This is a genomic window from Labilibaculum sp., from assembly GCF_041595635.1.
Lineage (GTDB): Bacteria > Bacteroidota > Bacteroidia > Bacteroidales > Marinifilaceae > Labilibaculum.
Genome location: NZ_JBFHJW010000003.1, coordinates 1 through 115,343, shown reverse-complemented (window position 1 = coordinate 115,343; position 115,343 = coordinate 1). Strand labels below are relative to the sequence as shown.

At 35.2% G+C, this 115,343-nt stretch carries 106 protein-coding genes and 1 pseudogene; 52 read left to right on the top strand and 55 right to left on the bottom strand.

The genetic code is table 11. The features are described from left to right. Positions 1–318 precede the first annotated feature (318 nt). Positions 319–3,192 (top strand): hypothetical protein, encoded by a 2,874-nt coding sequence (locus ABYT26_RS01930; protein ID WP_372751200.1) that lies wholly within the window; start codon positions 319–321, stop codon positions 3,190–3,192. Further along, complete coding sequence (locus tag ABYT26_RS01925) at positions 3,152–3,730, top strand: GNAT family N-acetyltransferase (protein ID WP_372751199.1); 579 nt, start codon at positions 3,152–3,154, stop codon at positions 3,728–3,730. Before ABYT26_RS01930 ends, ABYT26_RS01925 begins: the two co-directional genes overlap by 41 nt. On the opposite strand, the gene ABYT26_RS01920 is transcribed toward ABYT26_RS01925, so the two are convergent. Next, a complete protein-coding gene (locus tag ABYT26_RS01920) occupies positions 3,717–4,175 on the bottom strand; it encodes a type I restriction enzyme HsdR N-terminal domain-containing protein (protein WP_372751198.1) in 459 nt (152 codons plus the stop codon). The two genes, ABYT26_RS01925 and ABYT26_RS01920, sit on opposite strands and share 14 nt — an antisense overlap. A gap of 64 nt (positions 4,176–4,239) precedes the next feature. On the opposite strand from ABYT26_RS01920, the gene ABYT26_RS01915 reads away from it, so the two are divergent. Genes ABYT26_RS01915 through ABYT26_RS01880 form a run of 8 tightly spaced genes read left to right on the top strand, consistent with a single transcriptional unit; the run spans position 4,240 to position 11,773 of the window. Then, a complete protein-coding gene (locus tag ABYT26_RS01915; protein WP_372751197.1) occupies positions 4,240–5,010 on the top strand; it encodes an AMP nucleosidase in 771 nt (256 codons plus the stop codon). A 10-nt stretch (positions 5,011–5,020) separates the two neighbouring features. After that, positions 5,021–6,022, top strand: coding sequence for a DNA polymerase III subunit delta (gene holA / locus ABYT26_RS01910; protein ID WP_372751196.1), 1,002 nt, complete (start codon positions 5,021–5,023; stop codon positions 6,020–6,022). A gap of 51 nt (positions 6,023–6,073) precedes the next feature. After that, a complete protein-coding gene (locus ABYT26_RS01905; RefSeq protein WP_372751195.1) occupies positions 6,074–6,748 on the top strand; it encodes a gliding motility-associated C-terminal domain-containing protein in 675 nt (224 codons plus the stop codon). 2 nt (positions 6,749–6,750) lie between these two features. Beyond that, positions 6,751–7,713, top strand: coding sequence for a PorP/SprF family type IX secretion system membrane protein (locus ABYT26_RS01900; RefSeq protein WP_372751194.1), 963 nt, complete (start codon positions 6,751–6,753; stop codon positions 7,711–7,713). A 4-nt stretch (positions 7,714–7,717) separates the two neighbouring features. After that, on the top strand, positions 7,718–9,802 hold the full coding sequence (locus tag ABYT26_RS01895) for an OmpA family protein (RefSeq protein WP_372751193.1): 2,085 nt from the start codon (positions 7,718–7,720) through the stop codon (positions 9,800–9,802). Between the two features lie 10 nt (positions 9,803–9,812). Continuing rightward, positions 9,813–10,418, top strand: coding sequence for a rhomboid family intramembrane serine protease (locus ABYT26_RS01890; protein ID WP_372751192.1), 606 nt, complete (start codon positions 9,813–9,815; stop codon positions 10,416–10,418). A gap of 3 nt (positions 10,419–10,421) precedes the next feature. Continuing rightward, positions 10,422–10,919, top strand: a complete 498-nt coding sequence (locus ABYT26_RS01885; protein WP_372751191.1) for a D-glycero-alpha-D-manno-heptose-1,7-bisphosphate 7-phosphatase — start codon at positions 10,422–10,424, stop codon at positions 10,917–10,919. Positions 10,920–10,921: 2 nt separating this feature from the next. Further along, positions 10,922–11,773: an aminotransferase class IV gene (locus tag ABYT26_RS01880; RefSeq protein ID WP_372751190.1), complete on the top strand. Its 852-nt coding sequence runs from the start codon at positions 10,922–10,924 to the stop codon at positions 11,771–11,773. A gap of 16 nt (positions 11,774–11,789) precedes the next feature. Here ABYT26_RS01880 and ABYT26_RS01875 read toward each other — a convergent pair whose 3' ends face one another. Next, positions 11,790–12,416, bottom strand: a complete 627-nt coding sequence (locus ABYT26_RS01875; RefSeq protein ID WP_372751189.1) for a YqgE/AlgH family protein — start codon at positions 12,414–12,416, stop codon at positions 11,790–11,792. A gap of 114 nt (positions 12,417–12,530) precedes the next feature. Here ABYT26_RS01875 and ABYT26_RS01870 point away from each other — a divergent pair, with 114 nt between their 5' ends. Further along, positions 12,531–14,471 (top strand): Na+/H+ antiporter NhaC family protein, encoded by a 1,941-nt coding sequence (locus ABYT26_RS01870; RefSeq protein WP_372751188.1) that lies wholly within the window; start codon positions 12,531–12,533, stop codon positions 14,469–14,471. A gap of 262 nt (positions 14,472–14,733) precedes the next feature. Here ABYT26_RS01870 and ABYT26_RS01865 read toward each other — a convergent pair whose 3' ends face one another. Next, positions 14,734–17,175: a thiamine pyrophosphate-dependent enzyme gene (locus ABYT26_RS01865; RefSeq protein WP_372751187.1), complete on the bottom strand. Its 2,442-nt coding sequence runs from the start codon at positions 17,173–17,175 to the stop codon at positions 14,734–14,736. A 363-nt stretch (positions 17,176–17,538) separates the two neighbouring features. On the opposite strand from ABYT26_RS01865, the gene ABYT26_RS01860 reads away from it, so the two are divergent. Both ABYT26_RS01860 and ABYT26_RS01855 read left to right on the top strand, forming a co-directional pair. Continuing rightward, complete coding sequence (locus tag ABYT26_RS01860) at positions 17,539–17,781, top strand: hypothetical protein (RefSeq protein WP_372751186.1); 243 nt, start codon at positions 17,539–17,541, stop codon at positions 17,779–17,781. Positions 17,782–17,874: 93 nt separating this feature from the next. Beyond that, positions 17,875–18,042, top strand: a complete 168-nt coding sequence (locus ABYT26_RS01855; protein ID WP_372751185.1) for a hypothetical protein — start codon at positions 17,875–17,877, stop codon at positions 18,040–18,042. Between the two features lie 123 nt (positions 18,043–18,165). On the opposite strand, the gene ABYT26_RS01850 is transcribed toward ABYT26_RS01855, so the two are convergent. The 7 genes from ABYT26_RS01850 to ABYT26_RS01820 form a co-directional block, all read right to left on the bottom strand. Beyond that, positions 18,166–19,173 (bottom strand): FAD:protein FMN transferase, encoded by a 1,008-nt coding sequence (locus tag ABYT26_RS01850; protein ID WP_372751184.1) that lies wholly within the window; start codon positions 19,171–19,173, stop codon positions 18,166–18,168. Positions 19,174–19,311: 138 nt separating this feature from the next. Next, positions 19,312–20,571, bottom strand: coding sequence for an NADH:ubiquinone reductase (Na(+)-transporting) subunit F (gene nqrF / locus ABYT26_RS01845; RefSeq protein ID WP_372751183.1), 1,260 nt, complete (start codon positions 20,569–20,571; stop codon positions 19,312–19,314). Positions 20,572–20,722: 151 nt separating this feature from the next. After that, positions 20,723–21,340: an NADH:ubiquinone reductase (Na(+)-transporting) subunit E gene (gene nqrE, locus ABYT26_RS01840; RefSeq protein ID WP_372751182.1), complete on the bottom strand. Its 618-nt coding sequence runs from the start codon at positions 21,338–21,340 to the stop codon at positions 20,723–20,725. 20 nt (positions 21,341–21,360) lie between these two features. Then, positions 21,361–22,005 (bottom strand): NADH:ubiquinone reductase (Na(+)-transporting) subunit D, encoded by a 645-nt coding sequence (locus ABYT26_RS01835; RefSeq protein WP_372751181.1) that lies wholly within the window; start codon positions 22,003–22,005, stop codon positions 21,361–21,363. A gap of 7 nt (positions 22,006–22,012) precedes the next feature. Next, complete coding sequence (gene nqrC, locus ABYT26_RS01830) at positions 22,013–22,717, bottom strand: NADH:ubiquinone reductase (Na(+)-transporting) subunit C (protein WP_372751180.1); 705 nt, start codon at positions 22,715–22,717, stop codon at positions 22,013–22,015. 19 nt (positions 22,718–22,736) lie between these two features. Beyond that, positions 22,737–23,921, bottom strand: coding sequence for an NADH:ubiquinone reductase (Na(+)-transporting) subunit B (locus ABYT26_RS01825; protein WP_372751179.1), 1,185 nt, complete (start codon positions 23,919–23,921; stop codon positions 22,737–22,739). A 23-nt stretch (positions 23,922–23,944) separates the two neighbouring features. Further along, positions 23,945–25,300, bottom strand: a complete 1,356-nt coding sequence (locus ABYT26_RS01820) for a Na(+)-translocating NADH-quinone reductase subunit A (RefSeq protein WP_372751178.1) — start codon at positions 25,298–25,300, stop codon at positions 23,945–23,947. Between the two features lie 206 nt (positions 25,301–25,506). On the opposite strand from ABYT26_RS01820, the gene ABYT26_RS01815 reads away from it, so the two are divergent. Continuing rightward, the gene (locus ABYT26_RS01815; RefSeq protein ID WP_372751177.1) at positions 25,507–26,796 is read left to right on the top strand and encodes a DUF5103 domain-containing protein; all 1,290 of its coding nucleotides are present in this window, start codon (positions 25,507–25,509) and stop codon (positions 26,794–26,796) included. Positions 26,797–26,899: 103 nt separating this feature from the next. On the opposite strand, the gene ABYT26_RS01810 is transcribed toward ABYT26_RS01815, so the two are convergent. Genes ABYT26_RS01810 through ABYT26_RS01800 form a run of 3 tightly spaced genes read right to left on the bottom strand, consistent with a single transcriptional unit; the run spans position 26,900 to position 29,325 of the window. Continuing rightward, positions 26,900–27,604 carry a LytR/AlgR family response regulator transcription factor gene (locus ABYT26_RS01810; protein WP_372751175.1) on the bottom strand — a complete coding sequence of 235 codons (705 nt, stop codon included), beginning with the start codon at positions 27,602–27,604 and terminating at the stop codon, positions 26,900–26,902. Further along, positions 27,597–28,655: a sensor histidine kinase gene (locus ABYT26_RS01805; RefSeq protein WP_372751174.1), complete on the bottom strand. Its 1,059-nt coding sequence runs from the start codon at positions 28,653–28,655 to the stop codon at positions 27,597–27,599. Before ABYT26_RS01805 ends, ABYT26_RS01810 begins: the two co-directional genes overlap by 8 nt. A gap of 13 nt (positions 28,656–28,668) precedes the next feature. Further along, complete coding sequence (locus ABYT26_RS01800; protein ID WP_372751173.1) at positions 28,669–29,325, bottom strand: hypothetical protein; 657 nt, start codon at positions 29,323–29,325, stop codon at positions 28,669–28,671. Positions 29,326–29,659: 334 nt separating this feature from the next. On the opposite strand from ABYT26_RS01800, the gene ABYT26_RS01795 reads away from it, so the two are divergent. From ABYT26_RS01795 to ABYT26_RS01785, 3 genes are all read left to right on the top strand, one after another. Further along, a complete protein-coding gene (locus ABYT26_RS01795; protein WP_372751172.1) occupies positions 29,660–30,010 on the top strand; it encodes a Na+/H+ antiporter NhaC family protein in 351 nt (116 codons plus the stop codon). 326 nt (positions 30,011–30,336) lie between these two features. Continuing rightward, entirely contained in the window at positions 30,337–31,968 is a 1,632-nt protein-coding gene (gene pruA, locus ABYT26_RS01790; RefSeq protein WP_372751171.1) for an L-glutamate gamma-semialdehyde dehydrogenase, read from the top strand. Positions 31,969–32,250: 282 nt separating this feature from the next. Then, entirely contained in the window at positions 32,251–32,559 is a 309-nt protein-coding gene (locus ABYT26_RS01785) for a septum formation initiator family protein (RefSeq protein ID WP_372751170.1), read from the top strand. Positions 32,560–32,577: 18 nt separating this feature from the next. On the opposite strand, the gene ABYT26_RS01780 is transcribed toward ABYT26_RS01785, so the two are convergent. Both ABYT26_RS01780 and ABYT26_RS01775 read right to left on the bottom strand, forming a co-directional pair. Then, complete coding sequence (locus ABYT26_RS01780) at positions 32,578–33,861, bottom strand: glycosyltransferase family 2 protein (protein WP_372751169.1); 1,284 nt, start codon at positions 33,859–33,861, stop codon at positions 32,578–32,580. A 211-nt stretch (positions 33,862–34,072) separates the two neighbouring features. After that, the gene (locus tag ABYT26_RS01775) at positions 34,073–34,663 is read right to left on the bottom strand and encodes an OmpH family outer membrane protein (RefSeq protein ID WP_372751168.1); all 591 of its coding nucleotides are present in this window, start codon (positions 34,661–34,663) and stop codon (positions 34,073–34,075) included. Positions 34,664–34,977: 314 nt separating this feature from the next. On the opposite strand from ABYT26_RS01775, the gene ABYT26_RS01770 reads away from it, so the two are divergent. Continuing rightward, complete coding sequence (locus ABYT26_RS01770) at positions 34,978–35,889, top strand: proline dehydrogenase family protein (RefSeq protein ID WP_372751167.1); 912 nt, start codon at positions 34,978–34,980, stop codon at positions 35,887–35,889. Between the two features lie 225 nt (positions 35,890–36,114). On the opposite strand, the pseudogene ABYT26_RS01765 reads toward ABYT26_RS01770, so the two are convergent. From ABYT26_RS01765 to ABYT26_RS01745, 5 genes and pseudogenes are all read right to left on the bottom strand, one after another. Further along, positions 36,115–37,559: pseudogene (locus tag ABYT26_RS01765) on the bottom strand (IS1182 family transposase). Between the two features lie 124 nt (positions 37,560–37,683). Next, positions 37,684–38,397 carry a hypothetical protein gene (locus ABYT26_RS01760; protein ID WP_372751166.1) on the bottom strand — a complete coding sequence of 238 codons (714 nt, stop codon included), beginning with the start codon at positions 38,395–38,397 and terminating at the stop codon, positions 37,684–37,686. 18 nt (positions 38,398–38,415) lie between these two features. Then, positions 38,416–38,988 carry a nitroreductase family protein gene (locus ABYT26_RS01755; protein WP_372751165.1) on the bottom strand — a complete coding sequence of 191 codons (573 nt, stop codon included), beginning with the start codon at positions 38,986–38,988 and terminating at the stop codon, positions 38,416–38,418. Positions 38,989–39,326: 338 nt separating this feature from the next. Then, on the bottom strand, positions 39,327–39,911 hold the full coding sequence (locus ABYT26_RS01750; RefSeq protein WP_372751164.1) for a superoxide dismutase: 585 nt from the start codon (positions 39,909–39,911) through the stop codon (positions 39,327–39,329). Between the two features lie 131 nt (positions 39,912–40,042). Continuing rightward, positions 40,043–40,645, bottom strand: coding sequence for a superoxide dismutase (locus ABYT26_RS01745; protein WP_372751163.1), 603 nt, complete (start codon positions 40,643–40,645; stop codon positions 40,043–40,045). Positions 40,646–40,832: 187 nt separating this feature from the next. Here ABYT26_RS01745 and ABYT26_RS01740 point away from each other — a divergent pair, with 187 nt between their 5' ends. Further along, positions 40,833–42,134, top strand: coding sequence for an MATE family efflux transporter (locus tag ABYT26_RS01740; RefSeq protein ID WP_372751162.1), 1,302 nt, complete (start codon positions 40,833–40,835; stop codon positions 42,132–42,134). On the opposite strand, the gene ABYT26_RS01735 is transcribed toward ABYT26_RS01740, so the two are convergent. Next, the gene (locus ABYT26_RS01735) at positions 42,131–42,820 is read right to left on the bottom strand and encodes a hypothetical protein (RefSeq protein ID WP_372751161.1); all 690 of its coding nucleotides are present in this window, start codon (positions 42,818–42,820) and stop codon (positions 42,131–42,133) included. The genes ABYT26_RS01740 and ABYT26_RS01735 overlap by 4 nt on opposite strands. A gap of 111 nt (positions 42,821–42,931) precedes the next feature. Here ABYT26_RS01735 and folE point away from each other — a divergent pair, with 111 nt between their 5' ends. Both folE and fabD read left to right on the top strand, forming a co-directional pair. Further along, the gene (gene folE, locus ABYT26_RS01730; RefSeq protein ID WP_372751160.1) at positions 42,932–43,552 is read left to right on the top strand and encodes a GTP cyclohydrolase I FolE; all 621 of its coding nucleotides are present in this window, start codon (positions 42,932–42,934) and stop codon (positions 43,550–43,552) included. A gap of 187 nt (positions 43,553–43,739) precedes the next feature. Then, positions 43,740–44,633: an ACP S-malonyltransferase gene (gene fabD / locus ABYT26_RS01725; protein ID WP_372751159.1), complete on the top strand. Its 894-nt coding sequence runs from the start codon at positions 43,740–43,742 to the stop codon at positions 44,631–44,633. Between the two features lie 44 nt (positions 44,634–44,677). Here the strand turns inward: fabD and ABYT26_RS01720 are convergent, their stop codons facing one another. The 6 genes from ABYT26_RS01720 to ABYT26_RS01695 all read right to left on the bottom strand — a co-directional run bounded on the left by ABYT26_RS01720 (position 44,678) and on the right by ABYT26_RS01695 (position 56,657). Then, positions 44,678–47,653, bottom strand: coding sequence for a PEP/pyruvate-binding domain-containing protein (locus ABYT26_RS01720; protein ID WP_372751158.1), 2,976 nt, complete (start codon positions 47,651–47,653; stop codon positions 44,678–44,680). 236 nt (positions 47,654–47,889) lie between these two features. Beyond that, positions 47,890–48,930 (bottom strand): 2-oxoacid:ferredoxin oxidoreductase subunit beta, encoded by a 1,041-nt coding sequence (locus tag ABYT26_RS01715; RefSeq protein WP_372751157.1) that lies wholly within the window; start codon positions 48,928–48,930, stop codon positions 47,890–47,892. A gap of 2 nt (positions 48,931–48,932) precedes the next feature. Continuing rightward, positions 48,933–50,777 carry a 2-oxoacid:acceptor oxidoreductase subunit alpha gene (locus ABYT26_RS01710; RefSeq protein ID WP_372751156.1) on the bottom strand — a complete coding sequence of 615 codons (1,845 nt, stop codon included), beginning with the start codon at positions 50,775–50,777 and terminating at the stop codon, positions 48,933–48,935. Positions 50,778–51,143: 366 nt separating this feature from the next. Further along, entirely contained in the window at positions 51,144–51,983 is an 840-nt protein-coding gene (locus tag ABYT26_RS01705; RefSeq protein WP_372751155.1) for a hypothetical protein, read from the bottom strand. 29 nt (positions 51,984–52,012) lie between these two features. Then, a complete protein-coding gene (locus ABYT26_RS01700; RefSeq protein WP_372751154.1) occupies positions 52,013–53,470 on the bottom strand; it encodes a SusD/RagB family nutrient-binding outer membrane lipoprotein in 1,458 nt (485 codons plus the stop codon). A gap of 19 nt (positions 53,471–53,489) precedes the next feature. Beyond that, complete coding sequence (locus ABYT26_RS01695) at positions 53,490–56,657, bottom strand: SusC/RagA family TonB-linked outer membrane protein (RefSeq protein ID WP_372751153.1); 3,168 nt, start codon at positions 56,655–56,657, stop codon at positions 53,490–53,492. A 444-nt stretch (positions 56,658–57,101) separates the two neighbouring features. Between ABYT26_RS01695 and ABYT26_RS01690 the strand changes: the two genes are divergently transcribed. Continuing rightward, entirely contained in the window at positions 57,102–57,638 is a 537-nt protein-coding gene (locus ABYT26_RS01690) for a gamma carbonic anhydrase family protein (protein WP_372751152.1), read from the top strand. A 56-nt stretch (positions 57,639–57,694) separates the two neighbouring features. Here the strand turns inward: ABYT26_RS01690 and murI are convergent, their stop codons facing one another. The 8 genes from murI to ABYT26_RS01650 all read right to left on the bottom strand — a co-directional run bounded on the left by murI (position 57,695) and on the right by ABYT26_RS01650 (position 65,644). Then, on the bottom strand, positions 57,695–58,522 hold the full coding sequence (gene murI, locus ABYT26_RS01685) for a glutamate racemase (protein ID WP_372751151.1): 828 nt from the start codon (positions 58,520–58,522) through the stop codon (positions 57,695–57,697). Between the two features lie 64 nt (positions 58,523–58,586). Continuing rightward, a complete protein-coding gene (locus ABYT26_RS01680) occupies positions 58,587–59,102 on the bottom strand; it encodes an OmpH family outer membrane protein (protein ID WP_372751150.1) in 516 nt (171 codons plus the stop codon). Between the two features lie 31 nt (positions 59,103–59,133). After that, entirely contained in the window at positions 59,134–59,655 is a 522-nt protein-coding gene (locus ABYT26_RS01675; RefSeq protein WP_372751149.1) for an OmpH family outer membrane protein, read from the bottom strand. A 74-nt stretch (positions 59,656–59,729) separates the two neighbouring features. Beyond that, positions 59,730–62,243 (bottom strand): outer membrane protein assembly factor BamA, encoded by a 2,514-nt coding sequence (gene bamA, locus ABYT26_RS01670; protein WP_372751148.1) that lies wholly within the window; start codon positions 62,241–62,243, stop codon positions 59,730–59,732. A gap of 23 nt (positions 62,244–62,266) precedes the next feature. Beyond that, a complete protein-coding gene (locus ABYT26_RS01665) occupies positions 62,267–63,013 on the bottom strand; it encodes an isoprenyl transferase (RefSeq protein WP_372751147.1) in 747 nt (248 codons plus the stop codon). A 3-nt stretch (positions 63,014–63,016) separates the two neighbouring features. Then, positions 63,017–63,682: a DUF6089 family protein gene (locus ABYT26_RS01660; protein WP_372751146.1), complete on the bottom strand. Its 666-nt coding sequence runs from the start codon at positions 63,680–63,682 to the stop codon at positions 63,017–63,019. Positions 63,683–63,893: 211 nt separating this feature from the next. Continuing rightward, positions 63,894–64,778, bottom strand: coding sequence for an NAD kinase (locus ABYT26_RS01655; protein WP_372751145.1), 885 nt, complete (start codon positions 64,776–64,778; stop codon positions 63,894–63,896). 200 nt (positions 64,779–64,978) lie between these two features. Beyond that, on the bottom strand, positions 64,979–65,644 hold the full coding sequence (locus tag ABYT26_RS01650) for a CBS domain-containing protein (protein WP_372751144.1): 666 nt from the start codon (positions 65,642–65,644) through the stop codon (positions 64,979–64,981). A gap of 109 nt (positions 65,645–65,753) precedes the next feature. Here ABYT26_RS01650 and ABYT26_RS01645 point away from each other — a divergent pair, with 109 nt between their 5' ends. Both ABYT26_RS01645 and ABYT26_RS01640 read left to right on the top strand, forming a co-directional pair. After that, positions 65,754–66,467, top strand: a complete 714-nt coding sequence (locus ABYT26_RS01645) for a pyridoxine 5'-phosphate synthase (protein WP_372751143.1) — start codon at positions 65,754–65,756, stop codon at positions 66,465–66,467. A 226-nt stretch (positions 66,468–66,693) separates the two neighbouring features. Further along, the gene (locus tag ABYT26_RS01640; RefSeq protein ID WP_372751142.1) at positions 66,694–67,503 is read left to right on the top strand and encodes an alpha/beta fold hydrolase; all 810 of its coding nucleotides are present in this window, start codon (positions 66,694–66,696) and stop codon (positions 67,501–67,503) included. 50 nt (positions 67,504–67,553) lie between these two features. Here ABYT26_RS01640 and ABYT26_RS01635 read toward each other — a convergent pair whose 3' ends face one another. The 3 genes from ABYT26_RS01635 to udk form a co-directional block, all read right to left on the bottom strand. Continuing rightward, entirely contained in the window at positions 67,554–68,663 is a 1,110-nt protein-coding gene (locus tag ABYT26_RS01635) for a hypothetical protein (protein WP_372751141.1), read from the bottom strand. Between the two features lie 86 nt (positions 68,664–68,749). After that, the gene (locus ABYT26_RS01630) at positions 68,750–69,472 is read right to left on the bottom strand and encodes a 3'-5' exonuclease (RefSeq protein ID WP_372751140.1); all 723 of its coding nucleotides are present in this window, start codon (positions 69,470–69,472) and stop codon (positions 68,750–68,752) included. Positions 69,473–69,571: 99 nt separating this feature from the next. Next, on the bottom strand, positions 69,572–70,189 hold the full coding sequence (gene udk / locus ABYT26_RS01625) for a uridine kinase (protein WP_372751139.1): 618 nt from the start codon (positions 70,187–70,189) through the stop codon (positions 69,572–69,574). A gap of 90 nt (positions 70,190–70,279) precedes the next feature. Here udk and ABYT26_RS01620 point away from each other — a divergent pair, with 90 nt between their 5' ends. The 16 genes from ABYT26_RS01620 (at position 70,280) to ABYT26_RS01545 (ending at position 83,291) form a co-directional block, all read left to right on the top strand. Beyond that, the gene (locus ABYT26_RS01620; RefSeq protein WP_372751138.1) at positions 70,280–70,582 is read left to right on the top strand and encodes a Dabb family protein; all 303 of its coding nucleotides are present in this window, start codon (positions 70,280–70,282) and stop codon (positions 70,580–70,582) included. Between the two features lie 46 nt (positions 70,583–70,628). Further along, the gene (locus ABYT26_RS01615) at positions 70,629–71,606 is read left to right on the top strand and encodes a type I phosphomannose isomerase catalytic subunit (RefSeq protein ID WP_372751137.1); all 978 of its coding nucleotides are present in this window, start codon (positions 70,629–70,631) and stop codon (positions 71,604–71,606) included. 152 nt (positions 71,607–71,758) lie between these two features. Beyond that, on the top strand, positions 71,759–72,361 hold the full coding sequence (yihA, locus tag ABYT26_RS01610) for a ribosome biogenesis GTP-binding protein YihA/YsxC (protein WP_372751136.1): 603 nt from the start codon (positions 71,759–71,761) through the stop codon (positions 72,359–72,361). A gap of 184 nt (positions 72,362–72,545) precedes the next feature. Beyond that, positions 72,546–73,478 carry a ribose-phosphate pyrophosphokinase gene (locus ABYT26_RS01605; RefSeq protein ID WP_372751135.1) on the top strand — a complete coding sequence of 311 codons (933 nt, stop codon included), beginning with the start codon at positions 72,546–72,548 and terminating at the stop codon, positions 73,476–73,478. 115 nt (positions 73,479–73,593) lie between these two features. Beyond that, complete coding sequence (locus ABYT26_RS01600) at positions 73,594–74,166, top strand: 50S ribosomal protein L25/general stress protein Ctc (protein WP_372751134.1); 573 nt, start codon at positions 73,594–73,596, stop codon at positions 74,164–74,166. A gap of 145 nt (positions 74,167–74,311) precedes the next feature. After that, the gene (pth, locus tag ABYT26_RS01595) at positions 74,312–74,953 is read left to right on the top strand and encodes an aminoacyl-tRNA hydrolase (protein ID WP_372751133.1); all 642 of its coding nucleotides are present in this window, start codon (positions 74,312–74,314) and stop codon (positions 74,951–74,953) included. A 5-nt stretch (positions 74,954–74,958) separates the two neighbouring features. Next, positions 74,959–75,333, top strand: coding sequence for an RNA-binding S4 domain-containing protein (locus ABYT26_RS01590; RefSeq protein WP_372751132.1), 375 nt, complete (start codon positions 74,959–74,961; stop codon positions 75,331–75,333). A gap of 6 nt (positions 75,334–75,339) precedes the next feature. Then, positions 75,340–75,879 carry a DUF4924 family protein gene (locus ABYT26_RS01585; protein ID WP_372751131.1) on the top strand — a complete coding sequence of 180 codons (540 nt, stop codon included), beginning with the start codon at positions 75,340–75,342 and terminating at the stop codon, positions 75,877–75,879. Positions 75,880–75,901: 22 nt separating this feature from the next. After that, positions 75,902–76,768, top strand: a complete 867-nt coding sequence (locus ABYT26_RS01580; protein ID WP_372751130.1) for a DMT family transporter — start codon at positions 75,902–75,904, stop codon at positions 76,766–76,768. Position 76,769: 1 nt separating this feature from the next. Next, positions 76,770–78,293, top strand: a complete 1,524-nt coding sequence (gene lnt / locus ABYT26_RS01575; protein WP_372751129.1) for an apolipoprotein N-acyltransferase — start codon at positions 76,770–76,772, stop codon at positions 78,291–78,293. Positions 78,294–78,358: 65 nt separating this feature from the next. After that, the gene (locus tag ABYT26_RS01570) at positions 78,359–79,405 is read left to right on the top strand and encodes a hypothetical protein (protein WP_372751128.1); all 1,047 of its coding nucleotides are present in this window, start codon (positions 78,359–78,361) and stop codon (positions 79,403–79,405) included. Between the two features lie 321 nt (positions 79,406–79,726). After that, positions 79,727–80,194, top strand: coding sequence for a DUF1847 domain-containing protein (locus ABYT26_RS01565; protein WP_372751127.1), 468 nt, complete (start codon positions 79,727–79,729; stop codon positions 80,192–80,194). Between the two features lie 223 nt (positions 80,195–80,417). Next, entirely contained in the window at positions 80,418–80,987 is a 570-nt protein-coding gene (locus ABYT26_RS01560; protein ID WP_372751126.1) for a hypothetical protein, read from the top strand. A 27-nt stretch (positions 80,988–81,014) separates the two neighbouring features. Then, the gene (locus ABYT26_RS01555; RefSeq protein ID WP_372751125.1) at positions 81,015–81,422 is read left to right on the top strand and encodes a nucleoside 2-deoxyribosyltransferase; all 408 of its coding nucleotides are present in this window, start codon (positions 81,015–81,017) and stop codon (positions 81,420–81,422) included. 196 nt (positions 81,423–81,618) lie between these two features. Next, positions 81,619–81,918 carry a two-CW domain-containing protein gene (locus ABYT26_RS01550; RefSeq protein WP_372751124.1) on the top strand — a complete coding sequence of 100 codons (300 nt, stop codon included), beginning with the start codon at positions 81,619–81,621 and terminating at the stop codon, positions 81,916–81,918. Between the two features lie 293 nt (positions 81,919–82,211). After that, a complete protein-coding gene (locus tag ABYT26_RS01545; RefSeq protein ID WP_372751123.1) occupies positions 82,212–83,291 on the top strand; it encodes a PAS domain S-box protein in 1,080 nt (359 codons plus the stop codon). Positions 83,292–83,340: 49 nt separating this feature from the next. On the opposite strand, the gene ABYT26_RS01540 is transcribed toward ABYT26_RS01545, so the two are convergent. The 4 genes from ABYT26_RS01540 to ABYT26_RS01525 all read right to left on the bottom strand — a co-directional run bounded on the left by ABYT26_RS01540 (position 83,341) and on the right by ABYT26_RS01525 (position 89,135). Continuing rightward, the gene (locus ABYT26_RS01540; protein WP_372751122.1) at positions 83,341–84,732 is read right to left on the bottom strand and encodes an NAD(P)/FAD-dependent oxidoreductase; all 1,392 of its coding nucleotides are present in this window, start codon (positions 84,730–84,732) and stop codon (positions 83,341–83,343) included. A gap of 203 nt (positions 84,733–84,935) precedes the next feature. Continuing rightward, complete coding sequence (locus ABYT26_RS01535) at positions 84,936–86,924, bottom strand: cytochrome c biogenesis protein CcdA (protein WP_372751121.1); 1,989 nt, start codon at positions 86,922–86,924, stop codon at positions 84,936–84,938. 119 nt (positions 86,925–87,043) lie between these two features. After that, a complete protein-coding gene (locus ABYT26_RS01530; protein WP_372751120.1) occupies positions 87,044–88,600 on the bottom strand; it encodes a ribonuclease E/G in 1,557 nt (518 codons plus the stop codon). A 250-nt stretch (positions 88,601–88,850) separates the two neighbouring features. Beyond that, positions 88,851–89,135, bottom strand: coding sequence for an HU family DNA-binding protein (locus ABYT26_RS01525; RefSeq protein WP_101259605.1), 285 nt, complete (start codon positions 89,133–89,135; stop codon positions 88,851–88,853). Between the two features lie 152 nt (positions 89,136–89,287). On the opposite strand from ABYT26_RS01525, the gene mutY reads away from it, so the two are divergent. The 5 genes from mutY (at position 89,288) to ABYT26_RS01500 (ending at position 93,493) form a co-directional block, all read left to right on the top strand. Further along, on the top strand, positions 89,288–90,340 hold the full coding sequence (mutY, locus tag ABYT26_RS01520; protein WP_372751119.1) for an A/G-specific adenine glycosylase: 1,053 nt from the start codon (positions 89,288–89,290) through the stop codon (positions 90,338–90,340). 65 nt (positions 90,341–90,405) lie between these two features. Continuing rightward, the gene (locus ABYT26_RS01515; protein ID WP_372751118.1) at positions 90,406–90,831 is read left to right on the top strand and encodes a single-stranded DNA-binding protein; all 426 of its coding nucleotides are present in this window, start codon (positions 90,406–90,408) and stop codon (positions 90,829–90,831) included. A gap of 30 nt (positions 90,832–90,861) precedes the next feature. Then, positions 90,862–92,193, top strand: coding sequence for a gliding motility-associated protein GldE (gene gldE, locus ABYT26_RS01510; protein WP_372751117.1), 1,332 nt, complete (start codon positions 90,862–90,864; stop codon positions 92,191–92,193). A 60-nt stretch (positions 92,194–92,253) separates the two neighbouring features. Further along, the gene (gldD, locus tag ABYT26_RS01505) at positions 92,254–92,838 is read left to right on the top strand and encodes a gliding motility lipoprotein GldD (RefSeq protein WP_372751116.1); all 585 of its coding nucleotides are present in this window, start codon (positions 92,254–92,256) and stop codon (positions 92,836–92,838) included. A gap of 16 nt (positions 92,839–92,854) precedes the next feature. After that, positions 92,855–93,493, top strand: a complete 639-nt coding sequence (locus ABYT26_RS01500) for a 4'-phosphopantetheinyl transferase superfamily protein (RefSeq protein WP_372751115.1) — start codon at positions 92,855–92,857, stop codon at positions 93,491–93,493. A 50-nt stretch (positions 93,494–93,543) separates the two neighbouring features. Here the strand turns inward: ABYT26_RS01500 and ABYT26_RS01495 are convergent, their stop codons facing one another. The 4 genes from ABYT26_RS01495 to ychF form a co-directional block, all read right to left on the bottom strand. Continuing rightward, positions 93,544–95,169, bottom strand: coding sequence for an alkaline phosphatase family protein (locus tag ABYT26_RS01495; RefSeq protein WP_372751114.1), 1,626 nt, complete (start codon positions 95,167–95,169; stop codon positions 93,544–93,546). A gap of 115 nt (positions 95,170–95,284) precedes the next feature. After that, complete coding sequence (locus ABYT26_RS01490) at positions 95,285–95,635, bottom strand: DUF190 domain-containing protein (RefSeq protein ID WP_372751113.1); 351 nt, start codon at positions 95,633–95,635, stop codon at positions 95,285–95,287. 12 nt (positions 95,636–95,647) lie between these two features. After that, the gene (gene crcB / locus ABYT26_RS01485; RefSeq protein WP_372751112.1) at positions 95,648–96,025 is read right to left on the bottom strand and encodes a fluoride efflux transporter CrcB; all 378 of its coding nucleotides are present in this window, start codon (positions 96,023–96,025) and stop codon (positions 95,648–95,650) included. A gap of 136 nt (positions 96,026–96,161) precedes the next feature. Next, a complete protein-coding gene (gene ychF / locus ABYT26_RS01480) occupies positions 96,162–97,262 on the bottom strand; it encodes a redox-regulated ATPase YchF (protein WP_372751111.1) in 1,101 nt (366 codons plus the stop codon). Between the two features lie 179 nt (positions 97,263–97,441). Between ychF and ABYT26_RS01475 the strand changes: the two genes are divergently transcribed. Beyond that, positions 97,442–98,488 carry a transglutaminase domain-containing protein gene (locus tag ABYT26_RS01475; protein WP_372751110.1) on the top strand — a complete coding sequence of 349 codons (1,047 nt, stop codon included), beginning with the start codon at positions 97,442–97,444 and terminating at the stop codon, positions 98,486–98,488. 1 nt (position 98,489) lies between these two features. Here the strand turns inward: ABYT26_RS01475 and ABYT26_RS01470 are convergent, their stop codons facing one another. Next, positions 98,490–99,281: a DUF4412 domain-containing protein gene (locus tag ABYT26_RS01470; protein ID WP_372751109.1), complete on the bottom strand. Its 792-nt coding sequence runs from the start codon at positions 99,279–99,281 to the stop codon at positions 98,490–98,492. Positions 99,282–99,419: 138 nt separating this feature from the next. On the opposite strand from ABYT26_RS01470, the gene ABYT26_RS01465 reads away from it, so the two are divergent. The 5 genes from ABYT26_RS01465 to ABYT26_RS01445 all read left to right on the top strand — a co-directional run bounded on the left by ABYT26_RS01465 (position 99,420) and on the right by ABYT26_RS01445 (position 104,646). Next, a complete protein-coding gene (locus ABYT26_RS01465) occupies positions 99,420–100,796 on the top strand; it encodes a VWA domain-containing protein (protein ID WP_372751108.1) in 1,377 nt (458 codons plus the stop codon). Positions 100,797–100,951: 155 nt separating this feature from the next. Further along, entirely contained in the window at positions 100,952–103,012 is a 2,061-nt protein-coding gene (locus tag ABYT26_RS01460) for a transketolase family protein (protein WP_372751107.1), read from the top strand. Between the two features lie 148 nt (positions 103,013–103,160). Then, entirely contained in the window at positions 103,161–103,718 is a 558-nt protein-coding gene (locus ABYT26_RS01455) for an RNA polymerase sigma factor (RefSeq protein WP_372751106.1), read from the top strand. Positions 103,719–103,762: 44 nt separating this feature from the next. After that, positions 103,763–104,161 (top strand): hypothetical protein, encoded by a 399-nt coding sequence (locus ABYT26_RS01450; RefSeq protein ID WP_372751105.1) that lies wholly within the window; start codon positions 103,763–103,765, stop codon positions 104,159–104,161. Between the two features lie 8 nt (positions 104,162–104,169). Continuing rightward, positions 104,170–104,646: a hypothetical protein gene (locus tag ABYT26_RS01445; RefSeq protein ID WP_372751104.1), complete on the top strand. Its 477-nt coding sequence runs from the start codon at positions 104,170–104,172 to the stop codon at positions 104,644–104,646. 60 nt (positions 104,647–104,706) lie between these two features. On the opposite strand, the gene hisS is transcribed toward ABYT26_RS01445, so the two are convergent. Continuing rightward, the gene (gene hisS, locus ABYT26_RS01440; protein WP_372751103.1) at positions 104,707–106,068 is read right to left on the bottom strand and encodes a histidine--tRNA ligase; all 1,362 of its coding nucleotides are present in this window, start codon (positions 106,066–106,068) and stop codon (positions 104,707–104,709) included. Positions 106,069–106,641: 573 nt separating this feature from the next. Continuing rightward, positions 106,642–108,330, bottom strand: a complete 1,689-nt coding sequence (gene ettA, locus ABYT26_RS01435) for an energy-dependent translational throttle protein EttA (protein ID WP_372751102.1) — start codon at positions 108,328–108,330, stop codon at positions 106,642–106,644. A 202-nt stretch (positions 108,331–108,532) separates the two neighbouring features. Here ettA and ABYT26_RS01430 point away from each other — a divergent pair, with 202 nt between their 5' ends. Beyond that, entirely contained in the window at positions 108,533–109,042 is a 510-nt protein-coding gene (locus ABYT26_RS01430; protein WP_372751101.1) for a response regulator, read from the top strand. 274 nt (positions 109,043–109,316) lie between these two features. Here the strand turns inward: ABYT26_RS01430 and ABYT26_RS01425 are convergent, their stop codons facing one another. The 6 genes from ABYT26_RS01425 to rpsK form a co-directional block, all read right to left on the bottom strand. Continuing rightward, positions 109,317–110,633, bottom strand: a complete 1,317-nt coding sequence (locus ABYT26_RS01425) for an MFS transporter (protein WP_372751100.1) — start codon at positions 110,631–110,633, stop codon at positions 109,317–109,319. 520 nt (positions 110,634–111,153) lie between these two features. Next, positions 111,154–112,440: a phosphopyruvate hydratase gene (gene eno / locus ABYT26_RS01420; RefSeq protein ID WP_372751099.1), complete on the bottom strand. Its 1,287-nt coding sequence runs from the start codon at positions 112,438–112,440 to the stop codon at positions 111,154–111,156. A gap of 174 nt (positions 112,441–112,614) precedes the next feature. Next, entirely contained in the window at positions 112,615–113,121 is a 507-nt protein-coding gene (gene rplQ, locus ABYT26_RS01415) for a 50S ribosomal protein L17 (RefSeq protein WP_372751098.1), read from the bottom strand. 6 nt (positions 113,122–113,127) lie between these two features. After that, the gene (locus ABYT26_RS01410) at positions 113,128–114,120 is read right to left on the bottom strand and encodes a DNA-directed RNA polymerase subunit alpha (protein WP_372751097.1); all 993 of its coding nucleotides are present in this window, start codon (positions 114,118–114,120) and stop codon (positions 113,128–113,130) included. Positions 114,121–114,141: 21 nt separating this feature from the next. Beyond that, a complete protein-coding gene (rpsD, locus tag ABYT26_RS01405) occupies positions 114,142–114,750 on the bottom strand; it encodes a 30S ribosomal protein S4 (RefSeq protein ID WP_372751096.1) in 609 nt (202 codons plus the stop codon). A 124-nt stretch (positions 114,751–114,874) separates the two neighbouring features. Continuing rightward, a complete protein-coding gene (rpsK, locus tag ABYT26_RS01400; RefSeq protein ID WP_372751095.1) occupies positions 114,875–115,264 on the bottom strand; it encodes a 30S ribosomal protein S11 in 390 nt (129 codons plus the stop codon). Positions 115,265–115,343 lie beyond the last annotated feature (79 nt).

Here is a 115,343-nt window from a genome sequence, read left to right as displayed (position 1 = left end):
TAAAACTTCAAAAAGCCATTGTATGCAAATACAATGGCTTTTTTAGGCTTTTTAAAGTCTATATCTTACTTTTATCAAACAAAATTATTTATTTTGTACACTTTATATGCAAATTCTTGACTATTTTAGCAAGGATTTATACGCAATTTAAAAAAGGAGAAATTTTTATTAACAAATTTGCTTTTTTATTGCATTTACTATTGAAGTTTAACCCTTATCTATTATATTTAGTTATTGTTAATTAATTTTAATCATATAAACTGTTTATCCACCCAAAAACGGAACAAAAAGACAACTTTTGCTTTACAGTTTTGTTTGATGGTATTTATCCCTATTTTTTTAGGGATCACTAGTTCTCACTCCCTTTTTGCAGCTCCCAAACAGCAAAAAATCAAATCGAAAAAACAATATCAAACAGCCGAAGAATTTCTCGACAACAGAAACTACACTCAAGCAGCAATCATTTACAAAGAGTTACTTTCTGAATCATCACGCAATGCCGATTTAAATTACAAATTGGGTGTTTGTTATCTGAACATTGCTTCAGAAAAAGACAAATCAATAGACTTTCTTGAAAAAGCCATTCAATACGCAAAATCTAAGAATAATATTTCTATGGATGTGTATTTTAATCTAGCTAAAGCCTACCATGCCAACTATCAATTTAAGGAAGCTCTTAAAGTATACAAAGATTTGCTGCAAATCATTTTACCACAAAACACAGAGTTTCGAAATGAAATTCAACGTAATATAGAAATGTGCAAAAATGGCATTGAGCTGGTAAAAAATCCCGTAAATATCTCTATTATTAATTTGGGTAATAAAATTAATACTGAATTTTCAGAACATAGTCCGGGGGTTACTGCTGACGAAACCACTATGGTTTTTACATCCCGTAGAAAAGGAACAGGAAGTAAAATAGACACAGATGGCCAATATTTTGAAGACATTTATATTACACACTTAAAAAATGGAATTTGGTCGGATCCTCGGGGAATATCTGAACTAAACACCCCCGATCATGATGCTTCTATTTCAATTTCGGCCGACGGACAAGAATTGTATATCTACAAAGCGGAGCCTGGAAACAACAAAACAGGCGAAAATGGGGATATTTTTGTAAGTCGACTAAAGGGAACAAAATGGGAACAACCAGAAAAATTAGCCCCCGTAATTAATTCTCAAAGTAAAGAATCACATATATCCATTTCAGCAGACGGCAGAACCATCTACTTTTCGAGTAATCGTCCGGGCGGATTTGGCGGCATGGATGTATATACTGTAACCAAGCTTCCCAATGGGAAATGGGGACGCGCAAGAAATTTGGGACCTGCTATCAATACCGAATACGACGAAGATTCTCCTTTCATCCATCCTGATGGAAAGACCTTATATTTTAGTTCTGCAGGGCATGAAACAATGGGGGGATTGGATATTTTTAAAAGCGTTAACAGCAAAGGGCGATGGACTCCTCCAGAAAATATTGGTTACCCTATAAATTCAACCGATGATGATATTTACTATACTCCTACTCCTGATGGGAAACGAGCTTATTTTGCCTCCTACCGAAAAGGGAGTCATGGAAAAACCGATATCTTTTTAATCAAAATGCCTAACGAAACCAATGTTGGTTTATTTGTATTAAAAGGTAAAATCATCAATTCGAGTGGAGATGTAGTTGTTAACTCAAAACTTACGGTAAGTCGAGATGGTCAAGTAATTGGAATTTACAAACCCAATGCTGCAACAGGTAAATTCTTATTTATTGTTGATGCAGGGAAAAAATATGACATCGAAATTGTTGCTGAAGGCTACAGAACCCTTCGGACTGTGTTAAATATTCCTCCTGAATTTGCAAATAAAGAAAACCACAGTATCATTACCTTACTTCCTTTAACTCTGCGAACTAAAGATGAACCAGATTATCCAAATACGCTGGAGTTGATTGACGAAGAGGAAAGTAAACTAAATGATGTTGCTGAAATTCCTACTGCTAAAGATTCTATTCCTCAGGATAAACTATTCTCAAGTCCAGAAGAGGAAAAAGAGGACCTGCCAATTCAACAGGAAGTAAAAGAAGATGCTCCTGAGGAAGTGGAAAGCCTAATAGTAAATCCGAGCACACCTATGAGTAAAGCTGTAACAGTAACTGATAACGAAACTGTAAAAGAAAAAGAACTTACCGCACCTACAGCTAATATTGAAAAATTGGAATCGGGGGATTTGGCCTTCACCATAGACTTGGGAAATTTTAACGCTCCCAAACCAGAACTCTTTGAAAAACTTGATGGTGTAATTGAAAGCGTGGGCCCTGATAACCAATACCATTACACTTACGGAAAATTTAAAGATTACAAGGACGCAACCAAAGCCCAAAAAGAAATTCATGACAAAGGCTTTACTCAATCGAAGCTTAGAATTTTGGCCGACGATGATCTTATTAAAGAAAAAACAGGTGGCCAAACCTATTACACCATTCAAATTATGGCTTTGCATCTCTCTGTTGAAGCTGAGTTTTTCGATAATCTTGATAATGTGAATGTGTTTAAAGGTGGCGACGGATTTACCCGATATACCTATAAAAAATTCACATCCTATCAGGAAACTGTAAAAGAAATGAACCGACTAATTCGTATGGGTTATTGGGATGCTTTTATTCGCACCGTAATAAACGATCAGTTGTTGTATTCTGGAATGAAATATTCCGAGAAATACACCTATACCATACAGGTTATGGCACTTCGTTATCCCAAACCATTGACCTATTTTTCCGATTTAGGTAATGTAAAAGTGTTCTCGGATACCGATGGTATATATCGCTATACTTATCGCTCCTATCAAAACAAGGGAGAAGCTATTAACGACTTAGGCTATGTACTTAGGAGAGGCTATTGGGACGCTTTTGTTAGAAAATCCTTATCAGGAGAACACCTGCTGAATTTCAATACAAATGAATCAGAAAACTATTACACCATTCAGGTTATGGCGCTACGCAACTCTAAACCACTTTCCTATTTTAATAATCTGGGGGAAAACAATTTACGAATTTACCAAGGAAATGATGGCTTATCAAGATATGCATTCCAGAAATACTCGTCTCTGGAAAAAGCAAAAAGCAGACTATCTTCTGTAACCAAAAAAGGCTACCTTGATGCATTCACCCGAGAAATTAAATGGTATAACAAAAACTAAAATGCAGATTCTGGAAAGCAAGAATATTCGTTTGAGAGCACTAGAACCAAGCGATTTAAAACTTCTCTACGCTTGGGAAAACAACTCGAATATTTGGGAAGTTAGCCACACATTAAAACCATTTTCTATTTTCATTCTCAAACAATATCTTGAATCTTCTCATTTAGATATTTATGAAAGCAAACAACTTCGTCTAGTCATCGAAAAAGCAGAAACAAATACCGCCATAGGTCTAATCGACCTTTTCGACTTCGATCCCTTTCACCAACGGGCAGGAATTGGCATCTTAATCAACAATCAGGAAGATAAGAACAAGGGCTATGCTTCCGAGGCCTTACAAATATTTTGCAAGTACGCATTTACCACCTTGCAATTGCACCAGCTTTATTGCAACATTACTGCTAACAATGAAATCAGCCTTCGTTTATTTACCCAAGAAGGATTTGAAATTATAGGCAATAAAAAGGAATGGATACGTTCGAAAGAGGGATGGATGGATGAATACAGCTTGCAGAAACTAAATCCTAAAAGCCTTTAATATTCGCATACAAAGGAATTTCCGGAAGAAAAGCAAAACTTTTATTTTCATAATCCATTTGACAACAATAGTGTTGTAGACCATTGGAGACGACCAAAAAGGGAACCCTTAGTTTCATATTATAACGTGCAATCTGATTGAAAACATTCTGAGTGATCTTAATTTTTACAGATTTGCATTCCACAATCATAATCGGCTGAGCATTGCACCCGTACAAAATCACATCACTTCTTTGTGGTAAAAGATTAACATCTACTTTTTTTTCAACAGCAATTAACGAGGCAGGAAATCCTTTTTCAGTCACCAAATATTGAATAAAATTTTGCCTGACCCATTCTTCAGGGGTCAATACAACATACTTCTTTCGAATACTGTCAAAAATTAGTTTTCTTTGCAGTTCAGATTTTATTTTAAAGGAATAAGTTGGTAGATTTAAGTTTTCCATAAACATGCTATAATTGCTTGCAAAGGTAGGAGATTATTCCTGATATTTAATGACAAAACAAATTATGAAAACAAAAGAGGATATTGTTAGAAATTGGTTAACAAGATACACCGGACGAGAACTTGCCGATTTTACTCCTTATATACTTCTTACTAATTTTAACTTGTATGTTGAGCTTTTTGCAGAATGGCATAATGTTGATATTTTAGGTGAAGATAAGGCCATGCCAAATGCATCGGCAAACAATATTACCATAATCAATTTCGGTATGGGCAGTCCCAATGCAGCAACAGTTTTGGACCTGTTAAGTGCCATTAAACCCAAAGGAGTTCTATTTTTAGGCAAATGTGGCGGTTTAAAACGCAAAAATAAATTGGGCGATTTGATTCTTCCGATTGCCGCTATACGAAGTGAAGGAACCTCGAATGACTATCTTCCTCCAGAGGTACCGGCTCTCCCTGCATTTAGCCTACAAAGGGCTGTATCTCAGGTTATATCTGATCGAAAAAGAGACTATTATACAGGTACCGTTCTTACCACCAACAAACGAGTTTGGGAATACGATGAGCGATTTAAAAAGTACTTGACTAAAACCAGGGCAATGGCCATTGATATGGAAACTGCAACCATATTTACGGTAGGTTTCTACAATGAAATTCCAACAGGGGCCTTACTCTTAGTTTCCGATCAGCCCATGATATCCGATGGAATAAAAACCGATTTAAGTGATGCAAAAGTGACCGATGACTATGTAAAAGAACACATAAAAATAGGAATTGAATCGCTATTGGAAATAATGCACAACAGACAATCTGTAAAACATTTACGCTTTTAAAAAAGAGAACATGACATTTGAAGATATTCTTAAAAGCTTAAAAAAGAAAGAATACGCTCCCATCTATTTTTTGATGGGAGAAGAAAGTTTTTTTATAGATAAAATTACCGATTATATTATCGACAATGCCTTGCAGGAATCGGAACGAGATTTTAATCAAAGTATTTTATACGGAAAAGATACTGATATTGGAAGTATTGTGACCACCGCCCGAAGATTTCCGATGATGTCTGAAAGACAATTGGTTGTTGTTCGGGAAGCTCAAAACATCAAAAACATCGATCAACTTCTACCCTACATCCTAAACCCCTTACGCTCAACCATACTTGTGATTAATTACAAGTACAAAAGCTTAGACAAAAGGAAAAACTTTACCAAAGAACTCGCAAAAAATGCTGTTCTATTCGAATCAAAAAAAATATATGAAAATCAGATCCCAGACTGGATTAAAGCCTACACCCAAAAACTAGGCTATCAAATTGAATCCAAAGCCTGCTTTTTACTAGCTGAATTTCTGGGAAATAATTTAAGTAAAATAACCAATGCTCTCGACAAACTCACAATCAATCTTAGTGATACAAAAAAAATATCGCCATTAGACATCGAAAAGAACATTGGAATTTCAAAAGATTTTAACAATTTTGAGTTGCAAAATGCTTTGGGAAAGAAGGATGTTTTCAAAGCAAATCAAATCATCAACTATTTTGCTACAAATCAAAAAAATAATCCGATGGTTGTAACCATTGCCTTATTACACTCGTATTTCTCAAAAGTTTTAAAGTATTATTTTATCAAAAATAAAATGAACGATAAAACTATTGCGTCCGCCTTACAGATCAATCCTTTTTTTGTAAAAGACTATAAACTGGCAGCAAAAAATTACAATCCAAAGAAACTTGTGTCGATAGTTTCATTGCTCAGAGAATATGATCTTAAATCAAAAGGATTTGGTGATGTAAGTACGAAACATGGAGATCTATTAAAAGAGTTAATCTTTAAAATTCTTCACTAAGTATTTTGAATTAAAAACTAAAAAAAAATAAGTTGTACGTAAACCCCAACTATGAGATTTTTTTTACCATTCTGCCTACTTTCAATACTAACCTGCTTTAACTTCTCAGAAGTCTTTGGGCAAACTGCACCTATTGCTGATAACGATAGTGTTTCTATTATCAACAAGAGTACATCAAATGAAGTTGTGTACCTGGAAGTTGATTTTTTAACAAATGACAGCTATGATGATATTGATCAACTTGATATATCTATACTTCGACAAACCGATCAGTATGGGAAAATGTATTTGATAGAAAACAACAGCTTAATGATTTTTTATCCTTACGAAGACTCTTTTGGAATCGATACAGTTCACTATCAAATTTGTGATCAAAACAATCAATGCAGCAAGGCTTATGTGGTGGTAGAAGTTTTAGACCCTAATCAGGTTGAACTAGAAATTCCAACTTCATTTACTCCGAACAGCGACGGTTTTAATGATAAGTTTTTCATTAAAGGAATAGATCAGTACCCTAATAATGAATTTATTGTATTCTCAAGATGGGGAACTAAGGTATACGAAAAAAAGAATTATTCGAATGAAGAAGCTTGGGGTGGCGGCTACAACAAAGCAGGTGTTAAATTAGGCCCTGGAGATAAACTACCCAAAGGCACCTATTTCTTTAAATTAGTTATTAAAGACAAAGAGTATGTGAAAAGTGGGTATATTGTTATTAAATATTGAGAATGGAACACATCTTAAAATTCACTTTTTTTTCTCTTTTTGTTTTTATGTGTTTCACGAATTCGCAGGCACAAGAAGAAATTCGTTTTTCAAATTACAAAGCCAATCAACTTTTTTACAATCCAGCCTATGCTGGAACTACAGGTTTTATGGAAGGCGTTTTAGGCTATCGAAAACAATGGGTTGATATTGAAGGAGCTCCAGAGACAGCATCTCTTTCATTTCAAGCTCCTATAAATTACACCAATTCTGGTCTGGGTATTGTAGCCTACAACAACAAGCTTGGCATTCAATCCGACGTGGCAATTTTCATCAATTATGGCTATCACATTCAAATTGGGTTCAAAGGAAATTTATCCATGGGACTGCAAGCAGGATTTATTCACAAACAATACAATTGGGGAGATTTAACCTTCTACGATCCTTATATAAACTCGGAGATCAGCGCATCCGACCCTATTGTCTCGGATGGTACCGAATCGAGTTGGGTTCCTAATTTTGGTTTGGGTTTCTACTACTACACTCCCGACTATTATTTGAGCTTATCCATTCCTCGACTTCTTACCAACGATCAAATTTCTACAGGAGGTATTTCAAACAACATGAGTTTTGACGCCGAATCGACCTTCTACTATCTTGGTGCAGGAATCAAAAAATCTCTTAATCAGGAAATTGATTTTTCTCCCTCTATCTTTTTTGTTGGCTCTCAAAAAACATCCAACTTACTAAGTGTAAACCTCGATTTTGAACATGAAAGTGGTATTTCGGCAGGTGCTGGTTACCGAAGCGACAGTAGTTGGGCAGCATTGCTAGGCTATCAGTTCAATCAAAAAATGAAATTTTCCTACTCTTATGAAAAATCTTTCGGAAATTCTACTTCAAATAGCAATACAACTCATGAAATAATACTAAATTACAATTTATCCTTACGAAAAAGCCAGATTACGTCACCCAGATATTTCTAGTAATATGAATAGAAGTCAAATCTCATATTTTCTATTAGTTATTGCCCTTTTGCTAAGTGGTATTACTTCCTCTTTAGCGCAAAATCAGCAAATACAGAAAGCAGATCGTCTTTACGATAACAAAGAGTTTGCTGCAGCAATTAACTACTATCAAAAGCACTTGGAAAATTCAGATGATATTGCCATCAAAAGAAAACTTGCCCACTGCTACCTCCAAACACAGAAAGATAGTGAAGCTAACTATCTTCTAGAGAATATTGTATCCAATCCAAAAGCTAATGCGAATGATTATTTGGAATATGCCAATTTGCTAAAAAGATTCCGCAACTACGATAAAGCCAAAATTTTCTTTAAAAAGTATGCCACACTACAACCTGACGACAAGAATGTTGAGCAATTAATTCTTTCTTGCAACTTAATTAATGAATTGCAAGACAATCAACTTTACCTCTTAAAATCACTTTCGATTAATTCACCCCAATCCGACTTTGCTTCTGCTTTCTACAAAGATGGACTAATCTTCGTATCGGGACGAAAAAATAGTAGCTCCAAACAAGTAGATGGCCGATCGGGAGAATACTTTTTGGATCTTTACTTTTCGAAAAAATCCGGTGATCATTTTTTGCAACCAGAAACTTTTTCTGACGACTTTAATACTAAATATCACGAAGGACCAGCCTGTTTGAGCTCGAATGAAAAATTTATTTTCTTCACTCGAAACAAAGGAAATCTAAACCTACAAGGAAAATCAGAATTGAACTTGTACACGGCAAGATACAATGGCTCTGACTGGGATAAAGCTGAATTGTTTCAATTTTCGGGACAAAATTATTCAATCGGGCATCCGACAATATCTGCAGACGGAAGACTTCTTTATTTTATTTCGAATATGGATGGAGGCTATGGAGGAACGGATATCTATGTTTGCCAAAAATTAGGTTTCACCTGGAGTCGTCCAATAAATTGCGGCCCTGCTATTAATAGTGAAGGTAACGAAATGTTCCCCTTTATTGCCGAAGATGGCTACCTTTACTTTGCTTCCGATGGACACATTGGATTTGGAGGTTTGGATATATTTAAATCTATATTTGATCAGAATGAATGGACTTATCCCGTAAATTTGGGACCTCCCTTTAATTCTTCAAAAGATGATTTTGGATACATCGTAAAAAAGAATAAAAACATTGGTTACTTCTCTTCCAACAGAAATGGAAGCGATGATATGTTTGAGTTTCAGCAAAACCCGGAAAAAATACAAAGTTTAAATGGTCGATTACTGGCTAAAGACACCAAAAAACCTGTAAAAGATGTTGAGATTACTCTCATGGAAAATCTTTCGAAAGAAAAAACTACACTTAGCAATGAAGATGGACTTTTCTCTTTTGATATTTTTAAGGGGAAAAATTACAGTTTAATTGTGAGTAAAGCAGGTTACAAAACCAAGCGTATACTTTACTTTTCACAAGCAAATGAAATGAGCCCAAAACAATTAAATATATCTCTGGATACAACCCAGTGGGTTCAATTAAATGGCAACATAATCGATCAATTCTCAGCTCGTTCTATCAAAGAGTGTAACATCCAAATCATTAATCAAACCTACAAGAGTGAATTGTTTTGTTTAAGCGATAATTATGGCGACTTTTCGCAAGAAATTGATCCCTCGACTCAATACAATATCATCATTCAGAAAGAAGGATATTTTACAAAAGTGATTCCTAATTTTAAGTATCAGCCGAATAAATTTGAGCAAATAGAACTGCAAAAATTGTCGCCGAATCAGAACATGGAACTTTATGGAGTTGAATATGCATCGAACTCGTGGGAACTTACTCAAAAAACCATTGCTGAACTCGATAATTTAGCCGGTTTACTTAAAGTAAATCCCCATATTTTAGTTGAAATACATGGCTACACTACTCTTAATAAAGGTAAAAAAGAGAACAAAGTTCTTTGTGAAAAAAGAGCTGAAGTAGCTTCGGAATATGTTATTTCGAAAGGCATAACTCCAAATCGTGTACAATTTAAATCAGGAGGTTTTAACTCTGGCCGATCGGCACTAGTGATAAGATTAACTGAAGCATTTTAAGTTACAAACAATGACCATTATCATAATTGCAATTAACGTATTAGTCTCGATGGCTGCCTTTAACAGGATTGAGATTTTGTACAAATACCAATTTAACGCCTATCAAATACGTAAAAGAAACCAATGGTATCGAATTTTTACCTATGGTTTTCTTCACGCCAACTGGGATCATTTACTCGTTAATATGGTGGTTCTTTTCTTTTTCGGAAGAGCATTGGAAAGCTACTTCAGCTACTATTTTGGAGCTTCTGCTCTTATCTACTTCGTACTCTTGTATGTTGGCTCGTTGATATTTTCAACTCTTTACGATTTGCACATACATCGCGACAATTACCATTACAATGCTGTTGGTGCTTCGGGAGCTACCTCGGCCATCGTATTTGCCACCATCTTTTTCGCTCCTCTCGAGAAAATATACTTCCTGTTTTTTATTCCGATACCTGGAATCATTTTTGCCTTATTATACCTTTATTATTCGTACTATATGAGTAAAAAAAACGTAGATAATATAGGGCATAGTGCTCATTTTTACGGTGCACTTTTCGGATTTGTATTTCCCATCCTTATTAAACCCCAATTATTCTCCTTATTTTTGCAGCAGATTCTTAATTTTTAGAATATGCAAAAAGCGCTTTTCCTAGATCGTGACGGTGTAATAAACTCTGACGTAGGACATTATTACATTTATAAAATAGATGATTTTATTATTAATGATGGGATCATACCTGCCCTTCAAAAAATTTCGAAGGCTGGCTATCTCCTATTTATTGTTAGCAATCAGGGAGGTATTGCAAAAGGAATTTATACCGAGACCGATGTAGAAATCCTTCATAATCATTTACTTTCTTTGCTCGAGAAGGAAAATATACAAATTAAAAAGATTTACTTTTGTCCTCATCACGATAGTGTACAAAAATGCAATTGTCGGAAACCCAGTCCTTACTTCCTAAACAAAGCCATTAAAGAGTATCAGATTGATGCTAGTAAATCGTACATGATTGGCGATAGTCCCAGAGATATTCAAGCAGCAGAAGCGGCAGGTGTAAAAGGGATAAAAATTGATTCCAACGAAAATATTAGCACCTATTGTAATCAAATAATAAAAGGAGAAATATAAGCATGACTAGTCCTGAAAAAGTTTGTTTAGACGGAAAACTATACTCAAAAGATGAATTGCTGTTTGGAGCAGAAAATCGGGCATTTCGTTATGGAGATTCTCTATTTGAAAGCATCCATTCAAATGGAACTGAAATTCAATTTCTGTCAGAACATTTGGACCGATTAATACACGGGATGGAAGCCCTAGACATGATCGTTCCTTCTGAATTTAAGGGACGAATGAAAAGCAACATTAATTTTTTAATCAATAAGAATAAGGCCTTTGCTGGCACACGGATTCGCCTTAGTATTTTTAGGAAAGATGGTGGATTGTATAGCCCAGTTGACAATTCTATTTCTTATCTTATCGAAACGTCGGTTCTTGAAAACGCCCAATATATACTAAATCGAAAAGGATTAAAGATTGGAATTTACGATCAAATTAGAAAATCGCAAAACCTCATATCTCGTTTTAAAACCGGTAACTCTCTACCTTTTATTCTTGCTGCCAATTATCGTAAAAAAATGAATTGGGACGATTGTATCTTACTAAACGACAGAGGACATATTGTGGAAAGTACAAGCTCAAACCTATTTGTAGTTAAGAATGGAAATCTGCTAACTCCTTCCATTGAGAGTGGTTGTGTTTCTGGCATAATGAGAGAACAAATTATTGAAGCTGCAGTGAATCTAAACCTAACTGTTTTCGATGATTGTACAATAACGCCAGATCATCTTTTAAATGCTGATGAACTGTTCCTGACCAATGCAATTCATGGTATTCAATGGGTAGTTGCCTATAAAGAAAGGAGATATTTTAACAAAACGGCAAAATTATTAATAGAAGAATTAAATCGAAAAGCTTTTGCCTAAAGAGTCAATAAAAAGCCTAATTCATACCTGGATTTTCAGGGAAATTAGACCACATTTTATATCGTCCACCCATTTTTCTTAGTGATTTCTCCCATAATTTTTCATTATCACAATTCATAATTTCATCTACTTCGAGTTGACTTACCAGCCACGAATTCTCATTAATTTCATCGTTCAACTGACCAGCACCCCAACCAGCATATCCTGCAAAAAACCGAATCTGATCTGGAAGAATCCGCTTTTGCCCAATCAAATTCTTTAACACTTCAAAATCTCCTCCCCAATACAATCCATTGAATATATGAATACTATTCGGAAGTAAATCGGGAATAGTATGCAGAAAATAAATATGATTTGGATCAACAGGACCGCCAACATAAACAGAACCTTTGAAATTAGCAACAGAAATAAGTGCTTCATCTACACTTAAATTAATTGGTTTATTTAAAACCAAACCAACCGCACCATGTTTGTTACATTCAGTAAGCAAAACCAGCGAGCGCTTAAAGTATCGACCTTCCAAAAAAGGCTCAGCAATTAATACTTTTCCTTTTTCAGGTTCAATATTATTCTTCTCTATTCTAAAAAAATCTGATGTACTATCCACGGTATTTCCAATTGTTTTGTAAATCCAAAATAACACATTTTATGCAGTTAAAAAATATTTTTATGAATAAGAATTGTATTCTACTCCATGAAATCAATTAGCAATAAGAAAGCAAATTCATTATATTTGTGCTCCCCTAAAATTTATCCTATGCATAACCAAATTAAAGCTGGCTTACTTCTATTTCTTTTCTGTTGCATTCCCTTTTTAGCAAATTCCACTGTTCAAATAGCAAGTAATAAAAGTGGAAAATTAAAAGTTGAATTCCCTACAATTATTGTCTCAGATATTCCTACCGAAATTGCCATTTCGATGGATACTACAAGTGTTAATGATAGTGTTTGGATTCAGGTGAATCAAGAAAGTATTCATGCTGAAATTGAAAATCAACAAATCCTATTTCACCATGTTTTTACTGGGAAACAAAAGATCAGCATCAAGGTTCAGGATAAGCAATTTTCCAAAATAATTCACCCAATTCCTCTATGGCTGTCTATACTTCCCCCACTCATTGCCATTCTAATGGCACTATTTTTCAAAGAAGTTTATTCCGCCTTATTCATCGGTCTTTTTTCGGGAACCCTAATCATTTATTCCTACCAGGAAGCCTCCCTTTTTACAGCCTTTTTTAAAGCTTTATTTGCCATTTCCGACACCTATCTCCTTCAATCATTAGCCAATAGTGATCATATTGCCATTATTCTTTTCTCCATGCTAATAGGCGGCATGGTGAATGTAATTACCAAAAATGGGGGTATGCAAGGAATAGTTAACCTCCTTTCGAAATTTGCAAAAAGCCCTCGATCGGGGCAATTTATAAGTTGGCTATTAGGTATTCTTATTTTCTTTGATGATTATGCAAACACTTTGATTGTTGGAAATACCATGCGACCTGTAAGCGATAGATTAAAAATATCGCGAGAAAAACTAGCTTACATTGTTGACTCAACTGCTGCTCCTGTGGTGTCAATCGCCATGATTACTACCTGGATTGGCATTGAATTAAGCTACATTCAGGCGGCAGCTACCCAAATAAATATAGATGAAAGTCCATATAGTATTTTTCTGAATTCTCTTCCCACTCGCTTTTACTCATTTTTCACCCTCTTCTTTATTTTAATGCTGATTCTCATGAAGAAAGATTTCGGTCCGATGCTAAAAGCTGAACAAAAATGCAGACAAAGCTCCTCCTCCACAGATGTGGCGAATAAAGAAAGTGAATCTGAAGAATTAAAAGATTTGGAAATTGAGGAAAACACTCCCACTCGCTGGTACAATGCAGGTATTCCTGTTTTAATTGTCATTTTTGGAACCTTTGCAGGATTGCTTTATACAGGTTGGAATCAGGATGTTTGGAACAATCCAAACCTGGAGTTCGGCACAAAGCTATCTCATATCATTGGCAATTCAAATTCCTATCTTGCACTTTTATGGTCATCTCTTTCGGCAGTTGTAGTGGCCATAGGCCTTAGTGTGATACAAAGAATACTTAGCCTAACTAAAGCTGTGGAAGCCCTAGTTAGTGGCTTTAAAACCATGCTAACAGCAATTCTTATTTTGGTTCTGGCCTGGGCTTTGGCCGATATTACCAAAGATATGCATACTGCAGAATTTATTTCAAACCTACTAATTGCCAGTAATTTCTCACCCCTTTTATTGCCTACTTTTACATTTATTCTCTCGGCATTAATTGCTTTTTCAACTGGTTCTTCGTGGGGAACAATGGCCATTCTATATCCTCTTATCTTACCAGCTTCGTGGGCGGTATGTCATTCCTCGGGAATGAACGATATAGAAAGTATGAATATTTTCTACATTACTGTTTCGGCCATACTTGCGGGTTCGGTTCTAGGCGACCACTGCTCTCCAATTTCCGATACAACCATTCTTAGTTCGCTAGCAAGTTCATGTAATCATATTGAACATGTTCGCACCCAATTACCTTACGCGCTAACTGTTGGTTCGGTAGCTATTTTTGCAGGCCTACTTCCTGCTGCTTATGGAGTATCATCCTGGATTTTAATTCCTTTGGGATTTATACTACTATACCTTATTATTAGATTCTTTGGGAAAGAAGTTAAATTGGAGTAATTAGAATAAATAATTGCCTATAGGAAACTCGACCAAGTTCCTATATCTATTGCCTACTTCTTTGAATTGGCTTGTTTTTCGTATCCAAATATCTTACGAATTGCAATAAACCACATTTACTAAATGGTACTATTTGTCAGCAAATCACATTCAAAAAAGAAAAGACTAAGTGAACTAATGAACTGCACCCCAAAAGTTGGACACAACATTTGGGGTGCAGTTCATAACACTCAGTCTTTTTAGTCTGAAAAAATAGTATTTCTTAATCCGTATAAATAGAAGGAAATTTTTGAGGATTTGATTCTCTCATCATGTCGTAGATAATCTCGAATACATCCTCGGCATTAGGATTAGAAAAATAATCTCCATCGGTACCATATGCTGGTCGATGATCTTTTGCGGTTATTGTTCTAGGTTCCGAATCCAAATAATAGTAGGCATTCTGTTCCTCCAAAACTTTCTGCATCATAAAAGCACTTGCTCCACCAGGCACATCCTCATCGAAAAATACGATTCTGTTAGTTTTCTTTACCGATTTCAAAATTCGACTATGAATATCAAAGGGAAGTAAAGTCTGTACATCAATCAATTCAACTGAAATATTAAAATCCCTTAATTGCTTTACAGCATCTTCAGCTATTCGAACACAAGACCCGTAAGTTACCAAGGTAATATCAGAACCATCCTCTAATACCTCAGGAATACCCAATGGTGTATTAAAATCGCCCAAATTATCAGGCATTTTCTCTTTCAGCCGATATCCATTTAAAGGTTCAATCACCAAAGCTGGTTCATCCGACTGCAAAAGAGTATTGTAAAAGCCCGCTGCCTGCGTCATGTTTCGAGGTACACAAACATGAATGCCTCGAATGGAATTAATAACCATGCTAAGAGGAGAACCTGAATGCCAAATTCCTTCCAATCGATGTCCTCGGGTACGAATAATTACAGGAGCTTTTTGCCCTCCTTTGGTTCTATATTGTAGAGTTGCCAAATCGTCACTCATGGTTTGTAAGGCATACAGCAAATAATCAAAATATTGTATTTCGGCAATGGGACGCAAACCCCTTGTGGCCAAGCCAATTCCCTGACCTAGAATAGTCGCCTCGCGAATACCAGTATCTGTAACTCGAAGTGCTCCATATTTTTTTTGCATTCCCTCCAAACTCTGGTTCACTCCCCCCATAAAGCCTGTATCTTCTCCAAAAGTAAGCAGCAAAGGATATTTGTTGAATAGTTGATCGAAATTATCACGCAAAACCTCCCGGCCATTCACAATTTTTGACTCTTTGGAATAAAGAGGTGGACAAGATTTAACGTTCTGAACTTTCAAATCAGTCTCGCTATACAAATGACTGCTATATCGTTCATGATTTTCCGCTAAAGAACTTTTAAGCCACGATTGCAAATTGGATTTTAATGGTTTGTAGCTATCACATGAGCTACAAATAAAACGCAAAATTTTCTTGGCCGCTGTAAAATTATCTTTTCGAACCGGATGGATAATTTTCTTTAAATCGCTAACAATTTGTTCAATTTGTTCGGTTTTCTTGCAATCGCAACCTGCATTTTTCACCAATTCAATTAAAGCATCACGCTCTTTTTGTATCGGCTCAGAATAATTTTTCCAGGCAGTATTTCTTGCTTCTTTTACTTCTCGTAGAGCATCAGCTTCAATTTCATCCAAGGTCTTTTCATCACTCAATTCCATGGATAGAATCCATTCTCTCATTTTACGAATCGGATCGTATTCATCTTCCCAATTCAAACGTTCTTTTGATTTATAACGCTCGTGCGATCCGGAAGTTGAATGCCCCAAAGGTTGGGTCATTTCGCTAACATGAAAAAGGACCGGCACATGATTTTTACGACAAAGTTCAACTCCTTCCAAATACATTTTGCAAAGCGAAGGATAGTCCCATCCTTTGGCTTTATAAATTAGGTAACCATCGCTGGTTTCATCTTGCTCGAAGCCTTTTAGAACTTCAGAAATATTTGATTTTGTTGTTTGGTATTTATTAGGAACCGAAATTCCCCATCCATCATCCCAAACACTCATAGCCATAGGCACTTGAAGAACACCTGCAGCATTTATCGTTTCCCAAAAGTGACCTTCCGATGTACTCGAATCACCAATGGTTCCAAAGGCTACTTCGTTTCCTTTATCCGAAAAATCGGTGAAATTATGCAGTGCACTATTATCTCTAAAAAGTTTTGATGCATAGGCCAAGCCCAGCAATCTAGGCATTTGCCCGGCTGTTGGTGAAATGTCGGCAGAAGAATTTTTCTGTTGAGTCAAATTTTTCCAGCTACCATCGGCATTTAAACTCCTACTTGCATAATGGTTATTCATTAAACGTCCGCCATTTGCCGGATTTTTATCCAATTGTGTTTCGCCAAATAACTGGGCAAAAAATTCTTCACTTGACAACATTCCAGAGGCAAGCATAAAGGTTTGATCGCGATAGTATCCAGAACGCCAATCACCATTCTGATAAGCTTTAGCCATTGCTATTTGAGCCACCTCTTTTCCATCGCCAAAAATTCCAAATTTGGCTTTGCCATTTAGAACTTCTTTTCGACCCCAAATACTTAACTGGCGACTTAAATTGGCAATGCGATAATCTTTAAGAACTTCAGATGTAAAATCATTGAACGACAAATTCTCTCTTGTCTCCTTATCTTCTTTTACCATTTCTGACATGTATATTTTATGAGATTAAGTCTTCAAAGAAAAACTCTATGCTTTGAAAACAAAAATATATGAGTGTTTATATTTAACAGAATGTCATTCAGTTAAATTCACATCAAATTTAGCAAGAATTATTCTAAATAAGAAGACATCACCCAAGTATTTACAGACCTTAAAATCTCTTTTTGTTTGGAAGAATACCGGCTAAATGATATCTTTACACCCAAATTAATTGTGTAAATACCAATTAATTCATCTACCGAATTTAATTGAGACAAAGATGTTTGTGCAACTATACTCAGTATATTCTTGTAGGTGTTTTTGGAGTGAAATATCACTCACTAATTTTAACTAAAGGAGCTAATAGATATTCAAATGATAACAGTCTTACTCATAACAATAGTACTTTTGGCAATCTGTTTTGCTGGATTTGCAGTTTCTATTTTAATTAAAAAAAATGGACAGTTTCCTGAATTACATATTGGCAATAATAAAGAATTAAAGAAAAAAGGAATAGGTTGTGCTACATCACAAGATAAAATGGAACAAGCAAAAGCTAGAAAGTCCCTTCAATTCAAACAAGTTAGTCTTGTAAACAAAGAGTTAAAATCTTTATAAACAGAAATAAGCTTAATTTTCCGATCAGATTTCTAACCCTTTACAAGTATCAACGTATCTACTATCACATAGCTTAATTAAATCTAAATTAAAATGGCAGTATTTTTTAAGATATTACTTGTATCACTTTTCTTGCTGGTTCTTGCTTTTGTTGGACTGGGCGTTAAAATGCTTTTCGATAAGAATGCAAAATTCACTGGAGGTAGTTGTGGTTCTTGTAGCTGTTCTACTCCTGATCAGGAAAATTGTGACAATAAGTAAGAAATTGCATTATCGGTTTTTTGTTTTCTGTTGTTTGTATTATTTCATAACAACTATATAATCTCCAGGCCTCGGGAATCAGAAAACCGATAATTTTGCCTTTAATTTTGCAATTATAATATTCTATTTTATTATGGAAGCCTTTAGATTTTCTGTCGCATAAGTTTGGTAATTCCCCAATGAATCATTGTAAATAAAATAAGCTTCCAAAAGCGAATCCTTCTCGACTAACTCGATACTTTTTTCCAAGCCCAACACCATAAAACTAGTTGCATACGCATCTGCCGAAATACAATCGGGAGCGAACACCGAAGCAGAAAGAAGGCTATGTTGAACAGGATACCCGATGCGAGGATCGATGGTGTGGGCATATTTTTTCCCATCCTTAATGTAAAACTGACGATAATTTCCGGAAGTTGCTAAGGCACCATTTTCCAACTCTATTACTTCCTGTATTTCTCTCGACAAACTGGAAGGATCATCAATAGGACGATCGATTCCTACTCTCCAGGTTCTGCCTTTAGCATTTTTCCCTTTGGCCCGAATTTCGCCACCAATTTCTACCATATAATTGTTCACACCTTTTTCTTCGAGCAAATCAGCAACTACATCCACTCCATATCCTTTGGCAATGGCACTTGCATCAAACATGATTCGAGGATCACTTTTTACAATTTTTCCATCGATTAACCTCACTTTTTCATAACCAACCACCTGCAAAAGACTATCAACAGGAATCTGTTCGGGATCCAACTTATTTTTAAATCCAAACCCCCAAGCATTAACTAAGGGAGCAACAGTCATGTCGAAAGCTCCATTGGTAATTCTAGATATTTCTTCCCCTCTTTTGAAGGTGGTAATGAAATAATGATCGAGAACCAAACTTGTATCGTTGGTATTCACACGTGAAATAACCGATTCTGGCTTATAGGTAGACAGAGAGAGATCGAATTCATTCATTCGGGCAAGTATTGCATCGTGTAAATTACCTTCGGCAGAAGGCTCGTAAGTGATGTGATAAAAGGTTCCAAATATCTGACCTTCGTCGAAATAATATTTCGATTGATCGGATTGGCAAGATGAAAAACCTAGAACACAAAAAAAGATCAATAAATTCAAACTTTTTCTCATGAGTATAATGTGTTTGGAATTGGAAGTACATTGTAATTGTTAGCAAATTTACACAAGTTGCTAAAAACAAACAAGCCTCGAAAATTCGAGGCTTGCTTTTATCTTGATTCGATGAATCGTTTATTTTAGTTGGTCGGATTAAGATCCAAAATCATCATATTCAACCATTTCATCGGGTACACCCAATTCATACAACATGCTAGTGACTGCTGAATTCATCATTGGAGGTCCACAAAGGTAGTATTCAACATCTTCTGGTTCTTCGTGTTTAACCAAATAGTTGTCGTAAATCACCTGGTGAATAAATCCGGTTGGTCCTTCCCAATTGTCTTCAGGCTGAGGCTCAGATAAAGCCAGGTGCCATTCGAAATTAGGAAATTTAGCTGCAATTGCATCGAATTGCTCGGCATAGAAAACTTCTTTTAAAGAACGAGCACCATACCAGAAAGTAGCTTTACGGCCTGTTTTCACAGTGTGAAACATATGGAAGATGTGAGAACGCATTGGAGCCATACCAGCACCACCACCAATAAACATCATCTCGTTGTTGGTTTCTTTAATAAAGAACTCACCATAAGGTCCTGAAACGGTAACTTTATCGCCTGGTTTACGAGAGAAAATAAAGGAAGAACAAATTCCAGGATTCACTTTCATCCATCCACCGTTTACACGATCGAAAGGAGGAGTAGCAATACGAATGTTCAGCATTACAATGTTTCCTTCGGCAGGATGGTTTGCCATTGAATAGGCACGATAAGTAGGCTCTGGATTATTCATTTTAAGATCGAACATATTGAATTTCTTCCAATCTTCACGATAATCTTCGTCGATATCCATGTCTTTAAAATCCACCTCAATTTTAGGAACATCAATTTGAATGTACCCTCCCGATTTAAATTCAAGAATTTCACCTTCTGGCAATTTCACTACAAACTCTTTGATAAAGGTAGCTACGTTATTATTGGAAACCACTTCGCATTCCCATTTCTTAATTCCTAAAATTTCTTGAGGAATTTCCATGCTAAGGTCTTCTTTCACTTTCACCTGACAAGCCAAACGCCAATCGTTTTGCGCCTCTTTACGAGTGAAAAAACCTGTTTCGGTAGGTAAAATAGAACCGGCTCCACTATGAACCTGGCATTTACACATTCCACAAGTACCTCCACCTCCACAAGCGGATGGCAAAAATATTTTTGAAGCTCCTAAAGTTCCCAAAAGAGAACTTCCAGGTTCTGCAACCAATTTCAGTTTTCCATCATTAATATCAACAGTAACTTCTCCCGAAGGAGTTAGTTTCTTTTTTGCATATAAAAGGATAGAAACCAGTACCAGGATCACCAGTAGGAAAATCACAATACTTATGGTGATAACTGTTCCCTGTGTTGTTAATAATATCATCTCTATTCTGATTTTTTAAATTATGAATGATCGATTATAAAGTAGAACTAGTCATTTCTAATAGAGGAAAACTTCACCTTCCCATAAAGACAGACTCTTCTAAAATTTATATCTATAACTCATAAATTATAATTCATAATTAAATAAAAGCTTAGAGTTTGATCCCCATAAAGCTCATGAAAGCAATTCCCATTAATCCGGTTACAATAAATGTAATTCCAAGTCCACGCAAAGGAGCTGGAATGCTTGAGTAACGAATTTTTTCACGAATTGCGGCGATACCGATAATGGCTAGAAACCAACCCAGACCCGATCCAAGACCAAAAGAAGTGGCTTCGGCTAAGGTTCCATAGTCTCTTTCCTGCATGAAAAGCGAACCTCCTAAAATTGCACAGTTTACAGCAATTAATGGAAGAAAGATTCCCAAAGAAGAGTACAATGTTGGTGCAAATTTTTCAACGATCATTTCGACCAGTTGCACCAATGAAGCAATTACTGCAATAAACATGATAAAGCTTAAGAAACTTAAATCAACATCAGCAAACGAAGGGTCAATCCAAGTGAGAGCTCCACTTACTAATATGTATTTGTTTAGCATGTAATTTAAAGGAACGGTAATTCCTAAAACAAATATCACGGCAAGTCCGAGTCCAACCGAAGTTTTTACTGTTTTTGAAACTGCCAAGTACGAACACATTCCTAAGAAGAATGCGAACACCATGTTGTCGATAAAAATCGACTTGATAAATATATTAATCAGATTTTCCATGTTTCGATTTTTCTTTACAATTAATTCGACTCGATCAAAGATTTATTTCTAGATCTCTGAACCCAAATAATAATTCCTACGGTAATCAAAGCCATTGGAGGAAGAATCATTAAACCATTGTTTTGGTATCCCATATCGTAAAATACTTGTGGAATTACCTTAAATCCATACAATGAACCCGATCCTAATAATTCACGGAAAAAGGCAATAACAATAAGGATCCAACCATAACCAGCAGCATTTCCTATTCCATCAAGGAAGGCAGGCCAAGGGCGGTTTCCAAGCGCAAAAGCTTCCAATCGACCCATAATAATACAGTTGGTAATAATTAAACCTACGAATACAGATAACTGTTTGCTTACCTGATAAGCAAAAGCTTTTAATACCTGATCGACAACAATTACCAAAGCTGCAACAATTACAAGTTGAACAATGATACGAATACGTGAAGGAATGGTATTTCGAATTAATGAAATAATAACATTAGCAAGTGCCAATACGGCCATAACCGAAAGGCTCATCACCACTGCCGGCTCCAACTTTGCTGTTACGGCCAATGCGGAACAAATCCCTAATACCTGCACGGTAATAGGATTATCGCTTCCCAATGGATTTTTCAGCAATTTCCGATTTTTAGCGGAGAATAATGGTTCTTTATCGCTCATCTCGTGCTTATTTTGAAGATTTTAAATATTTTTCATAACTACTAAGGTTATCATGAAGCATGGCTTCCAAACCTTTTGATGTTACAGTACCACCCGATACTGCATCAAATTCGTGAGGATGACCTTCAGCTCCACCTTTAACCAAAACTAAAGAAGTGAACTTTCCTGTCTCATCGAAAATTTCCTTTCCTGAAAAAGGTTTCTGAAATTCCGCTTTTGAGATTTCTGCTCCTAAACCAGGAGTTTCACCCTTATTTCCGAAGGTAGCACCATAAATGGTTTTTCCGTTTGGTTCCATAGCTATATAGCCCCAAATAGCGCCCCACATTCCACGACCTCGAATTGGAATAATCATTTTCTCACCAACTCCTTCTTTACTAAAAAAGAAAATAGGAAGTTGTCTTTCTGCAACGGCCTTACTATTCTCGATTTTCAAATCCACGTCAAAAGTTTCATTTTTATCTTCTGAAGTAACATCCCCTGCAGAATTTACGATTACCGATTTCACAATATACTGATCGTAAAGTTCTTCGGCATTTTCAGGAGTAGATAAAACATTTACAGCTTTTAAAATGTCTTGCTTTTTCTCTATTTCTATATTTCTCGTTTGACGGGGCTTAAGTTGCAAAGCAGCAAAAGAAAGAACCGCAGCAACTAAGACCACCATGATAGCGGCATAAAGAAATGTATATGTATTGCTTTGAGTATTCATTTTCTAGTTGATTATTTGATTAAGCACTCACCTTAACTCGTTTCAATCTTCGTTTGATGTTACTTTGAACCACATAATGATCGATAAGTGGAGCGAAAGTATTCATAAATAGAATTGACAACATCATTGCTTCGGGGAAACCTGCATTTAATACGCGAATTAATACCGCAAGGAAACCAATTAGGAAACCATAGATGTATTTACCCGTAGCGGTTTGTGATCCAGATACAGGATCGGTAGCCATAAATACTGCTCCAAAGGCGAAACCTCCCATAATTAAGTGCTGCCATGCAGGAACCAATTCCATATAAGCATTTCCGCCAATTAAATTGAAAAGTAAACCCATTACATATCCACCTGCAAACACAGATACAATAATTTTCCAGCTTCCAATTCCAGTTGCTATTAAAATTACAGCTCCAATTAAAATGGCAATAGTCGATGTTTCTCCAATTGATCCTGGAATCAATCCAACAAACATATTCCATCCATTTGATAGATACGAATCGAAAATACTTTTTGCAGCATCACCTGTTGAATCAACTAAAGTAGCAGCATGTGCTAAAGGTGTTGCTCCTGAAAAGCTATCTGCTTTTTCGGCAATCCATACCGATTCTCCAGACATTTTTGATGGGTAAGCGAAGAAAAAGAATGCACGAGCAATTAATGCTGGATTCCAAATATTCATTCCTGTACCACCAAATACTTCTTTACCAATTACAACAGCAAATGCAGTTGACACAGCTACCATCCAAAGAGGAGCTCCAATAGGCATAATTAAAGGTATTAGCATTCCAGAAACCAGGAAACCTTCGTTTACCTGATGACCTCGCATTTGCGCAAAGGCAAATTCAATACCCAAACCAACAACGTAGGAAACAACAATAATAGGAAGGATTTTGATCAAACCATAAATGCAGATATCTAAAAATTCGGTATTAGCAATTTCGCCTATCGATAAAAAATGTTGATATCCTGTATTGTAAATTCCAAAGAGTAATGCTGGAATTAAAGCAATAACAACAATTGACATTGTTCGCTTCAAATCAATAGCATCTTTAATGTGAGTCCCACTATGGGATGTAGTATCGGGAACGAATAGAAAAGTTTCAAATGCCTCGAAAGACGACTGCAACTTTGCAAACTTCCCACCCTCTTGAAACAAGGGTTTCTTTTTATCAAGAAATTTTCTTAGTGCTTTCATTGTATATTATTATCCGTTTTTTCTTAGCTCATTTCTTTAATCATCAGATCAATTCCTTTGCGAACCAAATCCTGCACATTAATTTTCGATGTACATACAAACTCGCATAAAGCAAGATCTTCAGGAGCAACTTCGTAAATCCCCAACTGTTCCATTTGATCAATATCTTCAATCATGATGGATTTAATTAGTTGTTGTGGAAGCACATCCATTGGCAATACCTTATCGTATTCACCAGTCATTACAAAAGCACGATGCTCTCCATGTAAATTAGCATCCAAACGGTATTCTTTATTTGGCATTAACCAGGAAAAGAAAGTTTTCGACATTGAGAATTTTTGCAAACCAGGCAGGGCCCAACCTAAAAATTCAAATTTATCTCCCTCTGGAATAACGGTAATTTGTGAATCATAGAAGTCTAAGAATCCATCTTCAGAGATTTGTGATCCTGTTAAAACATTTCCTGAAATAACACGAATTTTCTCGTCGTCTTTCAATTTCCCTTTTAGGATATTACGTACCGAACTACCTTGAATGATCTCGAAATAACAAGGTGTTTTTACCTCGGAACCACAAAGAGCAATTTTACGACTTACATCGTAAATGCCTTTTAAGAATAATTTTCCGATATAAACCACTTCTTGCGGACGAATAACCCAAGCTATTTCACCTTTATTCATCGGGCTTAAGTGATGAATTTGAACGCCCACATTTCCTGCAGGGTGAGTTCCTGTGAATTGGTTTATTTCAACGTTTTTAGCCTCACAAAACATTTTGCTTTGATTGACAGTAGGATTGATATTTACATGAACCTTTCCATCTGTTAATTTTGCAAGTGCATCTATACCTGCCTGAAATGCTTCCGATTCTCCCTCTAAAAGGTAATCGATGTCGGCAGCCAAAGGTGCTGTATCGAAGGCCGAAATGAAAATTGCTTTAGGCGTATCTTTCGGCTTTGCAATTACATCATAAGGACGTTGACGTACAAATGCCCAAAGGCCACTTTTCAACATCTCTTCTTTTATCTCCTCACGAGAAAGTCCATTGGGATCTGCTTTTTTAAACTCTTGGTATTGAATTTCAGAATCCGCTTGAATCACTACTTCTAAAATTCTTCTGCGCTCGCCACGATTTACGGCAACAACCTTACCACTAACCGGAGAAGCAAAATTAATTTCGGGGCAATACTTATCGAAAAACAGGGGATCTCCTGCTTTCACTTCAGTATCAACCTTTACTTTTAATTTAGGTGTTAATCCGGGGAAGTTGGATGGTTTAATTGCGTATGTCTCAGAGCGATCAGCTTTTTCAAGTACTTTCTCAGCCTTTCCTGCCAGCTTAATATCTAAGCCTTTTTTGATCTTCTTAACTTCAGACATGTTAAACTATTTGAATTTATTAATTTGCGTCAAAATAACTAATTTAATCTCTAATTCACAATGTTTACTCCGAACACTTTTCTGTTACTTTGTAGTACCCAAAAACTAATTCGCAGTATGTAAAAAATTCGAACACAAATATATAAAGCAATTTTGTATTTTTGAAGTCCTTTGGTCTATTTTTAACCAACACTTACATTTATAACATGAATAAATTCTTCATTATCCCCATAAACATTGTGTTTCTTATACTTCCAGTGATGATATTTGGGCAAAAACACCCAGTCAATACTACTTATTTCAACGAAATAAAGAAAAAGAACATATGTACTGTACAGATGTACCCGTCAGATTGGGCCTTAACAGAACCTATAATTGAATTAAACAGCACCAACCAACTCCTTTTTTCCTTTGATGAAATTGAAGAAAATATTCAGGATTACTCGTACCGAATAATTCATTGTACTGCAGATTGGCAGAATTCAAACTTGAGTCAGTTCGATTATTTAGATGGTTTCATGGAAAATCAAATTCAGGACTACGAACGATCCTTTAATACCAATGTAAACTACATACATTATTCCTTACAAATCCCCAATGAAGACATTCAACTTCGTTTATCGGGAAATTATATTTTGGAGGTTTATGAAGATTTCGATCCCGATAAGGTAATTATACGACAACGCTTTAAAATATTTGATACTGAAATAGAAATTACTGGCGAGGTAAAACAACCAGCTGCTATTTCTAATAGAAATACTCATCAGGAACTAAATTTTAGTATCTGGCACCCCAACTTCAAAATCGACAATCCGCAAGGCGACTTAAAAGTTATTTTAACTCAAAACAAGCGTTTCGATGGAAGCCAAAAAAAGCTAAAACCTCTTTTTATCCGAAAAAATGAACTCGTTTTTACCGATAAATCCCAAAACACATTTCCTGGCGGCAATGAATTCCGCAATTTCGATTTAAAAAGCTTGAGATATCAAACCAGTTCCATTCAAGAAATTAGCAATCGAGACGGACAAACTCATGTACACCTTGTTCCAGGCCATATTCGCCAATTCGATCGATACATTTACGATCGCGACATTAATGGTCGATATTTAATTGATGTGCAAGAATCCGACGAACCTAACACCGAAGCAGACTACAGCTACGTTACCTTTTATCTGCCTTTCGATGATGAAATAAAACATGGTGACTTATATGTGTATGGTAATTTTTGCAATTGGCAGTGTTCCGATATCAACAAAATGGTGTACAATTTCCGAGCTAAATGCTATCAAAAAACCATTTTCCTAAAACAAGGATACTATAACTATCAGTATGCTTTACTCGAAAATGGCAAACAAGTGCCAGACCTTCACTACATAGAAGGGAACCATTGGCAAACAGAAAATGAATACACCATTTATGTCTACTACCATGAATTTGCGGGGAATTACGACAGACTGATTGGATACAAAACCATCAACTCAACCGCTAAATTTTAAATGATTTATGCAATCACATAAATTACGCTTCTAAAAAAAATGAATTCATCTAATTATTACTGAATGAGAATTTTTCCATTCAGATGTTTGATTTAAAAAGATTTTAAATCCTACTTTTTAAATCTTCGCGATAGGTATTTGCAATAGGAACCATTTTATTCCTGATGCAAACCTGATTTCCTTCCAAGTAATCAATCTTTGCAAGATTAATAATAAAGGATCGGTGAACTCGTAAAAATACACTAGCAGGTAATTTGGTTTGAAAACTTTTTAAGGTTTCATGAATCATGATACAATCCTCATCGCGATACAGTTTTAAATAGTCTCCTTCCGATTCTATAAAATTTAATTCCGAAGGCCTTAGTAAAAAAGTTTTTCGATTCGATTTCACCAAAATACTTTCTTCTGGAGTATCTACTTCCACCCTCCTATCCATTTTCAATTCAAGAAATTTATTTACTGATTTTAAAAAACGTTCAAACGAAAATGGTTTCAAAAGATAATCCAAGGCATTCAAATTGAATCCTTCAACAGCATGCTCGGGATAAGCCGTTGTGAAAATTACCATAGGCGCACTCTCCAAACTCTTTAGCCAATCTATCCCATTTAATTTGGGCATATTGATATCTAAAAATAACAGATCTATTCTTTCCCGTAAAAAAATCTGATTGGCCTCTAATGCATCCTTACAGCTTGCCACTAATTTTAGCTGCGGACAATCCTGAAGATAGGATTCTAATATTTCTTGCGACAAAGGTTCATCTTCCACAATCAGACAAGTAAACACATTTTCTTCTTGACTATTCATTTAGATCTAGTTTAAGTTTTACTTTAAATTGATCCTGCCTTACAGCGAGCGTCAATTCATGTCTTTCTGGATAGTGAGAATTTAATCGTTTCTTCACATTATCGATTCCAAATCCACCTACTTTACCAATGTTCCTATTTTTTTTATCAGCAATAGTATTTGTTAAAATCATGCTAATATTTTTCTCTTCTACACAAATTTGTAAATCAATTAAATTAGAATTGGATTGATTTGCACCTCCATGTTTAAAACTATTCTCGATAAAAGGAATGAAAAGAAAAGGAACAATTTGCTGGGAACCCACTTCACCCTGAATGGTATAATTAATGTTGATATCGGAATTACATCTCAGCTTTTGCAAATCCAAGTAATTGCTAATATAATTGATCTCATTTTCGAGAGACACCGTTCGCCCTTTTGTTTCATAAATCATGTAACGCATCAAATCCGAAAGCTTTAAAATATATTCTGGCGTTTCTTTCGCATGCTTGCGCGATAGAGCATACAAAGAATTCAGATTGTTGAATAGAAAATGAGGATTAATATTTGACTTTAAAACATTTAATTCCAACTCCGCCTGTTCTCGCTTTACTACTTCTAAAGCTTTTTGCGCTTCTAAGGCATAAAAACCAAACTTTGACATTTTTAAAAGAGTGCTTAAAGCTAGATAAACGAAACTGAATTTTAGTAAATCTTCAAAACTGTAAGAGGAAATAAACAGATAATCAGGTACAATCCAATCGCTCAACTTTTCGAATGTAAACTGATTCATAAGGGCTACAAAATACCACAGACAGAAAACACTGATCAAATACAATGCATATTTTTCCTTTTTCAATAAAAACCTGATTAATACTGCCGTGTTCACATAAACTCCGAAAACTAAACTGATATGAAAAAGCAAAGTGTATACAATATCAATATCCGTAATCTGATTCTCTAAGGCAAAAAACTGAACCAAAACAGAAAATGAGCAAAGCCAAAACAGAATATGTTGTAGTATTCTATTTTGAACTAAACTCTTCGGTATCGCTGCAAATCTATTAATCATTTTAATATCAATCTTACTCAGACTTAAAATCTAAATCTTCTATTCGTTTCAATATCAAAGCTTTTTTAGGATCATTAAACATCTTATCATCAGAAAACTTAATCAGAAATTTTTGGAGATCAGATGTTTTGGATGTAAGAACAATTCTATCTCCACGCTTTATGTAATCAATTCTAATTTTATTTTCATCAATTAACTTCTCAAAAACATCATTACCAATGCCGTCCAAAATCAACTGATCATCTTTTATTTGCAATTTAAACAATGCATGCATTGGCACTACAAGACCGATAAGATTTATATTATCTAAATTCTTCTCCAAAAATTTTTCATTGGGTATAAGATCTAGAAAATAATTCCCATCTAATTTAGAAAGTCTACCATCAAAAACAGCATTTTTCTCTTTTTTTGATCTTACTGTAATTTGATAATGCTTTCTTAAAACAGGATTAAAGAAGAACTGCTCAGTTTTATCGCTCTCTGTAGAATCTACAATTGTTTTGATTTCAATTATCTCGTGATCTTCATCTATCCATACACCATCAAGATCATCCAGATGTACTCTATCACTATCTGTATAAAGAGGATGCAATGAACTCACAACACAAGATTGAGTTGCAAAAAGAATGAACAGAAACAAACAGCTTAATTTAAAATATTTAGTTTTCATGACCATTTATTATTTGTAAAACAATTTGGCTATCCGCGGAGATGACCATTATCTGAAGTAAAATAAGAGAACCCACATTCAAATATGAAAAATTTTCGATAGCTGACAGCTACCATTCGTTACATTCTGCAAATTTTACGATTTCGTTCTCTGTACAATGTCATTCAGCAACGAAAAGTCACACGATTTAACGCCTTTACCCAAAATTTCGTAATCACAGCCCACTATTAACCAAAACCATTTTAAGTGGTGTTTTCGCCATTATTCTTCAACCCCATAATATTATCAGATTTCGGGCTGCAGTTCCTACTTGCAAGCCTCCAACCATACGGTTATGCAATCCATCTTTACAGATGTAAGTATTCCTGTACAAAATGAAACCATTAAGGATTTACTCTCTACCGGAGGAATGGCAGGAATGCTCAATACCATTTGGCTGATTCTTACCGCCATGGTTTTTAGTGGTATCCTGGAAACAGCTGGAATTCTGCATAAAATTACCGAAACCATGTTGAAAGCTGTTCATTCGCAAGGATCGCTGGTAACAACCACTGTTGCCAGTTGTGGATTTCTGAACCTTACCGCTTCCGATCAATATATTTCCATTGTAGTTACCGGTCGTATGTTTTCCAAATCGTACAAAGATCAGGATTTAAAACCAGAAGTTTTTACGCCGAACACTTGAAGATACCGGAACTGTGACCTCTGTTTTGGTTCCCTAGAATACATGTGGAGCTTTGGGCTTAGCTACTCTTGCCTTCGCTCCTTTTTGCTTTTTCAATATTATTAGCCCAATAATGACCATTGCCATGGCCTACCTCAATATCAAAATTAGAAAACTGTCCGATTTTACAGAAAAATCAGCCATAAACTAAAAAAGACTATTAATTGTATTTGGTTTTTAAGGATTTTGCAAGTCATGATAATACTCATAAAAGAATAAATGCTTTTTTTTTACATTTGTTCAGAGTGAAAATAAAAGCAAGAAATAACCCTTAAAAATACAGCATCATGCCAAAAGGTATATACAATGTTCCAACTGCTACAAACGAGCCAATCTTATCATACGCTCCAGGTTCTCCAGAGAGGGCTGAATTGCAGGCAACAATTAAAAAAATGCGTTCCGAAGTAATCGATGTGCCTATGTTTATTGGTGGCAAAGAGGTTCGTACGGGCAATCTGTTTGCCATGACTCCTCCTCACGATCATCAACACTTACTGGGACATTATCATCAGGGTGAGAAAAAACACATTCAAATGGCCATTGATGCTGCTTTGGCTGCCAAACCTGCTTGGGAAGCAATGGCCTGGGAACATCGAGCTGCGATTTTCTTGAAAGCGGCTGAATTAATTTCTGGCCCCTACCGTCAGAAACTGAATGCAGCTACTATGCTGGGACAGTCGAAAAATGCATTTCAGGCAGAAATTGATTCAGCTTGCGAAATTGCAGATTTTTTGCGTTTCAACGTTCAGTACATGACTGATATTTACAAGCAACAACCTGTTTCCTCAAAAGGTATTTGGAATCGTGTTGAGCAGCGTCCATTGGAAGGATTTGTATTTGCATTGACTCCTTTCAACTTTACAGCTATTGCAGGTAACTTACCTACAGCTCCGGCTATGATGGGAAACTGTATTGTTTGGAAACCATCAAAAACAGCTGTTTACTCTGCTCGAGTTCTTATGGAAATCTTCAAAAAAGCGGGTGTTCCTGATGGAGTTATCAATCTGGTTTACGTATCGGGTCCTGCCGCGTCAGAAGTTCTATTCAGCTCTCCAGACTTTGCAGGAATTCACTTTACAGGATCAACAGCTGTGTTCCAAAATATTTGGAAGAACATTGGAGAGAACATTCATAAATTCAAATCCTATCCACGTATTGTAGGAGAAACTGGTGGTAAAGATTATATTTTCATGCACCCATCGGCTCCTGCTAAAGATGTAGCAACAGCTATTACTCGTGGTGCTTTCGAATTCCAAGGTCAGAAATGTTCGGCAGCTTCAAGAGCTTTTATTCCCGCAAGCAAGTACGAAGAAGTTATGGCTTTTGTTCAAGAGGATATGAAGACAATTAAAATGGGAGGAACCGAAGACTTCACCAATTTTGTGAATGCCGTAATCGATGAAACTTCTTTCGACAAATTAGCCGCAGCTATTGATGCAGCTAAAGCTTCTCCAGATGCCGAGATTGTGGCCGGTGGTACTTACGACAAATCGGTTGGCTATTTTATTGCACCAACTATTATTCGTGCCAAAAAATCCGATTACATCACCATGAGAGAAGAATTGTTTGGACCTATACTTACTATTTTTGTTTACGAAGATGATCAGATAGATGAAACACTTGACATTTTAGACAAAGGTTCAATGTACGCTTTAACAGGTGCCATTTTTGCCGATTCTCGTTACGCAATTGAAAAATTAACAAAACGTTTAACGCACACAGCAGGTAACTTTTATATTAATGATAAACCAACTGGTGCTGTTGTAGGACAACAACCTTTTGGTGGTGGTAGAGGTTCAGGAACTAACGATAAAGCGGGTTCTATGATCAACCTATTGCGTTGGGTTTCTCCTCGTACCATTAAAGAAACCTTTGTTCCGGCTACCAATTACATGTATCCTAACTTTTTAGAAGACTAGCAAAATAGTTTACAATAACTTGATCTCTCAAAGATCAAAGCAAATTTATACATTGGGTAAAACGATCGGAGTTCTCTTCGATCGTTTTTTATTTCCAAAAACAGTTAGTTTGTTTTTCTATTTCCAAAGCAGAATCAGCAAATAAATTCCATCATCCACTTTTAAGAAACCTACTCGAGATCCTAAAAATAAATATCTTAGACATTTACTCATTTACTTTTCGTCTATTCGCCTTTCAGACTCTCACATATTCTTTGTAATTTAGCCTGAAATAAAAACAGAATGAATCAAAAGCAAATCCAAAATATTGCACTAAAAATCTTACGTAACAAATACGTAATCACCTTCCTGATCTTTTATTTATGGCTATATTTTTTCGATCAGCACTCCATATGGGATCGAAGAGGAAATGAAAGCACCATTGAATCCTTAGAAAAAGAAAAAGCCTACTTTATCGAAAAAATTGAAAATGATAAGAATCGCATTCACGAGCTGAAAACCAACAAGGAAAACCTGGAAAAGTTTGCTCGCGAACAATATTTAATGAAGAAAGAGAATGAAGATATCTTTATTCTTATAGAGGAAGATTAAGAAAGCCAAAGCTTCTATTTAATTGCTAATTTCTTTCGGATTCTTCTCATACTCTCGATAAATTCCTAACAATTCTTTTGCCGAATATATTCCTTTGGTTTCTACTCCTAAATCGGCTAATAATAATTTTGCACACACCACAATGCTCTCCTCATCGATAAATTGTTCGTGCACATTATTCATATACTTTAGCACTTTAAATGCATTAAAAGCAGCAAAAAATTTCTTGCGGAATGCTTCCAAACTAGAACAGTTTCGGTTTATTTCATCCAAAGCTTCAAAAAAAGCATCTTCTTTTAAATAGGAACGAACAGGTCCTGGAAGATCAACGATTAATTTGTGCAAATAGGTTTCGTAGTCTACCTTATAAAATTGATCAACCCGATCGAAAAGCACTTTCAGCTCTTTAAATGCAGAATAGTTATAGGTTTGATAATCGCTAATTCCCTCTTCCATAAAATTGGTAATTGCCTTTCCGGTGCCAAAAGGAACTCGATTCGATTCTCTAGGCGAAGGAATCACCCGAGTGGTTTTGATCTCGTAAAATTTTCCCAAAGCAATAATTTTCTGCAGAAAATAAAAATCTTCACCGGCTTGACGACGATTCATTCCTCCTTGCATTTGGTAAGCCTTAGCTGAAACTGCAAAACTAGAACCAACAGTGTGATATGCATGTGGATGACCAGCAAAACGCATGGCTAGCATGTAGTAACGTAAGTACAATTCATACTGAGCAATGGCATCGTAAATTGGCTGTTCAAAATCAGTTCCTTCCAAAGGGTGCTCATAAAAAATATTTGCTCCGTTGGCTTTTGGGTGCTTTTTGAACATCTTTTCGATCTCAACAAAATAGCTGGTATCGCAAGTAGAGTCTGCATCGAAACCAGTAATGATTCCGTTGGATTTATTAATTTTATTAAATCGCCTAAGCGCTTCATCCATGACGATTTTTCGAGCCAAGCCTACGCCAGCAAACTTCTTGGGCAAATTAGGCTGATGAATCAGGTAAAACTTTAACTTCTCATCCTGATGTGTCTCCATCCAAGAATTCGCTTCAGCAATTGTTTTCTGATTCTGATCCAGTACATCCTGACTTGCTAACTCTCCTGAATTCACAATTACCAAAACCTCTACTTTTCCATTTGCACGTTCGCAATTCCACAACGACTCCAAACTGGTAAGCAAATCGGGTTCGTTAAAACAAGGAATTGTCACAATTAGATTCAAGTCGTCAGAAACTGGACTTGTTATATAGTCTGGATACAGTCCTTGCTTTTTTAAGTATTTATCAGCGAAAGCCATGCAGTTCGTTTAAATGTTAGAAATGAAATTTGAGACAAGAAAATCTTCTAATCATTCTTTAATTGGTTAAAGGAAAATTAGAGGGTAAAATATGTTGCAGCCTGCAATTGATTTTTTCGAATAGGATGACTCAAATTTATAAAATACAAAGATATACAAGTAAGGGCAGATCGCTTGCGCTTATCTGCCCTTACTTGTATATTTTTAGTACTTATTTGGCTTCTGCAGTATATCTACTATTTAAACCATCAATAATATCCTGTGTAATATCCAAACCATCTTTCGAAAACAATACGTTTCCACCTTTTGTTGTGCTCAAAATTACACTGTAGTTATGTGATGCATTGTAAATTTTCAAATAATTGCTAACACTATCCAATAATCTTCTGCTATTTGCTTGTTGCTCGCCCACTAGTTTATTAGAAAGCTCTCGATCTAATTGTTGCAAATTTTGTTGTTTCCCAATTAAAACACGTTGAGCTTCTTCAGCTCTCTCACGACTTAAAAAACCACCATTTTGTACCTTACGCTGAAACTCTGTTGCTTCTTTCTCTAATTTCTGTGCTTTAAAATTAAAGTCTGTTCTCGAATCCTCTTGTTTTTTTAAGAATTTCTCGTTTAAATCGCGAGAAAAATTATAGTTAATTAGTAAGGAATCAGTATTCAAATATACAACGGCACCTTCGCCAGCAACCGATTTAACATTTTTTGAATCGCCTGTTGAATTCGAAAAATGAAGTACGTAAAGAATTCCAACTGCAACAATTAATACTGCATTTAAAGCAATAGATAAATTTTTCATAGGTATTTTAAGTTTTAATTATTCAAAAAAAGTACCCTTTCCTTCAGCATAATTAGATCAGAAGAACGAATGAGTATTTTGAGAGCTTCCGAAATACATGCCCAATTATAGGTAGAATTAATGTTTTTCGATTTTTCCTAGCAAATATAAGCTTAAAAAGGAGACAAAAAAATACTGTCTCATCAAATTTAACATTCCTTATTTATTAAAGCACAACAAATAATGATTGCTGATAAAGGTCATTCTTTTTATTTACAATACTATTTACATTGCTTACAATATTTAACCCAAATACCCATTTAAATATAAGCCCAATGTTTAATAAATTAATAGCAGCTACCCTTCCCTACATGCCCCAAAAGTTCGTTTGGATTTTCTCTAAAAGATACATTGCCGGCGAGAGCATAGAGGAAGCTATTTTGGCTTCAAAAGAGCTCAATAAAGAAGGAATAAAAGTGACAATCGACTTGCTTGGTGAATTTATCAAAGATCTACATCAGGCCACTGAAAACAAAGAAGCCTATTTGAAAATCATTGATGCTTTTGAGGAAAACAAAATTGATGGAAATTACTCGGTAAAACCGACTTTTTTTGGTTTGCTGATTGATGAAGAAATTTGTTATCAAAATGTCAGAACCATTGTGGAAAAAGCTGCCGAACACAACAATTTCATTCGCATAGACATGGAAGATTCATCCTGTGTGGATAAAGAAATAAAGCTCTTTAGAAGATTAAAAGCTGAGTTCCCAAAGCATGTTGGATTAGTAGTCCAGGCCTATTTGAGAAGAACTCTTACTGATATAAGTAACATGATGGATCTGCAAAATGGAAGTTCAAAATTAAACTATCGTCTTTGCAAAGGAATTTATGTAGAACCCGAAAAATTAGCCTATAAAAAATACGAAGAAATCAATGCAAATTATTTAAAAGGACTAGAGTTTATGTTCCAAAATAATATCTTTCCAGGAATTGCTACTCACGATAAAAATTTGATAGAACCAGCCTTTGCATTAATCGAAAAATACAAAGTCTCTAAGGAAAAATATGAATTTCAGATGCTTTATGGCGTTACACCAGAACTTAGAAAAATGATTCTTGACAAAGGCCACAACATGAGGGTTTACGTTCCCTTTGGAAAAGATTGGTTTGGCTATTCGACCCGAAGATTAAAAGAAAATCCAAAAATGGCAATGTTAATAATAAAGGCTTTATTTCATAGAGGATAGGAATCTTCCTCATTTTGCAAAAAAAGGCGGTGAACAATCAGAGGCCACAGAAAAACTATCTGTTTTAGGATAGTAAAAAAATTAAAGAAGGTAATTTATAGGCTAAACACCTACATGTTACCTTCTTTGTTTTTTTATGAGATTAATATTTGATTAGCTCTAAATGGTGGAAAATGGGCAGAAATGGTTCAGTTTGGGTAAAATGCACTTTATAATGTGCTGTACCTACATTAGTTTCAGTATTCTTTTCAGATTTACTGCAAATATTGTCAATGCTCCTTGCATTTGCATGCAATCCAGACCATATGAAGTGGCCCGATCAAAACCATGAGAATTTTTAAGTTCTCCATTTTTAGCTTCTATCTTATAACGATGTTTTGATTTTTCTTTGAAAATTTCTGAGTTCTGAAACTCGACCTGTTTTTCATGTTCTTTAGAGTTTATTGTAACCGAATATGACTTACTCTTGGCTCCATCTTTATAACATCCTGCTCTTTGTGAACAGACTTTGCATTTTTCGACATCAAAATAGTAGGCTATTGCTTGATTTGTCTTTTTAGCTCCTTGCTTTGCTTTTCGTATAGCCATATGTCCAGCGGGACAAACAAACATATCAGCATCTTTATTGAATTCAAACTTGTCTTCCTCCTTCTAAAGCCTTGTGTAATTGCCGGGTTTAATTTTGATACTATTTGTATGCCATTTTCTTTTCCATAAACTAAATTGCTTTTTCCAGAGTAGGCAGAATCTCCAATAACAGTGTCTACTTTTTCCATTCCGTTTTGAATGCTTTGCTCTATGATTTCAGGTAGCAAAGGACCATCGCCTTTTTCGCCGGAAGTTATTACTGCAGCTGTTATGATACGCTCTTCTGTCATTCCAATATGACTTTTATAACCGAAAAAAGAAGAATCAGTTGATTTGTGACCAATCCGTGCATCTTCATCTTTCGATAAAGTATACTTGTGCTGGGTATCTTCTATGGTTTCTTGAAGATGATTTATTTTTTCTTTTACTTTTGGGTAGTTGGAAATGACATCGTTTTTAGAAATGAAATCCACTAAATCTAAACAGTAGCTTAGTTCTAACTCTAAATTATCATTTGTGTTCTTGTGTGGTAATTGCTCTTTTATATCTTCATCTAAACTATAGATCATTTTTCGAAGCAACTTTGCTCTTTCTTTTAACACTTCTATAGGAGACAAGGGATTGCATCTACTTTTTGTATGAGTAGCATCTACAATAATAGAGGTGGATTTGATTATTCCTTTTTCTACAGCAATAGAAACAGTTTTGCCAATGAGAAGATTTAACAAATCTGTATCCTTAAGTCGCAAACGACGAAATTTTGTTAACGTACTTGGATTAATTACATCCTCCTCAGGAGCCATACCTAAAAAGTACTTAAACGACATGTCAAATCTTGAACGTTCAACCACATCTACGTCCGAAACGTTATAAATAACTTTTAGTAAGAGGTACTTAAACAACCTTATTGGACTCTCTGCTGTACGCCCATTATCCTGACAATATTTAGAGGACAACTCATCATAGATAAATGTAAAATCAATCAAATCGTTTATTTGTCTCAGGATATTATCCTTGGGAATAATGAGGTCGTATAAGCCCGAATGGAAGCTAAATGATATGCTTTGTTGTTGTGCTAACATGAGAAGTTATTTGAAAAATCTACATACAAAGAAAGCAGTAAAAAAAGAAGAATAAATCAATCTTTTTACTGCTTTTATTATTTATGAGACTTTTTCAGTGGCCTCGAACAATCACCGCCTTTTTTTATTCTTTATCGATAACATTGTACTTGTACATCTGCTTTAGAGTTGTAATCTCCTTATCGGTAACGATGTTATCAGGAATTTTCAAATCCTGTTTCCTCTTAATTCTTTGAATTTCGGGTAAAGTTTGCGACAAACTCACTCCTACAATCATATCTGGTGGAACCATAACCTGATTCTCATTCTGCGATATATGCTGTTTAATTAACAAATCGGTATTTGCTTTTGCATCCATTGTTTTAGGCTGCATAGTTAAAGCTTCGTAGGTAGCTGAATTAATATTATTCTTGGCTCTAACATATTCAGGGGTATTCACTTTTGCATTCATAAATGCCTCTTTAAAATCACCAAAACGAGGCAAAATCAAAACTTCCTGCAAAGCAAAAGTATCCTTAGCCATAAAAACACCAAACAAATAGGAATCCGACTTTAAGCTATCACTAACAATCACCCGAACACTGTGGTATCCTACATAGGAATACTGAATGGTATCACCAGAGTTTACCCAAAAGGAAAATCGTCCGTAGGAATTGGTTGTTCCTGCTCTTTTATCATTCACACGAAAATGCGAATATGGCAAAGGTGATAGTTCCTTTTGATCCATTACAGCGCCAGTGAAAAATATGGAATCGTTCTTCGTTTTTTGAGCCTGCACACTTTCACCTAACAAACTCCCCAGTAAAAGAAATAGGCATCCTACAATTATTTTTTTCATAAAATAAATTTTTTAACTCTAATAATCCCCAACAATCAGGTCATTTAAATTTCGTTTTGGAACATGATGAACCTGATTTTCATCTCGCCAATATTTAATGTCTTCGTCTTGCATTTCTTCCAACACCACTTTTTCTTTGGGTTTTCCTAATGCGACAACTTGAATTATTTTATAAGCTTCGTCGATTTGTAAAATCTCTCTTAATTCTTTTTCCTTAAAAGCACGAAGAATACAACCTCCATAGCCTTTTTCTACCGCTCCCAATAGTAAATTTTGAACCGCTATTCCATCATCACTAAAATAGTTTTTTCCTAAACTATCATCATTTAACATGACTACATAGGCAGCTGGACGTTCACCTTCAATAGGACCATTCCAATCGGACAAGTACCCAGCCCAAGCTAAAGTTTCAAAAACCTCGTGACGTTTTTCTTTATTCAGTACAATCTGATATTTAAGAGTTTGCCCATTTCGCCCCGAAGCGCCCATTCTGGCTAAGTCGATCCATTGAATAATATTTTCTAAAGAAATTTGTTCCTCTTCATAAAATCTTCGATAGCTTCTGTTTCGCAATACGAGTTCTTTTAGCATCTGATAATTAATTTGAATGATATTAATTTATTCCACTATACAGCTTGAATTAGCTATAAATTAAGTGATTTTTCCTTATTCATCAAGAAAATCTGAAAGGCTTTTACATTTATTTAACACGAAGTAAATCACAAACAAATTCAAAGAATCCGAATCGGACTTAGCAAGTCATTAAAAATGAAAAGGAAAGCGCTCATATCTATTGATAAACCTCTTTCCTGCGATTTTATTCCAAACTTGAAAAGTCTACTTTTCACACCTCTATTGTGTCCTGAAATTCACTAAAAAAGCGGTGTCAAATTAACTTGATCACCGCTTTTTGTACAAATTTCATCTATTTACAAAGCATCATATCGTTTTTCAATCACTTCCCAATTCACCAAATTCCAAAAATTCTCGATGTATTTCGGACGAGCATTTTGAGTATCCAAATAGTAGGCATGCTCCCAAACATCCATGGTTAAAAGTGGTTTTAGCCCATCGGTAATCGGATTGCCTGCATTTTCTTTCTTCATAATTCTAAGTTTATTGTGCGAATCAGCCACTAACCACGCCCAACCGGAACCAAATAAAGTAGCTCCTGCTTTCGAAAATTCCTCTTTAAAAGCTTCAAAAGATCCAAAGGTAGATCGCAAAGCATCAGCCAATTTTCCTTTGGGCTTGCCCCCTCCATCAGGACTTAAAGCCATAAAGTAAAAAGTGTGATTATAAACCTGAGCTCCATTGTTAAAAATTCCTCCCTCTGAGTGTCGCACAATTTCATCCAAACTGGCTTTTTCAAAAGCTGTTCCTTTTATCAGGTTATTTAAATTGTTAACGTAAGCCTGATGATGCTTTCCATAATGATATTCTAATGTCTTTTGACTGATAGAAGGCTCAAGTGCATTTAATGCATAAGGTAATTCTGGTAGTTCGTGTGTCATGATTTTGTTCTTTTAGATTTACCATACAATTTCATCATAATTATCGAAATACGCAACCCGATGTCTTAGAAAATTAAAAGACCGGTTTTCAAAGAAAACCGGTCCCAAAATCAAAAAAACAATAAACAAAACTAATCCTGAAAGTGTTTAGCCACCTTCTCCCAATTAACTACATCCCAAAATTCCGAGATGTAATCAGGTCTTTTATTCTGAAACTTCAGATAATATGCGTGTTCCCAAACATCCAATCCTAAAATTGGTGTTCCTTTAACTTCGGCTACATCCATCAATGGATTGTCCTGATTAGGCGTAGAACTGACAACTAGTTTGCCATTTGATTGTTTCACCAACCATGCCCATCCAGAACCAAAACGCGTAGCTGCAGCCTTGGAGAATTCTTCTTTAAATGCATCAAACGATCCAAAATCTTTTTCGATAGCTGCCAATAATGCTCCTGATGGTTTTCCTCCCCCATTTGGCGACATAACTTGCCAAAATAAATCGTGATTGAAAAAGCCACCTCCATTATTTCTTACTGCAACTGAATGCTTTGAAATGTTCGCTAAAATGTCCTCAATACTTTTGCTCTCCAGGCCGGAACCTTCAATAGCAGCATTTAGGTTATTGGTATATCCTGCGTGATGTTTTGAATGATGGATTTCCATTGTTCGTGCATCAATATGAGGCTCTAGAGCATCGTAAGCATAAGGTAATGCTGGTAATTTAAATGCCATATCTTGTATCTATTTAAGAGTAATTATTATCTATTTTTTTAACACTGAAACAAAGCTAATTTTTATCTAGATTAATTCCAAATACTTTAAAGACTTTTTTGTCTTTTATTTTCAAATCTTTCTCTCAACTTCTAAATACATTATTTTTATCTATTTTTGCCGCTTACAAACTTCCAAAAATTCTCTGGTGAACAAACGGATTCTCAAAATAGCACTCCCAAATATTGTCAGCAACATTACCATTCCTTTGTTGGGAATAGTCGATTTAGCTTTAATGGGACATTTAGGAAAAGTTGATTTTATTGGCGCCATTGCTTTAGGCGGAATCATCTTTAATTTTCTGTATTGGGGCTTTGTCTTTCTGCGCATGGGCACATCAGGAATTACTGCACAGGCTTATGGAGCAAGAAATTTTAGCGAAAGTATTCTTTCCTTATCACGAGCTCTTTTGGTTGCACTTATTGGCAGTAGCCTCATCCTGATTCTTCAAAATCCCATTGCCAAATTGAGTTTTTACTTCATCAACTCAGAAGAATCGGTGGAAACTATCGCAAAATCGTACTACTACATAAGAGTTTGGGCCGCACCCGCAACCATTGGTTTGTATGCTTTAACGGGATGGTTTATTGGCATGCAAAACTCAAAAATCCCTATGCTAATTGCAATCGCAAGTAATATTGTCAACATCTGTTTGTCGGCATTTTTTGTATATGGAATGCATTTAGATGCTCGTGGGGTAGCATTAGGAACTGTTATTGCTCAATACTTTGGCTTATTACTGGCCTTATTTTTTATCTACCGCTACTATCGCCGATTGTTTCATCACTGGAGCTTAGAAGGCATGATGAAAATTAAAGAATTGAAAAATTTTATTTCTATAAATAAGGATATTTTTATTCGAACCCTTTGTATTATTTTTGTATTTACCTTTTTTACTACAGAATCGGCAAACACAAATAAAATCATACTTGCCGTTAATTCTCTATTGCTTCAGTTCTTATTCATCTTTTCCTATTTTATGGATGGTTTTGCCTTTGCTGCTGAAGCTTTGGTAGGAAAATTTATTGGCGCTAGAAATAAAAAGGGTTTGCGAACAGTCATTCGTCTGCTTTTTATCTGGGGAATAGCTATTAGTCTAATTTTTACATTTTTTTATGGAACAAGTGCCAATTGGATCTTATCTGCCTTAACCAACAACGAATCGACAATTCTTGAAGCTCAAGCCTATATAAAATGGATAGTTCTACTGCCCATTTTAAGCTTTGCATCTTATCTTATGGATGGAATTTTTATTGGAGCTACCGCTTCGGCTTACATGAGAAAAACCATGATGGCAGCCACCCTACTGGTATTTATTCCTTGCTACTATTTTTTAGAGGATCTGTACCAAAACCACGGATTATGGATTGCCATGCTCGGATTTATGCTAGCAAGGGGTGTGTTTCAGTCCATCTACTACAAAAAAGCTATTTTACTCAAGTTAGATTAATCAACATCAAAAATTTGATCTAAACTCTCTTGCAGAACTTTGGTTAATCGTAAGCTTTCATCTTCCTCTATTTGATATTTTTCATTGGCATTCTCAATTCTATCAACCACGTAAAAGAGCTGAATTAAATGCACTTTTTCTAATAAACAGACATATAAAACACTCGCTCCATCGCGACTAATCACATCCGGATAATTTTTTAAATACATATCAGCTAAACCAAAAAGATTGGTCGGAATGGTATTGCAACTAATTCCACTTACTTTTCGATATTCAGATCGAAATCCGGGTAATGATAAATTATTTTCCAAAATTTCATTGGTAAACGGATGCTCATTTTTAGCTTGTATGCCCAAATCGAATACTGATGAAAAAGCATCATCGGTATCAAAACCCAGATCTCCAAAATAATCATCTATTACATTCACAATACAAGCTGATTCTGGCTGATCCTTTAAAGAAAAACACCTTCCTAAATGGATTACTGCATCGTATTTTTTAAAAGTTAGTGCTTTGGTTAAATGATAGGAAGTAACACTTCCTCCTGTTCCTGATATCAAAACATCAAGTTCTTTATTTTGATAGTTGAATCGAGCATAATTCTTCCCCAGATTCTCAATCAAAACCAGTTGACTAATAAAATTTTGCAGACTAGAAAAAGTGCCAGCTATTATTAAAATCTCCATAGATGCAATTACTTAGCTCGAACAAAAGCTTCTAAAAGTTTGTAAAGTAGGTGAAATTTATACTTATTTTGCAATTCAAAATTGCGACTTAAATTAAAACACATAACACAAATGGAATTTTCAACCAACGGAAAGAATAATAAAGGTTTCACAAAAATAGAAAAATACAATCAGGAAACTACAGAAGAGTTAATGTTTCACTATAAAAAGGTACTCGAATTATTAGGCGAGGATGCAGAACGAGAAGGTCTTTTAAAAACACCTTTGCGTGTTGCTAAGGCAATGCAATTCCTAACTCAAGGCTACCACAATGATCCTGAAGACATTTTGCGTTCTGCTATTTTTCAAGAAGATTACCGCCAAATGGTTATCGTTAAAGATATTGAAGTATATTCGATGTGTGAACACCATATGCTTCCCTTTGTTGGAAGAGCTCATGTTGCCTATATTCCCAACGGAACCATTACTGGACTCAGCAAAATAGCCCGAGTTGTTGATGCTTTTGCCCGAAGATTACAAGTACAGGAACGTTTAACAACACAAATAAAAGAATGTATTCAGAATACCTTAAACCCTTTGGGTGTTGCTGTAGTTATAGAAGCTCAGCACATGTGCATGTCGATGCGTGGCATTCAAAAACAGAATGCAATTACTACAACCTCTGATTTTACAGGAGCATTCGAGAAAGTGGCTACCAGAGAAGAATTCATTCGCTTAATTTCCACTAAATAAAGCCATTAAAACATCTGTATTTTTTAAGCGATTCTATCATCAAAACTTACAATCTGCCCTTCAAAATTGCAGATTGCAATTTGAATAGGTATATTTGTCTCCGGATTATTTTAAATCTTAACATGATAATCAATTCATTATTAATTTTTTAGTAACGAATTGAAAATTATAAATTGAAGAAAAAAATATGAAAGCATATGTATTTCCAGGGCAAGGAGCTCAATTTGTAGGTATGGGAAAAGACCTCTACGATAATTCTACCCTTGCTAAGGAACTTTTTGAACAAGCCAACGAAATATTAGGTTTCCGTATCACGGATCTAATGTTTGAAGGTTCCGATGAAGATTTAAGGCAGACTAATGTTACACAGCCTGCAATTTTCTTACACTCGGTGATTTTAGCAAAAACCCTTGGTGAGGATTTTAAAGCTGAAATGGTGGCTGGACACTCGTTAGGTGAGTTTTCTGCTTTGGTAGCCAATGGATCTTTATCTTTCGAAGATGGTCTAAAGCTGGTTTCTCAAAGAGCTATAGCCATGCAAAAAGCTTGCGAAAAAGAACCTTCAACAATGGCTGCTATCATCGGCTTAGATGATGAAACTGTAGTGAAAGTTTGTGACGAAATTAATGAAATTGTAGTTCCGGCTAATTTCAACTGCCCTGGTCAGTTAGTTATCTCAGGAAGCATGAAAGGAATCGAAATTGCCTGCGAAAAATTAATAGAAGCTGGTGCTAAAAGAGCGATCCCTTTAAAAGTAGGTGGAGCTTTTCACTCTCCTTTGATGGAACCTGCACGTATCGAGTTGGAAGAAGCGATTGAGAACACAATTTTCTCAGAACCAATATGCCCAGTTTACCAAAACGTAAATGCACTCCCAATTTCTGATCCTGTTGAGATCAAGAAAAATTTAGTTTCTCAACTTACCGCACCTGTGCGTTTTACTCAAACAATGATGAATATGATTGCTGACGGTGCTTCGTCGTTTACAGAAGTAGGGCCAGGAAAAGTGATTCAAGGTTTGGTAAAAAAAGTTGACCGAAAAATGGAAACTGTAGGAATTAATTCATTTAATTGCAATTAATAAAACAAAGCCGTTTCAATAATTATTGAAACGGCTTTTTACTTTTATTTAAAGCTAATTACACTAGCTTGTTTTTTACCATCCATCAAAATTTCCAAAGGTTCCTTAAAACGAACGTGTCTAAAGTAATGGATTTGCTCTACTAATTTTTGTTTTCCAAGCACATCCATATTCACAAAACTTTGCTCTGTATTTCCTCGAATCGAAAAGTAACCCACATTCATAGAAGTTACATTGTGAAAAAAGTGTGACCCCAAAGAAGCATCCAATGGAAAATCTTCCAATCCCTGCTCAACAATCACTTTCGCATTTGATATTTGCGACCATAAAACAGGAATACCTGTAAACTTATCTCTTGTTCCCCATCGTCCAGGACCAATTAACACGTATTTTCGATCTTGCTCTCTCATTTTTTGATTTAAATTTTCAATTTCGAGAGCCATTTCTTCTGTTTTTGTTCGATCAAACTTATCAATATCCATGTAAATGATATCCTGAACAGAATCAACCTTACCATTTCCCATTCCTTTGCTGGCCAACAATACAAGCTTTTCCTTATTAACCTTACTCATGTCAATATCTATACTCATTTCCTGACGGATAAGAGGTTTTATCTGTAGCAAATGAAAAGTAGGAAGCATATTTTTTCCCTTTGTAAGGTCCACAGCAAATTCAATTTCAACCGGAGCACCCATAGCTTGCTTAAAAATAGTAAGTAGCACACTTAAAGCATGAGCAATAGGAACTTGATTGTATTTTAATATATTCGCAAAATCAACCACTCGAGGACCTCTCAAATTCAAATCCGGCTCCAATCTATCATTCTGATAATCGTAAACCGATGCACAATGTAAAAGATTACCATCTTTTTCAGCATCCGAAAGATCATATTTTATTGTTACTGCATCCTCGCCATCTTTAACCAGATCAAAATCATCTTTCTGCATGTTAATTGCATAAAAATATTTCTGAGAATCTTTCATTTGATCCTCGATGGAAGCCAATTGCAATTTGGGATGCTCGGGGCAGAAACGGTGTGTTTTTTCTCCTCCTACTACATATTTTCCCAATCCGATGGCTATAACAGCAAAACCATCCTCTGGTTTCATGTATGAAAAAGGATAGTAGTTGTAAGATTGAGCAACACCACTTATGTTTGGATAAAACCTCCCATTAGACTCCTGACCAACTACTTCCTGAATAATAACCGCCATTTTTTCTTCCTCTATTTTATAATCGACAGCACTAAAGTACGATTGAGCATCAGGCGAAAAAATAGAAGCATAAATTAGCTTTATGGCCGTTTCTAATTGAGCAAAACGTTCCTCAATATCTTGATGATTGTTAGGCAATAAATAGGTTGCATAAACACCTGCGAAAGGTTGCATTAAAGAATCCTCAAACAAACCTGAAGAACGCACAGCAATGGGGCCTGTCATTTCTTCAAGATACAAACGAAGTCGTTTCTTTAACTTCTCAGGCAAATCTCCTTTGGTAAATAGATCTCTTACTTTTTTGTAATTTTTATCCAAATATATTTTATCGTACAAATTATTCTTTTCGATAAAATTGTCGTACTCCTCTACCCCTATAATGGCAGTTTTCGGAATAGATATGTTGATATCCTTTATTAGTTTGGCAAAGTAAATGTTTTCAATAAAATTACTAAGAAAGGCCAATCCTCTGCCTTTGCCCCCCAAAGATCCGGCTCCTAAACGAACCACATAGTGGTTTGAATTTACAATATTTGGTCTAAATTTAATGATGCGCCCGCGAAGCTGTTTTATTCTTGAGGATTCGAATACATTCAAACAAAATTTACGAAGGTCTTTTACTGATTTGAAATCCTCAATTTGATAACGTCGTAATTTTTTAGCAACATTAATTTCTCCACGTGCCATCAACCAAGTAGAAATTCCATTTCGTTTAGAATGAAAAAGAAGAGATTCATCGGGCACATACTTTAATTTCTCTTCAAACTCATCCATAGACTTTGCTATGGCTACTTTAGTTCCACTTTGATTTCTAAATACAAAATCGCCAAATCCGAGTTTTGTATAAATGAAATTGTAAATATCCAGAGCCAGAGTATCGCTATTTTTATTGATAAAATCAGCATCTACCTGCATAGCACGAATGGCATTATCTGTATCGTGCGATTGCATTAAACATGGAATTTTCATGTTTTTTTCCTGCACATACTTAATCAAGTCAACTCCAGAATCATTATCTAATATTCCTTCTCGGGCAAAACGAACATCTGAAATTACACAAAGCAAATTTTCCAGGTACTTATCAACTACTTCAACAGCATCTTCATAAGTACTCACAAGAATTACTTTGGGTCTAGCCCTCATTTTCAATATCTTATGTAATTCATCTATTTCCCCTTCATCGGATATTACCTTTTGTGTTTGGGTCATTACTGAAGTATACAGCAAAGGTAAATATCGGGAATAATATTTTACCGAATCCTCGACCAATAAAATCACCCGAACATCTCCAATTTTGGTATCTGGTTCCAGATTTAATTTATCCTCAACGTATTTGGTCATGGCCATAAATATTTTAGTAGAGCCATTCCAAACAAAAACCCGATCGATATTGTTTTTGATTTTATCAGCAGCTCGGTCGAAAAAGGCCAAATCGCTATTGTTATTTACCAAAACCAGTACTGGAATATCTGGTTGTACTTTTTTAATTTGCTGACTTAGTTCTAAAGGTGATTCTTTATCCAAACCAGCCATGATGATTACAACATCAAAATTCCTTTTATCCAGAGCTTCTGTTGCTTCTTCATTGGTTGCAACACTTGTAAAACGTGGTGCTGCATAAAGATTTAACTGTAAATATTCTCCAACAATTTTATCTGAAAATTGTCCTTCCCGAACAATTGTATAAGCGTCATAATAGGTCGCAATCAGAAGAATTTCCTTCACTTTAAAGGGCATCAGTTCCTGAAAAATATCTCTATCACTCTTTTTTCTTTTGTAAATTTTAGAAATCGAAACTTCTTCCATCTTAATTCATGTTTTGTTGTTGTTGTTGTTGTATGCATTTGAAGATGCAAAGTAGTATTAATTTATGATTCCATGCCAAGATTTTCGTGAGCAAAAATCATTTTCATTTTATAAAATAAAAGCGATTATAAAAAGTATAAAATATCAAAAAGCGCCTCCTAAAACAGGTAAAAATCCTTCTAAAAAACAAAGAGGAAACAATTGGTCTCCTCTTATACTTTCTCTTTTATATTTACCTATTTAACTTCCCATGTATCACCACTATTTAGCAAATCATCCATACACTTAATGCTGGCTGTTGCTCGAACATCCTTAATTTGTTGCTCTAATTTTTCTTCGTAAGAAAGTGCTTCCACATCGCGAATCACACCTAATGCAACCGGATATTCGGGAGCTGACATATTGGATAACAACCATGCCATATGAGGATCAGGATTATGAGCATCATGAATTAAAATATCCTGTTCGGTAATTCCAAATTCACCAATTGTAACTACTATTAGTTTACCATTACCTCCTAAAACTAAGCCTTTATTTCTATCCTTACCAAAAATCATTCTCTCGCCATGTTGCAAAATCAACTGAAAATCATGCTTTGTTTCTTTATCTGTAATCATCGCATGAGCGCCATCATTATAAATCACACAATTTTGAAGGATTTCAATAATAGAAGTTCCTTTGTGTTTGGAACCAGCAAGAATTAATTCTGTTGTAAGCTTAATGTTGGTATCAATTGAGCGTGCATAAAACTTCGATTGAGCTCCCAATGCAAGCTCTGCCGGATGAAATGGTTGCTCTATAGTTCCGAATGGCGAAGTCTTGGTAATCATTCCTTGCTTCGAAGTTGGCGAATATTGCCCCTTGGTAAGCCCATAAATCTCATTATTAAAAAGAAGAATGGTCATATCAATATTACGTCGAATTGCATGAATAAAATGATTTCCTCCAATGGCCAATGCATCTCCATCACCAGAAACTTGTATAACTTCAAGTTTTGGATTTGCCGACTTTACCCCTGAAGCGATGGCCGCAGCTCGACCGTGAATCGTATGAAAACCGTAAGTATTCATATAATATGGGAAACGCGAAGAACATCCGATTCCTGAAATAACAGCGAAATTCTCCTTGGGAAGTTCGAGAGCTGCCATGGCTTTTTGCACCGAATTTAACACTCCATGATCTCCACATCCGGGACACCACCTTACTTCCTGATCACTTTTAAAATCTTTTGGAGTAAACTTTTTAGGACTCAATGTATGATTGCTTGTATCTGTCATGATTACTTCTCCTCTAGTAATTGATTAAACTTATCTTTTAATTCCAACACTGTAAATGGTAATCCTTGCAGTTTATTAAATTGATGAAATTTTATTTCTTGAAAGCTAGAACGTAAATATTCTGCAAATTGACCTTCGTTTAATTCACAAACAATTACTTTTTTATAGCGTTTCAAAACTTCTTCGGTATTCTTAGGCAGGGGAAAAATATAATGAAAATGTGCTTGAGCAATTTTCTTTCCTCCCTTTTGAAGTTCCCGAACAGCCGTGGTTAAATGGCCGTAGGTTCCTCCCCAGCCAACTACCAAAAGATCAGCTTCATCTTCCCCTTTTACTGTAAGCTCAGGAATAAAATTGGCAACTCTTCTAATTCGCTCCGAGCGAATTTCTGTCATCACCTGATGATTTTCAGGAACATAGGAAACAGTTCCTGTAACATCCATTTTTTCCAATCCTCCAATTCGATGTTCTAAACCTTTTGTTCCAGGAACAGCCCATTTTCTCGCCAGTTTTTCTGGATCTCTTGCATAAGGCTGATAATCGTCACCCTCCTTTGCAATTGGGGGAACAATATTTGGTAAATCAGTCATTTTCGGTACGAGCCATGGCTCGGCTCCATTGGCAATAAAACCATCGGTAAGTAGAATAACGGGGGTCATGTGTTCCAAAGCAATTTTACCCGCTCTAAATGCGTATTCGAAGCAATTTGAAGAGGTACTTGCTGCCATCACAGGCATTGGACATTCTCCACTACGACCGTGAATAGCTTGCATTAAATCAGATTGCTCGGTTTTAGTAGGCAATCCCGTTGAAGGCCCACCACGCTGAACATTTACAATCACAAGAGGCAACTCGGTCATTACGGCCAATCCTGCAGCTTCAGTTTTAAGAGCCAATCCTGGTCCCGATGTAGTTGTAACTGCAAAATCTCCAGCAAAACTAGCACCAATTGCTGTACAAATACCAGCGATTTCATCCTCTGCCTGAAAAGTTTTTACTCCTAAATCTTTACGAGCTGCTAATTCTTGAAAAATTTCGGTAGCCGGAGTTATTGGATAGGAACCACAAAACAATTCCAAACCAGCCTTTTCGGCTGCAGCAATTAATCCCCAGGCTGTTGCTTTATTTCCTGTTATATTTCGGTAAGTTCCTTGTTTTATTCTAGCTGGAGCCACACTAAAGTTATAGGGTAAAGCCTCTATTGTTTTGGCAAAGTTATAGCCAGCACGCAAAACCATTTTATTGGCTTGCACAACCAAAGGATACTTGCGAAATTTATTCTCGATAAACTCTTCGGTATGAGCAAGCGGACGATCGAACATCCAATAAACCATTCCTAAAGTAAACATGTTTTTACTTCGTAGAATACTTTTCTGATCCAAACCTGAGTCTTTTAAACATTCCTTTGTTAAGGTAGTTACTCTGGCTTTAATCAAATTATAATCTGCCAGATTGTCGTCATCTAAGGGATCAGATTCGTAACCTGCTTTTTCAAAGTTTCGCTCGGTAAAACTATCTTCGTTAATAATAATAGTTCCACTTGGTTTTACCCATTTTAAATTAGCTTTTAATGCTGCTGGGTTCATGGCCACCAATACATCTGCAAAATCGCCTGGAGTATTCACCTCCATGTGTCCGAAATGCAACTGAAAGCCTGATACTCCACCCACGGTTCCTTGTGGTGCACGAATTTCTGCTGGATAGTCAGGAAAAGTGGCAACATCGTTTCCAAACAAAGCGGAAGTATCGGAAAATTGCGTTCCTGTTAGCTGCATTCCATCTCCCGAGTCGCCGGAAAATCGAATAACAACTTCTTCCTTTTCAATGATTTTTCTCTTTTGACTCATAATTGTACTGAATTACGCTTGATACTAATACTTAATAGATGGTAATTGGAAATTTTATACCAGATACTATCATGCTAAAAACATGTTACATAGCTAGGTAAAGGTAGCGTTTCCCTGTTTTTAGACAAGAAAAGAGAATAAAATTTATTGATTTTTCGCAAACGTTTGTAGATTACAAAGTTAAGACTTTCTAAAATTCAAAAAAACGAATAATTTGAGCTTAAAATGAGAAATTTAGTAGACCCTTAAACGCAAAAGAAAATCGTTTTGTTAAAAAAAAATCCAGTGAGACAAAGCTCACTGGATTATATTTCTATGACCTCACAAAGAGATCACTTTACAAAACCGATTTAAATTTTATCGAAATTATCGAGTAAATGTGAATGTGTAATCACCCCAAGAGGAATAATCAGATTCACCTTCATATAAGTACTCTAATTCGAATACAATTTCGTAGGAACCATCACAAGTGCTAAATGAACCTGATTTTAAGGTATAAGAGTAGTTTGTATACACTGAGTAAGCAGCAGCCCAACCCGAGCAGTCATCAGCAACAATTGTTCTTTCTGTATCCCCAGTTAACTGATATGAAACAGGATCAATTATCACCTTCATGGTATTACCATTACCTGTACAAGCATCAGCTTCAGCTAGGCCAGCGATGTAAACAATGTAGGGATCATCTTCGTCAGCAGTAATACTAACATTAGAATCAACACCCCAACCATCGCAAACAATACCATAAGAACCAGTTGTTATGCTAGAATCGAATTCGCAAGGTATATCAATATTAAAAGCAGCCTGAGAACGAGAAGTCACACCATCAGAGGTAGTCATCACATAAACAGCAATTTCCGATCCTAACTCAATTTCACTTGAAGTAAGACCTAAAGCAGTTAGAATGTCTGCAGCGGTAATTGTGATATCGCTAGGGAACGAAGCGATATCCTGTAAAAATTCTTCATTACCATCATAAGCCACTCGAATTTCTGCAGCATCAACAGCATCACCATCTTCTAAACTAACAGTAAAAGAAACATCGTCTACTGTAAAATCTGTAAAGATTGGAGATTCAGGAGTAAGACCAGTAAGAACTGGAACAACTGCCACATCTCGAGATGCTACCAAATTATCATTTGTATCCTCGCACGCGCAGAAAAATAAGCCCAACGCCACGATCATACTTAGTATTTTAAATCTTTTCATTGTCGTAAATTTACATTATTAAAACCTAACTATCGTGAACCTCCAGCCCACCATACATTCTCGGAATAAACGTAAGTTCCGTCGCCGTATGCGTCATAAACATTAGCGTTCGTAGTAACATCCTCAGAACCATAAGTGAAGCGCAATGGAAATTTAGAACTGTTTAATGAGTTATCTAAATCAATAAAGTTATTACCCATAGCAGTCAATCTTCTGTAATCATTGTAAGCTTCAACAGCTTCTTCTTCGTAGAATGCGATGTACTTCTGAACCATAATCTCTCTCAACGCAGCATCAGCATCTGTTAATTTAGGAGCAATTTCGGCATCATAGTATGCAGTTGCATCAGCCTCTGAAACATCTACATTGGTTTTTGCACAAGCAGCAATAATTGCATTTTCAAGAGCAGTTTTTGCACCATCTAAATCACCATTCCTAGCATAAGCTTCTGCTTTCAAAAATTCAAGCTCGTGATATGACATCAAGTATGTAGGAGCCGTGATTTCACTTATTCCAGACATACCGTAATACTCTTGAATTTGTTCAGGCTCACCATTAGGAGCGAAAATAAGTTCATCACTATCTTCGTAAGCTACAAAATAAACACTGTCTCTTGGATCATTCCTTGATTCCATTTTATCGTGAAGACTTTGACTTGAACCAAAATAGTCACGATCCAAAAAGAATTGATAAAATGGACTTTTTGAAGTAGTACCATTATAATCGAACTGACATTGTTCGCTAGCATCTGTAAAAGACTGATCTGCATAAGCAATTACACTGTCATAATCAGGTGAAATATATGATAAACGCATTGTGTATCTGGCTTTCAATCCGTAAGCAAATTTTTGCCATTTTTCAATACTATCATCATCGCCATCGTAAAGAAAATCCTGAGATCCCAATAAAGAGTAAACCGACTCTTCCGATAAATTTGCAATTCCATTATCTAGGAAGGCAAAAATATCTTCATAAATTGACTCCTGAGAATCCAAAACAGGAGTAAAAATAACTCCAGGTTGTAAAGCTTCCGACCAAGGTACATCACCAAATAAATCGGTTAAAATTGCCAAATTGTAAGCAGAAAGAATTTGAGCTATACCCAAAGTATAATAGTTTCCTTCTTCTGATCCGCCTTCGTCACATTTTTCGATAATGTCTTTAAGGTTGTACAAATTGGTATAAATAGCATCCCATGAATTATTGTAGGTTGAACTACTTGTAGGTTCGCCTGATCGAGTTTCAGCATTATACATTTGACCATAAACTCCAACATTGTGCTCCATATAACAAGAAGCATAAAAAGCCAAATCACTAGCTGTAACGCTAAAAGCTGAACTTGTCATTACATCGGTAATAATCAGGTTGGAAGTTACATCCGATGGATTGTTAACATTTTCATTGATTTCATCCATTACCTCATCAGAACAAGAAGTAATAGTTATTGCTGATAGAAATACAGCAATTTTAAATATATATTTTTTCATACTATTCATTCTTTAAAAATTAGAATTTCACATCGATACTAAATCCATAACTTGTAGCTTGAGGAAGTGAAAATCTTTCAAAACCACCTGCCATGTTATTGTTTCCTTGAGAACATTCTGGATCGAAATTATCAAGCTCTGTCCAAAGAAGAATATTACGAGCAAATGTAGAAATAGATAAATCTACTTTAGGAATAATACTCTTAGGGAAACGATATCTAAGTGACAACTCTCTTAATTTAACAAACGAATTTCCGTAAATGTAAGATTCATCGATATTCGATAATACATCGGAGTACAATGTTTGGTAAGCACCAGAATCATTAGCTCCTCCACGTGCGATATCATTAGCTGAACCATCTGATTTGTAACCATCGAAAATAAATGTGGATTCACGATCCTCAGTTTTTTCAGACATACCATATAGATCTAACAATCCGTTTGATCCAGAATACATATGGCCACCTTGTTTCCACTCTAAAGTAGCTCCTAAAGACCAGTTTTTATAAGTAAAAGTTGTTGAACCACCCATAATAAAATCGGGAGATACAGAACCAATAACACCAGATTCCCCAGCTACAGGCATACCATAAGTAGATGAAGTTGGATCTTCGTCCACTAAAATTTGTCCCTCATCATTTTTAGAATATTGTGTTCCGTAAATAACAGGATAACTATCTCCAATACCTGCTCTAACTTGAGGAGTTGTAAATCCACCTAAGAAAATACTTTCAACACCGTCAGCTAATTCGTCAACAACATTGTCAATTTTAGCATAATTTACGCTGAAATCCCATGTGAAATTTTTAGTTTGAATAGGTGTAACATACAATACAATCTCATGACTATTAGTATGAACTTTACCACCATTCATCATCAAGCTACTTGCTCCTGTTGAACCAGCCAATGGAACCTCAAAAATCTGATCTTCTACATTTTGTCTTGAGTAAGTATAATCAACACCAAAACGATTCTTTAAAAATTTCAGATTAAGACCAACCTCATACGATTTGGTATTCTGAGGTTTCAAATCTGGATCGTATAAAGTACTGTATGAAGTATAAGAACTCACACCATCCAATGGATAAGTAATAGGTGCATCATCCCAAAATCCACCACCATAAGTTGGTTTTGAATAGTAGTTATCCTTGTAAGTTCCTGCTTGTCCAACCTCTGCATAAGAAGTTCTGATTTTAGCAAAAGATATCCAATCAACATTTTTCACAAAATCCAATTCGGATGCCACAAAACCCAAAGATACTGAAGGATAAAAGAAAGAACGATTACCTGCAGGCATAGAAGAAGCAATATCATTTCTACCTGTCGCATTCAGGAATAAAATATCTTTCCATGACAATGAAAGACTAGTAAAGAATCCAACAGTTCTGTATTTATATTGAGCCTCAGAAGAAGTTACGGTATTGGCATTGTCGATATGATTCCAACCACCAAAATTAAACTCTTGTCCATACTCGTCGTAAGTTTTTGTTTCTTGGTGATTCAACTCATTACCCAAAACTGCATTGAACTGAAAATCCTCTGAAATTTTCCAATCAAAATTCGCTGTAAGTAAGGAATTATAAGTCACATCAGTAACACCATAATTTTCGATAGAACCAGTTCCGTCTTTACTACCGTAACCAAAAATATCTTGGTAATTTGTAGTATAAGAATCTATACCTAATTGATATTTTACTACTAAATTCATATCAGCAGCTAAATCCGTAGCAAATTGAACGTATCCATTTCCAAAGAAACGATTTGTTTCCTCATTAAATGTATTATTATCCTGCACCCAGTATGGGTTATCAAAAGTAAGTGATCTGTAATAAATTTGAGAATAAGCATCACCTGGCTCATGATCAGGAATCCCCTTCAAATTATAACTACTAGGAGCAGAAAGTACACCCGCTAAAGAAGCATCATTACCCGATGATAATTTATCGATTTCTGTTTTTGCATAGTTAGCCGAAAAACCAACTGTAAAATGATTGTTCAATTTACGTTCGGCAGCTGCTTTAGCATTCCATCTTTCCATTCCGGTATTTAAAGCGATACCATCCTGATCGGTATATGCAATACCTAATGAAAAACTTCCTGTTTCGTCACCTTGACTTAAGTTGATACTTGTTGTAGAAGTATAACCGGTTTGGTAGTAATCATCCCAGTTATTGTAAACCTTAGGTTCCACCCAAGGATCTAATCCCGCAGTTTCTAACTGTGGAACGTAAAACATTCCTTCGTAACCATTCAGATTACCGCCGTAAGTAGCATTGTTTGGTAGCTCAGTAATTTTTTCACCCCAAGACATTGAAGATGTAGGACTATATGCTTGATTATAACCCTGAGACCAAGTAGTTTGGTAATCTGGGGTACGAGAAACAACATCAAAACTGGTTGTTTGATTAATAGATACAACAGGTACTCCGTTAGGACCACCTTTTCCACTTTTAGTTGTGATAATAACCACACCATTAGAAGCGCGTAAACCGTACAATGCGGCCGCTGCTTGTCCTTTCAATACATTAATACTTTCGATATCGTTAGGGTTAATATCCAAAGCCCTATTCGAAATATCAGCACCAGTAACACTATTACCAGTACTAAAAGAAGCAGTACTCGCAATTGGCATACCATCAATAACATACAATGGTGTATTATCGCCAGTAAAAGATCTAGAACCTCGAATAGTGATTTGAGAAGATGCTCCTGGCATACCACTAGACATTTTAATGTCTATTCCAGAAACTTTTCCTTGAAGAGCTTTTGCTAAATCTGGAGTTCCAGTTTTCTGTAACTCTTCTGCTTTAACATCTTGAACAGAATATCCAAGAGCTTTTTTTGATCTTTTAATACCAAGAGCTGTAACAACAACTTCATCCATACCAATGGACTCTGTTTCCATAACAACATTAAGTATAGAAGAACTAATTGCTCTCTCTTGCATAGTCATTCCAACAAAAGAGAAAACCAAAAATTTTCCTTCTTCTGGAACATTTAAAGAATACTTACCATCGAAATCGGTAGTGGTACCTATGGTTGTACCTTTAACAATTACAGAAACTCCTGGGATAGACAGCCCATCGTCGGCTGAAGTAACCACCCCTGAAATTTCTCGACTTTGAGCTAGAACGCTCTGTAACCCTAGAACGAATAGGATTAACATCGAAAACAAACTTTTTTTCATAAACCTTTAGTTAGTGGTTAATTAACATTAATACACATTAATATATAAGAATTTCACCTCATGAAAATGAGATGAAAACCAAACATGCCCCTTTAGAATTGAATTATCCGAGATAATATCGATATTCTCAATCTAATTACCCCTGAAAATTTCGCAGAATTGTAATACCCCTATTAATTCCCGCTTTTACAAAAGTGTGAAAAATAGTTAAAAGATCAAAAAGAAAGTTTACGGAAACCTTTTAAATTAAAAAAGAAATGTATATAGGAACTAACAATTACAACCTACATTTCCAATTTTACTATCAATTTAATACATAGCTATCCTTCTCATTTTCAATCCGTACAATGCTAACGATTGCAGAACTTTTTCACAACATATTTTAACTATATTTCTCAATTCTTTTTTTAGCTACATTTGTATTTGTAATCAAACTAAATAAGAATGGCTTTTATTAGAAACTTAAATGGAAAAACTCCAATTTTTGGAGATAATTGCTTTTTAGCAGAAACAGCTGCCATTGTAGGTGACGTTGAAATGGGCGATGATTGCAGCATATGGTATAGTGCTGTTTTACGAGGTGATGTTCATTCTATTCGTCTGGGAAATAATGTAAATGTTCAAGACAATGCAACCATACATGCAACTTATAAAAAATCGCCAACCACAATAGGGAATAATGTGTCGATTGCTCACAATGCTGTTGTTCATGGGTGCACCATAAAGGACAATGTACTAATTGGAATGGGCGCTGTAGTTCTCGATAATGCTATTATTGAAAGCAATGCAATTATAGCGGCTGGTTCGGTGGTTACTAAAGGCACACACGTAGAATCTGGTAGTGTGTACGCTGGAGCTCCTGCAAAAAAAATAAAGGAACTAAGCCCTGAATTACTGGAAGGAGAAATCAATCGAATTGCCAACAGTTACGCCATGTATGCCAGCTGGTATCAGGAAGATGAAGAAATTGCTGAGAAGTAAAATAGCCAAAAAAAAAGCCTTTCGAAGTTGAAAGGTTTTTTTTATTTGACAAAATTTTAAAAACGAATGTGCTTAGCTATTAGGCTAGTATTCAAAAAACGACCTGCTTTTTCCTCAAAACTATCGACAAATTCTGTTGTGAAAAATTCACAGGAAGCATTCTTACTGCATCGTACATCCATCTCGGGATGTCGAAACAAATAATCTTTTAAGCTACGGGCAACAATATCTCCTTGTGAAATCAACTGAATATGATCTGGAAGAATTTTTCTAATTTCCGTTTCCATTAAAGGGTAATGTGTACAGCCTAAAATAATCGCATCAATAAGAGAATCCTTAGAAAGCAAAGAATCAATATTCTTTTTTATAAAATACCTTCCTCCATCGGTTTCAACTTCGTTGTTCTCTACCAAAGGAACCCACATGGGGCAAGCTTCTTGCGTCACATGAACATCAGGGAACAACTTGGCAATTTCAAGTGGATAAGAATTGGATCTGACAGTACCTAAGGTACCCATCACTCCCACATGTTTTGTTTTGGTTAAACTGGCAATTTGTTCTACACTTGGTCGTATTACACCTAAAACTCTTTTATTGGGTGCGATTTTAGGCAAATCATTTTGTTGAATACTGCGTAGCGCCTTAGCTGAAGCAGTATTGCATGCCAAAATAACCAACTCACAACCCATAGAAAAAAGTTTCTCGACAGCCTCTAAGGTATAATCATAAACAACATCATAAGATCGCGTTCCATATGGACTTCTGGCGTTATCACCCAAATAAATAAAATCATAATTCGGCATGGATTTAAGTAGTTCATTTAAAACACTTAACCCTCCATATCCAGAATCAAAAACGCCAATGGCTTGTCTATTTTTCTTCATTATAGTAAAAATAACAAAAGGTGGTATTAAAAAATACCACCTTTAACTAATTTTGTAACAATGCTTATTGAATACCTAATTTTGTTTTCACTAAAGGCATAATATCAACACTATTATTGGAATTATATAAAATAACACCAGTACTAATGTCGAAAACATAAGTGAACCCATTTTCAGCTCCTACAGCTTTAATCGCAGCAGATGCTTTGTCGAAAATTGGTTTCAATAATTCATTTTGTTTTTTCTGTAGTTCTTGTTGAGCGAAACCATCAAATGTTTGCATACGGTTTTGTAAATCCTGAATTTCTTTTTCTTTATCTGTTCTAACCGCTTCCGATAAAGTTTCTCTTTTTTCTACGTAGGCATTCACAAGAGTCTGATACTCTTCTCTCATTGCTTTAATTTGATTGTCGTACTCAGCAGCAGCAGCCTGAATTTGTTTTTGTGCTTCCTCTTTCTCAGGCATGATCGACAATAATTTATTAGAATCAATATGGCCAAATTTTAAGGTTTGAGCAAAAGTGCTTGAACCTGCCGATAGAATAATGGCTAATAAAGTTATTTTTAAAAAATGTCTCATAATATCACTCAGTTAGTTTTTATTTTAAATTTTAATTAGTTCTAATACCTAACTTATACAGTACCTTATCACTTAAATCAAACTTTTGGTTACCGTATATTATTGTTGGCCCATTAGCACGATCAATAATCATACCATAAGTTCCATCTTTCGCAATTTCTTTTATTGCGTCGTAAATATCATCCTGAATTGGCTTAATCAATTCCTGACGTTTTTTGTAAAGATCTCCGTTTATTCCGAAATACTTTTGTTGAAGTTTTTGCGCTGTAACTTCCTTACTATAAATCTCTTTTTCTCGTTTCTCTCTCATTTCTGAGGATAAAAACACCTCATCGGCTCTAAATTTTGTTTGCAGTTCTTTGATTTCGCCAGTAATAGTTTCAATTTCAACTTGCCAACTTGTAGATATTTGATCTAATTGTTCCTGAGCATTTTTATAATCAGGCATTTTATTTAGAATGTAATCAGTATCAACAAAACCATAACGTTGCTGGGCCTGCGAACTTCCCATCATTGCAACAAAACAAACTATTATTAATCCTAAATGTTTCATACTATTAGATATTTTAAAACTTATCTAAAATAGATAATTTTTAGTAGTCATTAACATTAATACATTAAAATAGTTTAAAACTGTTGTCCAATCACAAAGTGGAACTGGCTACCGTTAGCACCCGAATAAGTTGCATCATCAAAACCATATCCGTAATCAATTCCTAATAAACCGAACATTGGAAGGAATATACGCAATCCCATACCAGCTGAACGTTTCAGGTTAAATGGTTGAAAATCTTCAAAATCGTACCAAGCATTACCTGCTTCAGCAAAAGCTAGAGCATAAATAGTAGCAGATTGACTTAGTGATAATGGGTAACGAAGTTCCGCAGTAAATTTAGAGTAAATATTTCCACCAAGTCTACTTCCGTCATCACCTAATGGAGTTAAAGAACCATTTTCGTAACCTCTTAATCCAATATTATCACTTCCGTACATGCTGTACCCCGACATACCATCTCCACCTAATTCAAATCCTTCAAATGGAGATCTTTTATTTTTATTGTAGTAACCCAAATATCCAAATTCACTTCCTGTGTAAAGTACAAGTTTATCGGTACTATTCAAGACCTGACTATACACTTTTCCTTTAAATACCCATTTATGATATTCAATCCAAGTATATTTTTCACTATCGGTTGTTTCACGTGAGTAATCGATATCATCAAACAAAGAATAAGGAAGTGTAAATTTCAAACTCAGCGAGAAAGAAGAACCTCTTCTTGTATATAAAGGATTATCAATAGAGCTTCTTGACAAAGTAGTTCCAAAACTAAAGTTATTTGATGTACCATCCGATACCAAATAATATGACCAATCGTTCAATTTGTAATTTTGATAACTTACTTCATTGTAAAGAGAGAAGTAATCGTCAGGCCATTTCAAACGACGAGCCAATCCAGCACTTATGGCAAAAACTTTCTGGCTTTGATCAGAACTACTAGAACTTGCATAGCTATAACTACTATAAGAACTACTATATCCAGTTTGTTTAGAATAAGAAATTGATGTACTTAAAGAAGTTGGTTTTTTACCGCCCAACCATGGTTCGGTAAATGATAAGCTATAAGAATTATAATAAGAACCATTGGTTTGTGCACGAATACTCAACGTTTGTCCATCTCCAGTTGGTAGCGGACTCCAAGCTTCTTTGTCGAAAATATTACGAATAGAAAAGTTGGAAAACTTTAATCCAACAGTACCCACGATCATACCAGCTCCCCATCCTCCTGAAAGTTCAATTTGGTCATTTGCTTTTTCTACAAGATCGTAGGAAATATCAACAGTTCCACTTTCTGGATGTGGTTTAACATCTGGGGTAATCGCTTCAGGATCAAAATGACCTAACTGGGATAATTCTCGAACACTTCGAATAATATCTGATTTACTAAATAGTTCTCCAGGATAGGTATACAATTCACGACGAGCAACATGCTCATTGGTTTTTGTATTCCCTGTAATAATAACTCGATCGATAGTAGCCTGCTTTCCTTCCACCATTCTCATTTCTAAATTAATGGAATCTTGTCCCACTACAGTTTCAACAGGATTTACATTAAAAAACAGATAGCCTTTATCTAAATAAAGATTACTAACCGCATCATCATCACTTGTTAATCGTTCTTCAAGTAATGTTTGGTTGTAAACATCTCCTTTTTTGATGTTTAAGACACGATCTAAAAAATATTTGGTATAAACAGTATTTCCAACCCAGTCGACATTATTGAAAAAATATTGATTCCCTTCCTTCACTTTAATATATAGATTAACTCTATCATCAGAAATTTGCTCTACACTATCGCCAAGAACTATTGCATCTCTATACCCATTCTCGTTGTATTTTTCAATCAAAGTACGTTTATCTTCTTCCCACTTATCTTCAATATATTTGGACGACTTCAAGAAATTCCCAAAACTTTTTTCCTTCGACTCCTTAATGGATTTTTTCACCTTTTTATCGGTGAAAGCTGTATTCCCTTCTACAAAAATATTTTTAATCTTAATTTTATTATTAGGAACAATATTAATGTCGATAATCACACTATTTTCTTCCACAGAGTCATCTCGTTGTATCACAGAAACACTTGTATTAAAAAAGCCTTTTTCTTTGAAGTAATTTTCAACAACTGTTTTTGTATTGGTAATCAAGTAATCTGTAACTTGAGTTCCCTTCATCAACTTTAACTTTTCCTTCAGTTTTGTAGTTTCGCTTTTCGAGGTTCCGTTGTAATTTACGGCTGATAATCGCGGACGTTCCTGCAATTGAATATTCAGATATATTGTATCCTGAATCAATTTTGTGGCCGTAATTTGAATATCCGAAAAAAGACCTTGTTTATACAACTTAGTAATTGCACTAGTAACTTTTTCTCCAGGAACTTCTATTGTAGAACCTACCCGAAGTCCGGATATTTGTATTAGAACATTATTTTCCAAATGTTTTACACCTGTTACAGTAACTCCGCCTAATTCGTATTTTTTAGGAGCAGAATAGAAAGTTTCTGGATTATAAATCGTATCGGTTTCCTGTGCTAAGGCACTAAAACTTAAGAAAAGAGTAAAAATGAAAGTTAGTCTTTTAATCATTACTTGGAATATAGTAGTTAATGCTATTTATTTTTTATCTGTTCACTAACTTTACCAAATCGGCGTTCTCTATTTTGATAGTCAAGCAGTGCTTTGTAAAGCTCTTCTTTATTAAAATCAGGCCACAACAATTTGGTAAAATACAATTCTGAATAAGCAATTTGCCATAACAGGAAATTACTAATTCTATTTTCTCCACTCGTTCTTATCAAAAGTTCCGGATCTGGAATACCTTTTGTTGTAAGCTGATTAGAGAACAAGTCAGCATCAATATCTTCTGGAGAAATATCTCCTTTTTGAATTTGACTTGCAATATTTTTTACTGCATTTACAATTTCCCACCTGGAACTATAACTTAAAGCCAACACCAAAGTTAATCCGGAATTTGAAGATGTATTTGAAATTGTTCCATCTAATTTTTCTTTCACTTCTTGGGGTAAACTGTCAATATCGCCAATTGCCTGTAGACGAACATTGTTTTTCATTAAAGTGGGAGTTTCACTTTCAATGGCTTCTACCAATAGGGACATCAAACCTAATACTTCATCTTTAGGCCGATTCCAGTTTTCGGTTGAAAACGCATATAAAGTTAAATAAGAAATTCCAAGCTCTCCAGCAGCTTCCACAGTTTGCTTAACTGATTCAACGCCATTTTGATGACCAACAAGACGATGTTCCCCTCGTAATTTTGCCCAACGCCCATTACCATCCATAATTATCGCTAGATGTTTTGGCAGCTTTTCCTTTACTATTTTATTTTTAATTGACATATACTATTTTACAAATCGATCATATGAATGACATTCTTCATTATCGGGAAATAATTTATAACTAATCATTACTCCAAAAAAAGACACCCAATCGTTATTGTGTACTAAACTACTCTCGTTAAAATCATTCGGATCATCCAGATAATCTAAACCATCCGTAAAACTTTTTCTAAATCCCCATTCCAAAGCGGCTGTCCATCTTCCGGGTAAATTGGTTTTCAACCCTACACCCATTGGAATTGTAAATGAAGAACTTGTACTACTCGGAGCTATGAAACCAATTCCTCCGCTTACATAGGGAACTAATGTTGTGCTCTTTGTTCTTTTTGGCGACCAAAAAGATTGAAAATTGAATTCCACTTGCAAGGATAGATCTATTAAATCTGTTTTAAATGATGCTCCTCTTGCTTGTTGATAGGAGTTATCGAAATCCTCATCATCACCACTCAAACTTGAAAATAACATTCCTGCTCTTAACGAGTAGCGTGAATTAAAATTGTATCTGTAAATTCCACCTAAAGCAATTGAACTTGAATAAAACTGTTTTTTGGGGTTAATATCACCCAAATAATAGGAACCTCCACCAAAGAAGCCTAACTCTGCTTTGGTCTGCGAAAATGCCGTTGAACCAATCGCTACAAACAGTATCCCTAAAATCAGTTTATACATAAAATCAAGCTTATGCTTTTTCGTGAGAAAACAAGTAAAGAAATGATCCTTAAGCGCCTAAAAATGCGGCATTAAGGAAGTCCTATTCTCCTAATTTTATTCACAAGTTACAAAAGTAACATATAATCTTAAAAAACCTTATCAATGAAAAAAAATAACTCCAACTGGCCGTTAAATTTTGTTAAAACGTAAAACCAAGCAATATTACCTATCAATTGCGTTTATCAACACCCCACATGAGTTTATTTCTTAAGGTTCCATAAAAGCTATGGGTATTTAATTTCAAAACTTTTATCTGAAAATCAGCCTTTTTAATTTTGAGTTCGATGGTCGATTCAAAGGTACAGGAACGAGAATCGAGTGCGGCCATGTAACAATCACTTCGCCCTTCGACACGAAGGGTAATTTCATGATGATTTGGAATCACAATTGGTCGAACAGTTAGGTTATGCGGAGAAATTGGAGATATAATGAAATTTTGAGTATTGGGAATTAGTATCGGGCCGCCCACACTTAACGAATAGGCTGTAGATCCTGTTGGTGTGGCGATAATTAAACCATCAGCCCAATAGGAATTTAAGTATTCATTATTTAAATAGGTATGAATGGTAATCATCGATGCTGAATCTGTTTTATGCACCGTAAATTCATTTAAGGCATAATTAAACTCTTCAAATAAGCCATTTCGAGATGTTTCTAGTTGCAAGAGATTTCGCTCCTCAAGACTATATTCTCCGGCCAAAATATCGTTCAATGCCTGAGGCATTTCATCCTGAGCTATATCAGCCATAAAACCCAATCGCCCGCTATTTATTCCCACTAAAGGAATTCCTGAATCGCGCACACAAGTAACCGCATCTAAAAAGGTTCCATCTCCACCAATACTAAAGAGGAAATCAACATCCTTATCCAAATCTTTATTGCCGTGAAAATAACCTATTACTGGAGGTTTAAAATTTATTTCACGGATTAGAAAATCGTAAAATGGCTCGTAAATAACTACCTCAATATTGTTCTGAGTAAAAACATCGAACATCAAAACAAAGCTATCCGTAAAGCTTTCGTTAAATGATCGACCAAAAATAGCAATTTTCATACTTCACAAATTTGTATTTGCTAATTCCCTGCAGCTACAAAATATTTGCAACCTACAGCTATCCATTCCATTTGTTATGCAAAACCTGTTTTTTAGCTTTTTAAAAAAACCAAATTATAACAAACAGATAGCACAAATATAGAGTAATATGAGCAGTGGCAAGAATTTAAGAAGGAAAAAGATCGCTTACCAATGTATTTTTAGATGTTTAAAAACCTCATGAAAGAATTGTAACGATCCTCCATAAAATCTTTCATATCATCCTCACGAACATAGGTAGATAATAAAGTATAATCGTAGCGCATAAAAGTTTGTATAATAGAGGTAAGATTGGTTCTATTAATTTTGATCGTCAATTCTATTTTTCGCGAATCACTGGATGATTTAACATACAAACTAAGAATTTTCGCATCGTTACTTTCAACGATTCGAGAGATCTCACTTAAAGAATAGTCGACAGAATTTAATTCTATCACTATAATCCCGCCAGGTTCGCGGACCGAAAAAATACTTTCTATGTATTGCATCAAGTCATTTAAAGTAATCAAACCGACATAGGTTTTTTCTCCTTCCAAAACAGGGATTACCGTCAGTTTTAATCGTGAAACAATTTCAATTACATCGTAGATGTGATAATTTTCGTTCACATACGGACTAAATAATGACAGTTTCTGATCGCCAATAGCTTCTTCAGCTCGGTTCAAATCATAAATGTCATTGTCTGAGATCAAACCTAAAAACTCGTCTCCTTTTACTATTGGCAAATGAGAAACTCTGAAAATTTCCATCCAATTAAGAGCCTGAATTCCTGTATCAGTCTCTCTTAATACCGGAACAACATCAGAAATTAAATCTTTTGCGATCATACATACCTGTTTTCTAGGAATTACTTTTAATTTTGTCTGAAGGTGAGCACTCACAAGCCTAAATTTGCTTGTTTTTGTGCCCATCATTTTATCTATAAAGTTTTATAAAATGACCAGACTTAGTGTAAATATAAACAAAATTGCGACATTAAGAAATGCCCGAGGAGGGAATACTCCTAATGTTTGTAAAGTAGCTTTAGATTGCGAGCGATTTGGAGCTGAAGGCATTACAGTACACCCTCGCCCCGACGAAAGACATATTCGCTACCAGGATGTTAGTGATTTAAAAGCCTTAGTTAGTACCGAATTTAACATTGAAGGATATCCTACCCGGGATTTCATCGATTTGGTTGTAAAAACAAAACCAGCGCAAGTTACTCTTGTTCCCGATCCTCCAGAAGCTTTAACCTCTAATGCCGGATGGGATACTGTTAAAAACCAAGCTATTTTAATCGATATTATTAAAGAATTTAAAGCTGCAGGAATCAGAACCTCAATTTTTGTAGATACCAATTTGACAAACATCGAAGGTGCATTAACTACTGGAACCGATCGAATTGAGTTATACACTGAACCCTACGCCACTAATTATCCTATCAATAAAGAAGAAGCAATTCGTTCGTTTGTTGTTGCTGCTAAAAAAGCTCATGAATTAGGATTGGGAATTAATGCCGGACATGATTTAAGCTTGGAAAATCTAAAATATTTCCACGAGAACATTCCCCAGCTGGATGAAGTTTCAATCGGCCATGCTCTCATATCAGACGCTTTGTACTACGGATTAGAAAATACAGTTCAGATGTATTTGAGATGTCTTAAATAAGATTCTTTCACCTTTAAAGACAGTTCAAAAAGCAAAGGCCACATCAAATCTCATGCATACAGAGCAATGAAACATCTGTATTTACCGCAAACACACAAGAATAAACTGTTGGCCCTTTTTGAACTGATCTTTTACATTTTCAGATCTGTCTGTTCATGTGAGATTAAACACCTTTACGTTCAAATCAATTCCTGATTTCTACTCTTCACACAAAAATTACAAGAAAATGAAACTTAGCTTTAAAAAATTGGGGAAAGGACCAGCCTTGATTATTGTTCATGGCTTGTATGGTTCCTCGGATAATTGGTTGACTATAGCCAAAGAGCTTTCAAATAATTTTGAGGTTTTTATCATCGACCAAAGAAACCATGGAAACTCTCCTCATGCCAGCACACACAGTTATCTGGATTTAAAAGAAGACCTTTTAGAGTTTATGAATGATCAACATATCGAAAAGGCTATTCTAATAGGACACTCAATGGGTGGAAAAACGGTTATGTTTTTTGCACTCGACTATCCTGAAAGGGTGAACAGTTTGCTTGTTGTAGATATTGCACCTAAAAACTACAGTAAGATTTCTGACTATGCACCGCAAACCATAGACCACTCAAGCATTGTTAAAGCCATGCAGAATTTCGATTTATCGCCTTATAAAAACAGAACTGATATCGATAGAAAGTTAGCCGAAACAATCACAGACAAACGAATTAGGCAGTTTCTTCTTAAAAATTTAAAACGAGACGAAAACAAACAATTCATCTGGAAACTCAACATTAAAATCATCAGCGAATACCTATCCGAAATCATGGATGGAATTGAGGAGGATCAATATAAAGATCGAAAAGGGAATTCTTCTTTTCCTGTTTTGTTTATTAAAGGAGCAAAATCGAATTATATTAGCGATGACGATCACAATATAATTCGCTCATTTTTCCCTCGTGCCGAAATTACCACCATTCCCAATGCTGGACACTGGGTACATTCAGAACAAGCAAAACTCCTGATAAAAACCATAGAATATTTTGTGCTAGACTAAAGTAAAAAAACTCCACCTAAGTGGAGTTTTTTTATAATCATATTTTGATTCTACCACGAACCAGCTTTAAAAATATACCTGCTCACTGCCTGAATATTCTCCTCTTTATTAGAACTGTTATCCGCATCAATACCATCTTCGTATTTAAAACCTGATATTTTCACGTAGTAATCTTCTCCAACAACCAAATCATCTAGATTTTCATATTCAGAAGCTGTAGAACTATCAATGGTCAATGTTTTTGCTTCACCTGCACTGGCGGACTGACGTGTGCTCCGGAACATCGGTTGATATTCATTTTCATCCTGATCCAAGATCTCAACATAGTAGTAAATATCGCCCTCATCAATTGCGGTCCAATTGATAGTTATACTACTGGAACCTACCGAATGCGATGAAGTAATTGAATAATTATCCAAAACCGGGATAACTGAATCATAAACCTGTTCTTCTAATTTATACTGATCTCCATCATCGGTTTTAAGATAGAACTTTACCTCGCTAGCTCCTTCAAAAACATCGAAATAATCGTAACGATCCTCCTCTTTTAGATAAAACACCTTCTCACCCAAATAATCAGTAAAATCTTCCATTTCTAAACTTGTAGAGGCATCAGGAAGAACAGTAACCTCACTCAACGAACTACCATAAACTACATATTCCATTTTGTAGGCCGATTGAAAAACACCATCCACAATATACAATTCATTTACCACATAAGCATCAGCAGTAACATCCTCTAAATCGTCAATATTAGTGTAAAATTCACGCGTTCCACTTTCACTATTCAGTTTCAGATATGAAGCAGTAGAACTCGACTGAATGAACCAATCCTGCTCGTTACTTTCGGAAATTGTAGTATCCCTAATTACCAACTCATCATCTACCAATGTCCACGATCCAGCTACTTCGTCGCGGCGGCCACTAAATTCTTGTCTTTTAAGGATTCCTCCCGATTCAAATCGACATACAATAACTGCATCATCGTAAGAATAGCCACTAGACAGGTAAGGATTTGCATACCAGTACTGATTAGTTAAATCGCTGGAATCAAAATCGACTTCCTCTTCATCTCCACTACTGCTTCCGCAGGAAAAAAGAAACAAGCTTCCTAAAAGCAAGCCTGCCAAGTATCGTTTTTTATATAATAAATTATTCATAATAGTATGTGTCTTACAAGTTAGTAATTCGTTTTGTACTTCTAATAAGCTGAACAATAGTAACCATTTATTAAGCCGATAAAAAATTAAAGTAGAACTCGTTCAAAATTTGATTCAGGAATAATATCCTCGCCTTGGTAACGCAAAAAAATTTGTGCCGTAGCCAAAATATCTTTCTCACAGTATATTGCAATGCGTTCCAAATCTTGCTGCTGCCAATAAACTTCGCCAACCATGGACCCATCAATATCATCTTTAGGTGTAGGCACATTAAAAATTTCACAAAGTAAAGCCAAAGAAGTGTAATGTTTGTAATCTCCAAACTTCCACAATTCCATCGTATCTATAAATTGTACCTCCCAAGGTTTTTTACCAGCAATATCAAGAACATCTGGCAAAGGCAATCCGTTAATTAGCATTCTTCGTGCTATGTAGGGAAAATCGAATTCTTTTCCGTTGTGAGCACACAAATTCCGATTTGGCTTTGCAGAAAACCGATTTAGCATTTCGCCAAATTCCTGCAGCAAGAGTTTTTCGTTATGGCCATAATATGATTTTGCCACAAAATGCTTTCCTCCATTTTTCCGGGTCACTACTCCTGTAGAAATGCAAACGACTTTACCAAATTCAGAATAAATACCAGCTCTTGCATACACATCCGAAGCAGATTCTTCTTCTTTTCGAAAATAATTTGATTTTTTCTCCCAAAACTCTTGCAACTTGGGAGATAATTGCTCAAAATTAGCAGTACCAGGTACTGTTTCGATATCTATAAAAAGTAAATTTTCAACTTTTATTTGATTCAGCATAACCAAAGACTTATCATAAACAAAGCGAAAAGGTATAAAAAATGGAGACAGTAACAAAGTCTCCATTCGATTTTTTATCAGTAGCTATACAAATTCTATTTACGGTTTCATTTTCAGGTTTTTCTGAATAAAATGAGTTAATATATCTATAGCAACTACATTATTTCCTCCCTGAGGAACAATAATATCGGCATAACGTTTACTGGGTTCTATAAACTGAAGATGCATTGGCTTAACTGTTTTCTCATAACGATCCAACACCTTATCTACCGACCTTCCTCGTTCCACTATATCTCTTTTTATTACTCGATTCAATCGATCATCAGCATCGCAATCCACAAATACCTTTAAATCCATTAAATCGCAAAGTATAGGATCTGTTAATATCAACAAACCTTCTACAATAATAACACCCTTAGGATCAACTTTTATGGTTTCTTCGGAACGCAAACAAGTAATGTACGAATAAATAGGCTGATTGATTGAAATACCTTCTTTTAGGTTTCTCACGTGCTCAATTAGCAATTCAAATTCGATTGATCGTGGATGATCAAAATTGATCTCCTGACGTTCTTCAAGGGTGAGACCAATATTGTCTCGGTAGTAAGAATCTTGAGGCAATACCGCAACTTCTCCTTTATTTAGTCTTTCAATGATTTTTCTAACCACTGTAGTTTTGCCAGAACCTGTCCCTCCGGCAATTCCAATAATCAACATGTTGTATGATATTTAGATGTTTGATTCAAAAATGCTAATTTTGCATTAACTTCGGCTGGAAAGTTACTAATTATTTAAAAAAGAATTAAAATGATCAAGCACATTGCCATGTTTAAGTTTAAAGCTTTCGATTCGGCTAAAGACAAAAAGAATTATCAAGTTAGATTAAAAAGTGCATTTAAGGGACTGGATGAACGTATTCCAGAAATTAAATCTTTGCAAATAGGATTTGATATTCTGCACTCTGAGGCTTCCTTTGATTTTATTGTAAATGTTGATATTGAAAAACTGGAAGATCTCCCCGTTTATGCCAATCATCCAGAACATGTAAAAGCGGTAGATATTATTAAGGAAATGGCGGTAGATCGTAAATCGATCGACTATGAATTTTAAGAATATCCGTAAGCTATAAATTTTCAGAAAAATAAATTGTACAGAAATGAGTTTGTATCCATTGAAATTTACACCCATCCTAAAAGATAAAATTTGGGGTGGTAACAAATTAAAGACAGTATTGAATAAAGATTTTTCTCCTCTTCCTAATGCAGGTGAAAGTTGGGAAATATCCGGAGTAGAAGGAGATATTTCTGTTGTTAGTAATGGCTTTTTAGCAGGTAATAATCTGGAAGAACTCATCGAAATTTATATGGGTGACCTCGTTGGTGATCATGTTTATGAGCAGTTTGGTGTTGAATTCCCTTTGCTAATTAAATTTATTGATGCCAATGATGTTCTTTCCATTCAGGTACATCCGGATGATGAACTTTCGAAAGAAAGACATAATGCTTATGGCAAAACCGAAATGTGGTACGTTATTGAAGCCGATAAAGGTTCCGAACTAATAGTAGGTTTTAATCAGGAAATCAGTAAGGAAAATTATTTAGCAAAGTTGAAAGAAGGAAAACTGGAAGAAATTTTAAACAGCACTCCTGTACAAGAAGGAAGCTGTTTCTTTATTCCTGCGGGTCGTGTTCATGCTATTGGTAAAGGAATTCTTTTAGCCGAAATTCAGCAAACTTCCGATGTCACCTATCGAATTTACGATTTTAACAGAACCGATGACGCTGGAAATCCAAGAGAACTTCACACCGAACTTGCTGTTGACGCAATTGATTACAGTTTCGAGAAAAAATACGAAACCAACTATCAAACTGAAAAAAACAAAAGCACAGAGCTAGTTCGTTGCCCTTACTTCACAACCAATATCTTAGAATTTGATAAACCACAGGAAAAAGAATATCTGGGATTAGACTCATTTGTAATATACATGTGTTTGGATGGTGATATGGAAATAAAATACGATGCAGAATCATTAAGTGTTACAAAAGGTGAAAGCGTTTTGATTCCAGCCACAGTAAACAACTTAAGCCTTGTTCCTAAAACAAAAACAAAAATTCTCGAAGTTTATATTAAGTAGACCTCTTCAAGCTTATACAATCCTCTTTTTGTCAAAACGAAAAGAGGATTTTTTTGTTCCTCATCCGAATTAGTAAATCTGTCAATAAAGTTGAAGCATTTTTCGGAAAAGAAAAGAATCTGTATACCTTTGCAGCGTTAAAAAAATATGCTATGAATATTACTAGTGCACAATTTGTGATGTCCAACTCGGATATAAAAAAATGTCCGACCGATAATAAAGCTGAATATGCTTTTATTGGGCGTTCGAATGTTGGTAAATCATCGCTTATAAATATGCTAACCAACCATAAAGGTTTGGCAAAAATATCGAGTAAGCCTGGAAAAACTCAATTGGTAAATCATTTCCTTATTAATAAGGAATGGTATCTTGTCGATTTACCAGGCTATGGTTTTGCGAAAGTGGCTAAAAATACCAAACAAAGATTTTCAAAATTAATTTTCAGCTATATTGAAAGCCGAACTACACTAATTAATTTATTTGTTTTGGTGGATTGCAGACACGAACCTCAAGACAAGGATACTGATTTTATGGAATGGTTAGGTGTTAACGGTATTCCTTTCTCGATTGTTTTTACAAAAGCAGATAAACTCAGTAAACAAAAATTATCTGATAACCTTAAAGCTTACGAAACTGAACTTCTTAATACATGGGAAGAAATACCTCCCTATTTTGTTAGTTCGGCATCAACAGGACAAGGAAAAGACGAAATATTGAATTTTATTGAAGAAACAAACAAAACGCTTTCTCAATAACACTCATATAAGATAAAGGGAGATCTCAGGATAAAGATCTTCTTTTTTATTTTAACAAAAACTAAATATCCTTTTAATAGGTTAAAAAATTGCCTCTGGTAAACTAAAATCTGTTTATTGACGCAATAATTCATAAATTTGCACAGTACGATAGTTATCTGATTTATAAACAAATAATATTTTAATGAAAGCCCCGATTAAAATCTTTTCTGGTTCAAACAGCGAACATTTAGCAGGTAAAATTGCAAAAGTGGCAGGATTAGAGTTAGGAAAATCTAGCATTACAAGATTTAGTGATGGTGAATTTGAGGTCTGTTATGAAGAAACAGTAAGAGGTGCTCAAGTATTCATTATTCAATCAACTTATCCCCCAACTGATAATTTGATGGAATTATTACTAATGATTGATGCGGCAAAAAGAGCATCTGCCTACAAAGTGATTGCGGTAATTCCATATTTTGGATTTGCCCGCCAGGATAGAAAAGATCGCCCTAGAGTTGCAATTGGAGCCAAATTGGTTGCCAATCTACTTATGGCTGCAGGAGTTGATCGCGTAATGACTATGGATCTTCATGCTGACCAAATTCAAGGATTTTTTGATATTCCTGTAGATCACTTGTATGGTTCTTCCGTACTTCTTCCATACATTGAAAATTTAAAATTGGATAATCTAGTTATAGCCTCACCAGACATGGGCGGTAGTAAAAGAGCTAACACTTATTCAAAATATTTAAATTCAGGCTTAGCAATTTGTCACAAAAGACGCGAAAAAGCGAATGTAGTGGGCGAAATGACTGCCATTGGTGATGTTGAAGGTAGACATGTAGTAATTGTCGATGACATGATAGACACTGCCGGAACCATTACAAAGGCAGCGAATATGCTTAAAGACAAAGGAGCTCTTAGTGTTCGCGCCATAGCTACTCATGCTGTTTTATCTGGTCCCGCATACGAACGAATTGAAGAATCGGCTTTGGAAGAAGTTGTTTTCACCAATTCAATTCCTTTAAAACAGGAGTGTTCAAAAATTCACGAATTGAGTATTGCGGAAATATTCGCAAAAACAATTCTTAATGTATATAATTGTGAATCAATCAGCTCAAATTTCATATTATAATTTATATCTTTGCGCAGATTTTGGTAAAAACTTTATAAACGTGTGATGGGAAATAAACGGAGCTCTTTTTACCAAGTGATGAAGTTTATTTTGAGTAGCACATAATTTCAAGAAAATGAAAACTTTTGAATTAAAAGGTTCTTTAAGAACAGATTTAGGAAAAAAAGCAAACAAAACACTTCGTAAACAAGAATTAATTCCTTGTGAATTATATGGTGGAGGCGAAAATATTCACTTTGCTATTGACGAAAAAGTATTCGGAAAATTACTTTTTACTCCTGAAGTATATGTTGTTAATGTTGATGTTGATGGAAAAAAATTCTCTTGTATTTTAAGGGATGTACAATATCATCCTGTTAACGATAAAGCGTTACACGCTGATTTCTTCCAGGTATTTGAAGACAAACCTTTCGAAATTGAATTGCCAATTAGAATTGAAGGTTTTGCTAAGGGTATCCAAGCTGGTGGTAAATTGGCAATTGGCTTAAGAAAACTAAAAGTAAGAGGTCTTATGGCTGATCTTCCAGAAAACCTTCTTATTAACGTTACTGAACTTGGTGTTGGTAAAAGTATTCAAGTTGGTCAACTTAACTATGACAACCTTGAATTATTAAATGCTAAAAATGCTGTAGTTGTTCAGGTTAAGCTTACAAGAGCTGCTCGTGCTGCTGCTCAGGCTGCAAAATAGATTTCTATCTAATTTTGCTCAGCATAATGAAGCAAAGAAATACAACCTCCCATTTTTTCAAGAATGGGAGGTTTTTTTAATATAGGAAGAATGGATGCAAGGTTTTCGTTAAAAATGCGACGAATATTCTAACTTTGGCTTTGTTATGATCTCAATTCTTAAAAAACTATTTGGGCGAATTCAAACTCATCCAAAAGAAAAACATATTGATATGAAATATCTGATTGTCGGCCTTGGAAATATTGGCGCTGAGTATGCAAACACAAGACACAATATCGGATTTAGAATTCTGGATGCTTTGGCAGAGAAGGAAAATCTCGAATTTAAAGAAGCCAGATATGGAGCTGTTACCGAATACAAATTTAAAGGAAGAAGCTTTGTGCTAGTTAAACCAAATACTTACATGAATTTAAGTGGAAAATCGGTTAACTATTGGCTTCAGAAAGAAAAAATTCCCGTTGAAAACATGATGGTTTTGGTAGATGATTTGGCTCTGCCCTTTGGAACCTTACGATTGCGCCCTAAAGGAAGCGATGCCGGTCATAATGGACTAAAACATATCAACCAAACTCTTGGTCATCAAAACTACAATCGCTTGCGTTTTGGCATTGGTGCTAATTTTGGTCGAGGCCAACAAATAGACTATGTTTTAGGGGAATGGAGTAGTGAAGAACTCGACCAACTGCCTGAACTTTTTAAGATTTGTATCAACATGATAAAAGGAATGAGTACCATTGGCGTTCAAAGAACCATGACAGCATACAATACTAAAAAATCAGAAAAATAATAGCCATGGAGGATAAGGTTAGAATTGACAAATGGCTTTGGGCTGTACGTATTTTTAAAACCAGAAGTATGGCGGCCGAAGCTTGTAAAAAAGGAAAAGTGACCATTGGCGGTGTGCATGTAAAGCCATCTCGCGAAGTACGACTAAATGAACAAATTGATGTGCGTTTTCCTCCAATTACACGCAGTTATCGAGTTACCGCCATATCGGGCAAACGAATGGGCGCCAAATTAGCAGTCGATTTTGTAAAAGACATAACAGCACAGGATCAACTGGATTTATTAGAAGCTACTAAAACTCATGGTTTTGAAGCACGGGATAGAGGAACTGGAAGGCCTACAAAATTAGATAGACGATTAATTGATAAGCTTAAACAATAAAAAAATATGATAATAGCACAAGATAAAAAGAAGACCAACTTGGCCGAATATATTCTTTACATGTGGCAAGTTGAGGATATCATTAGAGCTTACCAGTTCAATATTGATAAAATTGAAGAAAATATCATCAAACAGTTCAATCAAACAGAAGCCGTACAAAAAGAAATTAAAGATTGGTACGAGAATTTAATTGAAATGATGAAAATTGAAAAAATTGAAGAAAAAGGCCATCTGCAAATTATTAAAAACAATGTGAATGAATTGTTTGATTATCACGTGTTTTTACTAAGCAAAGGGAAAGATTCTGAGTACAATAGCCAGTATCAGAAAGCTTTGGGTAATATCCTCGAATTTCGCAAAAAATCAAATGCGGATCAGGAAACTAACGATGTTGAAGTTTGTCTTACTGCTTTGTATGGTATTTTGATGCTTAAATTACAAGGAAAGGAAATTTCGAAAGATACTTTGGCAGCGGTGAGTACTTTTAGCCAATTAATTTCTGAGCTAACGGCAAAATACAAAGCTTTCGAAGAAGAAAAAGAGTAAACACACTAAATTCCAAAACAGAATGAACCCATCAGGAAAATATAGCAATTGGATCCTACTTTTAGTAGTTTCATTTATCTGGGGAAGCCCCTATATTTTAAGGGAAATAGCCTTGGAAAGCTTCAATCATCAGCAAGTGGCCGCTTTTCAGGTTTTTTTGTCGTTTGTGCTGTTTATTCCTTTAATAGCTAAAAATTTCAAAAAACTATCCAAAGATAACATCGTGCCACTACTACTATCAGGGGTGGCAGGAAACATTGGCCCTTCCTATTTTTTTGCTAAGGCTCAAACTCAAATTAATTCGTCGGTAGCTGGTATGCTTAATGCCATGCTCCCCATGATTACACTGTGCATTGCCATTCTATTTTTCAAATCAAAATCTACAAAGAAAGTACTAGGTGGCATTCTGTTAGGTCTTACAGGAAGCTTACTAATTTGCTTTTCGGGTGAATCCTTTGGAACTTCTTATTTTTGGGGAGTATTCTATGTTTTCATGGCCATATTATCCATTGCTATCAGTATTAACTTGGTGAGTTTTGTCTTGCCAAAACTTAACGGAACAGAAATTGCATCCCTAGCCTTTTTATTTGTTGGCCCAATGGCTGGTATTTTCTTACTTTTTACTGATTTAAGTGCACCATTTGCCTCTGAAACTTTCTCGAAAAGTGCCTTAATGCTTTCATTTTTGGCCATTTTAACTTTTGCTGGAGTCATATTCTACAATCGCTTGATCAAAAAATCATCACATATTTTTGCTGCCTCTATTGCTTACCTTATTCCTATTGTAGCCATATTCTGGGGAGCTGTTATTGGTGGTGATCACATTTCAATTCTACAAATTGCATCCATTATTATTATCTTAGTTGGAGTCCATCTAACGCACCGCTAAAGTGAATAAAAAGATTCTTCTTGCTATTAGTTCAGGAATTTTATTGGGCATGCCTTTTTGCATTCCCTCACTATATTTCGTAATTTTTTTCGCTTGGGTTCCCCTTCTTTGGCTCGAAGAAAAAACCATCAATCATCAGAATTCTTACCTCCTGTTTAATTATGCCTTCCTAAGCTTTTTTGTTTGGAACACTATGTCGTACTGGTGGGTCGGGAAAGCCCAAATTACAGGAGTCGTGCTCATTATTCTAATTAATTCTCTTTTGCTTGCTCTGATTTTCTGGTTGATCAGTAGAAGCAGAAAAACCCTCAAAATCTCTATCCTGTTTCCTTTTTTAATTATCTGGCTAGGATTTGAATATTTTGATACCTGGTGGGATTTGGCTTGGCCCTGGTTGAATTTAGGAAATGCTTTTGCCTCGGCACCCAAATGGGTACAGTGGTACGAATTTACCGGAACACGAGGTGGAAGTTTTTGGGTAATTCTTGTAAATATTGCTATCTATTTCTTACTTAAGAACCCGAAAAAAAAGCCTATTTTACGCACATCAGGAATCGTTCTACTCATAATAATCCCACTTCTTTTTTCTCTTTCATTATTTTATAAAACCGAAAAAACCAATGGCAGCCTATGCTTTGCACTCGTGCAACCAAACCTTGATCCATACAGCGAAAAATTTATTCCTGAAAAAGAAGAAAAACACTTTAGGGATTTTCTAAAAACAGCAGATTCAATTTGCAGGATTCAAGCTGTGGATTTTTTGCTGGGACCCGAAACTATGATTTTAGAATCGATAGATGAAAACAACCCCAACAAATCTTTGTACTATTCACGTTTACTAAACCTAAAAAAGGAATATCCCAATACCAAAATTTTACTAGGTACTCACAGTAATATCAATTCAGAATTATACAATTCGGCCATTTTTATAGGCGATACGCTTGCCCCTCAATTTTACCACAAAACAAAATTAGTTCCCTTATTCGAACGAATTCCCTTTGCTAACTATCTATCTTTTTTGAAAGATTATTCCTTAAACATTGGTGGTTTTAAGGCAACTTATAGCAATAAAAGCGATCAAAATTATTTTTTTTCCGATTCGATTGCTGTTGTTCCTGTACTTTGCTTCGAATCGATTTTTGGAGATTATTGTGCACAAAGAGTTCCACAACTCCCCAGTTTTCTGTGTATGCTTACCAACGATGGATGGTGGAAGAACACACCCGGATATCAACACCATTTTAATTTTAGTCGACTCCGAGCCATCGAATCGCGGCGCGACTATATTCGTGTAGCAAATAATGGCATTTCGGCACACATCGACTCAAAAGGCACGATTCTTGCTAAATCCAAATGGTGGAAACAAACAGTACTAAGTGGGAAATTGGAACTAAGAACGAGAAAAACTTTTTATTCTCAACATGGAGATTCCATAGGTCGTGTATCTCTGTTTATCGGAATTCTTTTATTAATCTTTGTTAAAATTCGCATTACCACCCAAGAAAATGTAAAAAGAAGACCTTAAATGCCTTACATTTATACCCATTAAGTTTTTTGAATAAATCATTTTAAATTTATAGTAAACTAGTTATGAGACGATTTATATTTTCCCTATTAGGGATTTGTCTTTTTGTTGGATCGGCAGATGCAATCACAAAACACAAACAAATTGATAAAACTTTTGAAGTAAGCGAAAACCTCAAAATTGATTCTAAATACAGTAAAATTCAAATCAAAAATTGGGACAAACAAGAAATTCAATTTAAAATATCAATTAGTGCCGAGGGCTCTGATGATGAAAAAACCCAAAAAATAGTAGATAACATTAGCATCGACTTTACTCAAGGAGAAAATCAACTAATGGCTCAAACCGTATTGGGCGATTTCTTCTCGATTAAAAAGTTATCGAATTCACTATTTAATAAAGGTGATATTAAAATACAAATTACCGTAATGATACCTTCAACCGTAAATCTGGATCTAGTACAAAAAGATGGAGATATTTTTATGGATGACCATAATGGTAAAGTAAACCTAGACCTGAATAATGGTAAGTTTACCGCTCAAAACCTGACGGGTGAAAATAGTTTTACCATTGCTGGAAGTACATTTAATGTAGAGGGAGCCAATAATGCAAAATTAAATATTAGTAATTCGACAATAAATATCGAAAATGCAAATAAATTGACAGGAGAAAGTCGTGATTCTGAATTCTCAATAGGCGTAGCCGATTACATCAGCATTAACTCGGCAAGAGATAAATTTGATGTGAGAGAACTAGAATACCTCTACGGTTCTTCCAATTTCAGTAAATTTGAAATTAGTCAAATGGGCGGCGAAATTGATTTTGATTTAAAATTTGGCAACATAAATGTATTCAACATCAACAACATGTTTTCCTTTATTAAAATAGATTCAAAATATGGAAATGTTGGTTTAAGCTTTATGGAAGGCAGTCAAATTGCTTACGAAATCAACCACAAATCAGTAAAATTCGACAATTCAGCCGACTTCATTCTCAACAATGTAGCAACAGCCGATAAAAAAACCTTTGTAGCAAAAGGTCGTGTAGGTGAAAAGGAAGCCTTCTCAAAACTAACTATCAGAGCAAATAATTGCAAAATTCGTTTGCAATAATAAAAATCCTTCACTAAGATTAACAAACAAGAAAAGACCCATTCCCAAAGGAATTGGTCTTTTCTATTTTTGCATTTTCCCTTCCAAAATGAGTCTGCTTACTTTATTTTTAAATCAATTCACTTTAACTATCAAAGCTATACCTATATGAATAAAACCAGTTAGTAAGCCTAACCAAGAGAATTTCAATACAACAATCTACATTTTGTATTGAGAATATTCTCGTTATATTTGTGAATTATTGATATCTATATTGAGCCTTATAAAGGAATATTAGCTATTACAATAGTTCTCATCAATCAAATTTAAAAACATACAATAATGAGCGAATTATATACTGCCGAATTTCGCAAGATAATGCAAGTAAACGACGATTATACAAGCATGCGATCGAACCGAATTGAAGAAATTATGAATTTTGCCAGAGGAGCTAATTTTGAACGAATCGGAATTGCTCACTGCATAACTTTCTCATACGAAGCTCAATTGCTAGAACAATATTTTTCTAAATATTTCGATGTTTACACTATAGATTGCAAGTACGGACGCCTTCCCAAAAAAAATATTCTAGGTGGAGAAAGCAAGCGAATCATGTGTAACCCTGCAGGACAAGCCGATTATTTAAACCATAAAAACACAGATTTAAATATTTCAATGGGCTTATGTGTTGGTCATGATATGATTTTTTCGAAAAAATCGGAAGCTTTAGTCACCAATCTGTTCGATAAAGATTTTACAAACAACAACAATCCCTCTAAAGCCATTTCGGATATTGAAGCTATGTTATAGAAGATTATTATTAGGAACGTAAATTGAAAAAGAAGTAAAATAATAGAAATTTCATTTCTACCTAGAAATACCTTTTGCATACTACAATCAACCCATACCTTATAGCCCATCTTCTCATAAAAATCAGAAGCATAAGTAGTCTGAATGAATAATTACTTTAACATTTTTTAATCCTGAGATCGGATCCTTTTTATTATCTTCCTCGGAATTTAAAACAAAGGATATGAAAAGAATTACTTTATTTCTGATTCTTAGCTTTATAGTAACTTCAAGCTTTGCTCAAAAACAACTACAAGAACACTTCAAAAAAGATTTAATTAATTATACAAGTGCCTTTAACAACAAGGAATGGAATACTCTCACTCAAATGATGTATCCACCAATGTTCGAGATGATGAGCAAAGAAAATATGGTTCAGGGACTCGAACAAATGGATAAAATAGGGGTAAACATGACAACCGACTTTAAATCCATCGACAATGTATCGGAAGTAGTTGTGAATGGAAGCGAAAAATACTGTAAAATTCAATACTATGGAATCATCAACATTAAGCTATCTGGGCTTATGTCGCAAGGAAGTTTGTTACTGCAAAGCCAATTCGAGAATGAGTTTGGTAAAGAAAACGTAACATATAAGGAAGAAAATAACTCTTTTACGATACATGCACATCGTTCGATGCTGGCGATAAGCCATAAAAATTCCGACGACTGGAAATATATCGATGTTGATTCTCCGAAGGCAAAAGGTCTTAAAAAACTGATACCTGAAAAAGTTCAGCAACAATTCAACTAATTGATATTCTAGAAAATTAGCTACAAAATGAAAATATATTTTTCAGGTTCCATCAGAGGAGGACAACAAGACACCGATTTGTACCATGAATTAATTAAAGCTTTAAAGCAATATGGTACAGTACTCACAGAACACATCGGTTCTAAAAAGATTGATACAAACAGCAGCGATCAGGAAATACACGATAGAGATATGAAATGGGTAAGAGAATCGGATATCGTGATTGCTGAAGTTACTGTGCCTTCGCTTGGCGTAGGCTACGAAATTGGACGAGCAATTCACTTAAAAAAGCCCATAATTTGCTTGTATAGAAGTATAAATGGCAAAACAACTTCAGCCATGATTCGTGGTTGTTCCGACTTACAATGTTTTGAATATGCAGAGCTGAATGATGCAAAAACAATCCTTAAAAAGTTCTTTACAGGTAATCAATAACAACGCTTATCTATATAATTTTTTAAGACAAATCAAGCACAAAATCCACATTACCAATTAATAATCAGTCTATTGCAAGACCAAATAAGCTACTCATCACTAAACATGTTTGGTTTACCGTAACAAAAGTACGATCAACAAAAAAAAATTGATTTTTAATACTTTAAATTCTACTTTTATAAAAAATTATAAAAGTATGGGAAAAATGAATTGTTGGGAATATTATTCTTGCGGTCGGGAAGCTGGAGGAATCAACACGAAAGAACTAGGTGTTTGTCCTGCAAGTACCAAGCAGCTAACTTCTGGAATTAATGGAGGTACAAATTCTGGGCGATATTGCTGGACTGTTTCCAATACCTTATGTAATGACAAAGTTCAAGGTGATATAGAAGACAAACTACTTAACTGCATTAATTGTAGTTTCTTTAAATCTGTAAATTATGACGAGGGACGGGAATTTCAACTTATATGTAGTGAATTTCTTAAAAACGATTAGAAATAAACTCGTTAATTTAATATCTCTTGGCACTCTCACTCTCCGTCATCCAATTCTCAAAATTACACCCCTTCTTCCAAATACTTCCTCAATTTATCATTTATTTTCCCCTCTCATTAAAAGATAAATCATCACAACAAATACAATTAGCTTACGAAGCTAGCGAAAGCATTTTTTTACATTAAAAAATTTGTTTACACGTGTTTATTGAATAATTTAGAGAGATACTATCAACCCAATGGAATAAACAGCAAGAAGTTATTCTCTATTGAATTTTATTTTACACTTTGCGTATGATGGATTTTACTGATATTTTAAGACATAAGATTTCGGTGCCTTTACTAATAGAATCCATGGCTGAAGGTATTGTTTTCATCAATCAAAAAGGCACTATTTTAATGGTTAATCATGCAACCAACGAGCTGTTTGGCTATCCTGAAAAAGAACTGATTGGACAATGCATTGACGTATTACTTCCCAATAAGTATAAACAAAATCATAAAAAGCATTTACAAGATTATTTTTCGGCTCCAAAAGTACGATCAATGGGTCACACTAATTCTACAGTCTCAGGAATAAAAAAGGATGGCTCTCAAGTACCTCTCGAAATTAGCTTAAGTTTTTTTAAGGCCGAAAACGAACCTATTGGACTGGCATTTATTACGGATATTTCCGCACGTGTTAAAGCCGAAAACGAACTTAAAAGCAGAAATATAGAACTAGATGCTTTTGCCCATACTATCGCTCACGAACTCCATTCTCAGCTAAATAGCGTTATTGGCTTTAGCCAACTGCTTCTGAAGAAGCCAGATTTAAGCAATGAAAAGAAAAATTCTTTTCTTGAAATGACCGTTTCCAGTGCTTATAAAATGAACCAAATTATTCAGGAAATACTTTTATTCTCGACTCTTAAAAAAGAAGAGGTAAAAAAAACACCATTAGCTATGGAAAATATTATAAAAGAAGCCCTTAGTCGCATTTCCGATTCAGAAAAAGCAGATTCAAAAATATACGTTGCTAAACAGTTTGAAACTTCCCTTGGTTATGGTCCTTGGATTGAAGAGGTTTGGTACAATTACATACAAAATGCAATTAAGTACGGAGGAACTCCTCCTAAAATCGAAATTGGCAGTTCGAAAACAGAAAATGGCTACAGTAAATTTTGGGTAAAAGACAATGGCTTGGGCTTAAATGAAGAGCAATGTAAACTTGTTTTTACCGAGCCGCAGAAACTGAGCCAAACTCACATTCAAGGTCATGGTATAGGATTATCTATTGTGCAACGTATTGTTCAAAAGCTTGACGGCCGGGTGCAAGTAGAGAGTAGCCCGAATAAAGGAAGCACTTTTAGTTTTTACCTTCCCAATTCGTAATTCATTATCACCACAAAAACTCAACCTAACACCCACAACCATATTCCTTTTACATTTTTTTCAACATTTCTCGGGCAATTACAACTCCATTTACCGAAGCTTGCATTAATCCTCTGGTAATTCCTGCTCCATCTCCACCCAGATACAAGTTCTTAACCGATGTTGACTGAAACGTATTATCCACTTTCGTGATATTGCTATAAAACTTTACTTCAACACCATACAATAAAGTTTCATCGGAAGCCAAACCAGGTGTTACCTTATCTAATGCCAATATCATTTCTTCAATATCTTTCAAGATGCGATGCGGCAAAACAAGACTTAAATCCCCAGGAACTGCATCCTTTAAAGTAGGAATTATATTATTTCGATACAGTCGGTTTGAAGTGGTTCTACGACCTCGAATTAAATCACCAAATCGTTGTACCAAAATTTGATTATTAGTCAGCATATTGGCCAAGCGAGCTATATGCTTTCCGTACTCAATAGGAGCTTTAAACGGTTCGGTAAACTTCTGTGAAACTAGCAAAGCAAAATTGGTATTGTCGCTTTTCAGATCCTTAAAGCAATGTCCATTTACCACGGCTAAATTATCGTCGTAATATTCCGAGGATACAAAACCTCCTGGGTTTGAACAAAAAGTTCTTACCTTATCATCGAAAGTATGAGTATAGTGAATCAATTTCGCCTCATAAAAATTATCATTAATTTCTTTCATCACTTCATTTCTGCACTCCAAGCGAACTCCAATATCAACCACTCCAACTTCGGTCAAAATACTCTCTTTACTGCACTCTTTCATCAACCAATCGGCACCATCGCGTCCCACTGAGACCATTACTTTATCAGCAAAATAATCCCCTTTTCCGTTTTTTACTCCCTTTATCTGATCACCCTCTAAAATGAGATTTTCAACAGCACAATTAAAATGCACCTCTACCCCTTTATCCGTTACAAAATCATATAGTTTTCGATACAATTCCTGAGCTTTTTCGGTACCTAAATGGCGGACCGGACAATGCACTAATTTTAAATTCGCTTCGATTGCTTTTTTTCGAATAGCCTGCATTTCCATACTAAGCGACTCTCCATGAATATCGGAAGCCGCACCAAAATCTAAATAAACCTCATCGGTATATTTTATTAAACTGATGGTCTCCTCCATTCCCAAATAATCGGGCAAAGTACCTCCTACCTCAGGGGAGAGAGAAAGTTTTCCATCTGAAAAAGCGCCTGCACCAGCCCATCCAGTAGTAATACTGCAAGGTTTACAATGCACACATTTTCCACCATTGGTGTGTTTAGGACAATTTCGTTTGTCCATTCCTCTCCCTTTTTCAAGGATTAAAATTGTTAAATCCTCACGATTTTTGACCAATTCGTAGGCACAAAAGATACCAGCAGGACCGGCTCCAACAATAATCACATCGTATTTCTTCATACGTTTAATTTAAATTTTACAGATTAATGCGGCTTCTCTTTTTTCAAAAGACAAACCTTCAAAATAGGAATTATTTCAATTCAAATCACATAAAACTCTCTTTAATGATTATAAATACAAGAAGACCTACACCTAAAAAATCGGGCATAAAAAAAGTCGGAACGATATTTCATTCCGACCCATTTTCTTAACTAAAGTATATACTATCTGTTTTGAAATTCCCTTTTCCCATTTTCGAGAAACTCTACAAATTTATCAGCATTTAAATCGTAAGCTCTAGGTTCTACCAAACTTTCCTCTTCATTATCCATTAAAACGTAGTAAGGTTGGGCATTCACACCAAAACGAGTAATCTGGAAATCAGCATACTTCTTACCTAAGGTTTTTTTCACTTTTCCATCGTAAGTAGAGGTAACCCAATCTGATTCTGGCAAAGTCTGTTTATCATCCACATACAAAGCAATAATTACGTAATCCTCTCGTAAAATTTTCTGTACACGCGGATCCGACCACACATTCGCTTCCATCTCACGACAATTCACGCAACCATGACCAGTAAAATCGATAAAAATAGGTTTGTTCTGCTCTTTTGCACAAGCAAGTCCCTGCTCAAAATCGAAATATCCTCTTAACCCATGTGGTAAGTGGAGCTTTTCAGCATACTTTGGTGTTTCACATAATTCAGCTTCACGTATATTACTTGATGTTCCCGACTGATCTCTTACAATAGCTGCAATATCAAAATCTTGCGTTGTTTGAGGAGGCATGTAACCAGAAATCCCTTTTAATGGGGCTCCAAACATACCAGGAATCATATAAACAACAAATGAAAACGAAACAATAGCAAGCATTAATCGGGGCACCGAGATAAATTTAATTTCACTATCATGACTAAACTTCAATTTTCCTAACAAATAAAATCCCAATAAAGTGAAAATCACAATCCAAATTCCCAGATAGATCTCACGATCCAAAAGTCCCCAACCATAAGTTTGATCGGCAATACTCAAGAATTTAAGCCCTAAAGCCAATTCTAAAAATCCTAAAACTACTTTTACAGAATTTAACCAACCACCCGATTTAGGTAAGTTATTTAACCATGAAGGAAAAATAGCAAACAAAGTAAATGGTAAGGCAAAAGCCAGGGAGAATCCGAACATACCAACAATAGGTTCCAAAACCTCACCTCCAGCAGATTTCACTAGAATTGACCCAACAATAGGCCCTGTGCATGAGAAGGAAACTAGAACCAAGGTAAAAGCCATAAAAAACGAACCTGCAATTCCTCCCTTATCTTCCTTAGAGACTGATTTATTCACAATCCATCCAGGCATAGTTATTTCAAACATACCGAAAAAAGAAAAAGCAAAAATCAGGAAGATAATAAAGAAAAGAATGTTAGGAATCCAATGTGTACTCAGCCAATTGGCAAAACTTGGTCCTAAGGTTACCGCCACAATTGTACCAATAATAGTATAGATACCAATTATGGATAGCCCATAAACCACTGCATTAAAAATGGCTTTCCGTTTGTTTTCAGAACTGTGCATAAAAAAAGAAACCGTCATAGGAATCATAGGAAACACGCATGGAGTAAGCAAAGCAATCAATCCAAATGTGAATGAAATAAAGAATAAAGACCACAGAGATGAATATTCCTTACGAGGATTCTTCATTGGGCTAAATTTTTCCTTCACTTCACTACTAGAATCAAGGCTTGATTCCGCATTAGAAGCATTTACTTTAAACTCAAAATCTGGGGTAAACATCACACACTCACCTTCACGACAAGTTTGATATTCCATCTCACCTTGAATAGAAAATGCAGTTTCGGAAAGTAACTTTACTTTTTGTTTTAGAATTGCCTCTCGCACAAAATACTGAATGTTCATCTCAAAAATGTCATCATATTCTGTGCTAGCTTTGGTAATTTCTTGCAAATCACCAATCAATTGGTACTGATCCGATGGGGTAAAAGTTGCACTAAAACGGATGGGTCCCCCATCAGGAAAGTGCTGGGAATAAAGATGCCATTCTTTATCAATTTGGGCAGTAAATACCAAATTTATTTCATTATTATCAAGTTGTTCTGTTGAGAAATCCCAAGATACTGTCTCTCGTATTTGTGCCTGTAAAGTAAATAGGCTACTAAAGAAAACTAGTAGGAGTAAAAAAAGAAATTTTTGTTTCATGTGCTTTAATTTATTTGCTTTAACACCTAAAATTAGTATTATAATGCACCTTAACAAAGCCTTTAACAAAATGATAACAAAGTTTCAAAAAGCCACTAATTAAGTGGGTTGAAACACAACTAACTCAATTCTATTTCCTGATTATTTTTATCGAAGAATTTATACATTACCATATCATAGGAAGGAATTTCTCGAACAGAAAGTTTAATTCCATATTCCGACTGCCACGTTCTACGCAATGTTTTCCATATTCCCTTGTTGATGTAGGCGGCAATAAAAGGATGTACTTTTAAAGTAATATTTTTTTCATCCTGCTGATCAACTACTCTTTTTAGAGCTTGCTCAATTTGATCGGTTAACAATATGGATGGAGTAATTTTTCCTGTACCCAAACAGGTTGGACAGGCTTCTTGGATGTCAACTTTCATTTCAGGACGAACACGCTGACGAGTAATTTGCATCAAGCCAAACTTACTCAATGGCAAGATGTTGTGCTTTGTACGATCGAGTCCCATGGCCTCTTTCATCTTTTCTAAAACCTTATGGCGATTTTCAGCAGAATGCATATCAATAAAATCGACCACAATAATTCCCCCCATGTCGCGCAGGCGAAGTTGACGAGCAATTTCCTCAGCAGCAGCTAAGTTCACCTCTACAGCATTTGATTCCTGATCATTTCCAGCTTTAGAACGATTCCCACTATTTACATCTACAACATGAAATGCTTCAGTATGTTCAATAATTAAATAGGCACCATTTTTAAAGGATACTGTTTTTCCAAATGATGATTTTATTTGTTTGTCTAAACCCAGCTGATCAAAAATAGGTACATCGCCCGAAATATGTTTTACAATTTTTGATTTTTCGGGTGCTATGCTTGCAATGTAATTTTTAATGTCTTTTGCGGCATTAGCATCATTGATGTAAATGTTCTCAAAAGAAGAATTAAGAATATCACGCAAAATGGCCGTAGTTCGATCCATTTCACCCAAAACTAACTTTGGAGGGGTAAAATCTCTAATGTGTTCAAAACTAGACTCCCATTTTTCAACAAGAGATCTTAATTCCTGATCGAGAGCAGCAACCATTTTCCCCTCGGCAACCGTACGAACGATTACACCGTAATTCTTAGGCTTAATACTTTGAAGAAGTTGCTTCAAACGCATTTTTTCTTCAGCAGAACTAATTTTTTGAGAAATGGAAACTTTATCAGAAAAAGGCATTAAAACTAAATTCCTTCCGGCAATGGAGATTTCGGAACACAATCTAGGTCCTTTGGTAGAAATAGGTTCTTTAGCTACTTGAACGAGTATGTACTGACCTGATTTTACAGTTTCGGACATTTTCCCATTCTTATCGATATCCTGTTCCAATCTCATTTTAGAGATGGATAGGTGACGACCATTTCGTGCTAAAGCTTGTTGTAAGAACTTATTAAGAGATCGAAACTGATGGCCCAAATCTAAATAATGCAAAAAAGCATCTTTTTCATAGCCAACATCAATAAATGCTGCATTTAAACCTGGCATTATTTTTTTTACTTTTCCCAGATAAATGTCTCCAACAGCAAACTTAAGATTATTTTTCTCTCGGGTTAACTCAATTAGCTGCTTATTGCTTAGTAAAGCAATTACAATTTCATTAGGGGTTACATCAATTACAAGCTCGTTACTCACTACTATTTTCTCTTAATTTCAGTAAAGATAATCAGTTCTTACAAATAGATAAACCTAAAGTACAAAAAAGCACTTTAGGTTCATCTATTTTTTTTGTTTCTAGAAACATTCAATTAAAAAGAATTACTTCTTTTTCTTATGACGATTTTTTCTTAATCTTTTTTTACGCTTGTGCGTAGCCATCTTATGTCTCTTTCTTTTTTTTCCGCTTGGCATATCTTTAATATTTTTAATTAATTACAATCTAAGTCTACTTTACGTTAGTTTTTACTTTACTAACGAATGTTTTCGCTGGTTTAAAAGCTGGTATAAAGTGCTCAGCAATAATAATCGTGGTGTTTTTAGAAATGTTTCTTGCAGTTTTCTCTGCTCTTTTCTTAACGATAAAACTCCCGAAACCTCTCAAATACACATTCTTTCCTTTTACCAAAGAACCTTTGATAGTATCCATGAAAGCTTCAACAGTTTTTTGTACTGTAATTTTCTCAATTCCTGTGTTTTTAGAAATCTCGTTAACAATATCTGCTTTAGTCATCTCTTAAAAAATCTTTAATTATCAATTATTTACATCATCATTTTCTCAAATCAGAATGCAAATATATATGATTTCTAGCTATTAATGAAATCGAAAACAAATATTTTTACCCAAATTTGAAAAAAAATAAATCGACACTAATTTTTTAAAAGATGCTTACTAACCAAATCATAAGCTGGTACTTGCAAAATAAACGGGACTTGCCTTGGCGAGAAACTAAAGATCCTTACAAAATATGGATCTCAGAGATCATGCTTCAGCAAACCAGAGTAGCTACAGCCATCGATTACTTTAACCGTTTTATGCATCAATTTCCAACTATCTCGGATCTTGCTAAAGCCAAAGAACAAGAAGTATTGAAATTGTGGCAAGGACTTGGATACTATTCCCGAGCACGAAATTTACATGAAACTGCAAAAACAATCCACACCAAATATAAGGGAATTTTTCCAAAATCCCACAAAGATATTCTAGCATTAAAAGGAATAGGCACCTACACCGCTGCTGCAATTGCATCTTTTGCTTTCAATTTACCTTATGCAGCTGTTGATGGAAATGTGTATCGGGTTTTATCCAGATTATATGGAATAGAAAAAGCGATAGACAGTGCGGAAGGGAAAAAATATTTTCAGAAACTTGCCAACGAAACGATGAATAATGCTCGTCCGGAAATTTACAACCAGGCAATTATTGAATTTGGTGCCTTGCAATGCATTCCCCGAAATCCAAAATGTGAGATTTGTCCTCTTTTATCTACCTGTTATGCTTATAGTAACAAACTCGTGGAGCAATTACCAGTTAAATCAAAACAAATTAAAACTAAAAATCGATATTTTTACTATTTGTTCCTATCTTGTAAAAGTCGTTTTTTAGTCGAAAAAAGAGAAATTAAAGACATATGGAAGAACTTGTATCAATACCCATTAATTGAGTATGATAAAGCTATTTCAACCGATAAATTAATACAAACAATAGAATGGAAAAAGTTATTTGGAAATCAAAATTTGATTATTCGCCGGGTATCAGGAGAGGTAATTCATAAGTTAAGTCATCAAAATTTGCACACCGTATTTATTCATATCGAAATGAATATCGATAGCTTAAAAAATAAATATCAAATTATTGATTTCTCAGAAATATCAGACTACCCCTTTCCCAAACTAATTGAAGATCACTTAAATAATATTATTCTAAATAACACATAATACTATAAGGTGGACAAAATAAGTTTGTATATTTATAAGTATTGTTAAATCTAAAAAAATAAGATATGTCTGTAAACAAAGTAATTCTTGTTGGGAATGTAGGTAAAGACCCTGAAGTAAAATACCTAGACAATGGTGTTGCTGTTGCTAATTTCTCCTTAGCAACCAGCGAAACCTACAACAACAAAAATGGTGAAAAAGTAACGCAAACCGAATGGCACAATATTGTAGTATGGAGAAAACTAGCCGAGATTACAGAAACCTACATTAAAAAAGGAATGCAAATTTACGTCGAAGGTCAAATCAGAACTCGTAGCTGGGAAGACAAAGATGGTGTAAAAAGATACACAACAGAAATTCTTGGATCAACAATACAAATGTTAGGTCGTAAAAACGAGAATGGATCAGAAGCACAAACAACGAATGCGGAGCCTCAATCAGCCAGTGCAGAATCGCCGAAGGCAGATGAAACGGATGATCTTCCATTCTAGATATTCTATTAAAAACTAATTGATACTAAATTGGAAACTGAAGAATTAACGAAACTTTTTTTAAGTAATACGCATATTACTTTTCATGCTATAAATATAGGTACCATTATAAGTTTGCTTGTAATGGTACTTCTTTTGTTTTGCTCAGCAGTAATTTCAGGGGCCGAAGTTGCTTTATTTTCGCTTTCGCCTCAAAATATTAATCATCTTGAAACAGAAGATACTCTAAAAAACAAAAAGCTTATTAATCTACTCAGTAAACCTGAAAAATTACTGGCAACCATATTAATTGGTAATAATTTTATCAACATAGGCATAGTTATCCTATCAAGCTATATCACAAATTCGCTAATTGATTTTTCAGATGCAGCTACCCTTGGCTTTATAGTTCAGGTTGTATTTATCACTTTTCTTTTGCTTCTCTTCGGAGAGCTTATTCCTAAGGTATATGCAACACAAACCTCCATGAAGTTTTCGAAATTCGTAACTTACCCAATCTACTATTTAGAGAAGGTTTGCCGTCCACTTTCGGCAATTTTAATAAAATCCACTTCCTTGGTTAACAATCGAGTTTCTAAAAAACAGAACATTTCGATGGTTGATCTTTCTCAAGCTCTGGAGTTAACAGCAGATGAAATCACTGAGGAGATGGAAATTTTAGAAGGAATTGTCAATTTTGGAAATATTAATGTGGAAGAAATCATGATTCCCCGTGTTGATGTTATTACTGCTGATGTTCAAACAAGTTTTAGTAAATTAAAATCTATTATTATTGAATCAGGACTGTCCAGAATTCCCGTTTTTGACGATAGTTTTGACAATATTAAAGGAATCTTGTACGTGAAAGATTTGCTTCCTCATCACCACAAAGGAAATACCTTTCGATGGCAATCTGTTATTCGTCCTCCCTACTATGTTCCCGAAACAAAAAAAATAAACGATTTACTGGAAGAATTCCAATTGCAAAAAAACCATATGGCCATTGTGGTGGACGAATATGGAGGTACTTCGGGAATTATTACCATGGAAGATATTCTGGAAGAAATTGTTGGTAATATTACTGATGAATCGGATGACGAAAAAGCTACCCACACCAAAGAGGAAGATGGCTCCTACTTATTTGAAGGAAAAACTTCGTTAAACGATTTCTTTAAAATTGTACAAATTGACTCGAGTATTTTTGATTCAATAAAAGGTGATGCAGAAACACTAGCTGGTTTACTTCTGGAAATAAAAGGAGAAATACCAGATAAAAAAGAGAAATTCACCTATAAACACCATCACTTTATTGTAGAAGCGGTTGATAAGCGACGCATCAAAAAAATTCGTTTTATATTGCCAAAGCTACCTAAGAACAATTAATTTCGCTTATTCGAACTTGCTTTGCTTACTTAGTATCAATAGCAGCCACATTCACTACTTATGAAATTGTTTCGCGTTTTTTCAGTACTACTTATTTTTATTCTTATAGCTTGGGTGCCTATGTCTTGCAAAAAGAAATATACTCCAAAACCCAAAGCTTATTTTCGAATTGATTTTCCCCAAAAAGAATACAAAAATTGGAACCTTGACTTTCCATTCAGTTTCGATCGGTTATCGATGACTAAAATTGCAAAAGACCAAAGCAGGGATGCTGAGAAATATTGGATTAACATTCAATATCCTGAGTATAGAGCAACTATTCATCTCAGCTACAAAACAATCGATCAAAATTTGGAAGAATACCTTGAAGACTCAAGAAAGTTAGCCTATAAACATTCTATTGTCGCCGATGCAATTGCAGAACAACTATACATTAATCCCAAAGAGAATGTGTATGGAACAATCTACCGAATAACAGGAAATGCTGCCTCATCGATTCAGTTTACTGCTACAGATAGCACAAAACACTTCTTACGTGGAGCCTTATATTTTAAGGAACGTCCAAATCGCGATTCGCTTGCTCCAGTTATTAAATTCATCGATAAAGACATTGTTCGTCTGATTGAAAGTTTAAAATGGAAATAAGTTAATACATTGATTAATGCCTATTTGCAAAGAGATACAAATTAACGATTCTTGCCAACTACTTATTTGGAATACTACAGAATCGCTGGATGAACTTCTTGAGAAAGTACATTTAACGTCAAATGAATTAGCCAAATTGAACTCTTTTGGTAGTCAGTCTCGAAAAATTGAATTTGCAAGCACTCGCTGTTTGGTACAATTCTGTTTGGGCGAGCATGTTCAAATACAAAACAACGAACACGGAAAACCATACTTGATTAATTCAGATCTAAACATCAGCATTTCACATACAAAATCCTACGTAGGAATTCTCTTGGGTAAAGAGTACAACATTGCTCTAGATATCGAATACTTATCGGATAGAGTACATCGAATTGCCAATCGTTTTCTTTCAAAAAAGGAGATACAATGCATCGATGACAAGAACAAAACCATCCACCTTTACCAACATTGGTGTGCTAAAGAATGCTTAATAAAAATGTATGGCAAAAAAGATGTTCACTTGACTAAAGAGTTAAAAATCAACACATTTTCATCGAGCGACTCTTCTTTTACAGGTGAGGTATGCAGAAGCGATTTTTCCGAAACTTATGCATTTAAATATTTACTGTTCGATAACCATTTGCTCGTTTATGCTTGCAAAAAAAGCCAATAGAGATAGCTTTTATCCATATTGGCTTCTTTATATTTTTCCTTACAAGACAATTAATTCACCAACTCTTCAATTGGATTCCCATCGCAACCCGAAGGAATAGAGATGTTTAGAAAACTGGAAATTGTCGGAACAATATCTTCTATCGAAATCGATCTTGAAATAGTAGATCGCTTTATTTTCCATCCATACCAAAATAATGGAACTTGATTGGTGTATGAATATTGGGCAATTTCATCACGTTCATCTTTTACGCTATGCATCCAGCCTGGTTCTAAGGTAAGCACCACATCACCAGAACGTTTTTGATTGAAAGAACGCTGAACCTTTTGCAACACACCATGTGAATAATTGTTGGTTACCAAACTCTCCGCCGCAGTAGTGGTGGCAACACCTGTGAATTGAATCAGAAAACTAGCTGCTTTTAATTGAAAATCAGCAACCGAAAGTTTAGAATCTTCAATCAGTTGATGATTTAAGTAAACTTGTTGCGAATCGTATCCTAAAATCCATTGGCCATTTCCATATAAAATATTGAAATAAGATTTCAACAAAGCAATGGCGTTATAAGTACTAAAATAACCATTAGGAATATTTTGCTCCGACAGATTTTCAGGTGTATAGTTCGCCGATTGATCTGCTGTAACGAACAACAGTACATTCTCCATTCCAATTTGCTCGTCTAAAAAGGAAAGAAAATGTTCCAATTCCTGATCCAGTCGAATAAAATTATCGATCATTTCGGGAGCAAAAGGCGATAGCTCTCTATTTTTCTCATCCAAACAAGAAAAAGTAAGCGCCAAAAAATCAGCATCATCATCCTTACCCATATTTTCGTTGATGATAGTAGCTATGGCAAAATCTTTCACCAACATATTTCCAAAAGGAGAAGTTTTTAAAGCTTTATAGGCATGATTCTTTTTTTCTTTGTTTAGATCATAAAAAAAGTCATTATTCAAACCAACTTTTCCTAATAATTTATCAGACATTGATGGCTGATTACCTTTATTAAAAGGGGTCCATACCCGATTTAGATAAAAATCAGCAAATTTCTTATCATTAAATTTATTCACCCAATTGTACAAGGTATCCTGATAATAGGACGAACTAATAAAGTTTCCAGTCAAATCGTCCATCCAATAAGCTCCATCGGCAGCATGTCCGGCAGAAAACAATGCAGATTCGCAATTTAGAGCAATACCAACAACACGAGAATGAGAATTGAATAATTTCATTTCATCGCCCAATGTTGATGCAAGAAGTTTGTGTGGCGACACGCCTTTTTCTTTGGTCTGAATTCCAATCAAATTTTGTTGTGAATCATCTTTTGCCATCTCAAGTTCTCCCGACAACCGATTGTGCCATCCGTTGGAAATAATTCCATGAAAAGCAGGTGGGGTACCCGTGAATATTGAAGCATGATCGGGCCCTGTTTGAGAAAATAAATAACTAAATTTTGAATTTTTACAGTAAGTTCCCTGATTCATCAATTTTTTAAATCCACCTTCGCCCAATAAATTTGAATAGCGGAAAAAATAATCAGCTCGCAAATGATCAACCACAATACCAACTACGAGTTTCGGTTTTTCGGATGGAATTTTTCTTGTGCCTTGTGCGCTTACAAATTGGACAGTAAAGAGGAGAACTATTAGTATTAGGCTTCCGAATTTTTTACTCATTATCTTTTTAATTGTGGTTAGAAATTATTCGCCACAAATATAATGTATTCGGATAGATTAAAAAGAAATTGGTTTTGATATTGTAGGATCTTTTCTGGTTACAGAATTGAAGAAATTATTTTGGCCGAGCTTGATATCTAATTACATCCACCTGTTCCATTGTAATGATACTTCCTCCACCCGATTTTTCAATCAACAATTCAAGAATGTGCAAAAAACCACTTAGCTTTTTTTCTGTATCAACTATTTCAACAATAATAGGCAAGTCATTTGATAAAGTAAATATTTTTGAAGAATGTATTCGTGAACTTGCTCCGTAGGACATAATGCCACGATGAACTGTTACTCCGGCCAAACCGTATTTTTTTGCTCCATAAACAATGGCTTCATATAGTGGCCTTTGGTAAACCCGATCAGCCTCTCCAACAAATACACGAAGTAATTTGGCTTTGCCTGTGAGTTTCATACTTTTTAGTATTTAAAATAATTTATGACATTGCATGCCCAAGTATACTGCGAGAAATCCAAGAAAAACACTTCCTCCTACATAGAATGAAAGATACAAAAATCCACTATCTTTTAAAAGATTGATTTGGTCGAAGGCAAAAGATGAAAAAGTAGTAAAACCACCACAAAACCCTACCGCCATAAACATTCTCATATCTGAACCCATTAAATTATTACGCTCGGCTAATGAGTAAATAAGTCCAATTAAAAAGCAGCCGAGAATATTTACCATCATGGTGCCAATTGGAAAAAGAGTATCGAAAATGCGATGTAGTCCTTGCCCAAGTATAAGTCGAGAAACACTGCCCAAAAACCCACCTATTCCTACCAATAAAATTGTACGAAGCATGTATTAGTATTTAAGAATGAAGAATAATCGATAATATACAATGAGAATAAAGATACTAATCTTGTTCAATAAAAACAGCACATAAAAAAAATGGCTACCCAAATTGGATAGCCATTTTTTTCGGAAACTGATTTCCTTATACATTAAACCTGAAATGCATGATGTCTCCATCCTGAACAACATATTCTTTTCCTTCTACATTCATTTTACCTGCTTCTTTGCAAGCTGCTTCGGAACCTAAATTCGAAAAGTCTTCAAACTTAATTACTTCAGCTCGAATAAATCCTTTTTCAAAATCGGTATGAATTACTCCTGCAGCCTGAGGTGCTCTTGCTCCTTTAGGATAAGTCCAGGAGCGAACTTCTTTTACACCTGCTGTGAAATAAGTCTCTAGTTCAAGCAAACGAAATGCTGCTTTTATTAATTTGTTTACACCTGGTTCCGAAAGACCTAAGTCTTCCAAGAACATTTGCTTTTCTTCATAACTCTCCAACTCAGCAATATCAGCCTCAATGCCCGCTCCTACAATAATAACTTCAGCATTTTCATCTTTCACAGCCTCACGTACAGCATCAACATATTTGTTTCCTTCTTTTACTGATGCTTCATCGACATTACAAACGTAAAGAATTGGCTTAGTTGTTAACAAATGCAGATCAGTTGTCACCTTTTCATCCGCTTCACTTAATTCTATTACACGAGCTGATTTTCCTTGCTCTAAAGCTTCTTTATATCTTTCTAACACTTCAACTAATCGCTTAGCTTCAGGATTTTTACCAATTTTAGCCAATTTTGCAGCTTTTTGCAATCTAGCTTCAACAGTTTCCAAATCTTTCAATTGCAATTCAATATCGATTGTTTCCTTATCTCTAATTGGATCTACAGAACCATCAACATGAACTATATTATCGTTCTCAAAACAACGTAAAACATGAATTATGGCATTGGTTTCACGTATATTTGAAAGAAACTTATTTCCTAAGCCTTCTCCTTTACTTGCACCTTTCACCAATCCGGCAATGTCAACAATTTCCATTACTGAAGGTTGAACTCTTTGCGGATTTACCAATTCGCTTAAGCGAATTAAACGTTCATCAGGTATAGTAATTACTCCTACATTTGGTTCGATGGTACAAAAAGGAAAATTTGCCGATTGTGCTTTTGCATTCGACAGACAATTAAATAAGGTAGATTTCCCAACATTTGGTAATCCAACAATTCCACACTGTAAAGCCATGCTTATTTATGTATTATATGATTTGCGACTATTCAATTTTTAAAAATCTGTGCAAAAGTACATTTAAATTTTCGATGTGCCAATTTTAAGATTTTATCTCCTAAATAAATGTTAATGAATACTGATTAGTAAAGCTCTACTAATAATTTCACTATCTTAAAGAAAAGGGAATTTTTGCTATGAATACAAAATTCACAATACTTATTCTTATTGTATTCCTCCTGTTTCTAAAATTAGGGCAGGCTCAGAAATCAACATTCTCTACTTTTCGGAACATCGACAAATACGTAAAGAGAACACCTGACAGCATAGCAAACCACATTATTTCACTTTCCGATTATTTACTTTCTACAGCCAAAAATGATGAAGAAAAAATTCGCGCCTTTTATATGTGGATCATCCATAACATTGAATACAAAGATCAGATGGAATTGCGATACGACCCTAACCTACTATTCTATATGGGATCAAATAACTGTTCATCGCCTGTTTGTGTTTTGAAAAAGAGAAAAGCCGTTTGTGAAGGTTTTTCAAATTTATTTCAATTTTTCTGCTCTTATGCTGGTTTCGATTCTTACGCAATTAGTGGGTATATCTCTAAAGATAGAATACTACAAAACCGTGCAACTCACTCATGGAATCTCGTGAAAATAAATAATAATTGGTATTTTTTCGATTTAAGTTGGGCCTATGCTATTCTTCATCATTCTGGAATTAGAAGTAAAGCTAACGAATATTTCATGCTTAGTCCTGAAGAATTTATTATGAGTCATTTCCCAATTATCCCAATGTGGCAATTTTTGGAAAACCCAATCTCACTAGCTCAATTTAATGCTGGCGATGAAGAAATTAAAAAACATTTGAACAATGCTCCTAAAACCTATGTTTATCTGGATAGTTTGCTGCAATTCAATCAACTATCTAGGGCAGAACAATACTTAAAAACAGCTCGGGAAATTCACAAAACCAACCCAAATAACAAGTTTAATCTTGCCATTGAATATTACCGATACGCCAGAACAATAAAAAACTCTGATGGAAAAAACGATTCCTTGCAGAATAGTAATTTGCTAAAAGCTCAGGAAAAAATAAAATTAGCAATTAGCTTACTAGAAAATGCCACTGATATTTCTTCAAAAATTATGCTTTTAAGGATTCAGGATGATTTGCATCAAGTTAACAAGCAAATAAACAAAAGCAATAAAGAGCCGATACAAAACCACTAATTTAGTTCAAGACATCTTTTAAATTGCATTCTTTAAAATCTTCAGGAATCATAAACACTGAATCCTTATTTCTTTTTTTAATGAGATTTTCTACTCTTGTTTCGGTAATAACTCCATTCCGATACATATTTATTTTCATAGGGAAACCATTTTTTACAATTTCCATAAAAGAGCCTAAATGATAATATAGTTTAGACTCTGAATGAAGAAAATAACTACGCATAAAATCCTGATAAAGCTCTAGATTTAATTCGTAATTCACGTAATGTTTTAAATTATCCGAAATCCAAACCTCTTCAACCAATTCATCATCCTCTTTTATTTCAAATCTTCTGGAAGCGTAACCAGCGATAGAAATAAAATCAGGAGTTTTATAAATCTTCGCCTCTATAATTTCATCCTCTTTTCCAACTATTGTTGCTGACTTATTTTTAGGATGATATTTATATTTTTCTGGAAGATCTTGTTGAAAAATACTGCTTTTTGCCGAATAAATCGAATTTGCTCCCAAACGATGCAAAATTAAAGCTTTATCGAACTCTTTGCTCTTTCCCTTCCAAAATATTTTTTGCTCATTATCCAAAATACACAGCTGATCTTCAAGAAAAATCAGTGATATGTCTTCCGTAACAATTTTTAATTTATCCTTCTGAAAGTAAAAAACATTTCTCGACTGATTCTCATTTTTTGAAATACGGATTTCAACAACTAATCCATCGGAAGCCGGCAAAACTAGAAATATGATCAGCACAAAAACAATTGCATAAAGTAGATGTTGAAGCGATTTTCTCATAAAATAATGTCCAAAAATTCTGCGTTATGATTCAAAAATACAAATAAGTGTTAATTAAACGAAAATTATAAGAAGTATCGATTTTAAATCTTTAACACAATACTTATATTTACTATCAAATTAAACAACTCCCATATCTTGAAATCATACATAAACTACCTCTGCATTTTATTTGCCTTACTCTTGAGCTCTAAATTAAGTATTGCTCAAGAAACACAAGCAAAAAATGAGAAAACCCGAATCCTCTTTATTTTCGATGCCTCGCAAAGTATGAATGGTTACTGGGAAGAATCAAAAAAAATCGACATTGCCAGAAAGTTTCTGATTCGTATGATTGACAGCTTAGAATGTGAACAAAATGTCGAAATGGCACTCAGAGTCTATGGTCACCAAAGTGTTGTTCCACCGCAAGATTGTAACGATACAAAATTGGAAGTTCCATTTAAACAAGGAAATGCAGGTGAAATACGACAAACTTTACGCTATCTTAGTCCGAAGGGCACCACTCCCATTGCTCATTCTTTAGAATTAGCTGGCAACGATTTTCCGGAAGTAAACAGCGAAACCCGAAATGTAATTATTCTAATTACCGATGGCGTTGAAGCTTGCGATGGCGATCCGTGTGCCGTATCCTCACAATTGCAGAAAAAAGGAATTTTCTTGAAACCATTTATCATTGGAATTGGTTTAGATGTTAATTTTAAGAGCAGCTTCGATTGTATTGGAAATTATATAGAAGTGGAAAAGGAAGAACGCTTTGGAGGAACTTTAGAATATGTAATTTCTCAGGTTCTAAACAAAACATCAGCTCAGGTTAATTTAATTGACACCAATGGTTTTCCCTCAGAAACAGATGTACCAATGACTTTCTACAATTCAGTTTCAGGCATGGTAAGGTATCAATTTATGCATACGTTAAATGCAAAAGGAAATCCCGACACTCTATTTATTGATCCCTTACTTAGCTACGATATCACCATACATACTCTTCCTGAAATACATCGCGACAGCATAAAAATCATAGGTGGCAAGCACAACTTAATAGGATTTGATGCCGCTCAAGGAGTTTTAGAAATTGAATCTCCAAGAACCACCCTTTACAAAGATTTAAAAGTGCTTGTGAAGAAAAACAATAAAACAATTACCGTCCAAGCTCTTAATCAACCAACAAAATTTCTAACTGGAAAATACGATTTAGAAGTTTTAAGTCTTCCTCGCATTCTAATTCCCGAGGTAAAAATTGATCAAAGTAAAACCACAATCATCACAATTCCACAACCCGGATTAGCAACCATTTTTAAACCTACAAATGGACCGTGTAGCTTATTCATACAAAAAGGAAATAAATTAGAATGGATCTATAACATTCCAGAAAGAACCTTACGAGAAACCTTAACTCTTCAGCCTGGAACCTATCATTTACTGTATAGAAACAAAAATGCTTACCTATCTCAAAGCTCTAGAAAAGCAAGTTTTATTATTACATCCGGAAAATCAATCCCTGTTCGATTGTGATCATGTTGATTTACAATATTCTAAATAAATTATTTTTTTACTTTTTAAGGCTAATTAGAAGTGTTTAAATAATGCTAGAATGCATTTTTGTATATCTTTGCATGCATTAATAAAACCTTACCAAGTTTTTATCATCTAAAATCTCATTTTTCAAAATGGATCTAAAAAAAATGAACAACCAAGTGGATCTAAACGTAACCGACAAGGCATCGAATAATGTTCGAATTCTTTCGGCTGCTATGGTAGAAAAGGCAAAATCAGGACACCCAGGTGGTGCCATGGGTGGAGCCGATTTTATTAACGTTCTTTATTCAGAATTTTTAAATTTTGACCCTAGCGACATGAACTGGATTAATCGCGATCGATTCTTCCTTGACCCAGGTCACATGTCTCCAATGTTGTATTCTATTCTTTCCTTAACAGGAAAATATACAATGGAAGAGCTTTCCAATTTCAGACAATGGGGAAGTCCAACTCCTGGTCACCCCGAAGTTGATGTTACAAGAGGTGTTGAAAATACTTCTGGTCCTTTAGGACAAGGTCATACAATGGCGGTAGGTGCTGCAATCGCTGAGCGTTTTTTAGCGGCTCGTTTTGGCGATTGGATGACACACAAAATTTACACTTTCATTTCTGATGGTGGAATTCAGGAAGAAATTGCTCAGGGAGCAGGTCGAATTGCAGGTACTTTAGGACTTAGCAATTTAATCATGTTCTACGATTCTAATAATATCCAACTATCAACGAAAGTTGAAGAAGTTACTGTGGAAAATACGGCTAAAAAGTACGAAGCATGGAACTGGAATGTTATTACGATTAACGGAAACGACGCCAATGCAATTCGCAAAGCTTTAACTGCTGCCAACAAAGAAACAGAACGCCCAACACTTATTATTGGTGAAACTCTAATGGGTAAAGGTGCGATGACTGCAGAAGGCGAAAGCTTCGAAAACATGGTTTCTACTCACGGACAACCATTAGGAGCTGCTGGCGCATCATTGGCTAAAACAATTGAAAACCTAGGTGGAAATCCAGAAGAACCTTTCCAAATTTTCCCGGAGGTAAAAGAATATTACGCTGAAGTATTAAAGAAAAAACAAGAATTTGCTGCTGCTAAAAAAGCCGAACAAGCCGAATGGACAAAAGCAAATCCTGAACTTGCTGCGAAACTGGAAAAATTCTTTAGCGGCAAAGCTCCTGAAATTGATTACGAAGCAATCGTTCAAAAATCAGGTGTTGCTACAAGAGCTGCTTCTGCTGCTGTTCTTTCAGAATTGGCACTTAAAGTGGAAAACATGATTGTTTCTTCTGCCGATTTAAGTAATTCTGACAAAACAGATGGTTTCTTGAAAAACACTAAAGCTCTGGCTAAAGGTGATTTCTCAGGAGCTTTTCTTCAGGCTGGTGTTGCTGAATTAACAATGGCTTCAATTTGTAACGGTATCGCTCTTCATGGTGGTGTTACTGCTGCTTGTGGAACTTTCTTTGTATTCTCTGATTACATGAAACCAGCGGTTCGTTTATCAGCTTTAATGCAGGTTCCTGTAAAATATATCTGGACTCACGATGCATTCCGCGTGGGAGAAGATGGACCCACTCACCAGCCTATTGAGCAAGAAGCTCAAATTCGTTTGCTGGAGCAATTGAAAAATCACTCGGGTCAGATGAGTTTATTAGCTCTTCGCCCTGCTGATGCTGACGAAGCAACTGTAGCATGGAAAATGGCTATGGAGAACACAAGTACTCCAACAGCTTTAATCCTATCCCGTCAGAACATTACAGAACTTCCTTCAAAAGAAAATCGTTACCAGGAAGCTCTTCAGGCTGAAAAAGGTGCTTACATTGTTGAGAAACCTGAATCGACTCCTGACATTGTTCTTTTAGCAAGTGGCTCGGAAGTAGCTACTCTAGTAGAAGGTGCTAAAATTTTACGTACCGAAAAGAACATGAATGTACAGGTTGTATCTGTTCCTTCTGAGGGATTATTCAGAACCCAATCGGCAGAATACCAAAACGAAGTAATTCCTGCTGGAGTTCCCGTTCTTGGATTAACTGCTGGCTTACCAGTAACCCTTTTGGGCTTAGTTGGTCCTTTAGGCAAATCTGTAGGTTTGGATCATTTTGGTTACTCAGCTCCTGCTAATGTTTTAGATCAGAAATTTGGTTATACTCCAGAAAATGTGGTTAAAGAAGTTGAAGCATTGCTGCAAAAATAGAAAGTACAACAATAAAAAAATCCGGAATCTTTTACGATTCCGGATTTTTTTGTGCCGACAATTAAACCTTTTGCAAATAAAGCAGTCTTACTTATCGCATGACAAATGTGAAATAACTATTTTTAAATCATCACTTGAATGCAAATTAATGAACAACAAATCTGACGAAGAAATATTAGAACTTTTTCACAATAAGAAAACGCAAAGTGAGGCTTTTTCTTTACTGGTTAAAAAATATCAGGAGAGACTGTATTGGCAGATCAGAAAAATTGTTCTTTTACACGATGACTCTGATGATATTTTGCAGAATACTTTTGTAAAAATATGGAAAGGACTGCATAATTTTAGATCCGATTCCCAACTTTTTACCTGGATGTTCCGAATCGCTACCAACGAATCGCTAACCTTTCTAAAAGAGAAGAAAAAAAAACATTTAGGCTATTCTAATGGCGAGCTTGAAGATCTGCTTTTAGCAAATTTAGAAGCCGATCCCTATTTTGACGGCGATAAAGCACAAATGGAACTTCAAAAAGCAATTCTTCAGCTACCTGAAAAACAACGGTTGGTATTTACAATGAAATATTTCGACGATTTAAAATACAGTGAAATATCTGAAATTCTAGAAACCTCGGTAGGTGCACTAAAAGCTTCTTACCATCTTGCTGTAAAAAAAATTGAAACAATTCTGAAACTAGATGAAGTGTAAATTAAACCTATTCCAATTATTAGAGTCTAAACACTACAATAAACATGAATAATCTGCAAAATATGAAAAACGATCTGCCATTTAAAGTACCTGAAGATTACTTTGAAAACCTAAGTGATCGGGTGCAGGAGAAAATTAAAATTGAGGAAAATCCGAATCAAAGAATTTTGCAAGTACTAAAACCATACCTATGGATGGCTGCAAGTGTAGTTGCAATTGTTTTTGTTGCCAAAATTGTACTAATAAACTCTGTTCCTTCGGAATATAAACTTCAACAAATTTCACAAACAGAAAGCGTTAGTGCTGATACAGGAATCATTAACACCAGTCTAGATGAGTTGAATTGGTTCTCAGATGAAACACCTGATGCAACCTCTGATGAATTAATAGAATATCTTTCTGATTTTGACTTGGATTCAGAATCATTATTAGCAAACCTATAACGCAGCATATGAATCGAATATTAATCATATTATCTCTTGTTTATGCATGCAGTACAGCAAGTATTGCTCAAGGTAAAGGACACGGAGAAAATAGCGAAATGAGAGAACGCATCGAAGCGCAAAAAATTTCTTTTATAACTCAACAGTTAGATTTGAGCCCTGAAGAAGCTCAATTATTTTGGCCAGTATATAATGAATTGGAAAAAAAGAAGAAAGAAAATCGCTATCAGTCCAAAGTTCTTTTTAAAAAACTACGCAATAATGGAGAACAATTATCTGACACCGAAATGGGAACAATAAGTGATCAACTGATTGAACTTAAAGTGCAAGAAGCGAATCTCCAGAAAGAATATCATTTTAAATATAAAAAGATACTTCCCGCCCATAAAATACTCACACTTTATCATGCCGAAAAACAATTCCAAGGAATTCTTTTACGACAAATTAAAGAAAGAGGAGGACATCAACACGGAAAAGAAAACTAAACAAAAATGGCTGTCAATAAGGAATCGACAGCCATTTTTAATGTATTTAAAGAAAAGCATCTAAGCTAATTTTTCAATCAGCTGTTCTGGAGTCAGTTTTTCCTGTTCTCCACTTTCCATATTCTTAAGACTAAGAACACCTTCCTCAATTTCCGATTCTCCCACCAAAATTACGTATGGAATATTTTTATTGTTGGCATAGGTCATCTGTTTCTTCATTTTGGCAGAACCTGGATATATTTCTGCATTAATCCCTTTGGCTCTTAACTTAGCCAATACGGGCAAACAAAAAGCTTCCTCTTTCTCACCAAAGTTGATAAATAATACTTTAGTTGTAATGCCAGTATTAGAAGGAAATTTGTTCATTTGCTCTAATACATCGTAAATACGATCGGCTCCAAAAGAAATTCCAACACCCGAAACATCTTTTAATCCAAAAATTCCTGTTAAATCATCATAACGTCCACCACCAGTGATGCTACCAAACTCCATATCCTTCGATTTTACTTCAAAAATGGCTCCAGTATAGTAATTCAATCCTCTTGCTAAGGTCAAATCAAGCTCAACATCGGTTTTTACATCCAGTTTCGACAAGTAATTGAAAACTATTTCTAATTCTTCAATTCCTTTCATCCCGATTTCCGAAGTAGCAAGCAGATCTTTTAACTTAGCTAATTTTTCGGCATTGGTTCCTGACAACAAAATGATTGGTTGTAATATATCAATAGCTTCTTGAGGAATTCCCTTTTCCACCAATTCTATGTTTACATTCTCCAATCCAATTTTATCCAATTTATCAATGGCTACGGTAATGTCAATAATCTTTTCAGCCTCACCAATAATTTCAGCAATTCCAGCTAAAATTTTCCGATTGTTTAATTTCACCACCACATTTAGTTGCAAGCGTTGGTATACCTGATCGACAATCTGAATTAATTCTACCTCGTTTAAAAGAGAATTGCTCCCAATTACATCAACATCGCATTGAAAAAATTCGCGATATCGCCCTTTTTGAGGTCTATCTGCTCTCCAAACAGGTTGAATTTGATATCTCTTAAACGGAAAATCTATTTCGTTACGGTGCTGTACAACGTAGCGAGCAAAAGGTACAGTCAAATCATACCTTAACCCTTTTTCGGATATTTTTGTGGTTAACTTTACAGAATTCTTTTCACGAATCTGATCTTCATTAATCTTTGATAGAAAATCCCCTGAATTCAGTACTTTGAACAATAGTTTATCACCTTCTTCTCCATATTTTCCCATAAGAGTAGAAAGATTTTCCATTGATGGTGTTTCGATTGGCATGAAACCATACAATTGAAACACTTCTTTTATGGTATCAAAAATATAGTTTCTCTTTACCATTTCAACAGGAGAGAAATCTCTTGTTCCTTTAGGAATAGACGGTTTTTGAGCCATTTGATGTATATATTTTGGTTATTTTAATTTCGAGCTACAAAATTATCAATTTATTTGATAGATACCGCAGCATTCTGGCAGCTTATGAGCTTAAAAACTACGATTTAACTATGTTCTTTTACTTCTTCGAATGATATTGGCGAAAAAATCGAGAAGCATTCCAATAATAAACAGGTAGTACCACAGCTTTAATTCTAGAACTAGCAGAAGAAATATCGAAATAAGAAATAAAACATTTACAGATAATTTTAAATAATCAAAAATCCTCCAATCCTTTAAACTTTTGTAGAACAGAAATTTTATTTGGACAAAGGAGTACAATAGAATCCCAACAGCAAAAAGCACGTTACCATAAGATAAATGCGCCAACAATCTTATCCCTCCAACAACAGTAAAGACAAGCCCGATATAATAGATTGTCTTATAAATAGAAAAAGATTTCATTTTTAACACTTAAAATTTAATACTCGAAAGCTACTAATTATCTTACTTATAGTTATTACAGTAATTTGAATCAAGCTAACAACAAAAAACAAGGGAAGAAATCCGAATGAGCTTCTTCCCTTATGCCATTTAATCGGCCTTTAATTTTTTATACCTAATTCGTTTTGGTCCTTCATCTCCCATTCTCTTTTTACGGTTGATTTCGTAATCAGAATATCCACCTTCAAAAAATTGTACGTGAGAATCGCCTTCAAAAGCCAAAATATGAGTCGCAATACGATCAAGAAACCATCTATCATGAGAAATCACAACAGCACAACCAGCGAAATTCTCCAATCCTTCTTCTAAAGCTCGAAGTGTATTCACGTCAATATCATTGGTAGGTTCATCAAGCAACAAAACATTGGCTTCCTCTTTTAAAGTAAGAGCAAGGTGCAAGCGGTTCCTTTCTCCTCCCGACAACACACCACATTTTTTTTCCTGATCGGCTCCGTTGAAATTAAAACGTCCTACGTATGCTCTGGCATTTATGGTTCTTCCACCTACATTTATTAGATCACCTCCACCAGAAATAACTTCATAAACTGACTTTTCAGGATCAATTCCTGCGTGTTGCTGATCTACGTATCCGACTTTTACAGTTTCTCCTACTTCAAAGCTTCCCTTATCGGGTTTTTCCAAGCCCATAATCATACGAAAAAGCGTGGTTTTACCAGCCCCATTTGGACCAATTACTCCAACAATTCCTGCAGGTGGTAATTCAAACTCCAAATCATCGAACAGCAATTTTGTTCCGAATGCTTTTGTTACCGCCTGTGCTTGAATTACCTTATTTCCCAAACGAGGTCCATTAGGAATGAAAATTTCTAATTTTTCTTCCTTTTCTTTTAATTCCTCATTCATCATACTATCGTAAGCACTCAAACGAGCCTTACTTTTTGCCTGACGAGCTTTTGGTGCCATTCGCACCCATTCCAATTCTCGTTCCAATGTTTTGCGTCTCTTACTAGCCGTTTTTTCCTCCATCTGCATACGTTTGGTTTTCTGATCTAACCAAGCGCTGTAATTACCTTTCCATGGAATTCCTTCTCCTCTATCCAACTCGAGAATCCAACCAGCCACATTATCCAGAAAATATCTATCGTGAGTAATGCTTATTACCGTTCCTTTATATTGTGATAAATGCTGCTCTAACCACTCCACTGATTCTGCATCAAGGTGGTTGGTAGGCTCATCCAAAAGTAAAATATCAGGTTCCTGCAGTAGTAAACGACAAAGAGCCACACGTCTTCTTTCTCCTCCCGAACAATTTTTGATTAATGCATCTCCCTCAGGGCAACGCAATGCATCCATAGCACGCTCCAGCTTCGTGTCAAGATTCCAAGCATCAAAATGATCAATTTTTTCCTGAAGTTCAGCTTGTTCATCCATAATAGCCTGCATCTTATCTGCATCCTCGAGAACTTCAGGATCTGCAAATTTAAGATTTACCGCCTCGTACGCAGTCAGCAAATCAACAATTTCCTGAACTCCTTCTTCCACAATTTGTTTTACAGTTTTACTATCATCCAAGATAGGTTCCTGAGCCAAATAGCCGATATTATGCTCTTTCGACCAAACAACATGCCCATCATACGAACTTTCCAAGCCCGCAATAATTTTCAAAAGAGTGGATTTACCCGAACCATTCAGTCCAATAATTCCAATTTTCGCTCCATAAAAAAAAGAAAGGTTGATATTATTCAATACTTTTTTTTGTGATGAAAAGGTCTTACTCACCCGATCCATCGAAAAAATAATTTTCTTATCGTCTGCCATATTTTGTGTTTATGTAATATCTACAAATATTAAGTGTAAAAATAAACAATTAGATTTGATAACTTCTAAATTTCATTTTCGTACACGAATTAATTTTCACAATACTATTTCACCTATTTTCACATAATAGTATGAAATTAAACTTTTGTGTTTTTTAATTTGAGTAAAATCGCTATTTTTAGCAGTAAATATCGGCGAAATTATGGAGAAAACAGTAAATAACAAACTTTCAGGATTACTTGAGGAAATTGGCATAGAAACAAAGAAAAAAATATATTGGGAAGAAACCATTGATTCTTCAGTGGTGGTAAAAACCCACCCAAACAAAAGAAATATTCCCGTTAACGAAGCTAAAATTCTTTTAGTTGAGGATCAACCAAGTAATCGAAAAACAATTGAAGTTTACTTAAAACAAAAAATTGCAACAGTTGACATAGCGGAAAATGGTAAGCAAGCCGTTGAACTTTTCCAGAAAAAACAGTACGATATTGTATTAATGGATTTACAAATGCCAATTATGGGAGGAATAGAAGCCTCATTGCGCATTCGTAAAATTGAAGAAGATCGAGATTTCTCCGTTCCAATTATTGCATTTACAGCTAATTTTTATTCCGACGATAAAGAAATATCAATTGAAGTTGGCATGGACGCTTATCTTTCAAAACCTTTCGAATGCAAAACTCTTTACAAACTCATACAGGAGTACATATAGAAAGCATCTAACTCCAAAGCCAATCAAAAAATACAAAATTAAAATAAATCACAGCTTTCATGCTGTGATTTGTTTTTTACAATCACCAATTCCAAGAATAAACCTCACCCAACATTATTTCCGATTCTTTTTCAAAGAATACAGCCTTTTTGGCTAGATCTTAACAATAGAATTTTAATCTGTTCGTAATACATTTATCTGCGTTTATCCAATAAACAATCCGATTAGTCCGTAAGAAGTAGCCTCTTATAAACAAACTATTTTAGTGATCTTTCTAATGAATTAACTTTAAATTATCATCTAAAGGCTCCAGTTTAGGAAGCATTAAATGAATAATCCCAAGAATCACCAAATAAAGCATTCCTGCAACTAAGAACATCCAAAAATAGAAGGAATTCCCATTAGCATCCAATCCTGTTCCCATGGCGAAATCCACTATCATTCCTGCTACAGCTCCAACCATTCCGCCAATTCCAACAACGGAAGCAACAGCCTTTTTAGGCATCACATCCGAAACAAGAGTAAAAAGGTTGGCCGACCATGCTTGATGTCCGCCAGAAGCCAAAGCAATTAAACATACAGCAATCCATACATTATCAGTTAAAGCCGCAAAAGCAACTGGTGCAATACACAACGCGCAAATAAGCAAAGATATTTTTCGTGCGGCATTTAAACTCCAACCTTTTCGAATAAAAATTTTAGATAAATAACCTCCTCCGATACTTCCGAAATCGGCTACTAAATAGATAACAACCAAAGCACCTCCTAACTCTTTAATATTAGTGAGTCCAAATTGTTGTTTAAAAAAAATACCACTCCAAAACATAAAAAAGAACCAAACAGCATCGGTGATTTTACCAATTGCAAAAGCCCAGGTTTGTCGCAAAGGAAATACACTCGACCAAGGTAATTTTTCACTTTTCTTTGTTTTATCAGCTTTACTATCCAAAAGAATATAGTCTAATTCTTCCTTTGTTACCTTAGGATGTTCCTCTGGTCGCTTGTATATTTTTAACCACAAAGCCACCCATACCGCACTAAAAAAACCTGTTACAAGAAATGCAAATTGCCAATTATCTCCATTTGATGCAACAACCAGAGGAATGAGTGCAGGAGCTAAAACAGCACCCACATTCGATCCAGCATTAAAAATACCGGTTGCAAAAGCTCTATCTTGTTTAGGAAACCATTCAGCTACGGTTTTAACTGCTGCAGGAAAATTTCCAGCTTCACCCAGGCCCAGACCAAATCGAGCTCCAATAAAACCAACTAGAGCAAATGCAGGACGAACTGCAGCGTGTAGTACCCCAAAGAAACTCCAAATAGCAATGGCAGTAGTATAACCGATGCGAGTTCCAAAACGATCAATAATTCCACCCATTGTTAACATACCAATAGCATACGCAGCCTTAAATGACATGTTTATGTATCCAAAATCAGTATTGGTCCAATGAAATTTGTCCATCAAAGTAGGGCCCAACACACCCATTACACTACGATCCATGTAATTGATAGTAGTGGCAAAAAATAACATTGCTAAAATTCGATATCGATAATTCCCCATTGGTTTTTTAGTACTAATTGCATTCATTTCAGTCATTTTAAAAGATAATACCTTTACGATTTTAGTTAGTTAATGCTATTTATTATTTGGTGCTCTTTTTTCATAGCTTTAGAATTGAAACAATATTCTTCTCATTTATGCAGTGACTATCCATAGTATGTTCAAACTTTCTTTCTGATTTCTTAAAGAATTTGTATTCAATTTAAGATTTCATTTACGCACTTCTCATCGGGTAAATTTTCAATAGCTATGCACACAAAGAAAGCAAATGCTTTCCACTTGTGCAATCGATTGTCTATTTTTATTCTACCTCACACATAGATTGCACAATGGTATGATTTAATGGATATCGTATCATCCTACTTTATTGACTCCTGTACTCTTTACATAATCGATTTAAATAATGCAATCGATTTCTCAGTTCTAAAAAATAAGAAGAAATAGTTCGAATCCACAGAAAGAAATCAGATCATATGAATGCTCGTTGTATTCCATAAAAAAAGCCCGTCTCTTACGAGACGGGCTTTCATATAATTAAGTAGGCTTCTTAGCAACCAAAAATTGCATTATCACCTAATTCCTCTTCAATACGAAGCAACTGATTGTATTTAGCCATACGATCAGAACGACTCAAAGAACCAGTTTTGATCTGACCAGCATTAGTAGCTACAGCGATATCAGCAATGGTAGCATCTTCAGTTTCACCAGAACGGTGAGAAGTTACTGAAGTATAACCAGCGCGATGTGCCATTTCAATAGCATTCAAAGTCTCAGTTAATGTACCAATTTGATTTACTTTAATCAAAATTGAGTTAGCTGCTTTTAACTCGATACCTTTTGCAAGGTAATCAGTGTTTGTAACGAACAAATCATCACCAACTAACTGACATTTATCTCCAATTAAGGCGTTCAAAGCAACCCATCCGTCCCAGTCTCCTTCGTCCATACCATCTTCGATAGAATCGATAGGGTATTTAGAGATCAATTCAGCAAGGTAAGCAGCTTGTTCATCAGCATTACGTTTAGCACCTGTTGCACCTTCAAACTTAGTATAATCGTAAATACCATCAGCATAAAATTCAGAAGCAGCACAATCAAGTCCAATAGCCACTTGTCCACCTTCAGACTTACGACCTGGTTTGTAACCAGCTAATTCGATTGCTTTGATAATAGACTCAAGAGCATCTTCAGTACCATCAAGAGCTGGAGCAAATCCTCCTTCATCACCTACTGCTGTAGATAAATTTCTGTCGTGAAGAACTTTTTTAAGGCTGTGGAAAATTTCAGCACCCATTCTTAATGCTTCGCGGAAAGTTGGAGCTCCAACAGGACGAATCATGAATTCTTGGAACGCAATAGGAGCATCAGAATGAGAACCACCGTTAATGATGTTCATCATTGGTACAGGAAGTACATTAGCATTAGCACCACCGATATAACGGTACAATGACAATTCTGAATATTCAGCAGCAGCTTTAGCAACAGCTAAAGATACACCTAACATTGCATTAGCACCTAATTTCGATTTTGTTTTAGTACCGTCAAGAGCAATCATAGCCTTGTCAATAGCCACTTGGTTAGTAGCATCCATGCCGATTAAAGCAGGAGCGATAACGTTATTCACGTTTTCAACTGCTTTTAATACTCCTTTTCCTAAATAACGTGATTTATCACCATCGCGAAGTTCTAAAGCTTCGTTTTCACCTGTAGAAGCTCCAGAAGGAACACCAGCACGTCCCATATAACCACTTACAAGTGTAACTTCAACTTCAACAGTAGGATTTCCACGTGAATCAAGAATCTCACGACCATGAATCTTTACAATTTCTGACATAACTAAATGTATTATTGTTATTTATAAAAGATAATATTTTAAACTTCAACTCTAAAGATTAGCAATTTAAGCAATATTTTTCATTTAATAAATACGCAATCGTTGCAAAAATATATAGAGCATTAAAAAAGGGATAAAGCCAAACTTTATCCCTTTTATATATTAAAAGGAAAATTATTTATCTTCCTTTTTTGTTACCTCCTCGGTAGCATCAGTTGCCTCTTCAGCTTTTACCTCTGTTGCTACATCTGCTTTTTTAGCACCACCACGTTTTCTACGTGTTGATTTTTTAACTGCAGATTTCTTTTCACTAGTATAAGTTTCGTTGAAATCAACCAATTCTACGATACACATTTCTGCGTTATCCCCTAAACGATTACCAGTTTTTAAAATTCTGGTATAGCCACCGTTACGGTTAGTAATTTTTGGTGATACTTCTCTAAACAACTCTGTAACGGCTTCTTTTTGTTTTAAATATCCAAAAACAATACGTCTTGAGTGAGTAGAATCAACTTTACTTTTTGAAATTAAAGGCTCAACATACATTTTTAAAGCTTTAGCTTTAGCAGTGGTAGTTGAGATTCGTTTATGCAAAATCAAAGAAGAAGCCATATTTGAAAGCATTGCTTTTCTATGAGCTGTTTTTCTTCCTAAATGATTAAATTTCTTTCTATGTCTCATTTTCCCTTATTCCTTATCTAATTTATACTTAGAAATATCCATACCGAAAGTAAGATTTAAGGAGACCAATAGATCATCCAGTTCGGTTAAAGATTTCTTACCAAAGTTTCTAAATTTCAGAAGGTCATTTCTGTTGAACTGTACTAAATCACCTAAAGTGTCAACATCTGCAGCTTTCAAACAATTCAAAGCTCGAACTGAAAGATCCATATCTACCAGTTTGGTTTTCAAAAGTTGACGCATGTGCAATACTTCTTCATCAAACTCTTCATTTGCGAATTTCTCATCAGAATCCAAAGTGATTTTTTCATCTGAAAATAGCATGAAGTGATAAATAAGAATTTTTGCTGCTTCTTTTAAAGCATCTTTTGGGTGAATAGAACCATCAGTTGTAATGTCAAAAACTAATTTTTCGTAGTCAGTTTTTTGCTCAACACGATAGTTTTCGACAGCATATTTAACATTCTTGATTGGTGTAAAAATTGAATCGATCGGAATCACTCCAAACTCTACATCCACAGGTTTGTTCTCAACAGAAGGTACATAACCACGACCTTTGTTAATAGCTAAATCCATTTGCAACTTGGCTGAGCTGTCCATTTTGCAAATTACAAGCTCTGGATTCAACACTTCGAAACCGGTTAGAAACTTGTTAATATCGCCAGCTGTAAAAGTATCCTGATCTGATATACTTACTGTTACCAACTCATTGTCTACCTCTTCAACTTTTTGTTTAAACCGAACTTGCTTCAGGTTCAAGATCATCTCAGTAACATCTTCGATTACTCCTGGTATTGTTGAAAATTCATGATCAACACCCTGAATCTTGATAGTCGTAATGGCAAATCCTTCTAGAGAAGAAAGTAAGATTCTTCTTAAGGCATTACCAATTGTTATACCATATCCAGGCTCTAATGGACGAAATTCGAATTGACCGAATTTACTGTCTGCGTCGAGCATGATAACTTTGTCCGGTTTCTGGAAAGCTAAAATTGCCATAAATTACTGATTAACTATTTATTACTTAGAATACAATTCAACGATTAACTGTTCCTTGATGTTTTCAGGAATTTCAGTTCTTTCTGGTATATTAAGGAACTTACCACTAAGAGAGGTTTGATCCCATTCCAACCATGATGATTGGTTATATCTAGCAGTAGATAAAGAATCGCTAATAACTTCTAGAGATTTCGATTTTTCACGAATTCCAATGATATCCCCAGCTTTTACTGCATATGAAGGAATATTACAAACTTGTCCGTTTACAGTTACGTGCTTATGGCTAACCAACTGACGAGCAGCTGATCTTGTTGGAGCTACACCTAATCTGAAAACAACGTTATCTAAACGACATTCCAAAAGTTGTAATAAAACCTCACCAGTAATACCTTTACTTCTCGCGGCCTTTTCAAATAAGTTTGAGAATTGTTTCTCCAATACACCATATGTGTATTTTGCTTTTTGCTTTTCTTTTAACTGAACACCATATTCAGACATTTTTTTTCTTCTACGGCTGTTACCGTGCTGCCCTGGAGGGTAGTTTTTATTTTCAAATGCCTTATCCGGTCCAAAAATTGCTTCACCAAATTTACGAGCAATTCTACTCTTTGGTCCAATATATCTAGCCATTACTTCTTAAATTTAAATTTTTCTAATAATAGAAACTTTGCTTTCAGTTTTGAATTATAAAAGTGCCGCGTTTTTAGAGAGGATATCAATAAAACTAATTCAAAATCTTACTTTGCATTTTTTATTAAACTCTACGTCTCTTAGGAGGACGACATCCGTTGTGTGGTAGTGGGGTAACATCTACGATTTCCGCAATGTCAATTCCACATGAATTGATCGCACGAATAGCCGATTCACGACCATTTCCAGGACCTTTAACATATACCTTTACTTTTCTTAACCCTAGATCGTGAGCAACTTTTCCACAATCTGATGCAGCTTGTTGGGCAGCATATGGAGTATTCTTTTTAGAACCTCTGAAACCCATTTTACCAGCTGAAGACCAAGAAATAACTTGCCCTGTGCTATTGGTCAATGAAATGATAATATTGTTAAAAGATGAATGGATATGCGCCTGTCCTACAGGTTCAATTTTTACTACCCTCTTTTTAACTGATACTGACTTTTTTGCCATAACTTAACAATTATTTAGTCGCTTTTTTCTTGTTAGCAACTGTTTTTCTCTTACCTTTTCTAGTACGTGAGTTGTTTTT

Excerpts from the sequence above, each read along its gene's own strand:
- ABYT26_RS01475 (WP_372751110.1), top strand. The coding sequence starts at position 97,442 with ATGAATACAAAATTCACAATACTTATTCTTATTGTATTCCTCCTGTTT.
- ABYT26_RS01820 (WP_372751178.1), bottom strand. The coding sequence starts at position 25,300 with ATGTCTGAAGTTAAGAAGATCAAAAAAGGCTTAGATATTAAGCTGGCA.
- ABYT26_RS01425 (WP_372751100.1), bottom strand. The coding sequence starts at position 110,633 with ATGAATGCAATTAGTACTAAAAAACCAATGGGGAATTATCGATATCGA.
- bamA (WP_372751148.1), bottom strand. The coding sequence starts at position 62,243 with ATGATTAAAAGACTAACTTTCATTTTTACTCTTTTCTTAAGTTTTAGT.
- ABYT26_RS01495 (WP_372751114.1), bottom strand. The coding sequence starts at position 95,169 with ATGAGTAAAAAATTCGGAAGCCTAATACTAATAGTTCTCCTCTTTACT.
- ABYT26_RS01460 (WP_372751107.1), top strand. The coding sequence starts at position 100,952 with ATGGATCTAAAAAAAATGAACAACCAAGTGGATCTAAACGTAACCGAC.
- ABYT26_RS01675 (WP_372751149.1), bottom strand. The coding sequence starts at position 59,655 with ATGAAACATTTAGGATTAATAATAGTTTGTTTTGTTGCAATGATGGGA.
- ABYT26_RS01605 (WP_372751135.1), top strand. The coding sequence starts at position 72,546 with ATGAAAGCCCCGATTAAAATCTTTTCTGGTTCAAACAGCGAACATTTA.
- ABYT26_RS01500 (WP_372751115.1), top strand. The coding sequence starts at position 92,855 with ATGCCTATTTGCAAAGAGATACAAATTAACGATTCTTGCCAACTACTT.
- ABYT26_RS01585 (WP_372751131.1), top strand. The coding sequence starts at position 75,340 with ATGATAATAGCACAAGATAAAAAGAAGACCAACTTGGCCGAATATATT.
- ABYT26_RS01755 (WP_372751165.1), bottom strand. The coding sequence starts at position 38,988 with ATGCTAAAAGAACTCGTATTGCGAAACAGAAGCTATCGAAGATTTTAT.
- gldD (WP_372751116.1), top strand. The coding sequence starts at position 92,254 with ATGAAATTGTTTCGCGTTTTTTCAGTACTACTTATTTTTATTCTTATA.
- ABYT26_RS01450 (WP_372751105.1), top strand. The coding sequence starts at position 103,763 with ATGAATAATCTGCAAAATATGAAAAACGATCTGCCATTTAAAGTACCT.
- ABYT26_RS01555 (WP_372751125.1), top strand. The coding sequence starts at position 81,015 with ATGAAAATATATTTTTCAGGTTCCATCAGAGGAGGACAACAAGACACC.
- ABYT26_RS01895 (WP_372751193.1), top strand. The coding sequence starts at position 7,718 with ATGAATAGAAGTCAAATCTCATATTTTCTATTAGTTATTGCCCTTTTG.
- ABYT26_RS01880 (WP_372751190.1), top strand. The coding sequence starts at position 10,922 with ATGACTAGTCCTGAAAAAGTTTGTTTAGACGGAAAACTATACTCAAAA.
- ABYT26_RS01640 (WP_372751142.1), top strand. The coding sequence starts at position 66,694 with ATGAAACTTAGCTTTAAAAAATTGGGGAAAGGACCAGCCTTGATTATT.
- ABYT26_RS01540 (WP_372751122.1), bottom strand. The coding sequence starts at position 84,732 with ATGAAGAAATACGATGTGATTATTGTTGGAGCCGGTCCTGCTGGTATC.
- nqrF (WP_372751183.1), bottom strand. The coding sequence starts at position 20,571 with ATGATATTATTAACAACACAGGGAACAGTTATCACCATAAGTATTGTG.
- ABYT26_RS01775 (WP_372751168.1), bottom strand. The coding sequence starts at position 34,663 with ATGAAAAATTTATCTATTGCTTTAAATGCAGTATTAATTGTTGCAGTT.
- ABYT26_RS01445 (WP_372751104.1), top strand. The coding sequence starts at position 104,170 with ATGAATCGAATATTAATCATATTATCTCTTGTTTATGCATGCAGTACA.
- ABYT26_RS01580 (WP_372751130.1), top strand. The coding sequence starts at position 75,902 with ATGAACCCATCAGGAAAATATAGCAATTGGATCCTACTTTTAGTAGTT.
- ABYT26_RS01855 (WP_372751185.1), top strand. The coding sequence starts at position 17,875 with ATGGCAGTATTTTTTAAGATATTACTTGTATCACTTTTCTTGCTGGTT.
- ABYT26_RS01490 (WP_372751113.1), bottom strand. The coding sequence starts at position 95,635 with ATGAAACTCACAGGCAAAGCCAAATTACTTCGTGTATTTGTTGGAGAG.
- ABYT26_RS01825 (WP_372751179.1), bottom strand. The coding sequence starts at position 23,921 with ATGAAAGCACTAAGAAAATTTCTTGATAAAAAGAAACCCTTGTTTCAA.
- nqrC (WP_372751180.1), bottom strand. The coding sequence starts at position 22,717 with ATGAATACTCAAAGCAATACATATACATTTCTTTATGCCGCTATCATG.
- ABYT26_RS01800 (WP_372751173.1), bottom strand. The coding sequence starts at position 29,325 with ATGAAAACTAAATATTTTAAATTAAGCTGTTTGTTTCTGTTCATTCTT.
- ABYT26_RS01615 (WP_372751137.1), top strand. The coding sequence starts at position 70,629 with ATGAGTTTGTATCCATTGAAATTTACACCCATCCTAAAAGATAAAATT.
- ABYT26_RS01545 (WP_372751123.1), top strand. The coding sequence starts at position 82,212 with ATGATGGATTTTACTGATATTTTAAGACATAAGATTTCGGTGCCTTTA.
- hisS (WP_372751103.1), bottom strand. The coding sequence starts at position 106,068 with ATGGCTCAAAAACCGTCTATTCCTAAAGGAACAAGAGATTTCTCTCCT.
- ABYT26_RS01720 (WP_372751158.1), bottom strand. The coding sequence starts at position 47,653 with ATGGAAGAAGTTTCGATTTCTAAAATTTACAAAAGAAAAAAGAGTGAT.
- ABYT26_RS01550 (WP_372751124.1), top strand. The coding sequence starts at position 81,619 with ATGGGAAAAATGAATTGTTGGGAATATTATTCTTGCGGTCGGGAAGCT.
- rpsD (WP_372751096.1), bottom strand. The coding sequence starts at position 114,750 with ATGGCTAGATATATTGGACCAAAGAGTAGAATTGCTCGTAAATTTGGT.
- ABYT26_RS01810 (WP_372751175.1), bottom strand. The coding sequence starts at position 27,604 with ATGAATAGTCAAGAAGAAAATGTGTTTACTTGTCTGATTGTGGAAGAT.
- ABYT26_RS01805 (WP_372751174.1), bottom strand. The coding sequence starts at position 28,655 with ATGATTAATAGATTTGCAGCGATACCGAAGAGTTTAGTTCAAAATAGA.
- ABYT26_RS01930 (WP_372751200.1), top strand. The coding sequence starts at position 319 with ATGGTATTTATCCCTATTTTTTTAGGGATCACTAGTTCTCACTCCCTT.
- rpsK (WP_372751095.1), bottom strand. The coding sequence starts at position 115,264 with ATGGCAAAAAAGTCAGTATCAGTTAAAAAGAGGGTAGTAAAAATTGAA.
- ABYT26_RS01560 (WP_372751126.1), top strand. The coding sequence starts at position 80,418 with ATGAAAAGAATTACTTTATTTCTGATTCTTAGCTTTATAGTAACTTCA.
- ABYT26_RS01795 (WP_372751172.1), top strand. The coding sequence starts at position 29,660 with ATGCAATCCATCTTTACAGATGTAAGTATTCCTGTACAAAATGAAACC.
- ABYT26_RS01645 (WP_372751143.1), top strand. The coding sequence starts at position 65,754 with ATGACCAGACTTAGTGTAAATATAAACAAAATTGCGACATTAAGAAAT.
- ABYT26_RS01695 (WP_372751153.1), bottom strand. The coding sequence starts at position 56,657 with ATGAAAAAAAGTTTGTTTTCGATGTTAATCCTATTCGTTCTAGGGTTA.
- ABYT26_RS01890 (WP_372751192.1), top strand. The coding sequence starts at position 9,813 with ATGACCATTATCATAATTGCAATTAACGTATTAGTCTCGATGGCTGCC.
- ABYT26_RS01660 (WP_372751146.1), bottom strand. The coding sequence starts at position 63,682 with ATGTATAAACTGATTTTAGGGATACTGTTTGTAGCGATTGGTTCAACG.
- ABYT26_RS01760 (WP_372751166.1), bottom strand. The coding sequence starts at position 38,397 with ATGAAAAAAATAATTGTAGGATGCCTATTTCTTTTACTGGGGAGTTTG.
- ABYT26_RS01735 (WP_372751161.1), bottom strand. The coding sequence starts at position 42,820 with ATGGAGATTTTAATAATAGCTGGCACTTTTTCTAGTCTGCAAAATTTT.
- ABYT26_RS01750 (WP_372751164.1), bottom strand. The coding sequence starts at position 39,911 with ATGACACACGAACTACCAGAATTACCTTATGCATTAAATGCACTTGAG.
- ABYT26_RS01925 (WP_372751199.1), top strand. The coding sequence starts at position 3,152 with ATGCATTCACCCGAGAAATTAAATGGTATAACAAAAACTAAAATGCAG.
- ABYT26_RS01525 (WP_101259605.1), bottom strand. The coding sequence starts at position 89,135 with ATGACTAAAGCAGATATTGTTAACGAGATTTCTAAAAACACAGGAATT.
- ABYT26_RS01565 (WP_372751127.1), top strand. The coding sequence starts at position 79,727 with ATGAGCGAATTATATACTGCCGAATTTCGCAAGATAATGCAAGTAAAC.
- ABYT26_RS01650 (WP_372751144.1), bottom strand. The coding sequence starts at position 65,644 with ATGATCGCAAAAGATTTAATTTCTGATGTTGTTCCGGTATTAAGAGAG.
- eno (WP_372751099.1), bottom strand. The coding sequence starts at position 112,440 with ATGTCAGAAATTGTAAAGATTCATGGTCGTGAGATTCTTGATTCACGT.
- ABYT26_RS01815 (WP_372751177.1), top strand. The coding sequence starts at position 25,507 with ATGAATAAATTCTTCATTATCCCCATAAACATTGTGTTTCTTATACTT.
- holA (WP_372751196.1), top strand. The coding sequence starts at position 5,021 with ATGACATTTGAAGATATTCTTAAAAGCTTAAAAAAGAAAGAATACGCT.
- udk (WP_372751139.1), bottom strand. The coding sequence starts at position 70,189 with ATGTTGATTATTGGAATTGCCGGAGGGACAGGTTCTGGCAAAACTACA.
- ABYT26_RS01885 (WP_372751191.1), top strand. The coding sequence starts at position 10,422 with ATGCAAAAAGCGCTTTTCCTAGATCGTGACGGTGTAATAAACTCTGAC.
- ABYT26_RS01780 (WP_372751169.1), bottom strand. The coding sequence starts at position 33,861 with ATGGCTTTCGCTGATAAATACTTAAAAAAGCAAGGACTGTATCCAGAC.
- ABYT26_RS01785 (WP_372751170.1), top strand. The coding sequence starts at position 32,251 with ATGAATCAAAAGCAAATCCAAAATATTGCACTAAAAATCTTACGTAAC.
- ABYT26_RS01700 (WP_372751154.1), bottom strand. The coding sequence starts at position 53,470 with ATGAAAAAATATATATTTAAAATTGCTGTATTTCTATCAGCAATAACT.
- ABYT26_RS01590 (WP_372751132.1), top strand. The coding sequence starts at position 74,959 with ATGGAGGATAAGGTTAGAATTGACAAATGGCTTTGGGCTGTACGTATT.
- rplQ (WP_372751098.1), bottom strand. The coding sequence starts at position 113,121 with ATGAGACATAGAAAGAAATTTAATCATTTAGGAAGAAAAACAGCTCAT.
- yihA (WP_372751136.1), top strand. The coding sequence starts at position 71,759 with ATGAATATTACTAGTGCACAATTTGTGATGTCCAACTCGGATATAAAA.
- ABYT26_RS01515 (WP_372751118.1), top strand. The coding sequence starts at position 90,406 with ATGTCTGTAAACAAAGTAATTCTTGTTGGGAATGTAGGTAAAGACCCT.
- fabD (WP_372751159.1), top strand. The coding sequence starts at position 43,740 with ATGAAAGCATATGTATTTCCAGGGCAAGGAGCTCAATTTGTAGGTATG.
- ABYT26_RS01430 (WP_372751101.1), top strand. The coding sequence starts at position 108,533 with ATGGAGAAAACAGTAAATAACAAACTTTCAGGATTACTTGAGGAAATT.
- ABYT26_RS01915 (WP_372751197.1), top strand. The coding sequence starts at position 4,240 with ATGAAAACAAAAGAGGATATTGTTAGAAATTGGTTAACAAGATACACC.
- murI (WP_372751151.1), bottom strand. The coding sequence starts at position 58,522 with ATGAAGAAAAATAGACAAGCCATTGGCGTTTTTGATTCTGGATATGGA.
- ABYT26_RS01865 (WP_372751187.1), bottom strand. The coding sequence starts at position 17,175 with ATGTCAGAAATGGTAAAAGAAGATAAGGAGACAAGAGAGAATTTGTCG.
- ABYT26_RS01600 (WP_372751134.1), top strand. The coding sequence starts at position 73,594 with ATGAAAACTTTTGAATTAAAAGGTTCTTTAAGAACAGATTTAGGAAAA.
- ABYT26_RS01635 (WP_372751141.1), bottom strand. The coding sequence starts at position 68,663 with ATGAATAATTTATTATATAAAAAACGATACTTGGCAGGCTTGCTTTTA.
- ABYT26_RS01680 (WP_372751150.1), bottom strand. The coding sequence starts at position 59,102 with ATGAGACATTTTTTAAAAATAACTTTATTAGCCATTATTCTATCGGCA.
- ABYT26_RS01570 (WP_372751128.1), top strand. The coding sequence starts at position 78,359 with ATGAGACGATTTATATTTTCCCTATTAGGGATTTGTCTTTTTGTTGGA.
- ABYT26_RS01705 (WP_372751155.1), bottom strand. The coding sequence starts at position 51,983 with ATGAAAAGATTTAAAATACTAAGTATGATCGTGGCGTTGGGCTTATTT.
- ABYT26_RS01620 (WP_372751138.1), top strand. The coding sequence starts at position 70,280 with ATGATCAAGCACATTGCCATGTTTAAGTTTAAAGCTTTCGATTCGGCT.
- ABYT26_RS01630 (WP_372751140.1), bottom strand. The coding sequence starts at position 69,472 with ATGCTGAATCAAATAAAAGTTGAAAATTTACTTTTTATAGATATCGAA.
- ABYT26_RS01655 (WP_372751145.1), bottom strand. The coding sequence starts at position 64,778 with ATGAAAATTGCTATTTTTGGTCGATCATTTAACGAAAGCTTTACGGAT.
- crcB (WP_372751112.1), bottom strand. The coding sequence starts at position 96,025 with ATGCTTCGTACAATTTTATTGGTAGGAATAGGTGGGTTTTTGGGCAGT.
- ettA (WP_372751102.1), bottom strand. The coding sequence starts at position 108,330 with ATGGCAGACGATAAGAAAATTATTTTTTCGATGGATCGGGTGAGTAAG.
- ABYT26_RS01710 (WP_372751156.1), bottom strand. The coding sequence starts at position 50,777 with ATGAGTCAAAAGAGAAAAATCATTGAAAAGGAAGAAGTTGTTATTCGA.
- ABYT26_RS01745 (WP_372751163.1), bottom strand. The coding sequence starts at position 40,645 with ATGGCATTTAAATTACCAGCATTACCTTATGCTTACGATGCTCTAGAG.
- ABYT26_RS01690 (WP_372751152.1), top strand. The coding sequence starts at position 57,102 with ATGGCTTTTATTAGAAACTTAAATGGAAAAACTCCAATTTTTGGAGAT.
- pth (WP_372751133.1), top strand. The coding sequence starts at position 74,312 with ATGATCTCAATTCTTAAAAAACTATTTGGGCGAATTCAAACTCATCCA.
- ABYT26_RS01905 (WP_372751195.1), top strand. The coding sequence starts at position 6,074 with ATGAGATTTTTTTTACCATTCTGCCTACTTTCAATACTAACCTGCTTT.
- mutY (WP_372751119.1), top strand. The coding sequence starts at position 89,288 with ATGCTTACTAACCAAATCATAAGCTGGTACTTGCAAAATAAACGGGAC.
- ABYT26_RS01860 (WP_372751186.1), top strand. The coding sequence starts at position 17,539 with ATGATAACAGTCTTACTCATAACAATAGTACTTTTGGCAATCTGTTTT.
- ABYT26_RS01455 (WP_372751106.1), top strand. The coding sequence starts at position 103,161 with ATGAACAACAAATCTGACGAAGAAATATTAGAACTTTTTCACAATAAG.
- ABYT26_RS01470 (WP_372751109.1), bottom strand. The coding sequence starts at position 99,281 with ATGAGAAAATCGCTTCAACATCTACTTTATGCAATTGTTTTTGTGCTG.
- ABYT26_RS01770 (WP_372751167.1), top strand. The coding sequence starts at position 34,978 with ATGTTTAATAAATTAATAGCAGCTACCCTTCCCTACATGCCCCAAAAG.
- folE (WP_372751160.1), top strand. The coding sequence starts at position 42,932 with ATGGAATTTTCAACCAACGGAAAGAATAATAAAGGTTTCACAAAAATA.
- ABYT26_RS01900 (WP_372751194.1), top strand. The coding sequence starts at position 6,751 with ATGGAACACATCTTAAAATTCACTTTTTTTTCTCTTTTTGTTTTTATG.
- ychF (WP_372751111.1), bottom strand. The coding sequence starts at position 97,262 with ATGGCTTTACAGTGTGGAATTGTTGGATTACCAAATGTTGGGAAATCT.
- ABYT26_RS01850 (WP_372751184.1), bottom strand. The coding sequence starts at position 19,173 with ATGAGAAAAAGTTTGAATTTATTGATCTTTTTTTGTGTTCTAGGTTTT.
- ABYT26_RS01410 (WP_372751097.1), bottom strand. The coding sequence starts at position 114,120 with ATGGCAATTTTAGCTTTCCAGAAACCGGACAAAGTTATCATGCTCGAC.
- ABYT26_RS01920 (WP_372751198.1), bottom strand. The coding sequence starts at position 4,175 with ATGGAAAACTTAAATCTACCAACTTATTCCTTTAAAATAAAATCTGAA.
- ABYT26_RS01870 (WP_372751188.1), top strand. The coding sequence starts at position 12,531 with ATGCATAACCAAATTAAAGCTGGCTTACTTCTATTTCTTTTCTGTTGC.
- nqrE (WP_372751182.1), bottom strand. The coding sequence starts at position 21,340 with ATGGAAAATCTGATTAATATATTTATCAAGTCGATTTTTATCGACAAC.
- ABYT26_RS01715 (WP_372751157.1), bottom strand. The coding sequence starts at position 48,930 with ATGACAGATACAAGCAATCATACATTGAGTCCTAAAAAGTTTACTCCA.
- ABYT26_RS01665 (WP_372751147.1), bottom strand. The coding sequence starts at position 63,013 with ATGTCAATTAAAAATAAAATAGTAAAGGAAAAGCTGCCAAAACATCTA.
- pruA (WP_372751171.1), top strand. The coding sequence starts at position 30,337 with ATGCCAAAAGGTATATACAATGTTCCAACTGCTACAAACGAGCCAATC.
- ABYT26_RS01835 (WP_372751181.1), bottom strand. The coding sequence starts at position 22,005 with ATGAGCGATAAAGAACCATTATTCTCCGCTAAAAATCGGAAATTGCTG.
- ABYT26_RS01535 (WP_372751121.1), bottom strand. The coding sequence starts at position 86,924 with ATGAAACAAAAATTTCTTTTTTTACTCCTACTAGTTTTCTTTAGTAGC.